The sequence below is a fragment of the Bacillus mesophilum genome, from assembly GCF_008923265.1.
Lineage (GTDB): Bacteria > Bacillota > Bacilli > Bacillales > Cytobacillaceae > Cytobacillus > Cytobacillus mesophilum.
The window spans coordinates 1-115343 of record NZ_WBOT01000008.1; the positions used below are offsets into that span (position 1 = coordinate 1).

At 39.5% G+C, this 115343-nt stretch carries 97 protein-coding genes, 4 tRNA genes, 1 rRNA gene, 6 pseudogenes and 1 riboswitch (1 of these 109 running past the window's edge); of the genes and pseudogenes, 75 read left to right on the forward strand and 33 right to left on the reverse strand.

From position 1 onward, the window contains the following. The 9 genes from F7732_RS19000 to dnaA all read right to left on the reverse strand — a co-directional run. Positions 1–64 (reverse strand): 16S ribosomal RNA (locus F7732_RS19000); the annotation flags it as partial. A gap of 521 nt (positions 65–585) precedes the next feature. Then, positions 586–1677 (reverse strand): HD-GYP domain-containing protein, encoded by a 1092-nt coding sequence (locus F7732_RS19005; protein ID WP_240056694.1) that lies wholly within the window; start codon positions 1675–1677, stop codon positions 586–588. A gap of 92 nt (positions 1678–1769) precedes the next feature. Beyond that, positions 1770–4313 (reverse strand): DNA gyrase subunit A, encoded by a 2544-nt coding sequence (gene gyrA, locus F7732_RS19010; RefSeq protein WP_151575660.1) that lies wholly within the window; start codon positions 4311–4313, stop codon positions 1770–1772. A 92-nt stretch (positions 4314–4405) separates the two neighbouring features. Next, positions 4406–6328, reverse strand: a complete 1923-nt coding sequence (gyrB, locus tag F7732_RS19015) for a DNA topoisomerase (ATP-hydrolyzing) subunit B (RefSeq protein WP_151575772.1) — start codon at positions 6326–6328, stop codon at positions 4406–4408. Positions 6329–6410: 82 nt separating this feature from the next. Continuing rightward, positions 6411–6659, reverse strand: coding sequence for an extracellular matrix regulator RemB (gene remB, locus F7732_RS19020; RefSeq protein ID WP_151575661.1), 249 nt, complete (start codon positions 6657–6659; stop codon positions 6411–6413). A gap of 9 nt (positions 6660–6668) precedes the next feature. Beyond that, positions 6669–7787 (reverse strand): DNA replication/repair protein RecF, encoded by a 1119-nt coding sequence (gene recF, locus F7732_RS19025; RefSeq protein WP_151575662.1) that lies wholly within the window; start codon positions 7785–7787, stop codon positions 6669–6671. A 15-nt stretch (positions 7788–7802) separates the two neighbouring features. Then, a complete protein-coding gene (gene yaaA, locus F7732_RS19030) occupies positions 7803–8015 on the reverse strand; it encodes a S4 domain-containing protein YaaA (RefSeq protein ID WP_066441853.1) in 213 nt (70 codons plus the stop codon). Between the two features lie 274 nt (positions 8016–8289). Beyond that, positions 8290–9426, reverse strand: a complete 1137-nt coding sequence (dnaN, locus tag F7732_RS19035; RefSeq protein ID WP_151575663.1) for a DNA polymerase III subunit beta — start codon at positions 9424–9426, stop codon at positions 8290–8292. A 249-nt stretch (positions 9427–9675) separates the two neighbouring features. Further along, a complete protein-coding gene (gene dnaA, locus F7732_RS19040; protein WP_151575664.1) occupies positions 9676–11022 on the reverse strand; it encodes a chromosomal replication initiator protein DnaA in 1347 nt (448 codons plus the stop codon). Between the two features lie 877 nt (positions 11023–11899). Between dnaA and rpmH the strand changes: the two genes are divergently transcribed. The 14 genes from rpmH (at position 11900) to F7732_RS19110 (ending at position 24577) form a co-directional block, all read left to right on the forward strand. After that, on the forward strand, positions 11900–12034 hold the full coding sequence (gene rpmH, locus F7732_RS19045; RefSeq protein ID WP_066441866.1) for a 50S ribosomal protein L34: 135 nt from the start codon (positions 11900–11902) through the stop codon (positions 12032–12034). Positions 12035–12277: 243 nt separating this feature from the next. After that, positions 12278–12649, forward strand: a complete 372-nt coding sequence (rnpA, locus tag F7732_RS19050; RefSeq protein ID WP_151575665.1) for a ribonuclease P protein component — start codon at positions 12278–12280, stop codon at positions 12647–12649. Positions 12650–12885: 236 nt separating this feature from the next. Next, a complete protein-coding gene (spoIIIJ, locus tag F7732_RS19055; RefSeq protein WP_066441872.1) occupies positions 12886–13674 on the forward strand; it encodes a YidC family membrane integrase SpoIIIJ in 789 nt (262 codons plus the stop codon). After that, on the forward strand, positions 13671–14297 hold the full coding sequence (gene jag / locus F7732_RS19060) for an RNA-binding cell elongation regulator Jag/EloR (protein WP_151575666.1): 627 nt from the start codon (positions 13671–13673) through the stop codon (positions 14295–14297). The genes spoIIIJ and jag overlap by 4 nt, the downstream gene beginning before the upstream one ends. Positions 14298–14646: 349 nt before the next feature. Then, positions 14647–16032, forward strand: coding sequence for a tRNA uridine-5-carboxymethylaminomethyl(34) synthesis GTPase MnmE (gene mnmE, locus F7732_RS19065; RefSeq protein ID WP_151575667.1), 1386 nt, complete (start codon positions 14647–14649; stop codon positions 16030–16032). A gap of 113 nt (positions 16033–16145) precedes the next feature. Beyond that, complete coding sequence (mnmG, locus tag F7732_RS19070; RefSeq protein ID WP_151575668.1) at positions 16146–18035, forward strand: tRNA uridine-5-carboxymethylaminomethyl(34) synthesis enzyme MnmG; 1890 nt, start codon at positions 16146–16148, stop codon at positions 18033–18035. Positions 18036–18063: 28 nt separating this feature from the next. Next, positions 18064–18780 carry a 16S rRNA (guanine(527)-N(7))-methyltransferase RsmG gene (rsmG, locus tag F7732_RS19075; protein WP_151575669.1) on the forward strand — a complete coding sequence of 239 codons (717 nt, stop codon included), beginning with the start codon at positions 18064–18066 and terminating at the stop codon, positions 18778–18780. Positions 18781–18911: 131 nt separating this feature from the next. Next, positions 18912–19781, forward strand: a complete 870-nt coding sequence (noc, locus tag F7732_RS19080; RefSeq protein WP_066441881.1) for a nucleoid occlusion protein — start codon at positions 18912–18914, stop codon at positions 19779–19781. A 209-nt stretch (positions 19782–19990) separates the two neighbouring features. Then, positions 19991–20473 carry a DUF2975 domain-containing protein gene (locus F7732_RS19085; protein ID WP_151575670.1) on the forward strand — a complete coding sequence of 161 codons (483 nt, stop codon included), beginning with the start codon at positions 19991–19993 and terminating at the stop codon, positions 20471–20473. 10 nt (positions 20474–20483) lie between these two features. Then, positions 20484–20711 carry a helix-turn-helix domain-containing protein gene (locus tag F7732_RS19090; RefSeq protein ID WP_151575671.1) on the forward strand — a complete coding sequence of 76 codons (228 nt, stop codon included), beginning with the start codon at positions 20484–20486 and terminating at the stop codon, positions 20709–20711. Positions 20712–20748: 37 nt separating this feature from the next. Continuing rightward, positions 20749–21564, forward strand: coding sequence for a DUF817 domain-containing protein (locus tag F7732_RS19095; protein ID WP_151575672.1), 816 nt, complete (start codon positions 20749–20751; stop codon positions 21562–21564). Positions 21565–22189: 625 nt separating this feature from the next. Beyond that, a complete protein-coding gene (locus tag F7732_RS19100) occupies positions 22190–22951 on the forward strand; it encodes a ParA family protein (protein WP_066441896.1) in 762 nt (253 codons plus the stop codon). After that, a complete protein-coding gene (locus tag F7732_RS19105; RefSeq protein ID WP_151575673.1) occupies positions 22944–23804 on the forward strand; it encodes a ParB/RepB/Spo0J family partition protein in 861 nt (286 codons plus the stop codon). The genes F7732_RS19100 and F7732_RS19105 overlap by 8 nt, the downstream gene beginning before the upstream one ends. 68 nt (positions 23805–23872) lie before the next feature. Further along, positions 23873–24577, forward strand: a complete 705-nt coding sequence (locus F7732_RS19110) for a DUF554 domain-containing protein (RefSeq protein WP_151575674.1) — start codon at positions 23873–23875, stop codon at positions 24575–24577. A 108-nt stretch (positions 24578–24685) separates the two neighbouring features. Here the strand turns inward: F7732_RS19110 and yyaC are convergent, their stop codons facing one another. After that, the gene (gene yyaC, locus F7732_RS19115) at positions 24686–25315 is read right to left on the reverse strand and encodes a spore protease YyaC (protein WP_151575675.1); all 630 of its coding nucleotides are present in this window, start codon (positions 25313–25315) and stop codon (positions 24686–24688) included. Positions 25316–25654: 339 nt separating this feature from the next. On the opposite strand from yyaC, the gene F7732_RS19120 reads away from it, so the two are divergent. From F7732_RS19120 to F7732_RS19280, 34 genes and pseudogenes are all read left to right on the forward strand, one after another. After that, positions 25655–26548 carry a mechanosensitive ion channel family protein gene (locus tag F7732_RS19120; RefSeq protein ID WP_151575676.1) on the forward strand — a complete coding sequence of 298 codons (894 nt, stop codon included), beginning with the start codon at positions 25655–25657 and terminating at the stop codon, positions 26546–26548. A gap of 2 nt (positions 26549–26550) precedes the next feature. Beyond that, the gene (locus F7732_RS19125; protein ID WP_066441904.1) at positions 26551–26736 is read left to right on the forward strand and encodes a DUF951 domain-containing protein; all 186 of its coding nucleotides are present in this window, start codon (positions 26551–26553) and stop codon (positions 26734–26736) included. 252 nt (positions 26737–26988) lie between these two features. Further along, positions 26989–28089 (forward strand): redox-regulated ATPase YchF, encoded by a 1101-nt coding sequence (gene ychF / locus F7732_RS19130; protein ID WP_151575677.1) that lies wholly within the window; start codon positions 26989–26991, stop codon positions 28087–28089. A 155-nt stretch (positions 28090–28244) separates the two neighbouring features. Next, positions 28245–29165, forward strand: coding sequence for an ABC transporter permease subunit (locus F7732_RS19135; protein ID WP_151575678.1), 921 nt, complete (start codon positions 28245–28247; stop codon positions 29163–29165). Positions 29166–29179: 14 nt separating this feature from the next. Next, positions 29180–30076, forward strand: coding sequence for an ABC transporter permease (locus tag F7732_RS19140; protein WP_151575679.1), 897 nt, complete (start codon positions 29180–29182; stop codon positions 30074–30076). A 134-nt stretch (positions 30077–30210) separates the two neighbouring features. Then, a complete protein-coding gene (rpsF, locus tag F7732_RS19145; protein ID WP_151575773.1) occupies positions 30211–30498 on the forward strand; it encodes a 30S ribosomal protein S6 in 288 nt (95 codons plus the stop codon). A 37-nt stretch (positions 30499–30535) separates the two neighbouring features. Further along, positions 30536–31063, forward strand: coding sequence for a single-stranded DNA-binding protein (gene ssb, locus F7732_RS19150; protein ID WP_066441915.1), 528 nt, complete (start codon positions 30536–30538; stop codon positions 31061–31063). A 48-nt stretch (positions 31064–31111) separates the two neighbouring features. Continuing rightward, the gene (gene rpsR, locus F7732_RS19155; RefSeq protein ID WP_066188608.1) at positions 31112–31351 is read left to right on the forward strand and encodes a 30S ribosomal protein S18; all 240 of its coding nucleotides are present in this window, start codon (positions 31112–31114) and stop codon (positions 31349–31351) included. A gap of 231 nt (positions 31352–31582) precedes the next feature. Further along, a pseudogene (locus F7732_RS23495) lies at positions 31583–32620 on the forward strand (cache domain-containing protein); the annotation flags it as partial. 6 nt (positions 32621–32626) lie between these two features. Continuing rightward, entirely contained in the window at positions 32627–33568 is a 942-nt protein-coding gene (locus F7732_RS23500) for a methyl-accepting chemotaxis protein (protein ID WP_420837705.1), read from the forward strand. 173 nt (positions 33569–33741) lie between these two features. After that, complete coding sequence (locus F7732_RS19165; RefSeq protein ID WP_151575681.1) at positions 33742–34683, forward strand: YybS family protein; 942 nt, start codon at positions 33742–33744, stop codon at positions 34681–34683. An 11-nt stretch (positions 34684–34694) separates the two neighbouring features. Continuing rightward, entirely contained in the window at positions 34695–36668 is a 1974-nt protein-coding gene (locus F7732_RS19170; RefSeq protein WP_151575682.1) for a DHH family phosphoesterase, read from the forward strand. Then, on the forward strand, positions 36665–37114 hold the full coding sequence (rplI, locus tag F7732_RS19175) for a 50S ribosomal protein L9 (protein WP_151575683.1): 450 nt from the start codon (positions 36665–36667) through the stop codon (positions 37112–37114). The genes F7732_RS19170 and rplI overlap by 4 nt, the downstream gene beginning before the upstream one ends. Positions 37115–37634: 520 nt before the next feature. Beyond that, positions 37635–38999, forward strand: a complete 1365-nt coding sequence (gene dnaB / locus F7732_RS19180; RefSeq protein ID WP_066441924.1) for a replicative DNA helicase — start codon at positions 37635–37637, stop codon at positions 38997–38999. A gap of 171 nt (positions 39000–39170) precedes the next feature. Continuing rightward, positions 39171–40463: an adenylosuccinate synthase gene (locus tag F7732_RS19185; RefSeq protein ID WP_151575684.1), complete on the forward strand. Its 1293-nt coding sequence runs from the start codon at positions 39171–39173 to the stop codon at positions 40461–40463. 506 nt (positions 40464–40969) lie between these two features. Continuing rightward, positions 40970–41045: transfer RNA gene (locus tag F7732_RS19190), tRNA-Lys, on the forward strand. 16 nt (positions 41046–41061) lie between these two features. After that, positions 41062–41133: transfer RNA gene (locus F7732_RS19195), tRNA-Glu, on the forward strand. A 69-nt stretch (positions 41134–41202) separates the two neighbouring features. Further along, positions 41203–41279, forward strand: a tRNA-Asp gene (locus F7732_RS19200). 18 nt (positions 41280–41297) lie between these two features. Next, positions 41298–41370, forward strand: a tRNA-Phe gene (locus F7732_RS19205). 296 nt (positions 41371–41666) lie between these two features. Further along, entirely contained in the window at positions 41667–43139 is a 1473-nt protein-coding gene (locus F7732_RS19210) for a M23 family metallopeptidase (RefSeq protein WP_151575685.1), read from the forward strand. 342 nt (positions 43140–43481) lie between these two features. Continuing rightward, the gene (gene yycF / locus F7732_RS19215; RefSeq protein ID WP_151575686.1) at positions 43482–44192 is read left to right on the forward strand and encodes a response regulator YycF; all 711 of its coding nucleotides are present in this window, start codon (positions 43482–43484) and stop codon (positions 44190–44192) included. A gap of 9 nt (positions 44193–44201) precedes the next feature. After that, complete coding sequence (gene walK, locus F7732_RS19220) at positions 44202–46034, forward strand: cell wall metabolism sensor histidine kinase WalK (RefSeq protein ID WP_151575774.1); 1833 nt, start codon at positions 44202–44204, stop codon at positions 46032–46034. Next, complete coding sequence (locus tag F7732_RS19225; protein WP_151575687.1) at positions 46031–47362, forward strand: YycH family regulatory protein; 1332 nt, start codon at positions 46031–46033, stop codon at positions 47360–47362. The genes walK and F7732_RS19225 overlap by 4 nt, the downstream gene beginning before the upstream one ends. Further along, positions 47349–48137, forward strand: coding sequence for a two-component system regulatory protein YycI (locus F7732_RS19230; protein WP_161598912.1), 789 nt, complete (start codon positions 47349–47351; stop codon positions 48135–48137). The genes F7732_RS19225 and F7732_RS19230 overlap by 14 nt, the downstream gene beginning before the upstream one ends. A 13-nt stretch (positions 48138–48150) precedes the next feature. Beyond that, positions 48151–48945 carry an MBL fold metallo-hydrolase gene (locus tag F7732_RS19235; protein ID WP_151575689.1) on the forward strand — a complete coding sequence of 265 codons (795 nt, stop codon included), beginning with the start codon at positions 48151–48153 and terminating at the stop codon, positions 48943–48945. 236 nt (positions 48946–49181) lie between these two features. After that, on the forward strand, positions 49182–50396 hold the full coding sequence (locus F7732_RS19240; protein ID WP_151575690.1) for a S1C family serine protease: 1215 nt from the start codon (positions 49182–49184) through the stop codon (positions 50394–50396). A 229-nt stretch (positions 50397–50625) separates the two neighbouring features. Next, a complete protein-coding gene (locus F7732_RS19245) occupies positions 50626–50790 on the forward strand; it encodes a CxxH/CxxC protein (protein WP_080843643.1) in 165 nt (54 codons plus the stop codon). A gap of 205 nt (positions 50791–50995) precedes the next feature. Further along, positions 50996–52528, forward strand: coding sequence for a D-alanyl-D-alanine carboxypeptidase/D-alanyl-D-alanine endopeptidase (dacB, locus tag F7732_RS19250; protein WP_151575691.1), 1533 nt, complete (start codon positions 50996–50998; stop codon positions 52526–52528). A 177-nt stretch (positions 52529–52705) separates the two neighbouring features. Next, complete coding sequence (locus F7732_RS19255) at positions 52706–53047, forward strand: zinc ribbon domain-containing protein YjdM (protein ID WP_066441940.1); 342 nt, start codon at positions 52706–52708, stop codon at positions 53045–53047. A gap of 24 nt (positions 53048–53071) precedes the next feature. Then, positions 53072–54397 (forward strand): right-handed parallel beta-helix repeat-containing protein, encoded by a 1326-nt coding sequence (locus F7732_RS19260; protein WP_151575692.1) that lies wholly within the window; start codon positions 53072–53074, stop codon positions 54395–54397. A gap of 72 nt (positions 54398–54469) precedes the next feature. After that, positions 54470–54949 carry a 23S rRNA (pseudouridine(1915)-N(3))-methyltransferase RlmH gene (gene rlmH, locus F7732_RS19265; protein ID WP_151575693.1) on the forward strand — a complete coding sequence of 160 codons (480 nt, stop codon included), beginning with the start codon at positions 54470–54472 and terminating at the stop codon, positions 54947–54949. A gap of 116 nt (positions 54950–55065) precedes the next feature. Further along, on the forward strand, positions 55066–56184 hold the full coding sequence (locus F7732_RS19270; protein WP_066441996.1) for a DUF418 domain-containing protein: 1119 nt from the start codon (positions 55066–55068) through the stop codon (positions 56182–56184). Between the two features lie 192 nt (positions 56185–56376). Beyond that, entirely contained in the window at positions 56377–57297 is a 921-nt protein-coding gene (locus F7732_RS19275; RefSeq protein ID WP_151575694.1) for a sensor histidine kinase, read from the forward strand. Next, positions 57294–57899, forward strand: coding sequence for a response regulator transcription factor (locus F7732_RS19280; protein WP_151575695.1), 606 nt, complete (start codon positions 57294–57296; stop codon positions 57897–57899). Before F7732_RS19275 ends, F7732_RS19280 begins: the two co-directional genes overlap by 4 nt. 84 nt (positions 57900–57983) lie before the next feature. Here the strand turns inward: F7732_RS19280 and F7732_RS19285 are convergent, their stop codons facing one another. Then, a complete protein-coding gene (locus F7732_RS19285) occupies positions 57984–58355 on the reverse strand; it encodes a VOC family protein (protein WP_240056696.1) in 372 nt (123 codons plus the stop codon). 440 nt (positions 58356–58795) lie between these two features. Between F7732_RS19285 and F7732_RS19290 the strand changes: the two genes are divergently transcribed. Continuing rightward, positions 58796–64345 (forward strand): pullulanase, encoded by a 5550-nt coding sequence (locus F7732_RS19290; RefSeq protein WP_151575697.1) that lies wholly within the window; start codon positions 58796–58798, stop codon positions 64343–64345. A 133-nt stretch (positions 64346–64478) separates the two neighbouring features. Here F7732_RS19290 and F7732_RS19295 read toward each other — a convergent pair whose 3' ends face one another. Continuing rightward, complete coding sequence (locus F7732_RS19295; RefSeq protein WP_151575698.1) at positions 64479–64964, reverse strand: YusW family protein; 486 nt, start codon at positions 64962–64964, stop codon at positions 64479–64481. A 180-nt stretch (positions 64965–65144) separates the two neighbouring features. On the opposite strand from F7732_RS19295, the gene F7732_RS19300 reads away from it, so the two are divergent. From F7732_RS19300 to F7732_RS19310, 3 genes are all read left to right on the forward strand, one after another. Then, positions 65145–66134 carry a LacI family DNA-binding transcriptional regulator gene (locus tag F7732_RS19300; protein ID WP_151575699.1) on the forward strand — a complete coding sequence of 330 codons (990 nt, stop codon included), beginning with the start codon at positions 65145–65147 and terminating at the stop codon, positions 66132–66134. 151 nt (positions 66135–66285) lie between these two features. Beyond that, positions 66286–67695, forward strand: coding sequence for a sucrose-specific PTS transporter subunit IIBC (locus F7732_RS19305; RefSeq protein ID WP_151575700.1), 1410 nt, complete (start codon positions 66286–66288; stop codon positions 67693–67695). Positions 67696–67836: 141 nt separating this feature from the next. Continuing rightward, a complete protein-coding gene (locus F7732_RS19310) occupies positions 67837–69225 on the forward strand; it encodes a sucrose-6-phosphate hydrolase (protein ID WP_151575701.1) in 1389 nt (462 codons plus the stop codon). Between the two features lie 191 nt (positions 69226–69416). On the opposite strand, the pseudogene F7732_RS23505 reads toward F7732_RS19310, so the two are convergent. Then, a pseudogene (locus F7732_RS23505) lies at positions 69417–69544 on the reverse strand (NAD(P)-dependent alcohol dehydrogenase); the annotation flags it as partial. A gap of 733 nt (positions 69545–70277) precedes the next feature. Here F7732_RS23505 and F7732_RS23510 point away from each other — a divergent pair. The 4 genes and pseudogenes from F7732_RS23510 to F7732_RS19335 all read left to right on the forward strand — a co-directional run. After that, a pseudogene (locus F7732_RS23510) lies at positions 70278–70601 on the forward strand (methyl-accepting chemotaxis protein); the annotation flags it as partial. 521 nt (positions 70602–71122) lie between these two features. Continuing rightward, a pseudogene (locus tag F7732_RS23515) lies at positions 71123–71440 on the forward strand (methyl-accepting chemotaxis protein); the annotation flags it as partial. 378 nt (positions 71441–71818) lie between these two features. Then, the gene (locus tag F7732_RS19330; RefSeq protein WP_151575704.1) at positions 71819–72835 is read left to right on the forward strand and encodes a 2,3-butanediol dehydrogenase; all 1017 of its coding nucleotides are present in this window, start codon (positions 71819–71821) and stop codon (positions 72833–72835) included. Positions 72836–72939: 104 nt separating this feature from the next. Further along, a pseudogene (locus F7732_RS19335) lies at positions 72940–73929 on the forward strand (PQQ-dependent sugar dehydrogenase family protein); the annotation flags it as partial. Between the two features lie 23 nt (positions 73930–73952). Here the strand turns inward: F7732_RS19335 and F7732_RS19340 are convergent. The 4 genes from F7732_RS19340 to F7732_RS19355 form a co-directional block, all read right to left on the reverse strand. Continuing rightward, on the reverse strand, positions 73953–74513 hold the full coding sequence (locus tag F7732_RS19340) for a hypothetical protein (protein WP_151575705.1): 561 nt from the start codon (positions 74511–74513) through the stop codon (positions 73953–73955). A gap of 271 nt (positions 74514–74784) precedes the next feature. Continuing rightward, complete coding sequence (locus tag F7732_RS19345) at positions 74785–76230, reverse strand: DEAD/DEAH box helicase (RefSeq protein ID WP_151575706.1); 1446 nt, start codon at positions 76228–76230, stop codon at positions 74785–74787. Between the two features lie 273 nt (positions 76231–76503). Beyond that, positions 76504–77466 (reverse strand): TRM11 family SAM-dependent methyltransferase, encoded by a 963-nt coding sequence (locus F7732_RS19350; protein ID WP_151575707.1) that lies wholly within the window; start codon positions 77464–77466, stop codon positions 76504–76506. A 119-nt stretch (positions 77467–77585) separates the two neighbouring features. Continuing rightward, positions 77586–78173 carry a TetR/AcrR family transcriptional regulator gene (locus tag F7732_RS19355; protein WP_151575708.1) on the reverse strand — a complete coding sequence of 196 codons (588 nt, stop codon included), beginning with the start codon at positions 78171–78173 and terminating at the stop codon, positions 77586–77588. Between the two features lie 167 nt (positions 78174–78340). On the opposite strand from F7732_RS19355, the gene F7732_RS19360 reads away from it, so the two are divergent. Then, complete coding sequence (locus tag F7732_RS19360) at positions 78341–79111, forward strand: SDR family NAD(P)-dependent oxidoreductase (protein ID WP_151575709.1); 771 nt, start codon at positions 78341–78343, stop codon at positions 79109–79111. Between the two features lie 254 nt (positions 79112–79365). Here F7732_RS19360 and F7732_RS19365 read toward each other — a convergent pair whose 3' ends face one another. Next, positions 79366–79980 (reverse strand): TetR/AcrR family transcriptional regulator, encoded by a 615-nt coding sequence (locus tag F7732_RS19365; protein ID WP_151575710.1) that lies wholly within the window; start codon positions 79978–79980, stop codon positions 79366–79368. Positions 79981–80165: 185 nt separating this feature from the next. Between F7732_RS19365 and F7732_RS19370 the strand changes: the two genes are divergently transcribed. Both F7732_RS19370 and F7732_RS19375 read left to right on the forward strand, forming a co-directional pair. Further along, positions 80166–80903 (forward strand): SDR family NAD(P)-dependent oxidoreductase, encoded by a 738-nt coding sequence (locus F7732_RS19370; protein WP_151575711.1) that lies wholly within the window; start codon positions 80166–80168, stop codon positions 80901–80903. Positions 80904–80988: 85 nt separating this feature from the next. Further along, positions 80989–81774: an SDR family oxidoreductase gene (locus tag F7732_RS19375; protein ID WP_151575712.1), complete on the forward strand. Its 786-nt coding sequence runs from the start codon at positions 80989–80991 to the stop codon at positions 81772–81774. Positions 81775–81870: 96 nt separating this feature from the next. On the opposite strand, the gene F7732_RS19380 is transcribed toward F7732_RS19375, so the two are convergent. Beyond that, positions 81871–82923, reverse strand: a complete 1053-nt coding sequence (locus F7732_RS19380; RefSeq protein ID WP_151575713.1) for an ABC transporter substrate-binding protein — start codon at positions 82921–82923, stop codon at positions 81871–81873. 112 nt (positions 82924–83035) lie between these two features. Here F7732_RS19380 and F7732_RS19385 point away from each other — a divergent pair, with 112 nt between their 5' ends. Both F7732_RS19385 and F7732_RS19390 read left to right on the forward strand, forming a co-directional pair. Beyond that, positions 83036–84112, forward strand: coding sequence for a FecCD family ABC transporter permease (locus F7732_RS19385; RefSeq protein WP_151575714.1), 1077 nt, complete (start codon positions 83036–83038; stop codon positions 84110–84112). Between the two features lies 1 nt (position 84113). Further along, a complete protein-coding gene (locus F7732_RS19390) occupies positions 84114–84872 on the forward strand; it encodes an ABC transporter ATP-binding protein (RefSeq protein ID WP_151575715.1) in 759 nt (252 codons plus the stop codon). Between the two features lie 68 nt (positions 84873–84940). On the opposite strand, the gene gnd is transcribed toward F7732_RS19390, so the two are convergent. From gnd to F7732_RS19430, 8 genes are all read right to left on the reverse strand, one after another. After that, entirely contained in the window at positions 84941–86347 is a 1407-nt protein-coding gene (gnd, locus tag F7732_RS19395) for a decarboxylating NADP(+)-dependent phosphogluconate dehydrogenase (protein ID WP_151575716.1), read from the reverse strand. 126 nt (positions 86348–86473) lie between these two features. Next, positions 86474–88015, reverse strand: coding sequence for a gluconokinase (gntK, locus tag F7732_RS19400; RefSeq protein ID WP_151575717.1), 1542 nt, complete (start codon positions 88013–88015; stop codon positions 86474–86476). 88 nt (positions 88016–88103) lie between these two features. Continuing rightward, positions 88104–89429, reverse strand: a complete 1326-nt coding sequence (locus F7732_RS19405; protein WP_151575718.1) for a 6-phospho-alpha-glucosidase — start codon at positions 89427–89429, stop codon at positions 88104–88106. Between the two features lie 61 nt (positions 89430–89490). Then, the gene (locus F7732_RS19410; protein WP_151575719.1) at positions 89491–91092 is read right to left on the reverse strand and encodes a PTS transporter subunit EIIC; all 1602 of its coding nucleotides are present in this window, start codon (positions 91090–91092) and stop codon (positions 89491–89493) included. Positions 91093–91337: 245 nt separating this feature from the next. Then, the gene (locus tag F7732_RS19415; protein WP_151575720.1) at positions 91338–92102 is read right to left on the reverse strand and encodes a MurR/RpiR family transcriptional regulator; all 765 of its coding nucleotides are present in this window, start codon (positions 92100–92102) and stop codon (positions 91338–91340) included. Positions 92103–92348: 246 nt separating this feature from the next. Beyond that, a complete protein-coding gene (locus F7732_RS19420; protein ID WP_192913061.1) occupies positions 92349–92615 on the reverse strand; it encodes a hypothetical protein in 267 nt (88 codons plus the stop codon). A gap of 149 nt (positions 92616–92764) precedes the next feature. Then, on the reverse strand, positions 92765–93049 hold the full coding sequence (locus tag F7732_RS19425) for a transporter (RefSeq protein ID WP_205068225.1): 285 nt from the start codon (positions 93047–93049) through the stop codon (positions 92765–92767). A 160-nt stretch (positions 93050–93209) separates the two neighbouring features. Beyond that, the gene (locus F7732_RS19430) at positions 93210–94121 is read right to left on the reverse strand and encodes a helix-turn-helix transcriptional regulator (protein ID WP_151575722.1); all 912 of its coding nucleotides are present in this window, start codon (positions 94119–94121) and stop codon (positions 93210–93212) included. A gap of 96 nt (positions 94122–94217) precedes the next feature. Here F7732_RS19430 and F7732_RS19435 point away from each other — a divergent pair, with 96 nt between their 5' ends. Further along, positions 94218–94682: a VOC family protein gene (locus F7732_RS19435; RefSeq protein WP_151575723.1), complete on the forward strand. Its 465-nt coding sequence runs from the start codon at positions 94218–94220 to the stop codon at positions 94680–94682. Between the two features lie 100 nt (positions 94683–94782). Here F7732_RS19435 and guaD read toward each other — a convergent pair whose 3' ends face one another. Next, positions 94783–96147: a guanine deaminase gene (gene guaD / locus F7732_RS19440; RefSeq protein ID WP_151575724.1), complete on the reverse strand. Its 1365-nt coding sequence runs from the start codon at positions 96145–96147 to the stop codon at positions 94783–94785. Positions 96148–96239: 92 nt separating this feature from the next. Next, positions 96240–96341, forward strand: a riboswitch (purine riboswitch). Between the two features lie 200 nt (positions 96342–96541). Here guaD and F7732_RS19445 point away from each other — a divergent pair. The 6 genes from F7732_RS19445 to F7732_RS19470 all read left to right on the forward strand — a co-directional run bounded on the left by F7732_RS19445 (position 96542) and on the right by F7732_RS19470 (position 104781). Further along, positions 96542–97900 carry a nucleobase:cation symporter-2 family protein gene (locus tag F7732_RS19445; protein WP_151575725.1) on the forward strand — a complete coding sequence of 453 codons (1359 nt, stop codon included), beginning with the start codon at positions 96542–96544 and terminating at the stop codon, positions 97898–97900. A gap of 21 nt (positions 97901–97921) precedes the next feature. After that, positions 97922–98917 carry an aromatic ring-hydroxylating dioxygenase subunit alpha gene (locus tag F7732_RS19450; protein WP_151575726.1) on the forward strand — a complete coding sequence of 332 codons (996 nt, stop codon included), beginning with the start codon at positions 97922–97924 and terminating at the stop codon, positions 98915–98917. A gap of 275 nt (positions 98918–99192) precedes the next feature. Continuing rightward, on the forward strand, positions 99193–100407 hold the full coding sequence (locus F7732_RS19455) for a TerD family protein (RefSeq protein ID WP_151575727.1): 1215 nt from the start codon (positions 99193–99195) through the stop codon (positions 100405–100407). Between the two features lie 753 nt (positions 100408–101160). Then, positions 101161–102438: a glycosyltransferase family 2 protein gene (locus tag F7732_RS19460; protein ID WP_151575728.1), complete on the forward strand. Its 1278-nt coding sequence runs from the start codon at positions 101161–101163 to the stop codon at positions 102436–102438. A 272-nt stretch (positions 102439–102710) separates the two neighbouring features. Next, the gene (locus F7732_RS19465; protein WP_151575729.1) at positions 102711–104102 is read left to right on the forward strand and encodes a vWA domain-containing protein; all 1392 of its coding nucleotides are present in this window, start codon (positions 102711–102713) and stop codon (positions 104100–104102) included. A gap of 91 nt (positions 104103–104193) precedes the next feature. Further along, entirely contained in the window at positions 104194–104781 is a 588-nt protein-coding gene (locus F7732_RS19470) for a hypothetical protein (RefSeq protein ID WP_151575730.1), read from the forward strand. A 140-nt stretch (positions 104782–104921) separates the two neighbouring features. Here F7732_RS19470 and F7732_RS19475 read toward each other — a convergent pair whose 3' ends face one another. Both F7732_RS19475 and F7732_RS19480 read right to left on the reverse strand, forming a co-directional pair. Then, positions 104922–106340 carry a PAS domain-containing sensor histidine kinase gene (locus tag F7732_RS19475; protein WP_151575731.1) on the reverse strand — a complete coding sequence of 473 codons (1419 nt, stop codon included), beginning with the start codon at positions 106338–106340 and terminating at the stop codon, positions 104922–104924. Between the two features lie 182 nt (positions 106341–106522). Further along, positions 106523–107710 carry an MFS transporter gene (locus tag F7732_RS19480; protein ID WP_151575732.1) on the reverse strand — a complete coding sequence of 396 codons (1188 nt, stop codon included), beginning with the start codon at positions 107708–107710 and terminating at the stop codon, positions 106523–106525. 81 nt (positions 107711–107791) lie between these two features. Here F7732_RS19480 and yeiL point away from each other — a divergent pair, with 81 nt between their 5' ends. After that, the gene (gene yeiL, locus F7732_RS19485; protein WP_151575733.1) at positions 107792–108457 is read left to right on the forward strand and encodes a transcriptional regulator YeiL; all 666 of its coding nucleotides are present in this window, start codon (positions 107792–107794) and stop codon (positions 108455–108457) included. A gap of 340 nt (positions 108458–108797) precedes the next feature. On the opposite strand, the gene F7732_RS19490 is transcribed toward yeiL, so the two are convergent. Continuing rightward, the gene (locus tag F7732_RS19490; RefSeq protein ID WP_151575734.1) at positions 108798–109619 is read right to left on the reverse strand and encodes a Cof-type HAD-IIB family hydrolase; all 822 of its coding nucleotides are present in this window, start codon (positions 109617–109619) and stop codon (positions 108798–108800) included. A 128-nt stretch (positions 109620–109747) separates the two neighbouring features. Here F7732_RS19490 and F7732_RS19495 point away from each other — a divergent pair. The 4 genes and pseudogenes from F7732_RS19495 to F7732_RS19510 form a co-directional block, all read left to right on the forward strand. Beyond that, positions 109748–109987: pseudogene (locus F7732_RS19495) on the forward strand (LURP-one-related/scramblase family protein); the annotation flags it as partial. Between the two features lie 167 nt (positions 109988–110154). Further along, a complete protein-coding gene (locus F7732_RS19500; protein WP_151575736.1) occupies positions 110155–110724 on the forward strand; it encodes a bifunctional transcriptional activator/DNA repair enzyme AdaA in 570 nt (189 codons plus the stop codon). Continuing rightward, the gene (locus F7732_RS19505) at positions 110711–111628 is read left to right on the forward strand and encodes a DNA-3-methyladenine glycosylase family protein (protein ID WP_151575737.1); all 918 of its coding nucleotides are present in this window, start codon (positions 110711–110713) and stop codon (positions 111626–111628) included. The genes F7732_RS19500 and F7732_RS19505 overlap by 14 nt, the downstream gene beginning before the upstream one ends. Further along, on the forward strand, positions 111612–112106 hold the full coding sequence (locus tag F7732_RS19510; protein WP_151575738.1) for a methylated-DNA--[protein]-cysteine S-methyltransferase: 495 nt from the start codon (positions 111612–111614) through the stop codon (positions 112104–112106). Before F7732_RS19505 ends, F7732_RS19510 begins: the two co-directional genes overlap by 17 nt. 132 nt (positions 112107–112238) lie before the next feature. Here F7732_RS19510 and F7732_RS19515 read toward each other — a convergent pair whose 3' ends face one another. Beyond that, positions 112239–112805, reverse strand: coding sequence for a permease (locus F7732_RS19515; protein WP_151575739.1), 567 nt, complete (start codon positions 112803–112805; stop codon positions 112239–112241). Positions 112806–112931: 126 nt separating this feature from the next. Further along, complete coding sequence (locus F7732_RS19520; protein ID WP_151575740.1) at positions 112932–113852, reverse strand: LysR family transcriptional regulator; 921 nt, start codon at positions 113850–113852, stop codon at positions 112932–112934. Positions 113853–113969: 117 nt separating this feature from the next. Between F7732_RS19520 and gltS the strand changes: the two genes are divergently transcribed. Together gltS and F7732_RS19530 are read left to right on the forward strand one after the other, a co-directional pair. Beyond that, positions 113970–115166: a sodium/glutamate symporter gene (gltS, locus tag F7732_RS19525; protein WP_151575741.1), complete on the forward strand. Its 1197-nt coding sequence runs from the start codon at positions 113970–113972 to the stop codon at positions 115164–115166. A 90-nt stretch (positions 115167–115256) separates the two neighbouring features. Then, a protein-coding gene (locus F7732_RS19530; RefSeq protein WP_151575742.1) for an agmatinase family protein crosses the window boundary here: on the forward strand, positions 115257–115343 show its 5' portion. It continues 891 nt past the right edge of the window; 87 of the gene's 978 nt are visible here — the first part of the coding sequence; the start codon lies at positions 115257–115259; the stop codon falls past the right edge of the window.

Genomic DNA, 115343 nt, shown 5'->3' on the forward strand with positions numbered 1-115343 from the left:
CGACTTGCATGTATTAGGCACGCCGCCAGCGTTCGTCCTGAGCCAGGATCAAACTCTCCAAGAAAGAGTTGATTAGCTCTTGTGTACATAATGTACATTGTTGATTCCGAAGAATCTTTTTAAACGTTGACGTTTTATTGTTCGTTCAGTTTTCAAAGAGCAATTTTATTAACTCCGCCGCTCAGAGGCGACTTTATTAATATATCATGTATGCATTTCAATGTCAACAAGTTTTTTTAATGCGTTTTTTAAATGCGTCTTTCTTGCTGACTTGAATTATTATATCAGCATAAAACCTATATAGCAAGTGGTTTTTTATTTTTTTTTATAAAACATTGTTGTGATTATTTTAACCAGCAAAACCTCTAAGTTAAGCCTTTTTGGGCCTGATATTCCCTATTATATTTAATCTTTTTAAGATTGTTCCATAACTGCTGCAAAGGATTAGGGAAAGAACCTAGAAGGTTAGTCTAAGAACGGCAGCATAAGTGAACTTAATAGATAGTTAGTCGAATGATTTTATTGATGGACTATAAACTCAATCCCAACTGGTGCTATTTCCGTAAAAAAACCGCCTGTGGCGGTTTATGATAAAACTTCTTCTATATATATCTGACGATGACGCTCCAAGTGAATAATTTCTCCTGAATCATCCAGCTTAACGAGTGGTCTTGTTGGAGACTTTTCCTCATTAAACAGCACATGAGCCACTTGTCCATCTGATAGTTTTACTTTACTGCCAACTGAAAAATTCATTATTCCTGCTGAAACTGCTTGAATAGCCGAAATATCGTATTTTCCAAAGCTATCCTCGAGAAGTAATTCTAATACTTTAAAAGGAGATTGTTTTCTCCTATATTGCCGTTGCGAGGTCATAGCATGAAATACATCTGCAACTGCAATAATTCTGGCAACTTCATTCACTTTCTGATCACGGTCTCCAAGCGGATAGCCGCTGCCATCCAGACGCTCATGATGCTGAATGATTCCAGTCTTGGTTAAATCACTTAAAGAGGAGATATTTTGTATCATCTTATAGCTATAAATCGAATGCCTTTTAATCTCATCAAATTCCTCAGCTGTAAGAGAGCCCTTTTTATTTAAAATGGCGGGCTTAATCTTCGCCATACCGCAATCTGATAAACAGCCGCCTAAAGCCAATTGAATGATTTTTCCTTTTTCCATGTTTAATTTCTTGCCTATATATGCACTAATTGTTCCAACAGCTACTGCATGCTGATAAATATAATGTTCCTCTGTAGACAAATGGTACAGTGAAAAAACATCTGCTGATGTCGCTTCATCCAATTTTTCTATAAGTGGCAGCATAAAATTCCTAATTGCTTGAATTTCTACCGGCATGCCGGATTGCCAGCTCTTAAATTCCTTCTCATATTGCTGAGCTGCATGAAGAAAAACAGTAAACAAGTTTTTATTTTCATCATCTGTATGTTCTAATGCTGCAAGCTCATCTCTTATATTTAATGGGGGAGTGAATGGCAGCCCATTTACGAGGGTACTGGCCACATTTACCTCTTTAATAAGGAAAGCCTCTAATACATTCATAATTTCCCTTGTAACGACTGAATTTTTACTTATGATTGGCCGATTAGATAGACTAAACACATCTTCGGTTAAGATACAGCCTTCTTGGAGATCTTCAATCTTAATTTGCACCACTATACACCTCGGTAATTAGTTATAACAATAGTTTACTTTATTTCCATAAAAAAGAGGAACACATTTTTGTGTTCCTCTCATCATTTAGATTACTCTTCACCATCATCCGTGACATCATCAGTAAGATCTTCAGCAGGATCTTCAACATAATCATCACTATTTTCTAATGGTTTTGTAAGTTCATCTTCTGATTTTTCTTCGTCCTTTTCAACTTTAGCTACTGTTGATACAGACTCATCTACATTTTCATCAAGACGGATCAATCTAACACCTTGTGTGTTACGGCCCATAGTCGAAATATCACCTACAGCCATCCGGATGAGAACTCCGCCAGTTGTAATAAGCATAAGATCTTCTTCACCGGTAACTGCCTTCATCGATACGAGGCTTCCATTTTTATCTGTGATATTGCATGTCTTAATTCCTTTACCGCCACGGCCCTGAACACGGTAATCCTCGGCCGGTGTGCGTTTTCCGTAACCCTTTTTCGTAACAATTAGAATCTCTGTATCTTCTTCAAGGACTTCCATTCCAACAACGGCGTCATCTTTGCCAAGTGTAATTCCTTTTACACCCGTTGCAGTTCTGCCCATCGAGCGGACATCCTCTTCAGGGAATCGAATCAGCATTCCATTGCTTGTACCAATGATGATTTCTTTTGTGCCATCCGTAAGTTTAACAGAAATAAGCTCATCATCTTCACGCAAATTCAATGCAATTAATCCATTATTTCGGATATGAGCAAAAGAAGACAGCGGTGATCTTTTTGAAATTCCTTGTTTAGTCGTAAAGAACAAGAACCAATCGTCTACAAAATCCTCCACTGGAATAATGGCATTAATCCATTCATCTTTTTCAATGCCTAGGAGATTGATAATCGGAATTCCTTTAGCTGTACGGTTATATTCAGGAATTTCATATCCTTTTGAACGATATACTTTTCCCTTGTTTGTGAAAAATAGAATCGTATCATGTGTAGAGGTTGTAATGAGATGTTCAACAAAGTCATCTTCATTCGTACCCATTCCCTGAATTCCTCTGCCTCCGCGTTTCTGTGCGCGATAAGTAGAAACAGGAAGACGTTTAATATAGCCTTTATGTGTTAACGTTAAGACAATATTTTCCCGAGGGATTAAGTCTTCATCCTCAATCATTTCAAGTCCGCCTGATACAATCTCAGTACGGCGTGTATCATTAAAGCGATCTTTGATCTCAAGCAATTCTTCGCGGATGATTTCAAGAACCTTTTCTTCATCAGCTAATATTGCTTTTAATTCAGCGATCAAAGCAAGCAGATTAGCGTATTCTTCTTCGATTTTCTCACGCTCTAAACCTGTTAAACGCTGCAGTCGCATATCTAAGATTGCTTGAGCTTGCTTTTCTGAAAGATTGAACTCTCTCATTAAGCCTTCGCGGGCAATATCTGTCGTTTGTGAGCTGCGAATTAAGCTAATAACTGCATCCAGATTATCCAGAGCAATTCTTAAACCTTCTAAAATATGTGCTCTTGCCTCAGCTTTTCGCAATTCGAATTCTGTTCTTCGGCGTATGACGACTTGCTGATGATCCAAATAGTACTGAAGACATTGCTTAAGGTTCAGCACCTTCGGCTGACCATCAACGAGTGCAAGTAAATTGATCCCGAAGCTTGTCTGCAAAGCTGTTTGCTTATATAGGTTATTCAGCAGGACGTTTGCATTAGCATCTCGCCTTACTTCAATCACAATCCTCATGCCGTTACGGTCAGATTCATCTCGTAAATCAGTAATTCCATCAATCTTTTTATCTCGAACAAGTTCAGCAATTTTTTCAATAAGTTTTGCTTTATTTACTTGATAAGGAATTTCATTAACAATAATTACTTCTTTGCCGTTTGATTTCTCTTCGATTTCTACCTTTGCACGAAGTGTGATGGATCCGCGGCCAGTTTCATATGCTTTACGGATTCCGCTTCTTCCTAAAATAAGACCGGCAGTTGGAAAATCCGGACCAGGGATGATTTCCATTAACTCGGGTAATGAAATCTCAGGATCTTTACTGATCGCTAAAACACCATCAATAACTTCTCCAAGCTGATGAGGCGGAATATTTGTTGCCATCCCTACGGCAATTCCTGATGTACCATTTACCAATAGATTAGGAAAACGAGCAGGAAGCACAACAGGTTCCTTTTCCTCACCGTCATAGTTGTCCTGATAATCAATCGTATCTTTATTGATATCGCGCAATAGCTCCATTGAAATCTTGGACATGCGAGCCTCTGTATAACGCATTGCTGCAGCGGAGTCGCCATCAACTGAACCAAAGTTGCCATGTCCATCAACAAGCATATAGCGGTAGTTAAAGTCCTGCGCCATCCGCACCATTGTTTCATAAACAGCTGAGTCACCATGCGGGTGATATTTACCGATTACATCCCCGACAATACGGGCGGATTTTTTATAAGGCTTGTCCGAATGCATTCCGAGGTCATGCATAGCATATAATATTCTTCGATGAACAGGTTTAAGCCCGTCACGGACATCTGGCAATGCTCGCGAAACGATAACACTCATAGCGTAACCAAGGAATGATTCGCGCATTTCCTCGCTAATATTTCTTTCTTTAATTTGGGACCTTGGCGTTTCAGCCATTTAAAGAACCTCCCTTTACTAAGGGCCTATGACCCTTAATTGTTTTATATGCCAGCTATGTAAAAGCAGGATAGAATTTCTCTATCCCGTTTTTATATATCTAAATTTTTAACGTATTGCGCGTTTTCTTCAATGAAGTTACGGCGCGGTTCTACTTTATCACCCATTAGAATTTCAAACGTTTCGTCTGCCTCAATAGCATCCTCTAGACTTACTTGAAGCAATGTACGTGTCTCAGGATTCATCGTTGTTTCCCAAAGCTGATCAGGATTCATCTCTCCAAGACCTTTATAGCGCTGTACATTAGGCTTAGGTGAGCTTGGAAGACTGCTCATGACCGCATCCAGCTGGGCGTCATTATACGCATACTCAATTTTCTTGCCCTGCTGAACTTTATAAAGTGGCGGCTGTGCGATATAAATATAGCCCGCTTCAAGAATCTGTCTCATATAGCGGTAAAAGAATGTTAACAGAAGTGTGCGGATATGAGCTCCGTCTACATCAGCATCCGTCATAATAACGATCTTATGATATCTTGCCTTGGCAATATCAAAATCATCGCCAATGCCTGTTCCGGCAGCAGTGATCATAGCACGGACTTCATTGTTAGATAAAATACGGTCTAATCTTGCCTTTTCAACATTTAGAATTTTCCCGCGCAGCGGTAGGATCGCCTGGAAGTGACGGTCACGGCCTTGTTTTGCAGATCCGCCTGCAGAGTCACCCTCAACGATATACAATTCAGAAATAGCGGCATCTTTAGAGGAGCAATCCGCTAGTTTCCCCGGAAGACTGGACACTTCCAAAGCACTTTTTCTTCTTGTAAGTTCTCGCGCCTTTTTAGCGGCTAAACGGGCACGGGCAGCCATAAGACCTTTTTCAACAATTTTACGGGCAACTGAAGGATTTTCCAGCAGGAATTTTTCTAGTGTTTCAGAGAAAATGGTATCTGTCGCAGCACGCGCTTCAGAATTCCCTAATTTCGTTTTGGTTTGTCCTTCAAATTGCGGATCTGGATGTTTAATGGATACAATCGCTGTAAGTCCTTCGCGGACATCTTCACCAGACAGATTGGCATCATTATCTTTAAACACACCATTTTTACGCGCATAGTCATTAATGACCCTAGTCAGCGCTGTTTTAAAGCCAGATTCATGTGTTCCGCCCTCATATGTGTGAATATTATTGGCAAACGAATAAATATTGCTTGTATAGCTATCGTTATACTGCATGGAAACTTCAACAGCAATGCCTTCACGTTCACCTTCAATATAAATCGGTTCTTCATGCAATACCTCTTTTGAACGGTTTAAATGCTCAACATATGATTTAATTCCGCCCTCATAAAGGTATTCGTTCTTTTTATTTTCAACACGCTTATCTTCAATCGTGATTTTTAATCCTCTATTCAAGAAAGCAAGCTCTCGAATTCTGTTTGCAAGTGTTTCATAATCGTATTCTAATGTTTCCTGGAAGATCTCGCTATCAGGCTGAAAATGAATAACTGTACCAGTATGATCTGTTTCACCGATGATCTTTAAATCTTCAGCAGGAACACCACGGTGGAATTTTTGGTAGTGGATTTTGCCGTCACGGTGAACATGTACTTCAAGCATCGTTGATAAGGCATTTACTACAGAGGCACCTACACCATGCAATCCGCCTGATACTTTATATCCTCCGCCGCCAAATTTACCCCCAGCGTGAAGAACAGTTAAAATAACCTCCACAGCCGGACGCCCCATTTTTTCATGTATACCAACAGGAATACCCCGTCCATTATCAATAACAGTTATACTATTATCACTCTCGATGATTACGTTTATCTCTGAACAAAAGCCGGCTAATGCTTCGTCAATACTGTTATCAACTATTTCCCAGACTAAATGGTGAAGTCCTTTCGCACTGGTCGAACCGATATACATCCCTGGTCTTTTTCTAACAGCCTCTAAACCTTCGAGAACTTGTATCTGATTCTCATCATATGATTGCTGCTGCATGGCCTCTTGCTCCATTGACACATCGATCACCTACACTTTCCATCACTAACTTCATTTTTTTAAATCTATATATTAAGAATGACATATGCCAATCGAATTAAAATTCCGCTACAGTCATTTTTCCTGAACGCCTTTTTAACGTACTGGATGACAGCGGAGAAAAATATACTTTTTCGGTTGTAATCACAACCGATTTAAAGCCGCTTTTTGAAAGATTAACTGCATCGTTCTCATAACGGCGCAAAAACTCTTCTGCGTACGGAGAAGAGCTCGAGCTTTCTTTATCAATTATGGCCACAATATCCTTTGCACGAACTAACACATCTTCACCAACATGAATGTACAAACTATCACCTCATTGAATGATTTTTATCGTACCTGCTTCCACATTAAAAGCTGCAGCTTCCTTCAATGTCTGATGATTGATCCCATCTACACTTGTTGTAGTGACGAAGGTCTGTACCTTCCCCTGTATGGTGTTTAATAAATGTGACTGCCGATAGTCATCCAGCTCTGATAATACATCATCAAGCAGGAGGATCGGATATTCCCCAATTTCAGCATGTATAAGTTCAATTTCAGCGAGTTTGACAGATAAAGCGGTTGTCCGCTGCTGTCCTTGTGATCCAAATGTTTGAACATCACGATCATTTACAAAAAAAAGCAGGTCATCACGATGGGGACCAAACATGGTCATTCCACGATCTATTTCTCGCTTTTTAACTTGGAAGAATTTTTCTTCGTATACCTCTATCATTTTCGACAAGTCTTGCTGTTCTGATACGTCTGCTGATGGTTTGTACTTTATTTGCAGTGTTTCAAGTCCTCTCGAAATGCCTTCATGAATAGGAATTGCCCATTTTTCAAGAAGGTGGAGGAATTCATACCGTTTTTTGATGATCTTTACGGCTGCAGAAATGAACTGCTCTGTTAAGATTTCTAGCATCGTTTCATCAGTCTGCTTCCGGGTCTGCAGTAGTTTCAAATAATGATTGCGCTGCTGCAGCACCTTTTGATATTGGCTTACTGCATGCAAATAGACTGGTGACACTTGTCCAATTTCCATGTCAATAAAACGACGCCTTACTTGAGGGCTCCCTTTTACTAAATGGAGATCTTCTGGCGCGAACATAACTACATTCATATTTCCGACATATTGGCTCAATTTCTGCTGTTCCAAATGGTTGCATTTTGCTTTTTTTCCTTTTTTGGAAATCACCAGCTGCATGGGAAGCGGACCGCTGCTTTTCTGGATCCTACCTTCTATTTTAGCATATTCTTGATCCCAGCGAATAAGATCTTTGTCATTTGAGGTTCGATGTGATTTTGCCATGGCTAAAACATAAATCGATTCCATCACATTTGTTTTCCCCTGTGCATTTTCCCCTAAAATGACATTTACTTTATTTTCAAAACTTAATTCCAATTGCTCATAATTCCGATAGTTTTTTAATTGCAGCTGCTCTATATACATAGGCTACATCCTTAATTAATCCGTTACAACAAACGAACCATGACCAGGTATCTCAATTGCATCTCCGGCTCTAAGCTTTCTGCCGCGGCGCTGATCCTGTTCTCCGTTTATATAAACTTCGTATTCACTTAGAAACCATTTGGCCATCCCGCCTGTTTGAATGACGTCTGCTGCTTTTAAAAACTGGCCAAGTGTAATATACTCTGTATCAATTTTTATTTCCGTCATACTTTCACTCTTTCTTATGAACTGACTTGAATGGATGATCTGCCCAATATATAAACAAGGATCATATTATGCATCTAATATTTTATTGTACTAAATATTTGCTCGATACACAAAAAAAGTTAAACAAATAATCCATTCTTCATAGCTGAAAAAGAATTTTCCCCGCTTTTTTGTTCGAAAAGCATGTTTTACACTCCTGCATTCTCTTCTTGAAGAAAAATAAAACTGCCGGAATGATTACCGGCAGTCCAATCTGCTTAAGGCCTTTTTTATTTTAATACGTTCTTACAGGAAGGATCAGCTGTAAGATGGAATCATCATTTAACGGTTTTATAATAAACGGTCTCATTGCTCCAGTGAAACTAATATTGATATCCGTACCCTCTAATGTTTTTAATGCATCCATCATGAATTTAGCACTAAAAGATATTTTTAGATCCTCTCCTTCAATGGAGGAACTCTGCACTTCTTCCACTACGTTTCCTATCTCAGGCGTATTCGAGGAGATCTCCACAACATTATTTTCAATGATTGAAAATTTAACAACGTTGTTCCTTCCCTCTCTTGCCAGAAGGGAGGCACGATCAATAGCCTGTAAAAACTCTTTCGTTTGAACGACTACTTCTGTTTTGCTGTCAGTTGGAATCAGTCTTGAAGTATCAGGGTAGTTTCCTTCAAGCAATCTTGAGAAAAATAGCAGGTTCTCTGCTTTAAATAATACCTGATTTTCTGTAATGACGATTTCCACTGGTTCATTTTGGTCATCAAGGATTTTACTCAATTCATTTAAACTTTTACCAGGAATAACCACATTATAAGAATCTTCCGCAATGGTTTCGATTCTTGCTTTTCTTAAAGCGAGCCTGTGACTATCTGTTGCAATACAGATTAATTCCCCATTTTCAACCTTCCAGTTTACACCTGTCAAGATAGGGCGTGTTTCTGAGGTGGACACTGCAAAGACAGTTTGTCTGATCATTGCTTTTAAAAGGTCTGTCGGGATTTTAAATATATTATCTTCTTCAATTTGCGGAAGATGAGGATATTCTTCTGCATCAAGCCCATTTAGGTTAAATTCGGAATTACCGGAACGAATCACTGTCTGCAAATGATTTTCAACGCGGATCTCGACTAAATCTGTCGGTAATTTCTTAACAATTTCACTGAAAAACTTTGCTTGGAGAACAATTGCCCCAGGCTGAATAATTTCAACTACTTCCTGATCATTTTCCTGAGCTGGAATAAATGATTCAATCGAAATATCAGAATCACTGCCTGTTAAAGCTACACCTTCTTCATTTGCTACAAGTTTAATTCCCGTCAAAATGGGGATCGTTGTTCTGCTTGGGACAGCTTTCATTACATCTTGCACACTTTGAACAAGACGATCGCGCTGGATGATAAATTTCATTTGAGATTCCCTCCGTTTTTAAGCATATTTAGCAAGCTAATGCATATATATATTTATTTAAAAGATTTTTTAGAAGTACTAGTAGGGCTTGTTAGTATGTGGATAACTGCATTTTTGAATGGAAACACAGCCTATCCACATGTGGACAGACTGTGAGTAATGAATGCAGAGTTATGCACAATTATTGTACTCTTTCTGGCTTAAAAGAAAGTAAGCAGTCCAGGAAGAGGATTTATTCTGAGAGCCTATTTATACTTTTAGCATGTCATTAATTTCTTTAAGCTGCTTCTGGAATTGAGCATCTGTCTGCAGCATTTTAGAAATTTTTTCATGAGCATGGATAACGGTAGTATGATCGCGGCCTCCAAATTCTTCACCAATTTTAGGCAGAGAAAAATCAGTCAGCTCTCTAGAAAGATACATAGCAATCTGGCGTGGAAATGCCACTGACTTTGTCCGTTTTTTCGCAGCAAAGTCTTCTAATTTCACATTAAAATATTCTCCAACAATTCGCTGGATTTCATGTATAGTTATAACTTTTGGCTTAGAGCTTGGAATAATATCCTTTAGTGCCTCTGCCGCTAAGTCTGCATTAATGTCTTTATTAATAAGTGATGAATAAGCAACAACACGTATAAGTGCACCCTCAAGTTCACGAATATTGGAGTCAATCTGATTGGCGATATAAAGCATGACTTCGTTAGGAATATCGAGACCTTCTGCTTTTGCTTTTTTGCGTAAAATAGCAATTCTTGTTTCAAGATCAGGAGGTGTAATATCCGTTATAAGACCCCATTCAAATCTTGAACGCAGCCTGTCCTCCAGTGTTGGAATCTCCTTAGGAGGCCGGTCACTTGAGATGACAATTTGTTTGCTTTCTTCATGTAAGGTATTAAAAGTATGGAAAAATTCCTCTTGAGTTGATTCTTTTCCAGCAAGAAACTGAATATCATCTATAAGCAAAACATCTACTTTTCGATATTTATTGCGAAAATCGATGGCTTTATTATCACGAATTGAATTAATAAACTCATTTGTGAATTTTTCAGAAGATAGATACACGACTTTTGCCTTCGGATTATGATCCAGTACATAATGGCCAATGGCATGCATTAAGTGGGTTTTGCCTAACCCAACGCCCCCGTAAATAAATAAAGGATTATATGCTTTAGCAGGAGCTTCTGCCACAGCAAGGGATGCTGCATGAGCAAAACGATTTCCAGACCCAATAACAAATGTATCAAATGTATTTTTGGTGTTTAACATATTAAAAAGCGGTTCTGGCTGTTCTTCTTCTGTCATTCTTTTTTTAGCCGGTACTGGCAGATCATCCTCTTCTTCATTCTGATTTTGAGGGATGATGAACTTAACTCCCAGCTCCTCACCAGTCAAATCATATAAAATGCCGGATATTAACTGGGAATAGCGCTCTTCCAGCCAATCACGGGCAAATTCATTAGGAGCTTTTATAACGAGCGTGTCTCCTTGAAGAGAATGTGCTTTCGTAGACTTTAGCCATGTATCGAAGCTTGGCTTGCTGATTTTCTTTTCAATATTAGACAACGCTTGATTCCAAAGATCCTCGATATTCTCCAATGTTTTCCCTCCTTTGCCGTTCGTTTCGTGCACAAAATGGCAGGCTATTAGTGCTTCTAACCTATAAATTTATAAATATACGAAACTGTGTATGTGGAAAAATATATAATAAGGAAGTAAAGTGGAATTTCGACAGTATCCACTGTCTGTGGACAAAGTTTTACAATGGGCTTGGATAACCTGTCCACATGTTATCCACAATTTGTGGATAAAGAAGATATTCACAGTGTGTTATTAAGTGTGAAAACACAAATATGATAACAGATAATAGTAGACGTTGCAATGTTTTTTAAACTGTTATCCACAAGGTTCAGATCGTGTGTACAAAGATTGTCCACAGGTAGTGTTTTTGTGAAAAACCTGTCTATATGTGGTGTGGATAACATAAAAAATGTCGAAAATTCATCCACAAACAAAAATGAGCACTAAATGCATGTAATTTGTTCAAAAGACTAATTGTGTAAGGAGCATGTTTCAGTGCAAAGAAATATGTACAAATATTAAAATGTAAAAAAGGCAATCGAATGTTTAATGAAAATGATCTGTTCTTCTCTTGGTAAAAGATGAATATCAACATCAGCATCTATAATGAATAACAAACGTAATCATGGCTTGCTAACTGGAGAACAGTCTCAGTTGTGTCTAGTAAGAGGATGTCTTAACTGCTAAATTTTATTCACAAAGAAGCGCAGATCTCGGCTTAAGATGACTAAAAGAGAAAAAAGAAAAAATTTGCAGATGACATTTCGGGAAAAAAAGGTTAAAATTCTAAGGTATGTATTTTACAAGCTGAAAGTGGAGTTGACATCCTAGGGGTGTCATCTATATAATTAGAAAGACTGTCTTAAACAGCTATTCCTCAGGGAGGTGTCATATAATGAAAAGAACTTTTCAACCAAATAAGCGTAAAAGAAGTAAAGTTCACGGATTCCGCAGCCGTATGAGCAGCTCGAACGGACGTAACGTCTTAGCTCGTCGCCGCCGTAAAGGAAGAAAAGTATTATCTGCTTAGGCCACTGAAACGTCAGTGGTCTTTTTTCTGCTATCCTGAACATTTCAGGATAAATCAAAATGTAAATATAAATGAAGTTCAAATATATATCATTAAAGGAATGGCTATACTAGAAGAAGTGATCATTACGATGATCAACAAAATCTGGATCAATATGCTTCGTTATCGTTCTCTGCATTTATGGGATGAAGAGAATAGAGGTAGAGAGGTAGCTGAGCTTTGCATGAAGAAGGTGTAAATGACATGAAAAAAGAGTTTAGAGTAAAGAAGAATAAAGAATTTCAGCATGCCTTCAAAAAAGGCAAGTCATTTGCAAACCGGCAATTTGTCGTTTATTCCCTAAATAAAAGCAGCCAGGAGCATTTTCGCATTGGGTTGTCAGTCAGTAAAAAGCTAGGCAATGCGGTAAAGCGAAATCAAATTAAACGTTATATACGCCAAGTCTTTCATGAATTAGACGGCGAACTCAAAAATGAGTTTGATTATATTATCATTGCCAGAAAGCCTGTTGCTGATATGGATTACCATGAAGTGAAAAAAAGTCTAATCCATGTTTTAAAGCTATCGAGAGTTTTGGATCGAAGCTACAATGGCAATAATGCAAAAAAAGAATAGTTGGATTTCTCTTTTAATATAGTAAGACTTATATTGTAAAAGATGTTAAAATACAATACATATGGCCAGTTGATCAAAGATAAGCAAGTGTAAATGAGGATGTTAAATTTTATCTAAGATAGAATTAGGGTCAGAATTTACGCATAGTCTTGTGGAAGGTGAATTTTTTACCCTGGTTGGACAGGCTTGAGATAGAAAAAATAACTATGTACTTGGCATTAAGGAGGAAAAAACGCTTGAAGAAAAGAATACCGTTAATAATTGGTTTAATTCTTGTAACAGTACTATTATCAGGCTGTACAGAATTTAATGAACCGATTACATCTGATAGTGAAGGATTCTGGAATGAATACATTGTTTATCCGCTTTCTCTTTTTATTGTAAAAGTTGCTGAATTCGCTGGAGGAAGCTATGGATTGTCTATTATTATTGTTACAATCCTAATTCGTTTATTGATTTTGCCATTAATGATTAAGCAAACAAGAAGCTCTAAAGCGATGCAGGCTCTACAGCCGGAAATGCAGAAGCTGCGTGAAAAATATAGTTCAAAAGATCAAAAAACACAGCAAAAGCTGCAGCAGGAAACAATGGCTTTATTCCAGACTCATGGTGTAAACCCATTAGCTGGATGTATGCCGCTCTTTATTCAGATGCCGATTTTAATAGGCTTCTACCATGCAATTTCCCGAACAAGAGAAATTGCAAACCATAATTTCTTATGGTTTGACCTAGGTGCACCAGACCCTATTTATCTCCTGCCGTTAATTGCGGGCTGTACAACATTTATTCAGCAAAAGATGATGATGGCTGGTACACAGCATACACCGCAAATGGCTGTTCAAATGAATATGATGCTTTGGCTAATGCCGATCATGATCGTTATTTTTGCGATTAACTTCCCAGCAGCACTTTCATTATACTGGGTAGTAGGTAATATCTTCATGATTATCCAAACGTATTTCATTAAAGGTCCGGATTTGAAGAAAGCAGCAGTTTCCGGAAATGCAGGAGGAGCGAAAAAGTGAACGAAATAACTGCTACAGGACAATCCGTCACGGAAGCAGTAAACTCAGCACTAGCTCAACTAAACACAACGAAAGACCACATAGATATTACGATCATTGATGAAGGCAAGAAGGGGATATTTGGCATTTTCGGTTCCCGGCCAGCAGTTGTGAAAGCTGTTAAGAAGCCAGATCCAATAGAAGAGGCAAAAAGGTTTTTATTGGATATAGGTGAAAAAATGGGCGCGCTGATTGATGTAGAAGTGAAACAAGACGGAAAAAATGTCCAATTCATATTATCTGGAGATAAAATTGCCATCTTGATCGGTAAAAGAGGACAAACCATTAATTCACTGCAATATCTGACACAATTAGTGATCAATCGATATTCTAATCAATATTTTAATGTCTTGCTTGATGCAGAGGATTACCGCAAGCGTCGAAATGATACATTGATACAGCTGGCTGAAAGACTTGCTTCTAAAGCTGTTCATACTGGTCAAAAAATTGCACTGGAGCCAATGCCTTCTTATGAACGCAAGGTTATACATTCGGCACTAGCGGGCAATAGAAAGATTAAAACCTACTCAGATGGCAATGATCCGCATCGTCATATTGTCATTGAACCATTTAAAACGAGATAAGTAGCAGACCTCAATCTTTATGGATTGAGGTTTTTTTGCGTGAAAATAAATCTTTAGTTACTTCACCTGATAACGATCGTTTTACTTTTTCGTGCAACTATTTCTGTGGATGATTGGAATTATGAATTCTATTTCCGTTTTATTGTTATTCACATGTGGATAAGTTAAAATAGAGCATATCAAAAGGACGATTTGTGGATAAAATGACTGAGTGGCAGCTGTAGCTCTGTGGACAATTGAATTTGTTTGCTTTTCTAATAGATATGGATATGATATGCTGAACTTTTGGGAAATAAAATTTTATGTGATCTTATAGATAGTTTAGGAATAAAGAGAGGTGAACAAAATGATGGAATTCGATACAATTGCAGCTATTTCGACGCCGATGGGGGAAGGTGCCATCGCGATTGTCAGATTGAGCGGTCCGCAGGCCTTTGAAATTGCAGATGTACTATTTAAGGGTGTATCCGGGAAAAAGGTTAAGGAAGTTCCCACACACACGATCCATTATGGCAATATCATCGATCCCGGCACCGGACAAGTTGCCGAAGAAGTGATGGTCTCTGTTATGAAGGGGCCAAAAACATTTACAAAAGAGGATGTAGTTGAGATTAATTGCCACGGCGGACTTGTATCTGTCAACCGTGTTCTTCAGCTGCTTCTCAACCATGGAGCCCGTTTAGCGGAGCCTGGGGAATTTACCAAAAGAGCCTTCTTAAATGGGCGGATTGATTTGTCGCAAGCTGAAGCAGTTATGGATCTTATCCGCGCAAAAACGGATAGAGCCATGAATGTTGCCTTAGGACAAATGGAAGGCAGATTATCGAAGCTGATTAGAGGGTTAAGACAAGAGATCTTAGAAATTCTGGCCCATGTCGAAGTAAATATTGATTATCCGGAATATGATGATGTCGAAGAAATGACCCATCAAATGCTGCTTGAAAAGTCCGCGATTGTTAAAAAGGAAATTGAAAAGCTGCTGAGAACTTCACAGCAGGGCAAAATTCTTAGAGAAGGCCTATCAACAGTGATCGTTGGCCGTCCGAATGTCGGTAAATCCTCCCTGCTAAATAGTCTCGTACACGAAAACAAGGCGATTGTTACCGATATACCTGGTACTACCCGTGATGTCATTGAGGAATATGTTAACGTGCGGGGAGTTCCATTGAGGCTGCTCGATACTGCGGGCATTAGAGAAACTGAGGATATTGTTGAACGTATCGGAGTAGAAAAATCGAGACAGGTTTTAAAGGAAGCCGATTTACTTCTTCTTGTCTTGAATTACTCAGATGAACTCAGTGTGGAAGATGAAAATCTTTTCAAAGCTGTTGAAGGCATGGATGTGATTGTGATTGTTAATAAAACGGACTTGCCAGCAAAAATTGACATGGACAAGGTTCGAATATTAGCAGGGAATCATAAACTTGTGACGACTTCTTTATTGGCAGAGCAGGGCGTGGATGAATTAGAAGAAGCAATTGCCAGTTTATTTTTCAGTGGCTCGATTGAAGCAGGCGATATGACGTATGTATCAAATACGCGCCATATTGCATTATTAAATCAGGCACTCAACACCATTAATGAGGCAATACAAGGTGTTGAAATGGGCACACCAATTGATATTGTTCAAATTGACCTGACAAGAACATGGGAGCTGCTTGGGGAAATCATTGGCGACAGCGTTCATGAAAGTTTGATCGATCAGCTCTTCTCTCAATTCTGTTTAGGAAAATAGGGAACATAATAAAGATAAGAATTAAGAACTTTGTCTAGCAGCAGCGCCTAGCCAGTGATCCAATGTCGGGGCTGAGCAAAGCGCTTGCGCTTTTCTAAATAGGAGGTAAGAACATGCCATATGAGGCAGGGAATTATGATGTAATCGTCATTGGTGCTGGGCATGCAGGTGTTGAAGCTGGATTGGCTTCAGCACGTTTAGGTGCTAAAACGCTGATGGTTACGATCAATTTAGATATGGTTGCTTTTATGCCGTGTAATCCATCGGTTGGTGGACCCGCTAAAGGGATTGTTGTTAGAGAAATTGATGCATTAGGCGGAGAGATGGGAAGAAATATTGACAAAACCCATATCCAAATGCGGATGTTAAATACAGGGAAAGGTCCGGCCGTTCGGGCATTAAGAGCGCAGGCAGATAAATTTACCTATCAGCATGAAATGAAAAAAACGATGGAAAACGAAGAGAACCTGACGCTTATTCAGGGAATGGTTGAGCGTTTAATCGTTGAGGATGGCGTATGTAAAGGTGTCATTACACAAACGGGTGCTATTTATCAGGCAAAATCAGTTGTTATTACGACAGGAACCTTCCTGCGCGGCGAGATTATTTTAGGAGAACTGAAATATTCAAGCGGGCCGAACAATCAGCAGCCATCCATTAAACTTTCAGAGCACTTGCAGGAACTGGGCTTCGATCTTGTTCGTTTTAAGACAGGGACACCGCCTCGGGTAAACAGCAACTCGATTGATTACAGCAAAACGGAAATTCAGCCAGGTGATGACGTACCTCGCGCTTTTTCTTTTGAAACAACAAAATATATTACAGATCAGCTTCCATGCTGGCTGACTTATACAAACGAACAGACACATATGATCATTGATGATAATCTACATCGTTCACCGATGTATTCAGGCATGATTAAAGGAACGGGCCCGCGCTATTGTCCTTCAATTGAAGACAAGGTAGTCCGATTTAACGACAAGCCGCGCCATCAAATCTTCCTTGAGCCTGAGGGCAGAAACACTCAAGAGGTTTATGTGCAGGGATTATCAACAAGCTTGCCAGAGGATGTTCAGCATAAAATCCTTAAGACCATCCCAGGTCTTGAAAATGTTCAGATGATGCGTCCCGGCTATGCAATTGAATATGATTCCATTGTACCGACACAGCTATGGCCGACACTTGAAACGAAGAAGATTAAAAATTTATATACGGCCGGTCAAATTAACGGTACATCGGGTTATGAAGAAGCGGCTGGCCAAGGGTTAATGGCAGGAATGAATGCAGGTTTAAATGCACTTGGCAAAGAAGAAGTGATCTTAAGCCGTTCTGACGCTTATATTGGTGTACTAATCGATGATCTTGTGACAAAAGGGACAAATGAACCTTACCGTCTATTGACTTCACGTGCAGAATATCGTCTGCTGCTGCGCCATGATAATGCGGATCTGCGCTTAACTGAACTGGGTCATAAGGTTGGATTAATTAAAGAAGATCGTTTTGCTCGTTTCACAGCGAAAAAGCAAGAAGTAGAAACAGAAAAAGAACGTCTTAAAACCGTGATGATCAGACCAACAGCACAAGTTCAGGAGCTGATTCAATCACTTGGAGGCAGTGAGCTTAAGGATGGTATCCGTGGAGCAGACCTGCTAAAGCGTCCTGAAATGAACTACAGCCATATCAATCAGCTTGTGCCGGCAGATGTACAGCTTGATGCAGATGTGACCGAGCAGGTAGAAATCCAAATTAAATATGAAGGTTATATTGAAAAATCTCTTCAGCAAGTAGATCGGCTGAAAAAGATGGAAAATAAGAAAGTCCCTGAGAACATTGATTATGAAGCCATCCATGGCTTAGCTTCTGAGGCGAGACAGAAATTAAAAGAAGTTCGGCCGCTTTCGATTGCACAGGCGTCAAGAATTTCCGGCGTCAATCCAGCGGATATTTCCATCTTACTTGTTTATTTGGAGCAAGGCAGAATTGCAAAAATAGCAAACGACTAATCTGCTAGTAGCGAGAAAGGATTGTCCGATGAACACGACCGAATTTACTGAAATGCTTGCGGCGAAAGGGATCTCCCTTTCGTCTGAGCAAATCAGACAATATGAAATTTATTATTCTACTCTGGTTGAGTGGAATGAGAAAATGAATTTAACAGCAATTACGGATAAGGAAGAAGTTTATTTAAAACATTTCTACGATTCCATTTCTGCAGCCTTTTATTATGATTTTAACGAACCGCTGCATCTATGTGATGTAGGGGCAGGTGCTGGTTTTCCAAGCATTCCGATAAAAATTGCTTTCCCGCAATTACATATAACGATTGTAGATTCACTCAACAAAAGAATTGGGTTTCTAGAGCATTTAGCCAAGGAGCTTAACCTGACAAATGTCCGCTTTATTCATGATCGGGCGGAGACCTTTGGACAAAACCCAAACCATAGACAGTCATATGATGTTGTTACTGCACGTGCTGTAGCACGGTTATCTGTGCTAAGTGAACTATGTCTGCCGCTTGTAAAGCAGGGCGGGACTTTTGTTGCAATGAAGGGGGCTAGCGCACAGGAAGAGATCGATGCCGGAAAAAAGGCAATCGTAACTCTTGGCGGCCGCTTAAAAGAATGCCATACCTTTACACTGCCTCAAGAGGAAAGTGAACGAAATATTTTAATCATTGAAAAAGAAAAACAAACACCGAAAAAATACCCAAGAAAGCCTGGTACACCAAATAAAACACCAATTGAATAACAATAGAATATTGGCGTATTTTTCAGAATGAAAGACATCTAATGTACAAAACATGTTATATTTATCATGCAGGATTTGTCATATCACTAGAGAATATGTAATAGGGAGTTTCGTAAAGGTGGTGCAGGGTGATGAAAAATTCTTTCTCACGCTTTTTTGGCCTAGGCGAAAAGGGAGAAGAAGTGGAAACAGAAAATAAGCTTGAAATAGATGTAGTTTCTGACCACGATGAAGTGAAAAAAATACCGATAGATAAAATTGTGCCTAACCGTTTTCAGCCAAGAACGGTATTTGACGATGAAAAAATAGAAGAGCTTGCGCGTACCATTCATATCCATGGCATCATTCAGCCTATTGTTATTCGTGAGTATGCGGATGATCAGTTTGAGATCATTGCTGGGGAACGCAGATGGCGTGCCATGAAAAAATTAGAGTGGACCGAAGTGCCTGCCATCGTAAGAAACTTAAGCGATACGGAAACAGCTTCAGTTGCACTTATTGAAAATTTACAGCGTGAGGAGCTTTCTCCGATTGAAGAAGCGGTTGCTTACGGAAAGCTATTAGAGCTGCATAATTTGACACAAGAAGCACTTGCACAGAGGTTAGGAAAAGGACAATCAACTGTAGCAAATAAACTGCGCTTATTAAAGCTGCCTGAGCAAGTTCAGGAAGCTGTCTTAAATAAAGAAATAACAGAGCGGCATGCCCGTTCACTGATTCCTTTAAAAGATCCGGAAAAGCAGGTTCTCCTTCTTCAGGAGATTATTGATAAAAATTTTAATGTTAAGCAGACAGAAGACCGTGTTGTCAAAATGCTTGAGCAAAAACAGGTAAAGCCAAAGCCAAAAAGAAAAGCATTCAGTAAAGATATGCGAATCGCAGTTAATACGATCCGACAATCGCTGTCAATGGTAGAGGACAGCGGAATCAATCTAAACTCAGAAGAAGAAGAATTTGACGAGTTTTATCAAATTACCATTAAAATTCCGAAAAAGAAATGATCTTATTTTAGAATCTTACCTATTCAAACTTATTATAGATAATCTCGAGACCAATGAAATTTGGTCTTTTTTTTATGTCTTTTTATAAAAAAATATATTTTTTTGGTTTGTTTTTCAATAAAAAAAACATAATAAATAATAAATATTTATTGAAAAACGATAAATTGCGTGGTAAATTGAAAATGGAATAATAAGAGTGAGGTGTATTTATGAAACAAGTATCAACGCTTTTCTTAAAAATCGCTGTTATTTTTATTGGGATACCGGTTCTTGCACTATGCATTTTTTTAGTGCCCCAGTTAGGAAAGGTTGCAGCAGAAATGCTACCTGATTTTCCTGCGATCCGGTATATGGTTTATATGATTTTCTGGGGTTCAGCCATCCCTTTTTATTTTGCCTTATTTCAGGCATTTAACTTATTACGCTTTATCGACAGCAACAAAGCTTTCTCACAAATTTCTGTAGAGGCATTAAAGAAGATCAAATATTGTGCCATCATCATCAGCAGCTTGCATATTCTCGCCCTTCCGCTTTTTTATCTGTTTGCGGAAATGGATGATGCTCCAGGTGTCATTTTTGTCGGATTGCTCGTGCCTTTTGCATCAATGGTCATTGCTGTCTTTGCGGCAGTACTGCAAAAATTGCTTCAAGAAGCAATCGATATCAAATCAGAAAATGATTTAACGGTCTGAGGTGAACATAATGGCAATTATAATTAATATTGATGTCATGCTGGCGAAAAGGAAAATGAGCGTAACGGAACTTTCGGAGCGCGTTGGAATAACGATGGCAAACCTTTCAATTTTAAAAAATGGAAAAGCAAAGGCGATTCGCTTTTCAACATTAGAAGCTATATGCCAGGCTTTAGAATGCCAGCCTGGAGATATTTTAGAATATAAAAGGGATGAAGAAGATCAAAATGAAAATTAGAGCATGTATGAAGCAATAAAAATGGAGGTGTAAATCAATGAGGGCACTAAAACAGCTGATGTATTTTGGATGGGAACAGGCATTATCTTGTCTTTTTCCTGTTGTGATTTTTGCCTCATTAGCATTGACACAGTTTGTTCAGCTTCCTCTTTTGTATCGTTATGACTGGCTGCTGCTTATCTGCCTTTTCATGCAATGGTGGATGGTGCGCTCCGGACTTGAAACGCGTGATGAGCTGAAGGTAATCACTTTATTCCATATCATTGGGCTGGCTTTGGAACTCTTTAAAGTGCATATGGGGTCTTGGTCCTATCCAGAAGAAGGATTTTTTAAAATATTTGGAGTACCATTATACAGCGGATTTATGTATGCCAGTGTAGCCAGCTATCTTTGTCAGGCATGGAGAAGACTGAATGTTAACCTAGTGAAGTGGCCTCCATTTTTAGCTGTTGTACCTCTTGCTTCTGCCATTTACTTGAACTTTTTCACACATCATTTTTGGGTGGATGTCCGCTGGTGGCTATCTGCTCTCGTTATTATCGTCTTTTGGAAATCTTCGGTTACTTACGAAGTGAATGGATCTCTTTATCGTATGCCGCTCGTTTTTTCATTTATCCTAATCGGATTCTTTATCTGGATTGCTGAAAATATCGCTACCTTCTTTGGTGCCTGGCAATACCCAAACCAAACCGAGGCCTGGAGTCTCGTACACCTAGGAAAGGTTAGCTCATGGCTCCTACTCGTCATAGTCAGCTTCCTCATCGTGGCGACCTTAAAACAAGTAAAACGAAACCAGCCCTTTGACTCCAAAACGTATGACAAACCAACAATCACAGGGGAAATAAGCGAGTAGTAACTATAAAGAAATGTCCCTTTAAAAGATCTTATATATAAATTTAATAAAGAGATTGGTCATAAGTATTAAATCTCTTTATACATAGAGGCAGGGACATAAGTATTTAACACACCTATTGAACCGAATGGTTAGGAAGGTCATCTTTCTAATCATTCGGTTTCTTATTTATAATTATAAAATATATTTTATTTACATGAGTGAAATGGAGCGGAGGGCCCTCGACTCCTGCGGGCTGCAGAGCAAAGGGTGAAACCCCGCAGGAACGAAGTGACGAGGAGGCTCAGCTTGCTCCCCGCGGAAAGCGAGGGTGCGCAGCGCAATGGAACGGTCTTGATTAAATACCGAAACCAAGATATTGAATATTCGTGTTTTAGAAATATTAATTTCGTTTTGTCTCAGCCCCTTTTTTAAGCCAATTGTTTATTAAACTTGAGTGACCGCAGCGCAGGTGGAACGGACTCAATTAATAGCAACTGTCTGCGAAAATCACCCTAACTTACAAAACAACTGAATAAAAAATGATTCTCCTAATCAATTCATGATAAAATAGAATACGTGATTTCTATTTTTACCAGAAGACCATTTATTAATAGAAACTTTTGATATGAAGGTAGGTGACATCGTGGGCAAAGTAATATCCATTGCGAACCAAAAAGGCGGAGTAGGGAAAACCACCACCTCTGTCAATTTAGGTGCATGCCTTGCTCATATGGGGTATAAGGTGCTGCTCGTTGATATTGATCCGCAAGGGAATGCCACCAGCGGTGTTGGTATTGAAAAAGCCGATGTTGATCAGTGCATTTATGATGTTTTAGTAGATGATGTAGAATCTTCCAAGGTGATTAAGCCAACCTCTGTGGAGAATTTATTTGCTATTCCTGCAACAATTTCTTTAGCAGGAGCGGAAATAGAACTTGTTCCGACGATCTCAAGGGAAGTACGGTTAAAACGAGCTCTAGATGAAATTAATAATGAGTATGATTATATCCTTATAGATTGCCCGCCATCGCTTGGCTTGCTGACCATTAACTCTCTTACAGCTTCAGATGCAGTCATCATTCCCGTTCAATGTGAATATTACGCATTAGAAGGGTTAAGTCAGCTATTAAATACAGTTCGCCTCGTGCAAAAGCATTTGAACCAAGACCTTAAAATAGAAGGTGTCTTGCTGACTATGCTGGATGCTAGAACGAACCTGGGCATTCAGGTAATTGAAGAAGTGAAGAAATATTTCCAAGATAAAGTATATAACACGATCATTCCAAGAAATGTACGTCTAAGTGAAGCTCCAAGTCATGGTCAGCCGATTATTTCGTATGATGCAAAGTCAAGAGGAGCAGAAGTTTATTTAGATTTGGCAAAGGAAGTGGTTGCGAATGGCTAAAGGGTTAGGAAAAGGACTCAATGCTTTCTTTGGAAATATGGATGAAAATAAAGAGGAAATGGTCCAAGAAGTAAGTTTAAAAGAGCTTCGTCCCAATCCGTATCAGCCGCGGAAGGTCTTTGACAAAGAATCACTTGAAGAGATGAAGCTTTCTATTCTTGAGCATGGGATCCTGCAGCCGATTATTGTTCGAAAAAGCATTAAAGGCTATGAAATTGTTGTCGGGGAAAGACGCTATCGTGCAGCAACGGAAGCAAAGCTTGATAAAGTCCCGGTTATCATCCGTGATCTATCAGAACCGCAAATGATGGAGCTTGCTGTTCTTGAAAACTTACAGCGGGAAGATTTAACACCAATTGAAGAAGCTTCTGCTTATCAGCTCCTTTTGGACAAGCTTAAACTGACACAGGAAGAGCTTGCTAAAAGACTTGGCAAAAGCCGGCCGCATATTGCGAATCATATTCGACTGCTGTCACTTCCTCCTGCGATTCAAGCCTTTATTACTGACAAAAAAATCTCCATGGGACATGGAAGAGCATTGCTCGGACTTCGTAATAAAGACAAACTGAATGCGGTTGTGCAAAAAACGATCAAAGAAGGCTGGAATGTAAGACAGCTTGAGAGCTTCATTCAGCAAATCAATGAGAATGTTTCACGTGAAACAAAAAAGCCAGAGAAAAAAGATGTATTTATTCGTGAGAAGGAAACTTCGCTGCGTGAGCGTTTTGGAACAAATGTCATTATTAAACAAAACAAGAACAAGAAAAAAGGGAAAATCGAAATTGAGTTTTTCTCCAAAGATGATTTAGAGCGCATTATCGAGTTACTGGGCTCTGAAGAATCAGATATGTGACCATCACAACCATGATGGTTATTTTTTTCATTTAAAAAGATCTTTTATAAGAGGGATTGGAGATTCATATGTTTTTATTAGGTGCAGCGGTAAACGGCATATGCATAATTATTGGTACTTTTTTAGGCAGATTATTTCACCGCATTCCAGAGAATATGAAAACAACGGTCATGTATGCCATTGGCCTATGTGTTATCGTTCTCGGCCTGCAGATGGGTTTGAAAAGTGACAACTTTCTAATTGTCATTTTAAGTCTTGTATTTGGAGCTGTAATAGGAGAGTTTTTAGGATTAGAAGATCAGCTCAATAAGTTAGGGAATTGGCTGGAAAAGAAAATTGGAACAAGTGGGCAAGGCAGTATTTCACAAGGTTTTGTGACGGCGACACTTATCTTTGTTATTGGGGCAATGGCTATTATAGGCGGATTAGATAGCGGCATTAGGGGAGATCATTCGGTTTTGTATACCAAATCGATTATTGATGGATTTACTGCTCTTATTTTAGCAACTACATTGGGAATCGGCGTAATCTTTTCTGCTATTCCTGTCGTCTTGTATGAAGGACTGATTGCTTTATTTGCAAAAGGAATAAATAATGTCATCCCTGAAGCTCTATTAAATAGTTTTATTACTGAAATGACAGCAGCAGGCGGTATTATGATTTTTGCAATTGGACTTAATTTAACAGGATTAACAAAGGTTCGAGTTGCCAATCTGCTGCCGGGTATTATCGTGACCGCCATTATTGTGACCATTTTATATATGTGGGGGTAAAAGAAGATGAGGCGGTGAAAAGAAATCACCGCCTCATTTTTCGTTATGCTTTCAGAAAGGAAGAGTTTTATACCCATGTATCCGTATTAAGCTTCACTGCTCTTCTTATTACTGTGTTTGTTCTGTTTCAACTGGCCACTTAATAGCAGACCAAGTCGGATGCCGGGGAAATTCCAGACTCGCTTCATAAATACCGCCCGCAATCATTTGAGCCATTTTCATAACCAAATGCAATCTTGTATTTTGTAAAACAAAAAATTCCATAAAGCCGCTCACATTAACGATGCCAGTTATATGCATATCTCCCACTTCAGGCAAATCTTTATTAACTCCTGCCCCAGGTTTAACAGGACCGTCACCAACTTGGATAATGCCGACAGATTTAACTCTTCCTAAACAGGCATCAATGCCAATGATAAAAGGATTAAAGTGCTTTTTGCGGATCTCAGCTAATTTATCTTGAAGATTGACCGCATGAATGGGATCTTCTAATGTACCGTACACATAAAAGGACTCCATCTTTTTTTCCTGCAGCAGTGTCCCAACAAGTGGTCCTAAAGAGTCGCCGGTTGAACGATCAGTGCCGATGCAAACAAAAACAACAGGACGGATGCCTAATCTTGCAGGCAGTTTAGCCTTTAATTCAATTGCCAACTTTTCTTCTGCACTTTGCTCATCATGCTCGATCCGTTTTGTTCCGCCAGTTTTTTTATCAAAAAGGTTTGTTTTAAAATTCATCGGCTTCTCTCCTTCAAAATTTCTGCTGATCGCTGTTTTTCTGCGTAAATTGGCTGTTAAATCATTTTGTGCCTCTTGCAGACACCGTGTATTTTTCTGAGTAGTAACAGTATACGGAATTTTTTTAAAATCTATACGTATGTCTTGCGAAGAACTGCTAAAAAATGAATGTATTATGGTAAAGGATTTGTATATCTGAACAATATTCCATTATTGTTCATGTGCCAGTTTTTTTTGAAGAGATAAAGTGTAGTGCTCTCTGCTACAATGTAGAGAGAAAAGTTGCTAATATAGATCGTATACAATGTATAATTAACAAAATTAAAGCAGGTGAAACCCATGAACGGTCTGGATAGCCTTATATTAGAGATAAAAGAGCATTTATTTAATGAAGCCTTATGGTGGAAGATTGGCGAAGGTGCCTTAAGAATTTTACTTATTATCATAATCACTCGATTCATCATTAAGTCAGGCAAAATCTTAATTCACAAACTGTTTACGGTACGAACACGGTCGGCAATTAGAATCACAGAGAGGCGCGAAGCTACATTAATGAAGCTTCTGGAAAATGTCCTGACGTATGTCACATCCTTTATTGCTTTGATGATGATCCTTCAGGCTTTAACCATTAATGTAGGAGCTTTGCTTGCGGGAGCAGGAATTGTTGGCTTGGCAGTCGGATTTGGAGCTCAAAACCTGGTAAAAGATATTATCACCGGTTTTTTTATCATCTTTGAAGATCAGTTTTCCGTTGGCGATTATGTTCGAATTGATCAGTTTGAGGGCACCGTAGAGGAGATTGGTTTGAGGACGACGAAAATAAAAAACTGGACAGGAGAGCTTCATATTCTGCCGAACGGAAGCATTGTTCAAGTGACGAACTTTTCCTTGAATAATAGTGTTGCCTTTGTGGATGTCAGTCTCACTTATGATGCAGATTTCACGAAAGCAGAAGAAGTGCTGCAGGAGCTTTTTCTCACGCTGCCTGAAAAGTATAGTGATATGGTAAAGCCGCCTGAGATATTAGGTATTCAAACGATGGCGGGAGCAGATGTTGCCATTCGGGTTACGTCCGAGACATTGCCAATGCGTCACTTTTATATTGCCCGCATATTAAGAAAAGAAATTAAATTTTGTTTAGAGCAAAATGGTTTTGATGTTCCATTTCCAAGAATGGTTACGTACAGCAGAGAACCTGAAATAAATAGCGGTAAAATGAATATGGGAGGATAAGTATGGAAAAGGAATTTGAATTAAACGATATAGTAGAAATGAAAAAACAGCATCCATGTGGAACAAATCGCTGGAAAATCATTCGCATGGGTGCTGATATCCGCATTAAATGTGAAGGCTGCGGTCATAGTGTCATGATTCCAAGAAGGGAATTTGCCCGTAAACTGAAGAAAATCTTATCAGAATAATACAAAGGAGCTAGAGGACCAGAATGTACTTTTCTATGATTCCTAGCTTCAGCGCCTAGCCCCTCGAGGTCATAAGCCAATCTGTCCAGAAGGTAAAGACCAACCTTCTAGCCATCTTGTCTTATGCTTGTCGTCCCTGGGCCAGCCCCTTGCGCTTTTCGGTTTACCTCTCTATAATTGTGGGAGGTTAATTGATTAGGAATGGAATTGTTTTTGAGTATAGATTATGAAGATTAGAGGAGTGACCTTTGAATGGCTTTAACAGCTGGGATTGTCGGTTTGCCGAATGTCGGTAAATCTACTTTATTTAATGCAATTACACAGGCAGGAGCAGAGTCTGCCAACTACCCGTTTTGTACGATTGATCCGAATGTCGGTATTGTTGAAGTGCCTGACCACCGTTTAACGAAGCTAACGGAACTTGTTCAGCCGAAAAAGACTGTGCCAACTGCTTTTGAATTTACGGATATTGCTGGAATTGTAAAAGGTGCGAGCAAAGGGGAAGGCTTAGGAAATAAGTTCTTGTCTCATATTCGTGAAGTAGATGCAATTTGCCAGGTTGTCAGATGTTTCGCTGATGATAATATTACACACGTTGCAGGGAAAGTTGATCCAATTGATGATATTGAAACGATTAACTTAGAACTAATCTTAGCAGACCTTGAATCAGTTGAAAAGCGAATTGGCCGTGTCGGCAAATTAGCAAAACAGAAGGATAAGGAAGCTGTTTTTGAATTAGAAGTATTAGAAATGCTTAAAGAAGCATTTGAGTCGGACATGCCTGCACGTACAGTTGAATTTACTGAAGAACAAATGAAAGTTGCTAAAGGCATGCATTTGCTGACAATTAAGCCAGTCCTTTATGTAGCAAATGTATCTGAAGATGATGTCGCAGATCCTTCTGGCAATGAGTATGTTCAGCAAGTAAGAGAATTTGCAGCAAAAGATAACGCAGAAGTAATTGTGATCTGTGCAAAAATTGAATCTGAGATTGCAGAGCTTGAGGGTGAGGAAAAAGAAATGTTCCTTCAAGAGCTTGGAATCGAAGAATCTGGTCTGGATCAGCTGATTCGTGCTGCCTACCATTTATTGGGTCTTGCTACTTATTTTACAGCTGGTGTTCAAGAAGTAAGAGCATGGACATTCCGCAAAGGCATGAAAGCTCCACAATGTGCTGGTGTTATTCACAGTGATTTTGAAAAAGGGTTTATTCGTGCGGAAACTGTCGCATATGAGGACCTGTTAGATGCAGGAACGATGACAGCGGCGAAAGAAGCGGGCAAGGTCCGTTTAGAAGGAAAAGAATATATCGTAAAAGATGGAGATGTCATGCATTTCCGTTTCAATGTATAAGAAGCAGGCTGCCAATCATATGGCAGCCTTTCTTTTTTGTTAATTTTCATGACTCGCTTCTAGCATTAAAAATTTTATGAAAATACTAAATTTATAGAAAATAATTCCTGCCTTTGATATGATTAGATAAAAAAAAGAAATTCGGGGGAGGAGTTATGGAGATTACTAGAGCTTTTCTAAAACAGGTGCTGCTCTATTTTCTTATTATTTGTGCGCTTGTTTTAATTGTTTTGTTTCCGCGAAATTTAACAGTGGCAACCGTCGGTGGAACCGCTGAAATGATGCTGGAATACCAATTTTCTTGGTCTGAATATAAAAATAACCTAACTCAATATTTTGAAACTGTTTGGAGTGATAAAAGCTTAGGTGATACAAGACATGAGAGGGTAACGGTTGAAGATGAATTGCTGAGATATGTGCCTGCAAGCCTGAAGATTATTTTTCCTGCTTTTTTTCTCAGTGTCTTCTTAGGGATATTTAAAGGGATTTTTGATTACCGCCGCAAGGGAACAAAGCTCAGTGTGTTTGGAAATGGATTAACCTGGATGCTGCAGTCAATTCCAGATTTTTTTATTGCCGTTTGTATGATCTGGGGAGTCACCATGTTCGTTCCTGACCTAAAACTTCTAAGTCAAAATACTTCCTATAGTTTTCTGCTGCCGACAATTTTAGTAGCCATCTATCCAATGATGTACATTGCTAGAATTACTTCAACATCCCTTTTAAATGAAGACGGTCAATATTACATACAAGTGGCTCGTTCTAAGGGATTTACGCAAAAAAAGGTTGTGTATCGGCATATTCTTCCAAACGCTTTAAAGCCAGTGTTAGCACATATGACCTCCATAATGGTTCATTTGATGACCAGCCTTCTAATAGTGGAATATTTACTGGGGTATGAAGGCATGTCTTATCGGTTGTTTACTGCTCTCGGATATACCAATACAAGTGAGGGACTTAGTATTGGGTTATTTGAACATGGAGTGATTATTGGAATTGGACTCATTATTATGCTGCTTGTGATGCTTGCGCAGCTGACCGGTTTTATCATTAAAAGAAGTATGCGGATTGTATAGGAGGCTGATCAAAAATGAAGCAAAACTATTATTTAATCATCGGATTCCTTATGGCTGCTATTCTTGCCCTTATTACATTTGCTGGTCCGCATCTTCCTTTTATTGATAAGGATTTGGGCGGGGAAAGGATTTTATTTCCTTCCTCAGGTGAGATTAAAGTTGCTCCCTTTCCGCCATCAGATGAGTTTGTTTTAGGATCTGATCGTGAAGGAAGAGATATGCTGAGCTTGCTGGTAGTAGGAGCGAAGGATACCTTTTTGCTCATATTCCTCATTGTCATTCTGCGTTATGCAATCGCTCTTCCGCTTGGTTTACTGGGGGCAAAGGATAAAGGTTTTTTTGCATGGCTTGTCCGCGGCTGGAGTCAGCTTTTTTCAAGTCTCCCGGTCGTCATAACAGTAGCACTTATACTATGCCTGCCTCCGCTTTTGTTTCATGAATCCCGCTTTTTCATTGCCATAGCAGTCATTGCTCTTGTTGATGTTGGACGTGTGGCTTTTATTATTCAAAAGCAGGCACATGAGCTTTCTAAGAAACCATTTGTTGAGGCAGGAGTTACCATTGGAAATAACCCTGTAAAAATGCTTTATCATTATTATTTCCCGAACCTTTTGCCAGAAGTGATTGTAAATTTCTTTAGTGAAGCAGCTCGTGTGGCAATGCTGATTGGGCAATTAGCTGTTTTAAGTGTTTTTATAAGCCAAGGCTTTGTGCAGACAGGCTATGGCAGTTTTTCTGTTGAAAATTCAAGTCATGATTGGGCTACACTTATTAAGGATGCAAGAGCCGATTTTGTCACGGCCATATGGATTCCCTTCTACCCGATGCTGGCGATTGTTGTCTCTGCTTTAACATTTAATATAATTGGTGAAGGATTCCGGAAGCATTTTAACAGGCATATGCCTTCATAGGCTGTGATATTTGCAGTTGTGAATAAGCTCGTTGCATTAAAAAGCTGAATGTGGTATACTTTCAACTTGTGAGTAATGAATAATTGCTCCTTGCCCTATATGGGCCGCTTAGACCAAAAGGAGGTGCAAATGTGATGAGAAAGTACGAAATCATGTACATCATCCGCCCAAACATTGAAGATGAGGCTAAGAAAGCGCTTGTTGAGCGTTTCGACTCTATCTTAACTGACAATGGTGCGGAAGTAATCGAATCAAAAGATTGGGGTAAACGCCGTCTTGCATATGAAATCAATGATTTCCGCGATGGATACTACCAATTAATGACTGTTAATGCTGAAACACCAGCAGTTGATGAGTTCACTCGTCTTGCTAAAATCAGCGAAGACATCATTCGTCAAATCGTTGTTAAAGATGAAAAGTAATAGATAAATTATATTTTGCTGAAGGGAGTTGATTCTGATGATGAACCGAGTTGTTCTTGTCGGACGGTTGACAAAGGATCCGGACTTACGCTATACGCCAAATGGTGTTCCAGTTGCCACGTTTACTCTTGCAGTGAATCGTGCTTTTACGAATCAGCAAGGTGAGCGGGAAGCAGACTTTATCAATTGTGTTGTCTGGAGAAAGCCAGCTGAAAATGTAGCGAATTTCCTTAAAAAAGGAAGTTTAGCTGGAGTAGATGGGCGTATTCAGACACGTAACTTTGAAGGCCAGGATGGAAAACGTGTTTATATCACAGAAGTTCAGGCAGAAAGTGTGCAGTTCCTTGAGCCTAAAAATAGCTCAGGCGGCGGTGGCGGCAGATCCGAGCAATATGGCGGCGGATATGGCAACAGCCCAAGGGAACAGCAGGATTTCCCATTTGGCAATCAGAATCAACGTCAGCAGGATAATCGAAATAATAACCAAGGTTATACACGTGTGGATCAGGATCCATTCGCAAATGACGGTCAGATCGACATTTCGGATGACGACCTTCCATTCTAATGTAACCTTAAATGCAGTTAAACTTAATCAGCAAGGAGGGAAATGACCATGGCTGGAGGACGCAGAGGAGGACGCGCAAAGCGCCGTAAAGTTTGCTATTTCACAGCAAACGGAATCACTCACATCGATTACAAAGATGTGGATCTTCTTAAAAAATTCATCTCTGAGCGCGGTAAAATTTTACCACGTCGTGTAACTGGCACGAACGCTAAATACCAACGTAAATTAACGATTGCTATCAAGCGTTCACGTCAAATGGCATTATTGCCATTCGTTGCAGGAGAATAATTGAACTTCAAAGCAGTATGGAGACTTGGTCTCTATGCTGCTTTTTTATTTTTTAAACCTATTTCACATTAGGTGATTCTTTATGTATGAGTCATTTGTATGGTAGTACCTCCAAAGTATTCATAAAAATTATAATTTTCAAAATAATACATAGTAGAATTTTGTCGAATGTGGTACTATTGTCGTAGAAATGATTGAGTAAGGGGCGATCTTATGCTGAAGTCTATTAAAATGAAATTAGTCATCTTGTTTGTTTTCCTCCTCTTCGCTACATTGGCAGCTGTTGGTTTCGCTGTGAATGAACAAACTAAAAATAAAATTGAAGAGGATGTTGTCATTCAGACTGAAGGAATCGTCTCGCAGATGAACAATACGCTGCAGCTTTTTATGGAAAGATACGCAACAAGCTTACAGCACATTGCATCTTCTCAGGAAGTTCTGAATTTTATTCAGGCTTCAAACGCTGAAGAAGAATACAATACAGCTGGGCTTGAAAAGATTTTGGCTGATTATAATGAGATTAATAGTGAAGTAACTTCTATTTATGCTGCAGCCGCAGAAAGCAAAAACCTTAATATTATGCCAATAGTGGAACTTCCTGCTGATTTTGATCCAACGACTCGTGAATGGTATCAGAAGGCATTGGCTTCATCTGATGAAGTTGTTTGGAGTGAGCCTTATGAAGATGTTGCGACAAATGAGATTGTGGTCACAGCAGCTTATGCTATTAAGGAAAATGCCAGTACAGTAGGAGTAATGGGGCTTGATTTTAAATTAACTCAGTTGACAGACATGATTAACAACATTGAAATTAGCCACGAAGGATATCCGTTCATTCTTTCTGAGGCGGGTACGCCGATTGTATATCCTAAAAGTGATCAAGAAAATATAGAAAATCTTTCTTTTATCCAAGAGATGTATAATCGTGAAGGAGAACAAGGCACTATTCATTATGTTTATCAAAATGAGAATCGTAGGCTCATGTTTGATACTGTGCCAGGGACAAAATGGAAGATTGGTACTTCTTATTCTGAAGATGATTTGATGGCTAGCGCTAAATCCATTCAATTTAACATTATTTTAGTATCCGCAATTGCTCTTATCTTTGCCCTAATGATCATTTATTTTGTGGCTGACCGGATGACAAAGCCGATCCTCCACTTGAAAAAAGCCGTAAGTGAAGTGGCAAATGGAGATTTGCGAGTAAAAGCAGCTATTGTTTCAAAAGATGAAATTGGAATGTTAGTGGGTCAATTTAATGACATGGTGGACAATATGCGGTCATTACTTACGGTGGTAGAAAGTTCTGTTAATGATGTGAAGCTGTCGGCTGAAAATTTAAGCGCCGTTTCAGAGGAAACAAACGCATCCAGTGAACAAGTGGCGGCTGCCATTAATGAAATTGCTAATGGAGCTGCGCAGGCTGCAGAGGATGGCGAGAACGCCAATCGAATGTCTTCAAAATTAAGTACTCAAATCAATGATATTACATCACAGACCATGGAGATGACGAAGCTGGCAGAGCAGGCAGATACAGTGAATTCTGCAGGAATTAACCAGATGACCGAATTGAAAAATTCCTTTGTGACATCAAAAGAGTTTATGGGAGCTACAGAGAATGTTATTCATGAACTCGAGAGCAAAATAAAGATGATTGAAAATGTAATGACGACCATTACAGATATAAGCTCACAAACAAACTTACTCGCACTGAATGCAAGTATAGAGGCAGCTCGGGCAGGGGAACATGGAAAAGGCTTTGCTGTTGTTGCTGATGAAGTCAGAAAGCTTGCTGAGCAGTCTGTAAAAGCAACAGATGAAGTGAAGCAAACGATCATGGACATTCAGCAGGGATCACTCCTAGCTGTTGATTCCATGAATAGAACAAAAGATAACTTTTTTCAGCAGTCGAACGCTGTGCAAGAAACAGAAGGCAGCTTCCGGGAGATTTCTGAACTTGTTAATAAAATGAAGGAATCGATTTTTTATATTTATCGCGAAGTGGATCAAGTTTCCAGTAGTAAGGAAGATGTTTTGAATAGTATTCATAATATGGCGGCAATGGCACAGCAATCAGCAGCTTCCTGTGAACAGGTAAGTGCTTCTACTGATGAACAAGTGCTTGCACTCCAATCTGTTTCAAAATCGGCTGAACAATTGACAGAACTCAGTAATGATCTGCAAATTGCTGTGAATAAGTTTGAACTGCATGATTAATAAAGATGATGCAAAAGGAACACCTTAGATCATAAGGTGTTCCTTTTGTTCAGCTAAACAATATAGCTTGTTCACCCTTGGACAAATCATGGATTAGGTCGGTATGGTTGAATGCGAGCATAAATGTAGCTACAATAGTCCTTATGGAATAGCTGTCTAATGAGGTGAAATAATTGAAAAATGTACATAAGCTAACAGAGGGTGCCGTATTTTTGGCGATCTTCGCCGTTTTATTAATGATTACCATATATGTGCCGGTAATTGGAGCCGTTGTCAATTTTGTGCTGCCGGTGCCGTTTATGATGATTGCCGCAAAGCATGCCAGAAAGGACGCTCTTTTGTTCTTCGTAGCTGCAGTGCTAATCTCCTTTATAACAGGGACCATATTTGCTGTGCCTGTCACGCTTTTATTTGGTTTAACAGGACTTGTGATCGGGGATTTTCTTAGAGAGAAGAAAGGCCGTTTAGAAACCTATATTGCTGGTTCATTGGCCTTCCTGCTGGCTACACTCGGGATATATGCGATTTCTGTTCTATTTATGGATATCAATTTTGTGGAAGAAAGTATATTGCTCATGAAAGAATCGATTGCGATGGCACAAGATATGATGGCGGCAATGGGGCAAGGAGGAGACGAGCTGTTCGAACAGCTTGATGCAGGAGTTGAAATGATTCAGACATTGATCCCGACGCTTTTAATTATGTCTTCTTTTCTAACTGTATTTTTCCTGCAGCTTATTGCATTTCCGATTATCAAAAGATTCGGTGTGGAAGTCAGCAAATCGAAGCCATTCAGAGAGCTGTCATTTCCTAAAAGCATCCTGTGGTACTATTTGCTTGCTATCATTGCTTCATTGCTCCTTCAGCCTGAAGAAGGAAGCTATTGGTTTCTTGCACTAGTAAACTTAACCTATATTCTTCAGATCTTTATGGTCATTCAAGGATTCTCACTCATTTTTTATTTTAGTTATAAGAAGGGGCTCCCAAAAGCTTTCCCGATAATAGCGCTCGTACTTTCGTTATTATTGCCGATTCTCCTTTATATTGTGAGATTATTAGGTATAATTGACTTAGGGTTTGGATTAAGACAAAGAGTAGAAAGCAGAGATGTTTAGGAGCTGAAAGAATGCCTTCATATTTAGAAAAGCGGTCCATCCGCTATCCGATTTTCGGATTAATGGGCGTAACAGCGGTGCTTCTTGGGGTATTAGCATATTACAATTGGATCATCGGTCTTATAGCATTACTTATTGCTGTTCTTCCTTTTTACTTTCTGTTCAAGCTAAATAATGAACAGATCAAAGAAACAGAAGAATATATTTCAACTCTGTCTTACCGGGTGAAAAAGGTTGGGGAAGAAGCATTGATGGAAATGCCTATTGGCATTATGCTCATTAATGATGAATATTTTGTTGAGTGGACCAATCCATTCCTTGCTACTTGTTTTGATGAAGATACGCTTGTGGGCAGGTCGCTTTATGATGTAGCGGATTCACTTGTTTCTATTGTGAAGCAAGAAGTAGAGAGCGAAGTGATTACACTTCATGACCGGAAGTTCCGTGTCATTCATAAGCCAGAGGAACGGCTGCTGTATTTTTTTGATGTAACGGAACAGACAGAAATTGAGAAGATGTATGAGGCGGAAAGAACGGTAATAGCCATCATCTTTTTAGATAATTATGATGACCTTACTCAAGCAATGGATGATCCGACAAGAAGCAGTATAAATAATCTTGTTACGTCCATTTTGAATCATTGGGCAACGGAAAATGGAGTCTTTTTAAAGCGTGTTTCCTCAGAGCGTTTCATTGCTGTTTTTAATGAAAACATCCTGCGCCTTTTAGAAAAAGGGAAATTTACGATTTTAGACGAGGTCAGAGAAACGACCGCAAAACAGAATGTGCCGCTTACGCTTAGTATAGGAGTTGGTACAGGCGTCTCAAGCTTGCCTGAATTAGGTACACTGGCACAGTCCAGCTTGGATCTTGCTTTAGGAAGAGGCGGCGATCAGGCAGCGATTAAGCAGCCGAATGGGAAAGTGAAGTTCTTCGGAGGGAAAACCAATCCGATTGAAAAAAGAACAAGGGTGCGTGCGAGAGTCATCTCACATGCGTTAAAAGAATTGATTGCTGAAAGTGATAAGGTAATCATAATGGGACATAAACGGCCTGATATGGATGCGATCGGTGCGGCTATAGGCATTCAGAAGGTGGCACAAATGAACCAGCGTGAAGGCTATATCGTCATGAATGCTCAAGAAATCGACATGAGTGTGCGCAGGCTGATGGGTGAAATTGAAAAAAATGAAGCCTTGTTTTCTAAATTTATTACACCTGAGCAAGCGATGGAAATGGCTACAGATGACACATTATTAGTTGTAGTTGACACGCATAAGCCTTCATTAGTCATAGAAGAAAAGCTGCTGGCGAAAATCGACCATGTTGTTGTCATTGACCATCACCGCCGAGGAGAAGAGTTCATTGCCAACCCGCTTCTTGTATATATGGAGCCATATGCCTCTTCAACGGCTGAGCTCGTAACAGAACTGCTTGAATATCAGCCAAAAAACAGCAAAATTGAAATGCTTGAAGCGACGGCTTTATTGGCTGGCATCATTGTGGATACGAAAAGTTTTTCATTGCGTACAGGTTCTCGTACCTTTGATGCTGCCTCATATTTGCGGGCCCTGGGAGCAGATACCGTTCTCGTTCAAAAGTTTTTAAAAGAAGATGTCGATACGTATATTAAGCGTGCTAAATTAATTGAGACAGTTTCGTTTTATCGGGATGGCCTTGCCATTGCAAAGGGTGATCCAAACCAGGAATTTGATCAGGTGCTCATTGCCCAGGCAGCAGACACCCTGCTGACAATGGATGGAGTCGTTGCTTCCTTCGTCATCTCGTATCGTTCTGATCATATTATTGGGGTCAGCGCTCGTTCGCTCGGTGACGTGAATGTACAAGTTATTATGGAGAACCTAGAGGGCGGCGGCCATCTGACAAACGCAGCTACACAGCTTCAGGATATTTCCATTGATGATGTTGAAATCAAACTAAAAGAAGCAATTGATGATTACTTTGAAGGGAGAAAGAACGAATGAAAGTTATATTTTTAAAAGATGTAAAAGGCAAAGGCAAAAAAGGCGAAGTGAAAAATGTTGCAGATGGTTATGCGCATAACTTCTTAATTAAAAATGGTCTTGCAGTTGAAGCAAACCAATCAGCTGTCAGCACACTAAATGCTCAGAAGAAAAAAGAAGAAAAACTGGCTGCTGAAGAATTAGAAAGTGCAAAAGAGCTAAAAGAAACGATTGAAAAACTGACTGTTGAATTTTCAACAAAAGCTGGTGAAGGCGGCCGCTTATTCGGTTCAATCACAAGCAAGCAAATTGCAGAAGAACTTCAGAAAAAACATAAAATCAAAATTGATAAGCGCAAAATCGAGCTTAATGACGCTATTCGTTCATTAGGATATACAAAGGTTCCTGTTAAGCTCCATACAGAAGTAACAGCTACTCTAAATGTTCATGTAAAAGAAGCAAACTAATATTGGAAATACAGAAATGAAATAAACATGTTACAATAGATAAGTCCTATTAAATGTGATCGGTTCCGGCTGGTCACATTTTTTAGGACTTAAAATAGTTATTTATGACCTTTATATATATATTATTGTCTAGTTTAGCGCTTCGTTCGCCATGCAGGGCTGAGCAAGGCACTTGCGCATTTCGTATTGTCTAGCTGCAGCGCCTAGCCCCTCGAGGTCATAAGCCAAGCCAGTCAAAAGGTTAAAGAACAACCTTTAGCCTGGCTTGTCTTATGCTTTTCGGGGCTGAGCAAGGCGCTTACGCATTTCGTATTGTCTAGCTGCGGCGCCTAGCCCCTCGAGGTCATAAGCCAATCCAGTCAAAAGGTTAAAGAACAACCTTTAGCCTGGCTTGTCTTATGCTTTTCGGGGCTGAGCAAGGCGCTTACGCATTTCGTATTGTCTAGCTGCAGGCGCTAGGGACTCGAGGTTGTCGTCCCTGGGCAAGCGCCTTCTGCATTTCAAATTAGGGGGTTTTATCATGAATGAAGCATATGCTGATCGTCTTCCTCCGCAGAATATGGAGGCCGAACAAGCTGTATTAGGAGCCATTTTTTTGGAGCCTTCCTCCCTTACTTTAGCATCTGAAATACTAATTCCAGAAGATTTTTACCGGGCATCGCATCAGAAAATATTCAATGTCATGCTGAAGCTGAACGATGCAGGTAAAGCAGTTGACCTCGTCACCGTTACAGAGGAATTGAACGCAGCCAAGCTGCTTGAGGATACAGGCGGTGTCAGTTATTTAAGTGAGCTTGCCGGCTCTGTTCCAACAGCGGCAAACATGGAGTATTATGCAAAAATTGTTGAAGAAAAATCACTGCTGCGAAGACTTATTCGTACAGCTACTACGATTGCACAAGACGGCTATTCCCGTGAGGATGAAGTTGAATCTTTATTAGGTGAAGCAGAAAAAAGCATTCTTGAAGTGGCACAGCGCAAAAATGCAGGCGCCTTTCATAATATTAAAGATGTGCTTGTCCGCACTTACGATAATATTGAAGTCATGCATAACCGAAAAGGCGATATTACCGGGATCGCCACCGGCTTCGCAGAACTGGATAAAATGACGGCCGGATTCCAGCGCAATGACTTAATCATTGTGGGAGCACGTCCTTCCGTTGGTAAAACAGCCTTTGCCTTGAATATCGCTCAGAACGTTGCTGTAAAGACGCAGGAAAATGTAGCGATCTTTAGTCTCGAGATGGGTGCTGAGCAGCTTGTTATGCGTATGCTATGTGCCGAAGGGAATATTGACGCACAGCGCTTAAGAACAGGATCACTTACTGATGATGACTGGGGCAAGCTGACGATGGCGATGGGGAGCTTATCAAATGCAGGTATTTTTATTGATGACACTCCTGGTGTGCGTATTACGGAAATTCGTTCAAAATGCCGCCGCTTAAAGCAGGAACACGGTCTTGGCATGATTCTAATCGATTACCTTCAGCTCATTTTAGGAAGCGGCCGCTCAGGCGAAAACCGCCAGCAGGAAGTTTCTGAAATCTCCCGTTCCCTAAAGGCTTTAGCGCGTGAGCTGCAAGTGCCTGTTATTGCCTTATCACAGCTCTCCCGTGGTGTGGAGCAGCGTCAGGATAAACGGCCAATGATGTCCGATATCCGTGAATCGGGAAGTATTGAGCAGGATGCCGACATTGTCGCCTTCCTATATCGTGATGACTATTATGATAAAGAGTCCGAAGACAAAAATATTATCGAAATCATTATTGCTAAACAGCGTAACGGCCCAGTCGGAACTGTGCAGCTCGCGTTCGTGAAAGAGTATAATAAATTCGTAAACTTAGAGAAACGCTATGATGATGCATACGCGCCGCCTGGTGCATAAGGGGATCAGTTCAAAACTGATCCCTTTTTTCTTTACTATTTTCATATATTACGAACATATTTTAATAATTTTATAAGAAATGTTCGTGTTTTGTTGACTTTCATCCTTCATTATTGATAAAATTAGTTTGTTTGAAAAGGGATTTAAGTTAACCTCGGAGGTGCATGTTAAATGTCATCAGTAGTAGTAGTTGGAACACAATGGGGAGATGAAGGGAAAGGAAAGATTACAGACTTCCTTTCTGAAAATGCAGAAGTCATCGCCCGTTATCAAGGCGGCAATAATGCTGGACATACAATTAAATTCAACGGTGAAACGTATAAGCTGCACTTAATTCCATCAGGGATTTTTTATAATGATAAAATTTGTGTCATCGGCAATGGAATGGTTGTTGATCCAAAGGCTCTTTTAAAAGAACTTGCTTATTTGCATGAAAAGGGCGTATCAACAGACAACCTTCGCATCAGCAACCGTGCTCATGTGATTCTGCCTTATCACTTAAAGCTAGATGAAGTAGAAGAAGAGCGCAAAGGTGCCAACAAAATCGGAACAACGAAAAAAGGAATTGGCCCAGCATACATGGATAAAGCTGCCCGCGTGGGGATCCGTATTGCAGACTTGCTGGACAAAGAAGTATTTGAAGAAAAATTGTCTCGTAACCTGGATGAGAAAAATCGTCTTCTTGAGCGTATTTATGAAACAGAAGGCTTCAAATTAGAAGATATTCTTGATGAGTATTACGAATACGGACAGCAGTTTAAGCATTATGTCTGTGATACGTCAGTTGTCTTAAACGACTCATTAGATGAAGGACGCCGTGTATTATTTGAAGGTGCACAAGGAGTTATGCTGGATATTGACCAAGGCACATATCCGTTCGTAACATCTTCAAACCCAGTCGCTGGCGGCGTAGCAATTGGATCTGGTGTAGGTCCAACTAAGATTACTCATGTAGTTGGAGTTTCTAAAGCTTATACGACTCGTGTAGGTGACGGTCCTTTCCCAACTGAATTAAATAACGAAATTGGTGATCAAATCCGTGAAGTAGGACGCGAATATGGTACAACAACTGGCCGTGCGCGCCGTGTTGGCTGGTTTGACAGTGTAGTGGTTCGCCATGCGCGCCGTGTGAGCGGAATTACTGATCTTTCTCTTAACTCAATTGACGTATTAACAGGAATCGATACATTAAAAATCTGTACGGCATACAAGTACAAAGGTGAAGTAATTGAAGAATTCCCAGCAAGCCTAAAAGTCCTTTCTGAATGTGAACCTGTATTTGAAGAGCTTCCAGGCTGGACAGAAGATATAACAGGCTGCAAATCACTTGATGAGCTTCCTGCAAATGCACGCCACTATTTAGAGCGCATTGCACAGCTTACAGGTATTCCATTATCAATCTTCTCTGTTGGCCCTGACCGTTCCCAAACAAACGTAGTCAGAAGCCCTTGGAGACAAAACTAATAACAGGTATGATCGTTAAGACCAGAGAGATATTCTCTCTGGTCTTTTTTTGTGCGGGATTCGGAGGCTGCGGGATGGATCGTCCCTCTGGTGGAGGTTTGGCGGATAAAAGGTTGTTTTTGGCGGATAAAAATTTTTTACGGCGGATATATAAAAATAACGGCGGAAATATTGTGTTTTATGGCGGATAAATTTCCTGGACGGCGGAAATACAGATTCATTTCAGCGTCAGCAGTTTGGAATCCGGTTAAATTAGGGTAATAGGAATTAAAATACGAGTAAATGAGTGCAAATCAATGCATAATTGAAGGTGTATCCGATAATTTTTACGATATATCTTTAAAATGGGTTTTTATCTGTAAAATAGTACACTCTTACGTAAAAACTCTATCTTTTTCCGTAAACAACATAAACTGTGTGGTTAACGAAAAAGTTTTTTAAAAAACTATTGTACAATGTGCAATGCTATGATAATATAAAAAGCGTCGCCAATGAGCAATATTCATGAGCCATTAGCTCAGTCGGTAGAGCATCTGACTTTTAATCAGAGGGTCGAAGGTTCGAGTCCTTCATGGCTCACCATCTTCACTAATAAAATGGCCCCTTGGTCAAGCGGTTAAGACACCGCCCTTTCACGGCGGTAACACGGGTTCGAATCCCGTAGGGGTCATCGGCATTTGGCAGCTGGGAGCAGACCGACAAGAGCGGTCAATCTCTCAGACGCCATATATAATTAAATGGTCCGGTAGTTCAGTTGGTTAGAATGCCTGCCTGTCACGCAGGAGGTCGCGGGTTCGAGTCCCGTCCGGACCGCCATTTACATAATAAACAAATGGCTCAGTAGCTCAGTCGGTAGAGCAAAGGACTGAAAATCCTTGTGTCGGCGGTTCGATTCCGTCCTGAGCCATCTCAAAAAGCTGTCTTGAAAATAATCAAGGCAGCTTTTTTCTTTTTACAAGTTCTACTAATGTATTTATCCCATCTTGCTAAAATATCACGAAATACCATCTAGATCGTCATTTCGACAAGTCTTTTTGTCTGTTAAAAGTAATAAAATGTCAGTTATTATACAATTTTGTTACATTATCACTTCTATTCTTTATTAAGAAGAATCGTATGGTAAAGTATAGGGGTGTGAAATTTTAGTAGATAAATAGAACTATATGTTTGGAGAATTGTTACAGTAGTCTAGGAGGAGTCACAATGTTTAATTGGAAGGAATCCATAACTACATATACAGTACAAACAACAGAGAGAATGATGAAACAGCTAAAACGGGTTTGTATGACTGCTTTAGCCGCAGGAGCAATTACATTGGCTGCGGGTTCTGCTGCATATGCAGATGGAAGTGAGCTAACAACCGTTTATTACGTATATATGGACGATGAGTATATTGGAACCGTTTCTGATAAAAATTTAATAGAAGAAAAAGTGAAAAAGCAGCTGGAGAGCTTGGAAAATGAGTATAGCGATTTAGATGCCATTCTGAAGTCTCAAGTCTCTTTTGTTCCAGAACAAGTATTTGCTGCTAATGCCAATACATATGATGAAGAAACAGCAGACAAGATCAAATCATCATTAGCGATTAAGGCTGAGGCATCGACCATTGTGATTGATGGGAAGCAAATTGCTTATTTAGCAGATGAGAAACAAGCGGAAGAAGTACTTAAGCAAATAAAGCTCAATTATGTATCAGATGCGCTTCTGCGAGCAGTAGAAGTAAATAAAGCATCCAGTGAGCCTTTACCCGCTTTAGAAGTCAATCAAACACGAGTTGTAGATGTTTCTTTTACAGAAAACGTTTCTGTCTCTGCAGAATCCATTACTCCGGATGAATTAATGACCGTAAAAGAAGCGGTCACTTTGCTGAAAAAAGGAACATTAGAAGATAAAAAGTACAAAGTAAAGGAAGGGGATGTGCTTGGCAGCATTGCTGGAGCATATGACCTGACGACTAAAAAGCTTCTCGAATTAAATCCAGAACTAAAAGAGGATTCGGTTTTAGACATTGGTCAGCAATTAAATGTAACGGTGTTAAAGCCGTATGTCGATGTTGTGGTAGAGAAGGAAGCCTTGCGCAAAGAAAAGATTGACTATGAAAAAGAAGTTATCGAAGATTCTTCCATGTTCAAAGGCGACACAAAGGTGAAGCAAGAAGGAAAAGAAGGCTCCAGGAATGTTACCTATGCTATAACAGAGCAAAATGGCAAACAAACAGCAAAAGAAGAAGTGAACGAAGAAATTATTGCTGAGCCTGTTAAACATATAGTAGTAAAAGGAACCAAAGTCATTCCATCGCGCGGTGACGGCAGCTTTGTATGGCCGGCATCAGGCGGGTATGTATCAAGCAAGCTTGGCTACAGATGGGGAAAGCTGCATAAAGGAATCGACATTGCCAGACCAAGCAACCGCACGATCAAAGCCGCAGACAATGGCATTGTCGTATCAGCTGGCTGGGACGGCGGCTATGGCAATAAAATAATCATCGACCATCAAAATGGCTACCGTACGGTTTATGCACACTTAGATTCAATGAGCGTAAGTTCTGGGCAAACAGTCCAAAAAGGATCCGGGATTGGTGTAATGGGCTCTACAGGACATTCAACAGGTATCCACCTGCACTTTGAGCTATACAAAAACGGCAGTCTTCAAGATCCGCTGAATTACGTTCGCTAAGATTAACTGAAAAAGTCTCTAGTCAATGGCTGCTAGAGACTTTTTCTATTAAACAGAATAATCCGATGCACTGAAAATGTGGTAAATTAAGTATGAAAGCGGCTAAAAGATGAATTCAAGCCTGCAAAATGATAAAATTTTATATAGGAAAGCGAAAGAACTCGAGCTCCTAGCGCCTGAAGCTGGACAAAGCAAAGTGGAAGGCACCGAGAATGGAGCAAAGTATTCGCTATTCAAATTTGCACCTGAAAACATTAAATGTAAAAATGATATAAACCACAGAAATTGTGCAGAACATACAAACAGAAACTCTCATCATTTTTTCAAGAGAAGGGGACATATATGGATAAGAAAATTCTAGTAGTAGACGATGAAAAACCAATTGCAGATATATTACAATTTAACCTGAAAAAAGAAGGCTTTGACGTACACTGTGCTTATGATGGCAACTCTGCGATTGAAATGGTAGAGGAAATTAAGCCGGATATGATTCTTTTGGATATTATGCTTCCCCAAAGAGACGGCATTGAGGTTTGCCGTGAGGTACGCAAAAAATATGATATGCCGATTATCATGCTGACAGCCAAAGATTCGGAAATCGATAAAGTACTAGGCTTGGAGCTCGGTGCGGATGATTACGTAACAAAACCTTTCAGCACGAGAGAGCTTATTGCACGTGTGAAGGCAAACTTAAGAAGACATCAGCAGATTTCAGACCGTGCGGTTGAAGAAGAGGAAACCAATGAAATTGAAGTTGGCGCCTTAACTATTCACCCGGATGCATATATTGTATCAAAACGCGGGGATCAAATTGAATTGACACATCGTGAATTTGAATTGCTTCATTACCTGGCAAGACATATTGGACAAGTCATGACGCGAGAGCACCTGCTGCAGACCGTTTGGGGCTATGATTATTATGGGGATGTCAGAACGGTCGATGTAACCGTAAGAAGACTTCGTGAAAAGATCGAGGACAATCCGAGTCATCCGACATGGATCGTTACACGACGAGGAGTGGGGTACTATCTGCGCAATCCCGAACAGGAGTAAAGGAAATTGATGAACAAGGTTGGGTTCTTTCGCTCGATTCATTTAAAGTTTGTAATCATCTATGTATTGCTGATTTTTATTGCCATTCAAACCATTGGGGTCTATTTTGTCCGTCAGCTGGAAACAACCTTGAAGGATAACTTTAAAGCAACGATTGAAGATCGTGTAGACTTGCTAGCTTATTATTTAGAAGAACAGCTGTCTAAGGATCGGAATGCAGAGGATGAAAGCACTCCGACACTGCAGGCTGACATTTATCGCTTATTGCGTGATTACTATTCAGATGATGTGACAGAGGTACGGGTTATTGATGACAATAAGCGAATTCTCGGTTCATCTGATCCTGATAATCAGTATTTAGTGGGACAGACAGCCATTGACACCATCATTAATAAAACTCTGGCAACGAGCCAGCCAGCAAATGAAGAACGTATTGATCGCTCAACAGGCAACCGAATCTGGCGACTTGTGACGCCAATTGAAACAAATGGAGAGATCGTTGGAGTAATTTACCTAGAAGGCAAAATTGAAAATGTATATGAACAAATGAAGCAGATAAATAAAATCTTTGCTTCAGGTACAGCGATCGCATTGGTCATCACTGCTATACTTGGTGTTTTGCTTTCCCAAACGATTACCAAGCCTATTTCTGATATGCGTAAGCAGGCTTTGGCGATGGCGAAAGGAAACTTCTCCCGTAAGGTTAAAATTTATGGTCAAGACGAAATTGGACAGCTTGCGATGACGTTTAACAATTTAACGAAGAAGCTGCAGGAAGCCCATGCGACAACAGAGGGAGAGCGCAGAAAACTGTCTTCCGTTCTTTCCTATATGACAGACGGAGTAATCGCAACAGATCGAAAGGGCCGGGTTATTTTAATCAATGATCCTGCCGCAAAAATGCTAAATGTTTCACGTGAAACAGTGTTGTCTTCCTCTATTGTTTCTTTGCTTGAATTAGAAGATGAATATACGTTTGAAGCCCTTCTAGACGAACAGGATTCGGTCATTTTAGACTATAGTGATCAGCCTAATCCATTAATTTTACGTGCTAACTTTTCAGTCATTCAAAAGGAAACTGGCTTTGTTAACGGCTTAATTACGGTACTTCACGATATTACTGAGCAGGAAAAAATTGATATGGAGCGCAGAGAATTTGTGGCAAACGTTTCTCATGAATTGAGAACGCCATTGACGACGATGAGAAGTTATTTAGAAGCTCTGGCAGAGGGAGCATGGGAAGACCAGGAAATTGCACCGCATTTCTTAAATGTCACTCAAACTGAAACAGAGCGAATGATTCGCCTGGTGAATGATCTCCTGCAGCTATCTAAAATGGATAGCAAGGATTATCGTCTAACAAGGGAATGGATTGATTTTATTCCGTTTTACAATCGAATTATAGATCGTTTTGAATTTACAAAAAGCCAAAATGTGATCTTCGAACGAAAACTGCCAGACCATTCGATATTTGTGGAAATTGATGAAGATAAGCTGACCCAGGTGCTGGATAATATAATTTCAAATGCCTTAAAGTATTCCCCTGAAGGCGGGAAAGTAGCATTTCAGATTGAAGATCAGGAAGGCTTTATTGTGATTAGTATCTCTGACCAGGGAGTTGGAATTCCGAAAGAAAATCTCAGCAAGATTTTTGAGCGTTTCTATAGAGTTGATAAAGCTAGAACAAGAAAGCTTGGCGGCACAGGATTAGGACTTGCCATCGCGAAGGAAATGGTCGAAGCGCATGGAGGGAAAATATGGGCCAATAGTGTAGAAGGCAAAGGGACGACCGTTTCATTCAGTCTGCCTTATGACCGGACAGAAGAGGATGAGTGGGAATGACATATGAAAATATTAAAAATATCATATTAGTCATTTTAGTTGTCCTAAGTGGAGTTTTAACTTGGACTCTATGGACATATCAGCCTAACTTGGAACTGCTTGAAAATCTAAAAACGCTGAAGGAAGAGCCAATTGGTCCTACTAACGAATTCAGCAAGCTTGTCTTGCCTGAGAAGGTCGTCTACCACTATCCGAATAATGAACACTACGGAACGGTTGATATCGGGGAAATCAACAAAACAATAAATGAAATAAAAGAATGGAACCTAACTGATTTTGAGGATCGGAGCAGTGAAGCAGACGTATTAATCTCTTCCATGTATGAACCAGGAAATACGGTTATCACTTATCCAGATAATGTACCGATTGAGCAATATCAAAATGTCATTGCCATTGATGAAGAGGTTGTGCTCACATTTGATTTTGATCATATTGTCATTAACTCAAATAATTTGGACAGAGAAGATGGCATTGTCTATTTTATTTCAAAAAAGTCCAATACCGTTTATCAGAGCCATGTAAGAGCCTCACTTGTTCAATCATTTAAAGATAAATATTTTGAGAACTCGATATTCAATGAGAATTTTTCCGAGTATTTTCGCTACCAGCCATCTGCTGGAACAACCATTTTTATTCCTTCTGGTGAAAGACAGCTTGTTAAATATCAATATTTATCAGAGGAATTTGACTCAGATCGATTTAAGAATCTTCTTTTTAGTGAACCAACGATTGTACAGAAAAATGTTCAGTCTACAATGGAAGAATTCACGGATAGTTCAAGTCTGCTGAGAGTTATGCATGATTCAAATACGATTTCCTATATTAATTTCGATACAAGCACGGAATGGTCTCCAGTAGACAGCAGTTTATTATCCGAAAGTATTGATTATGTCAATAGTCATGGCGGATGGACAGATAATTATCGCTATGATTCATTTGATCAAGCCAGTAATCGAGTTGTCTTCCGTCAGTATGAATTAAACGGATATCCCATTTTTAGTGATAGCTCTAGTAAGTCAACCGTTCAGGTAAGCTGGAGTCAGGGGAAATTCCGCGAATATCGAAGAAGTAATTTCTCTTTCGATGCACCTCTTTCAGATCATATAAAGGTTGATCTTCCATCTGGTGAATCAGTCGTCAATCATTTAGAGAGTCTGGAAGGAATTGAATTAGATCAGCTTGAGGATATTGCAATTGGCTATAAAATGACCAAGGATCCACAAACCAAATTAATTTATCTTGACCCTTCCTGGTACTACTTATATGGCGGGAATTGGATTATGTTGTCCATGGAGGAGACAGGAGGGATCAACCGTGGATTGGAGTAAAATAAAAACAATTTTTATTATCGCGTTTCTCGTACTCGATGTGTATCTCATTTATGAATTCTCAAAGCTTAGGGATGCAAGCCAATTAGCGCTGGAATCGGAAGCTTCAGTAGAAAACAGATTAAGAGCTGATGGCATTGAGTTTCCAGAATTGAAAAATGATAATAATGAAGTGAATTTAATTAATGCTGAACGGGCGGAATTCACAGAGGAAGATCTCGAAGATGCAAAGTTTGATGAACAATCCGCCGAAATTAATAGAGGAAAAGAATTAGTCGTCAGTTTAGATGAACCATATGCAATAGATGAAGATGCTGATCTAGAAGAATTAAACACCTTTTTAGATGCTTATATCATACATGCGGATCAATATGCATTCTGGGAAAGAGGAGAAACAACGATTACATTCTATCAGACATTTGAAGGAAAAATGTTTTACAAAAACAATAATGGCCGATTGACGCTGTTTCTGAATCCAGAAGGTGAAATTGTTTCATATACACAAACACTGCTCACCGGCATTGAAGATCGTGTAGAAGTTGAAGATCCGGTTCCTCCTCTGAGTGCAATGGAGACATTGTATCAAAACGGAAAGCTGCTTCCAAACTCCGTTATTACGGATGTGGAGATCGGTTATTATACGTTCTTAAGTGAAAATACAACTACCTATACACTCACTCCTGTATGGCGTTTTGTAGTAAAAGACCAGGGAAGTCTATATGTAAATGTAAAGTACGGCGATATCATTGATTTAAGCAATATAGAGAATAATTAATGGGGGAGAAATTATGTCCATGCAATTCAGCGTTCTGGCAAGCGGCAGTACGGGGAACGCCATCTATGTGGAAAATGGGGAGCATTCTTTTTTGGTTGACGCAGGACTAAGCGGCAAGCAAATGGAAACCTTATTTCAGCAGATTGACCGAGATATGGGGAAGCTGTCCGGCATCCTCGTGACACATGAACATAGTGATCATATAAAAGGCGTCGGCATCATTGCCCGCAAGTATAAGCTTCCTATTTATGCAAATGAAAAAACATGGCTGGCAATGGACAACTTAATCGGTCAAATTCCAGTGGAGCAAAAATTCACCTTTGGAATGGAAACAGTGAAATCATTCGGAAGTCTGGATATTGAGTCATTTGGTGTTTCACATGATGCGGCAGATCCGATGTTTTATGTATTCCATAGTGGTGAGAAAAAGCTTGTCTTAATTACCGACACAGGTTATGTCAGCGACCGGATGAAAGGATTAATCTCCAATGCAGATGCTTATGTGTTTGAAAGCAACCATGATGTACAGATGCTGAGAATGGGACGTTATCCTTGGAGCATCAAGCGCCGCATTTTAAGCGACGTTGGCCATGTCTCTAATGAGGATGCTGCGATTGCCATGAGCGAAGTAGCAGGTGATCGCACCAAAAGCATCTACCTAGCTCACTTAAGCCAAGATAACAACATTAAAGATTTAGCACGCATGTCTGTCGCTCAAACACTTGAAACACAAGGGATTATGGTTGGAGAACAGTTTACACTTTATGACACCGATCCGAAAACACCGACGATTTTAACGGCAGTTTAAGAATAGAAAGCAGCAGAGGAGCTATCGATCCTTTGCTGCTTTTTTTACATAGATGTTCGTATATGAATAAAACGCAAACAAATTATGAACAAACTCGTAAGATTAACAGAAGATAAGTGTTTTTTTTAGAATTTTATTTTTGCCTGAGTATAATAATGGGTATAGAGGTAAAATAAATGATAGCCATCATCTTATACAAAAAAACCTATAATTAAAAAGGGAAAGGGTGTATGCATATGGGCTATTATGATCAGGATTATGAAAATCGCTCCAGCCGCCAAAAGGGCAAAAAGAGCGGTTATTTTTTGGCGAGCCTTGTGGGGCTCATTCTTGGTGCACTGCTTGTTGTCATAGCACTGCCAAAATTAATTGATTATAATGTTCTTCCATACTCTGCGGAAGAAACGGAACAGCGCACAAATAATAACTCATCAAATGTTGAGACGCAAAATCTCTCCCTTGATGTGGTAACAGATGTGACACAGGCGGTTGATAAAGCCGGTGATGCGGTCGTCAGCATTACAAACCTGCAATCTAACAGCTTTTGGGGAGAGGAAACGGGAAGTGCTCCAGCTGGAACGGGATCTGGTGTTATTTATAAAAAAGACGGCAATAAAGCATTTATTGTCACCAACCACCATGTAGTTGACGGAGCACAGCAACTTGAAGTGAGCCTGGCAAATGGAACCAAGATTCCTGCCACTCTAGTTGGCAGTGATGTGTGGACGGATTTAGCGGTGATTGAAGTAGAAGGTAACGAAATCGATACGGTTGTTGAGTTTGGCGATTCAGATGCCCTGAAAACAGGTGAACCTGTCATTGCAATCGGAAATCCGCTCGGTACATTTGAAGGATCTGTCACACAAGGAATCATTTCCGGTTTAGAGCGGACAGTGCCGGTGGATATTGATCAAAATGGAACAGTGGATTGGCAGGCAGAAGTACTGCAGACAGATGCAGCCATTAATCCAGGAAATAGTGGTGGAGCTCTTGTTAATATTGGCGGCCAGCTAATTGGGATCAACTCCATGAAAATTGCTGAATCAGCGGTGGAGGGAATTGGATTGGCGATTCCAATTAACTATGCAAGACCAATTATTGACGATCTCGAGCAATTTGGCGAAGTAAAACGTCCTTATTTAGGTGTCGGCCTACAGTCCGTTACGGAAATCCCAGGCTATCATCAGCAGCAAACATTACAGCTGCCGCGGGATATTACAACTGGAGTAGCGATTACCCAAGTAGAACCAAATTCACCAGCCGCACAAGCTGGACTGCAGGAATTCGACGTTATCGTTGAAATGGATGGAGAAGTAATAGATGATGTTATTGGCTTGCGAAAGCATTTATATAACCAGAAAAAAGTCGGTGACCAAATGCAAGTCGTCATTTATCGCAACGGTGAGAAGCAAGAAGTAACGGTAAAGCTGAGTGACGCCTCTACTTTTTAGGTAAAAGGTATTCAGCAATCAAGCAAGCTCTAGTTGTCTAAAATATGTGGAAGCTAGAAATACTAAACAGGAGAGCATAACGCACTCCTGTTTTTTCTGTGCAAAAATCAAAACACATAAAAGGTGTCAGTATGTTAAGATGTAGTGTGGATAACTGGAAGATGGAAGGTTTTACAGAGTTTATCCACATTGTTAATAAATTGATGTAAAAAAGAGGAGCGTTTTAAAAGTGAAAATTTACTGCTGTGAGGAACATGTAGAGCTAGCCATTGATATGATTGTGGATGAGCTGGAAACTTTCCCGCAATTAACACAAATGGAAGACGAACAAAAATTATCAACAGCCTGTGAATATTGTCGAAATACCGCAATATATGTTGTGGCGAACAAGTGATTCCATACCATATGTGGATAGAAAATGTGGACATGTGGATAACTACTGTGGATATGTTGTTTGTACCTGAGGATTGCCTGTGAATATCTAGCTATTTTTTTAGATAAACGGTAGGCCATCAGAATGAATTTACTGAAACCCTATATTCTTTTTCTGGAATTTTTCGATATACTATTATAAATTTCCATAAAGGATGTGAGCTGTGATGATTCAAAGGTTTTACAGATCGAGAGCTTTTCTTGCTGTTTTAGCTTTAATGCTGATCCTGCCCTTTACAGTTGGAGAGCATGCTGGAGCAACAAATGATGTGCAAAAAAACTCGACAGCAGCAGAATCGACAGAAAATACATCCACAGAGCAGACATCATTGACAGAAGAATTAAATGCCATTCTTCAAGATGAACGGCTTTCCGGTGCATTAACAGGCGTTAGCGTAAGAAATGCTGAAAACGGAGAAATGGTTTATGCCCAAAACGGGGATATACGACTTCATCCTGCCTCCAATCAAAAAATTCTCACAGGAGCAGCAGCATTAGCAACACTTGGTGGTGACTATCAATTTTCAACGGAGATTTTAACAGATGGAATGGTAAGAGGGAAAGTACTTCAAGGAAACTTATACATAAAAGGCAAAGGTGATCCAACCCTTTTAAAAAAGGATCTAGATGCATTTGCTAGAGAACTGAAAGCAAAAGGCATTGAAAAAATTAATGGAGATATTATCGGAGACGACAGCTGGTATGACGATGTGCGCTTATCAACTGACTTGAACTGGGATGACGAATCGAACTATACAGGTGCACAGGTCTCAGCTCTTACCTTATCTCCTAATGAAGATTATGATATGGGCACAGTCATTGTAGAAGTGACGGCTGGGAAAAAGACCGGCGATAAGCCACAGATTACCGTCACTCCAGCAACTGACTATGTGAACATCGTAAACGAGGCAGCTACTGTCGCAAAAGGCGAATCAAAAAGCATCTCGATCAGCAGAGAACACGGTACCAATGATATTGTCATTAAAGGAAAAATCCCGCTAGAAGGTTCAGCGTCGCGATCATGGGTATCTGTATGGGAACCAACAGGTTATGTGCTGGATGTGTTTGCGAAGTCACTGCAAGAACAAGAAATCAAGCAGATTGGCAAAAACGAAGTAAAACATGGCGTAACAGCTGAGGATGCAGAGCTGCTGACCTCCAAACAATCCATGCCATTAAAAGAATTGTTCCTGCCATTTATGAAGCTCAGCAACAATGGCCATGCGGAAATGATCGTTAAAGCTATGGGCAAAGAGATTCATGGGGAAGGCAGCTGGGAGAAGGGACTCGATGTCGTTGAAAGCCAGCTCAACTCGTTTGGACTGGACATGGAATCCATCCTGCTCCGTGACGGATCAGGTATGTCTCATAAAAATCTTATTCCAGCAGAGCAGCTAACAAAGCTGCTTTATGAAATACAAGATGAACCATGGTATCCTCAATTTGAACATTCCTTGCCTGTTGCAGGAATTTCAGACCGGCTAGTAGGCGGAACATTGCGCAACCGACTTAAGGGTGAGAACACACAAGGAAACGTCAAAGCGAAAACCGGCTCCCTTACTGGTGCCAACACCCTCTCCGGCTACGTTACAACAAAAAGTGGCGAGAAGTTAATCTTCTCAATTATGATGAACAACTATATCAGGGGGTCGATGACGGAAATCCAAGACAGGATTGTGGAGACACTGGCGAAGCAGTGAACTAGCGGGAAACCGTCAGTCCATGACTAGATAAATAAATGAACATAAATTCCTGGCGATTATTTCGCCGGGATTTTTTTGCCTTCAGATGCAAGTTTCATGATTTACTCAAAAACAACGATCGTCATTATTGTTATAATAGAATAGATAAATTGAACGAGCGGAGGAACTATAATAATGAGCCAATACCCGAATTGCCCAAAATGCCAATCTGCATATACTTACGATGATGGAACATTTCTTGTATGCCCGGAGTGCGGATACGAGTGGAGTGCAAATGAGGAAACAGAAGCTGCTGGAGATACGAAAATCGTCAAAGATGCTAACGGAAATATTTTAAATGACGGCGATACCGTGAGTGTGATAAAAGATCTGAAAGTCAAAGGCAGTTCATCCGTATTGAAACAAGGTACGAAAGTGAAAGGAATCCGCTTAGTGGACGGAGATCATGATATTGATTGCAAAATCACTGGATTTGGTGCCATGAAATTAAAATCCGAATTTGTGAAGAAAATATAAGAAAATAAACAAGCAGGAGCCACCATGAAAAGACTACTTTTGATTTTTGCTGCAGCCGCAGCCATGATCTTTTTCTTACTGAACATGAACGGAACCAAAGAACAAAAACAGGATTTATATGTAGCAACAGATGGAAATGATGAAAATGATGGATCTATAACAGAGCCCTTTCGCACACTGACAAAAGCTGCTTTAGAAGCGGAAGCCGGGACAACTGTACATATCCATGAAGGAATTTACGAAGAGCAGCTGGTCATCCAACATAGCGGCACAAAATCAAATGGGGTTATTTTTCAGCCCTATCATGATGAAGATGTGATTCTGAGTGGTGAAAACATACCAAGTGAGGAAGGCGATACTGCCCTCATTACGATCGACAGCAAAGACTATGTGACAATTAAGGGCCTCATGATTCAGGATTTAACGACGGAATTAACGGATGAAACCGTCATGGGCATTTTTGTGACAGGCTCCAGCAGCCATATTACATTGGACAGCAACCATATCCAGCGTATTGAAACACATGCAGACGATGGAAATGGCCATGGTATTGCTGTTTATGGAACGGAGCCTATGAAGGACATAACGGTGACCAACAATACTGTACAAGACCTCAAGCTGGGCGCAAGCGAAGCACTTGTCCTCAATGGCAATATTGATGGTTTTAATATCGAAGATAACACTGTAAGCCGCAATGATAATATCGGCATTGATCTGATCGGCTATGAAGGAGTCGCTGCAGATCAAGACGCAGACTACGTGCGCAATGGGGTGGTAGCTCGTAACACGGTTCATGACATCTCAACTTATGGCAACCCGGCATATGGCGAGGAATACAATGCGGCCGGCATCTACGTTGATGGCGGAAAAGAAATCACAATCGAAGAAAATACCATCTATGGCAGTGATATCGGCATCGAAGCCACTTCCGAACATGCTGATCAATACGCGGAAAACATTGAGATCATCAACAATAATATTTATGAAAACTTTTACACAGGCATCTCCATTGGCGGATACGACGAAAACCGCGGCGGTACAATCAATTCCTATATTGGACACAACATCCTTTTCCGAAATGATACCCTTGATCTCGCCGGCGGACAGCTAATGATCCAGCATGACGTAAAAGACAATACCATTGAAAAGAATACCCTAACAGCAGGTCCATCCAGCATCTATATCACCAACTTCTTCACGACCAACGAAAATACAACACTAAGCGATAATGTATTTCAAAAAGAAGATGGAGAAGACGGCATTTGGATATGGAAGGATGAAGAGTATGCGTCCTTGGAAGAGTTTAAAGCAGCATACCAGGGGACGGTTCTGTTGGAGAGCTTAAAGTAAAATAGTTTTCTTAAAAGCTCTCCACCCAATTGATACAGTTAAAAAAACGCAGAGAAAAGGAAGCAGCACACTATGAAAATTACCATCATATCCGTCGGAAAACTAAAAGAAAAATACCTAAAACAAGGCATAGACGAATACCTAAAACGCCTCACAGCCTACGCCAACGTCAACATCATTGAAGTCCCTGACGAAAAAGCACCAGAAAACATGAGCCCAGCCGAAGAAGAAGAAGTCAAAAACAAAGAAGGCAAAAAAATCCTCACCCACATCAGCCAGGACACCTACGTTATTACCCTTGAAATAGGCGGGAAAATGCTAACCTCAGAACAACTCGCTGAAAAGCTTGATAGCCTTGCTACATATGGGAACAGCAAAATTGCCTTTGTTATTGGCGGATCGCTTGGGCTTAGTGATGAAGTAAAGGCTGCCAGCAAGTTTGCTTTGTCTTTTTCAAAGATGACGTTTCCTCATCAGCTAATGCGGCTGGTATTGGTGGAGCAGGTTTATCGGAGTTTTCGGATTAATCGGGGGGAACCGTACCATAAATAAGTGCGGTTTTGCGTTTTATAAATGACAAGTGTCATCTGTATCTATTGACGCCTGTCGATATTTTCATGGATGCCCTGTAATGTACGATAAAGGTACAGAAATGGAGGGGCATTTATATGAAACGTATAGCATTGATCGATATTTTAAGAGGAATCGCTATTCTGGGGACACTTGGAACGAATATTTGGATTTTTGCCCATTTAGGGGATCTAAAGTATATAACGACTACAGACTTTACCAGTTGGTCGAGTATAAATGATATTTTACGCCTCCTTGTACTGTTCGTATTTAACGGCAAGCTGCTTGGCATGTTAACGATAATGTTCGGAGTAGGAATGGAGATTAAATATCAGCAATCCATTAGGCACAATAAGCCTTGGATCGGTATGTATAAATGGGTAATCGTATTTTTAATGGTGGAAGGTCTTCTGCACTACCTACTAGTAATGGAGTATGATGTGCTCATGAGCTATGCCGTTACTGCAGGAATTATTGCGGTCATACTTAAGCGCGGAGAGAGGGTAATGAAAAGGGCGTTGTGGGTTGCGGGAGCTATTCATTTAGGGCTGCTTGCTCTAATTTTTACTTCCATGCTATTTGGACCGGCGTTTTCAATGGCAAGCTCTCCACAGTTGCTTGCAATATATGCAGAGGGAACATGGCTGGATCAGGTACAGAATCGTCTCATGAATTTTATGTTCTTTAGAGCAGAGGCAATCTTTATTATTCCTTTAAATATTATTTTATTTATTGTTGGTATAAAGCTGATGCGCAGTGGTGTGTTCTCCTTTACTGAGCATGGCATTGCTATTCAAAGGAAATTGCTCATTTGGGGATTAGGTCTAGGTCTGCCTTTGAATATGTTGACTTTTGTACCAGGCGGTCTATTTGATTTACCTGTCCGTTATCTGTTTGCTCCTGTCCTTGCATTAGGCTATATAGGACTGATTGCTTATATTGTACGTAAGTGCAGTACGTGGGGAATGTGGAAGTGGCTTGAGAAAACGGGGCGTATGTCTTTAAGCTGTTACATTCTGCAAAACATTACTGCTTCAGCTATTTTCTACGGATGGGGTTTAGGTCTTGGAGGTAGTCTAAATAGTGTGGAAATTATAGGGATTTTTTGTATGATAGTAGTAGGGCAAATTATACTGTCGAATATGTGGTTAACTAAATTTCCTTATGGACCGGTCGAATGGCTGCGGAAGGGAATGCTGCAGAGGCTGGAAAGATAGGGGTGTTAGATACTGGAATGGTATCCTAAAAGTCAGGCAAGATATTATTTAATTATTGATGTACTGACCGTCCTGCTATTTAGCTATGCGGTTGTCGTCTCAGAGCAGATTCCGTCACTTATTTTTAAGGTTGTATTAATCGTCATTTATATAGGCGTCTATTACACGGCACTATGGTATCAGGATGGTCTGTTGCTTCCTGCTGTTGTGCTTGGTTTTGTTATGACAGCATATTTGGCTTATTTAAGCGGTCCACAGTGGATTTTCTTTCAGTTTGCCTTTGCAGATTTTGTCGGGCGTGCTGTCAACCGGCATATTTTATGGATTGCTACGTGCGTAAATTTTATCCTCCTAGCGAGCCTCGTTTGGCGCTATCAGGAGATACTGTTTTCAAATGCGCAATCAATTGTACTGGCTGTTATGCTTTTTATCCTGCTGTTACCGTGGTTACGCTATTATATTGAAAAATCCAAGCTGCTTCAGCGTGAGGTTGATGAAGCGTCGGTTTACATTGCGATGCAGCAGGAACGTCAGCGGATTGCCCGCGATTTGCATGATACTTTAGGGCATACGCTGACGGTCATAAAGGTAAAAACAGAGCTCGTTTCCAGGCTGGTGCCAAACGACAATCACAGGATTCATAAGGAACTTGATGATATGGTTCTAACAGTCCGAACAGCACATAAGCAGGTGCGTGAAATTATATCGGAAATAAATTTTTTATCTTTGCAGGAAGAGCTTAAGCATTGTGAGCAGTTGATTAAGAATGCCGGTATCCGTGTGCAGATTGATTATCAGCTTACCAATATTCTGCTGTCTAGTGTGCAGGAAACGATGCTTGCCTACAGTATCCGAGAAGGAGTAACGAATGTTGTAAAGCACAGTCATGCTAATGATTGCAGCATACATCTATATCAGAATGAAGACCGGGTAGTAGCAGCTATTATCGATAACGGAATCGGTTTATCCGAAAAGCAGCATGGCAATGGACTGTTTACAATGAAGGAACGGATGAGGTCATTAAAGGGAAATGCCGAAGTGACGTATGATCAGGAAGGAACAAAGGTGCTTCTGACTATACCATTGGATCCGATTCGGGAGGGCGTGAAATGATTAGACTTAGTATCGCTGAGGATCAGCAACTGCTGAGAGGTGCCTTAATATCCATTATGGAGCTTGAGGATGATTTACATATTGTGGGTGAAGCAGCAGATGGAGCAGAAGCATGGGCTTTAATTGAAAAGGAAAAGCCGGATGTATGCATTTTGGATATTGAAATGCCGCATTTGTCCGGGTTGGAAGTAGCTGCGAGAATACGCCATCACAATTATCCTTGCAAAATTATGATTATGACAACCTTTGCGAGAGCCGGTTATTTGCAGGAAGCAATGGATTTGAATATTGAAGCATATCTTCTGAAAGACGAACCTATCCAATATGTAATTGGTGCAATACGCAAAATTATGCAAGGTGAAAGGGTAATCAGTCAGGATCTTGCCGCTACTTTATTTATGAATGAGAAAAATCCTCTGAATGACCGGGAAATCAATGTACTTAAGCTCGTGAAGCATGGCTATACGACGAATGAAATTAGTAAAAGGTTATTCCTGACTAAAGGCACAATTCGCAACTATTTATCTTTATCCATTCAAAAACTTGAAGTTGAAACAAGGCAGCAGGCTGTACAAAAGGCAAATGAAAAGGGCTGGATATAAATTGTAGTTTAAAAACCTCCTTTATTTATGATGAATTAAAACTATCAGAGACCGTTAACACATAACGGTCTCTTTCAAACTATATTAAATCTCCACCTCACTCATCAACGCATGCCTATTCCCCTCACCATCCTCAAAAAACACCATCCAAGTCTCGGTTTCTCCCATCTTAGCCACCATATGAGGTTCATCAATAAACCGTACATCTTCCGCTACTAATCGCTCATAAGAATCTCTAATATCACTCACTTGAAAATAAATAACTGAACTCGCATGAGCAAATTCTTCTTTCTCTGGAAGTGATAGCAAAAGTCTCAAACCATTGCTTTCAAAAAACGCCATATTATCCGTGTTAAATAAAAGAGATAGGCCAAGTTTCTGTTTATAAAAATCTATAGCTCTATCTAAATCTTTAACAGGTATACCAATTTGTCCGACTTTTTGGATCATATTCATTCCCCTTTCAATATGCTTTTTAATATTCTTCATGTTCTTCAGCAGCCATGTCTGTCAGGTATAAATTCAAACTGCCGCTTCATAAATAATCAAGTATGTCCAACCTTTAAGAAGTCTTGTATCTATATTTTACCATTTTTAAACAGGTGAATAATAGGGTTCTTAGGCATAGTGATATACAAATCACTTTAAAAAATTGCTAGATTTCAATTATTCAAAAAATAAGCCTATTGATCTATCCAAATAAGCCTAAAATACGCATTAATTCATATTGATTAATAGTATTTCGCTATGTGATACTGAATGAAAGCGTTTGCGCAAATATGAAACTTCATGAGAAAGCCATTCACTTATTTTACTTTACCTATTTATGCAAACGTTTCCACTGTTATTAGTTATACAGTTGAAACTACTCAAATAGGAAGGGAGAGAAGAACTTTATGCAAAAAAGTTTAGGCAGGCGGTTTACTGTATTAATCTTGATTTTCATGATGCAGCTAAGTGTTACTTTGCCGTTTGTTCCAAATCAGGAGGTACATGCAGAATCGAGTAGCGATAACCGTACGGTTCGTCTGACGTATGAACGCGAAGATGGGAATTATGAGGGCTGGGATGTTTGGGTTTGGAATACGGGAGTGAAGGACGATAATATTGATTTTACGAAATTTGAAAACGGTGCGGCTACTGCTTTTATTGAGGTAGCTCCGACTACAAAGGAAATAGGCTTTATCATTCGAAAACAAGATTGGAGTGACCGTGAGCCGAATAATCAGCAGATTGATCGTTTCATCCAGATCAATCAGCAGGAATCAGTCACCAAAGCAACTGTACAGCAGGGGAATGAAGATGTTCATATCGTCCCTGAAATTCCACAAGCACAGATTAATAACGGGGCTGCAGCATTCTATTATCGTGATTCCGATTTGTATGAGAATGACGAGATGGATAGCCTGGAAAAAGTAGAATTAAAGGTTGCAAATGATACGTTTGAGATGGTCTATGATGAAGCAAATGAACGCTATGAATATGTATATGAGGATTTTCCAGAAGGAACCTATCCTTATTCATTCCTTGTAACGAAGGACGGTCAGACGGTAGAAGTCACCGATCCGTATAATGAGGAGTCTGTCATTAAGAATCTGAAAGTGGAGATGGCTGTATCTGGGACCGTAACTCCGAATAGCATTCATTATAACGAAAATGCCGTTCTTTCTCTGAATATCGAAAACGAGAGCGGTGCGGGAATACGGGAAATTTTTGCTGATGCGTCAGCACTCGGCGGACCAGAAAAATTAGCAATTGATCCTGAATTAAATGAAGGGACGATCGCAGTCAAAGAAGATGTGCCTGCTGGGGTAAAAGAAATTCCGCTCACGATCGTTGATGAATTCGGCAATGAACATAACGGGACAGCGACAGTTGAAGTAAAAACGCGTGAACTTGCTGAAGGAGAAGACTTTGACTGGGACGAAGCGGTTATTTACTTTCTTTTAACAGACAGATTTTTTGATGGAGATACAACGAATAATGATCCCTATAATTTAAATTACGATAAAAGTAAGCCGGGTACCTATCAGGGTGGAGATTTAAAGGGGATTACCGAGAAGCTGAATTATCTCGACAACCTTGGAGTCAATACGATTTGGATCAGCCCTATTGTAGAAAATATCAAATATGATGTCCGTCATAATACCCAGGATGCTTTTCCTGATCAGCCTTTTTACGGATACCATGGATATTGGGGAAGTGATTTCGAAAATTTAAATCCGCACTTTGGGGATATCGAAGACCTACATGAGCTGATTGATGAAGCAGCAGCCCGCGATATGAAAATAATGGTCGATGTGGTCCTTAATCATGCTGGGTACGGCTTGAAAGAGGTTGATGGTGAACTTCCTGAAGCTGAACAGCCTCCAGGATACCCGACGGATGAAGAACGATCTATGTACAGTTCTTTGGTAAGACAGGGAAGTAATGTAGGCAGTGATGAGGTTACTGGTGAACTTGCAGGTCTTCCAGATTTTATCACAGAAGATCCAGAGGTTCGTGACCAGGTCATACAGTGGCAAAAAGACTGGATCGAAAAATCGCGGACGGAAAATGGCAATGCTATCTCTTATTTCCGAGTGGATACGGTTAAGCATGCTGAACATACCACATGGAAAGCATTTAAAAATGCCATGACAAATGCAGATCCTTCTTTCAAGATGATTGGCGAAGCTTGGGGAGCCAATCAGTATGAAGATTTTGATTTCCTGGAGACAGGTGAAATGGATTCATTGCTTGATTTTCAGTTTAAAGAAATTGCCAGAGATTTTGTTAATGGCAATATCGAACATGCGAATGAGCTCCTTGAGAGCAGAAATAGCAGTCTCTCTAATACAGCAACGCTCGGGCAATTCCTTGGCAGTCATGATGAAGATGGTTTCTTATATTCCCTCGGCAATGATGAAGGAAAGTTAAAGGCAGCAGCCTCACTGCAGCTGACAGCAAAGGGACAGCCAGTGATCTATTATGGCGAGGAACTTGGCTTAAGCGGAGCGAATAACTACCCAATCCAGGATAATCGGTACAACATGGACTGGGAACGGACCAAAGATAATGCCATTTTAAATCATTATGAAAAGGTGCTTAATTTCCGAGAGGAATTCTCTGAGACACTTTCCCGCGGTACACGATCTGCTATTGCAGGGTCAGATGCAGAGCAATTTCTGCTGGTTGAACGCAAGCACAAGGATGAATCTGTTTATGTAGGCTTGAATGTCTCAAACGGTGTAAAAGAAGTAACTCTAGCTGTCGACTCAGCTGACACTGTGGTGACGGACCATTATTCGGACAGCGAATATAAAGCGGATGGTGATCAGATTACGATTAAACTTCCATCCATGGCTGAAGGCGGAACTGTCCTGCTGACTGCAGAAAATGGTGCAATCATCGAGAAAGAAAAGCAAGAGGAAGCAGAGATTCCTGAGGATACACTAAGGGTTCATTATGAACGATCAGACAATGATTTTACAGGATTAGGACTATGGTTCTGGGGAGATGTGGAAAAGCCTTCGGAACAAAATGGAAGCTGGCCAAATGGAGCAACGGCGTTCACGGATAACCCTCTAACCGACTACGGTGCCTATGTGGATATCAAGCTGACGGAAGCTGCCGAGACAGTCGAGATGCTTGTCAATCATTCCAATGGGGCCAATATAACAGGGGATATTTCGGTCGATATTCTATCACCTGAAATGAATGAAATTTGGCTATCTGAGGATGGAAACGTTTCGCTATATGAACCAGCTGACCTTGATCCAAATACACTGCGGATTCATTATTATAGTGAGAGCGGTGCCTATGAACCTTGGGGATTATGGTCATGGGGCGATGTAGCGGAGCCAAGTACGAACTGGCCTATGGGTGCTCAGGCATTTTCCAATGAGCGAGCGGGGAAATATGGTGCATATGTAGATGTAAACCTCGCTGAAAATGCTGAAGAAATGGGCTTCCTATTAGTAGAAAGACAAAATGGAGGCAGTCAGACTGGCGATATGGTTTTCTCAAAATTTGAAGAGCATAACCAAATTTTCATTAGAGAGGGAGACAACACTGTCTATACCAATCCCTATTATCAGTTTGAACAAGGAATTGAGTATGGCGAGCTGGTTGCATTAGACAAGATTGAACTGACAATTTCATCAACAGCAGATTTCACAGAGCAGGAACTCCTCGAAAATATTGAGCTGAAAGACAAAGATGGAAATGCAGTGAAAATAAGCTCAGCTGTAAAGAATGAAGATGGCAAGACTGTTCATTTGAAGGGTTCTTTTGATGTGGAACTTGCGCCATACAGTGCTGCTTTTATGAATCGCTCTGTACAGGTGAATAAGAGCTATAAGCTTACCGATAAGCTATTTAGCTATGATGGCGATGATCTCGGAGCAACATTAAACAAAAATAAATCTGCGACGTTAAAGGTTTGGTCGCCAAGTGCGGATCAGGTCTCGGTTATTTTATACGATAAAAAGAATCAAGACAAAGTGGTTGGCAAGCCTGTTCCGATGAAGAAAGGTAATCATGGAGTCTGGGAGGTTACGCTAAACAAACGCAATACGGGTGTTTCTAACCTTAAGGGATATTATTATCATTATGAAATCGATCGGGATAGAGAAAAAGTGCTCGCCCTCGATCCGTATGCAAAATCAATGGCAGCATGGAATGTGGAAGAAGCAAGTGAATTTCCAGTTGGAAAAGCAGCAATTGTAGATCCATCGAAAATTGGCCCGAAACTCCGTTATGCAGATATTGACGGATTTGAAGAACGGGAAGATGCCATTATTTATGAGGCGCATATCCGTGACTTTACATCAGATCCGAGTATTAAAGATGATTTGAAATCCGACTATGGAACGTTTTCTGCATTCATTGAGAAGCTGGATTATTTGGACGATTTAGGCGTTACACATATTCAGCTGCTTCCGGTCATGAACTTTTACAATGTAAATGAATATGATCGTAAAAGACTTCTAGAGTATACATCCAGTGACAACAATTATAACTGGGGTTATGATCCGCATAGTTATTTTTCATTAACTGGCATGTATTCTGAGAATCCGGATGACGCCGAGAAGAGGATAAAGGAATTTAAAACCTTAATTAAGGAAATCCATAAGCGTGATATGGGCGTCGTCCTTGATGTCGTGTACAACCATACAGCAAAGGTAGAAATCTTTGAAAATCTTGAACCGAATTACTATCACTTTATGGATGCAGATGGGACGCCAAGAGAGAGTTTTGGCGGCGGGCGTTTAGGCACGACACATGAAATGGCCAGAAAAGTCCTTGTTGACTCGATCACGTATTGGGTGGATGAATTTAAAGTGGATGGATTCCGCTTCGACATGATGGGAGACCATGATGCCGAGACCATCCAAATCGCCTATGACAAAGCAAAAGAACTGAATCCAAACATCATTATGGTTGGAGAAGGATGGAGAACATACGAGGGCGATGAAACTGGCGGAGATGTGATGCCGGCAGATCAGGATTGGATGCAGCATACAGATAGCGTTGCGTCATTCTCCGATGAAATTAGAAATGAGCTGAAATCTGGTTTCGGTTCAGAAGGGGAACCTCGCTTTTTAACGGGCGGACCAAGGAATATTCAGCAGATTTTCGATAACGTGACTGCCAATCCGCATAATTTTCTGGCAGATGACCCTGGTGATGTTCTAACTTATATTGCTGCACATGATAATTTAACTCTTCATGACGTAATCGCACAGTCGATTAAAAAAGATCCAAAAGACCATGAAGAAGAAATTCATAAGCGCATAAGGCTTGGAAATACCCTGGTGCTGACATCACAGGGAACAGCCTTCCTGCATTCTGGTCAGGAATATGGCCGAACAAAGCAATTCCGGCACGAGGATTTCAAGAATCCTGTAGAAAATCCGCCATACAAATCAACGTTTATGACGGATAAAGACGGCAATCCATTTGAATACCCATATTTCATCCATGATTCCTATGATTCAAGTGATGCTGTCAATAAGTTTGATTGGGAAAAGGCAACAAATACGAAAAAGTATCCTGTTCAAACAGAGACAAAGAACTATACAGAGGGACTTATTGAACTGCGCCGCTCCACGGATGCCTTTACTTTGGGCACAAGAGATGAAGTAAACAATAACGTAACTCTTATCGATGCCCCAGAAATACAGGAGCAGGATCTAATTATTGGTTACCGCGCCAAAGTGTCCGAGAAGGAATCGTATTATGTATTCATTAATGCGGACGATCAAGAACGGACACTTACGCTTGATGACTATGACCTAAGCAGCGGTAAAGTAATAGTTGACAGTGATGAAGCAGGAATTAAAGAGGTGAAAGACCCATCTGGTTTTGAATTGTCTAAAGACAGCATTACAATTGATGCTTTAACAGCGGTGATTGTGAAAGTAGGCAAGGAGAAGAAACCTGGGAAGGGGAAAAAACGTTAACACAGCTAGAAAAGGCGAGTCAAAAATAATCAGATAAAGAAAAACCCGAATTATTAGCCTTGCTAATAGTTCGGGTTTTTCTGCTCTGTTTTCCCCAATAGAAAAAGGGTTGAACTCCAAGCCTTTTTTGAATCTACCTGCGATATTCCTTCTCAGTACCGCCGCTAAATTGAATCTCTAACTCAATATTTTGCGCGTCTTCAGGTATGCTGAATGCCTCACTTACTGTAGTTAAAACTTCTTCATCTGGTGTATTTTCATCAAAGTTAAAAGAGGAAAATATACTGTCTAGTTCTTCCATCGCTGCGTCACCATTTAAATCGATATCTTGTGATTGATCTCGATAAGATGCTTCCATTTGGTCATTTGTTTCATTTTCATAGTCAACTTCAACAGCATCATTCATGTCTTGATAATCCGCATCAAGATCAAAATGTGTAAAATTGTATCCAGTAGTAGTATCATTGTTATCGTTCGTTGCATTATTTTCTTCTGTTTGCTGCTGTTCATCCTCTGCCGCGTTTTGAGGAGGATTCTCTACTTCGTCATTATCACCACAAGCAACCAGTACGATTGATAAAATCAGTGTAATGCCAACCCATAGTATACTTCTTTTCACTAGGATATCACTCCTTAATTTTCGTTGTTTTCATTATTACCGAATTAAATGCAGGATAAACATCTAAGCCAATATCCCCTTCTGCATGTCAAGCACAGGAAAAAATTTTAATCTCCACATATTTTTGTTAAAATACTTATAACAAAATAGATGATTATTAGGTGCCCGGGAGGTCTATTCATGATAACGATTAAAGAAATAGCTGAAAGGGCAAGTGTTTCGCGCACAACCGTTTCAAGAGTTCTCAATAATAATGGTTACGTTAGTGACGATGTTAAGAAGAGAGTATTAAAGGTAATTGAGGAAACAGGTTATATTCCCAGTGAAAATGCTAAATCTTTGCGGACGAAAAAAACGAAAGTGATCGGTGTTATTCTTCCTAAAATCAGCACTGAAACATCGAGCCGTCTTGTAAAAGGATTGGATGAGGTGTTTGCAAAAAAGGGCTATCAGATCCTTTTAACCAATACCAATCTTGTTCCTGAAAAGGAGATAGAGTATTTGAGGCTTTTAAAAAGCAGGCATGTGGATGGAATTATATTGTCTGCGACGATTATTAATCAGGCATTGATTGAGGAGATTAATGGGCTGAAAAGTCCATTTGTTACAGTTGGACAGCAGGTCTCGGAAATTTCCAATGTGCTTTTTGATGATTATCAGGCATCTAAAGATTTGGTTAATCTCATGATAAAAAAAGGGTACAAGCATATTGCATTTATTGGTGTGGACGAAGAGGACCGTTCCGTAGGCTATTTAAGGAAAGCTGGTTACTTGGATGCAATAAAAGAAAATAACTTGCCAATCGAAGACTGCTGGGTTCAAAAGGGAATCTTTGATGTTGATTCTGGCTATTATTCTATGAGTGAAATAATGAAAAATTCTAAGCAAAAGCCTGATGCTGTACTCGCTGTAACAGATCGGCTTGCTATTGGAGCTATGCAGTATATTAAAGAAGCTGGTTTATCCATACCAGATGATATCGCAGTAGCAGGTATGGGTGCGTCTGAGCTGTCCAGATTTGTTTCTCCGTCTTTAACAACAATTGACTTCTCAATAGAGGAAGTTGGGCGCGAAGCAGCCGATTTATTATTAGAACAAATAAATGGAAGAAATTCTTATGAAAAAAATAGAAAAGTAAAATATAGACTTATTGAACGTTCAAGTATATAATGACGGTGTAATCGATTTCATTTTAAGGATTTGGATTACACTTTATTTTTTTAAAACATGGAATCGATACCATAAAGTTGAATTTTCTAAATAGTTGTTGTATTTTTAGTTATATGGAATCGATTCCATCCAAAAAACAGGGGTGATTAAGATGTCGGAGAATCGCAAAATTGCACAAGATGTAATTGAGGCTGTTGGCGGCAAGGGTAATATTCAATCAGTAGCCCATTGTGCAACAAGACTAAGAATCATGGTCAATGATAAAGAAAAAGTCAATCAGGAACAGGTAGAACAAATCAGTAAAGTAAAAGGAGCGTTCTATAATTCCGGCCAATATCAGATTATTTTTGGTACAGGTACAGTTAATAGAATTTATGAAGAGATAACAGGTTTGGGGCTCGATACGAAGTCTGCCTCCGAACAGAAAAAAGAAGCCGTAAAAAGCGGTTCGAAATTTCAACGGGCGATCCGTACTTTTGGAGATGTCTTTGTACCCATTATTCCTGTATTAGTGGCAACAGGATTATTTATGGGTGTCCGCGGCTTGGTCATGCAGGAACAAATATTAGACCTCTTTGGCATGCAGCCGGAAGATATATCAGAGAACTTCTTGCTATTTACACAGGTTTTAACAGATACAGCATTTGCTTTCCTGCCAGCACTTGTTGCCTGGTCAACGTTTAGAGTATTTGGAGGAACTCCGATTATTGGTTTGGTTCTTGGTCTGATGCTAGTATCCCCTTCCCTGCCAAATGCCTATGATGTTGCAGGAGGCAATGTGGAAGCACTGCGTTTCTTTGACATTATTCCAGTCGTTGGTTACCAAGGATCTGTCATTCCGGCATTTATCGCAGGTCTCATTGGTGCAAAGCTTGAAAGAGCGATAAGAAAACGAACACCTGAATCATTGGATCTAATTCTTACGCCGTTTCTTACGCTGCTTGTAATGATTGCCCTTTCCCTATTAGTGATCGGACCTATTTTCCATGCAGTTGAACAAGGAATTTTAGATGTAGCCACAAATGTCCTATCGTGGCCATTTGGGTTGGCCGGCCTATTAATCGGCGGATTGAATCAGCTGATTGTTATCACAGGTGTCCACCATGTGTTCAATATGCTGGAAATTCAGCTGCTTGCTGAGTTTAATAACAATCCATATAACGCTATTGTAACTGGTGCAGTAGCTGCACAGGGCGGAGCCGCTTTGGCAGTTGGATTAAAGACGAAATCTGCAAAGTTAAAGGCACTGGCTTTGCCATCTTCATTATCAGCGTTTTTGGGAATCACAGAGCCAGCTGTTTTCGGGGTAAACCTTCGTTATGGGAAACCATTTATTATGGCACTGATTGGCGGAGCCGCAAGTGGATTTTTAGCTTCAATATTAGGGATAAAGGCAACGGGTATGGCAGTTACCGCACTTCCTGGCATACTGCTTTATTTAGATGGCCAGGTTCTGCAATATATTTTAGTAAACGTTGTTGCCGTTGCTGTTGCGTTTGTTTTGACATGGATGTTCGGCTTCTCTGATAAAGAACAAGAGAAAATAGGCAAGCCTGAGTAATGCTTTGACTGCAGCAGGCCTGGAGGGTCAGCAACCGCCCCGCTGGAAAGCGAGTACCCTGGAGTGGAAATCGCACTATGAAACTACTTTTTAAATACAACAATTTGCGAAAATTACCATTCCTTTAGAGGAGGTTCTGGAATGACAGAAATCCTTATTCAAAAAGCTTACAAGGAAGTAAAGAAATATAGAAATATGGTTAAAAATGATCCTTACCGGCTGAACTATCATCTTATGCCGCCGGTAGGACTGCTGAATGATCCGAATGGGTTAATCCAATTTAAAGGTGTATATCATGTTTTCTACCAATGGAATCCGTTTGAAACGGCCCATGGAGCAAAATTTTGGGGTCATTATACATCGGAAGATATGGTTTATTGGCGGGAGGAGCCAATTGCCTTGGCTCCAGATGAGTGGTATGACCAAAACGGCTGTTACTCTGGCAGTGCGGTAGAAGAGGATGGAAAACTGTACCTCTTTTATACAGGAAATGTGAAGAGAGATGATGGAACCAGGGAAACCTATCAATGCATTGCAGTGTCTGAAAATGGGATTTATTTTAAAAAGCTTGGTCCTGTGCTAAAGCTTCCCGAACAGTATACACCCCATTTTCGCGATCCGAAGGTTTGGAAGAAAGGTGACCACTGGTATATGGTTGTTGGCGCACAGACCTTGGATGAAAAAGGGATAGTAGCCTTGTTTCATTCTAATGACTTGTTTCATTGGGAGGAAGCGGGGACGATTGCCGGATCGGATATGAATGGCCTAAAGGAATTTGGATATATGTGGGAATGCCCGGATCTGATTCATTTAAATGGTAAAGATGTCTTATTGGTTTCGCCTCAGGGACTTAATCCAGACGGTGATTTTTATCAGAATTTATTCCAATCTGGTTATTTTATCGGGGAGCTGGATTATGAGCCATTGAGGTATCAGCATGGGTCATTTACTGAACTTGACCGCGGCTTTGACTTTTATGCACCGCAAACCTTTACAGATGAAAATGGGAGAACTATTTTATACGCCTGGATGGGGATTACCGATGAGATGGAAGCACATCAGCCAACGGTTGAGAATGGCTGGGTTCATGCCCTGACCATTCCAAGAGAATTGGAACTTCAAGGCGGGAAAGTTTTTCAAAAACCAGTGGAAGAATTGAAAAAGCTTCGAAAAGATCAAGCTTTGGTGAAAAATAATGAATTTGAAGCTGTTTCAGCAGAATTAATTTTAGACTTCAAAAAAAATGGTCCATTTAAAATTACATTTCGAAATGAAGCATCCTTAAGTTATGATACTGCTAAACTTACGTTAAAAAGGAGAAATTTAAAGACAGGTGAGGCAGAATCAAGGACCTGCAAACTAGCTTCTGTTTCTAAGCTGCACATATTTATGGACCATTCCTCCTTGGAAATCTTTATCAATGATGGTGAAGAGGTATTTACTGCGCGGTATTTTCCAGATTCCGAAAATGTGATAGTTAGCTTTGAAGGAGAAGCAGAATTTACTTTGATTAAGTGGGATCTTGGCTAAGCGGAAGAAATATGGCAGATGAACGGCAAGCATTTGGGCACTATTGCATAAGAAGCGATATAATCTATTTGAATATTAATAAAGCCTAAAACCCCCTTGATTCTTAAGTTAAGGGGTATTTTAGGCTGGATTTATTTAATGACTTTGTTTATATACACTATCTTTAAAATCTATTACATTTACAAAATAGACTAAATTGTGCTTCCAATTCCTGAATCAGCAAATGCCTGATTAAATTTTTCTAAATTGTAGAACTGCACTAACTTGTCAAATGGGAATGGTCCATTTTATAGTATTCGATCAGTTTTGGAATGAACAATTAGCTTTTCAGCTGGGATTTTTGGATTGATTAGTGGAGTAATCTAGGGTGAATTTTATTGCTTCCTCTAAATTTTTAGTATTTATCAGGCTGTTTCAATTACTCTTTTTTCATAAGAAAACAAAAATTAAAATGTAAAAAATCAGACTTATTTGTAATAGCTTCACATCTAGTTCTTTTTACCGATATAAAGAAAAATTAATACGAAGGAGCTCGTTTTATGAATTCTACAATTCAGGCAGTAGTCAATATTGCCCCGATTATTAAAGATACACTAGGACCGACAGCTGCAATGGGTGTCTTGGATACAGAAAAATTTGTTTACTATTCTCCATCCACAATTTTGAATATTAATGTAGAAGTAGGTGTATCAAGACTGGATGAATATGATGCCTATTTGCGCGCAATTAAAGGAGAACATTTTATTTCCAAAACAATGGATCCCACCATTTTTGGTGCAGCAGCTGTAACTTCCATTACGCCGATTCATGACTTAGAAACAAATGAAATCGTTGGCTTATTATCTTTAACTCGAACATTGGAGCATCAGGAGAAGTTAGATAAGGAGCTTAGCAGACTAAATGATGTTATCGATGCATTACAAGGAAAGGTACAGCATGTAGCCGCACAGTCAGAAGAACTGTCCGCAACTAGCAGTGACATTAACATACAGGCGCAAAGTGCAAACAAAAATTCAAAACAAATTGGGGAAGTCGTTCAATTAATAGAACGGATTTCTACGCAGACGAATCTCCTAGGATTAAATGCAGCTATCGAAGCAGCACGTTCTGGCGAAGCAGGAAGAGGCTTTGGTGTCGTGGCTGATGAAATTAGAAAACTATCGAATAATACAAAGGATGCAGTGAAGACAATTGATCAATCCTTAACTGAAATCAGTTCCAGTATTGAAAACCTGACAGTTAGCATTAATGAAGTTTCAGCTTCATCGGATGAGCAGTCGGTCACTATGGTTCAATTCATGCAGGATATACAGGCTTTAGATGAAAAAAGCAAACAAATCATTGAAAAAATGAAGCAAGTAACGAACCAGGAATAGGAGATTTATATATGAATTTAACACTGCAAGCATTTGTAAAACTAGCACCTGAAATCAAGAAGAATCTTGGTGAAAATTGTGCCGTTGTGGTTACAGACAGAGAACATTTTATCTTTTCTTCTCAATCAAAAGATTTGGATTATAGTGTTAAAGTTGGTGACCTAGCATTTACTCAGGATAATGAACTCTTACGGCATGCACTAGAAGGGCAAAAAGTACAATTACATATTCCAAAAGAACGCTATGGCATCGGTATGCACTACTCTGCCAACCCTATCCAGGATGAAGACGGTGAGATCGTTGGTGTTTTTCAAATTACTAAAACATTGAAAGATGAAGAACTGCTCGATAAAGATCTGGATGAATTGCGCTCAATTGTCAGCAGTCTGCAAGGAAAGGTGGAGCAAGTTGCAGCCCAAGCTGAGGAACTTTCTGCTACGAGCACGGATATAAATGATCAAGCAGCATATGCAAATGCGAACACCCAGGATATCAGTAAGGTCGTTCAACTAATTGAAGATATTTCTGCACAGACGAACCTGCTTGGCTTAAATGCGGCTATAGAAGCGGCCCGGTCCGGCGAAGCAGGAAGAGGATTTGGAGTTGTGGCAGATGAAATACGCAAGCTTTCGGTCGGGACGAAGGATGCAGTAGGTACAATCGCTCAATTCCTTCAAGAAATACGGACAAATATGGAAAATTTGAAAGTGAGTATTGATGAAGTATCCATTGCCTCAGCAGAGCAATCACAGGTAATGGTTGAGTTTATGGAAGATATACAAAATCTTAATGAGCAAAGCAATGATATCGGGCAATACATCAAAAATATCACGAATTAAACAAGCTTTAATATATAGATCAGGTTTCCAATAGGGTTTTCTCCTGGCGAAAATTTTTAGGTGCAAATAGTCAAATGCTGGCCATACTAGGTACAAGTTAGAAAAAAATCGTAAGATATTTATCATATATTATCCATAGTTCTTCCGTTCTTGTAATAAGAAAACGCAAATTTTCTTGATAAAATGATTTTGTATAGAGAAGAGCAGGGAAATTGTAATATAAAAGTTAGTTATATATAGTAAATAAGGTATTTACTTTTTTAAAATGTAAAAAGAATTGTGTAGGGACCAATAGAACTAGTAAATATAATGAGCAGCTGCAGGTTATTCATCTATATTTCAAATAACCACTATTTACAGAGAATTGGAGGATATAATATGAAATCTTTAGTATATTACGGTTCGAAAGATGTGAAAATTGAGGAAATCAATGCACCAGAAGTTACGCAAGGAACGGTAAAGGTAAAAGTTAAATTTGCTGGCATATGTGGTACCGATTTACACGAATATCTGCATAAAAGCTTTGTAACAGAAAACAAAATGATTTTAGGCCACGAATTCACAGGCGAAATTGTGGAAGTCGCCAAGAATGTAACGAAATTTAAAGCTGGCGATCGAGTTGCTATTGAACCGATTTGGGGATGTGGCGAATGTGAAACATGCAGAACAGGTAATTATAATATTTGCCCTGATATGAAATCATATGGTATTCACGAAAATGGCGGCTTCGCTGAATATGTTGTCGTTAAAGAATCAAATGTATTTTTGCTGCCTGAGTCACTAAGCTATGAATATGCGGCGCTAGTAGAGCCTCTTGCCGTTGTATTGCAGGCAATACGAAAAAGTAAGTTTAAAATTGGCGACCGAGTAGCTCTTTTTGGAGCAGGGCCAATTGGACTTCTCTTATCTGAAAGCTTAAGAGCAGCAGGAGCCAGTAAGATTTTTGTGGCGGAAGTAAGTGAAGAACGCAGAGAACTAGCATTAAAAATGGGTGCAGATGTCGTCATTAATTCACTCGAAGAGGATGCTGTTCAAGTTATTAAAGAACATACCAATGGGGGAGTGGATGTTTCCTTTGATGTGGCGGGTGTAGAAGCTACTTTTAACCAATCACTTGATGTCATCAAACCGAACGGTGAGTTAATGATTGTTAGTGTGTTCGCCAATCCAATTAAATATCATCCAACAACTCAAGTAATCGGAGAGAAAAAAATCAATTCTTCTCTTGGTTATAATAATATTTTCCCACAAGCAATCGATTTGTTATCGAAGGGATCATTGAATGTTGAGCCAGTCATCACAAGTATTATAAATTTAGATAATATTGTGGAAGATGGGTTTGAAAAACTGATCAATGATAAAAAAGAATGTAAGATTTTAGTTCGTCCGAGCTAATCAAAGAAAGCGGCAGATTCTATCTGCTGCTTTTTTGTGAGTAGAGTGAGTATAGGGACTCCTCTGATGTAATAAAGCATTAACGTATCAAGGTCCGTCCGGGTTTACAAACAAGTGGTCAACCGCAAAAACGAAGGACATTACTTAACTTAAGAAGACCATTTTCAAATCATAATGGTGTCAATAGTTTAAACTTTTCACCTGAGACAGGAAAACTTGTTTTTACAAATGGAGATGGCGGGTCAGGCTATGATCCATTTAATTTAAGTCAGGACAATATGGAGATAGCCGGTAAGATTATTGAAATTGATGTAAGTAAGAACACATACATCAATAACCCGCCCATCGTCACTCGATTTAATGAACTTCCTTCAGCTATTCAGGATATGCTATCGGTAATGGCAAAAGGGGTCCGAAATATATCAGGAGTTTCATTTCAAAGGATTAATCAGCAGTATATCAAATATGCAGGAAATGTTGGACAGGATTTGGCCGAGTCAATTTTTTCATTCGCTTTTTATAAACCCATACCGGTTACACAGCTCACACAAGCGTCTTTCATGAATTATGATCTTGATCAAGAAGGATTTATTAACTTTGGCTGGCGGGGGTGGGAAGGTGCTTTTCCTACTTCAACCATAAGTGAATGTACTAATTCTCCCGATTTGGATAAGAAAACTATTGCGTATTACAATGAAGCAGTTGCCCTTTCGGGGAGCCGTCTTCAGCCTTTAACTAGCTATTTTCATCAAGATGCCAGACCCAATAAGTTTGGAGGAACTGCGCTTACAGGAGTTCAGCCATATTTGGGAAATGAAATCCAGGGGTTAACAGGAAACGTAGTTTTTATTGATATTGCCCGGAAAGGATCTCAGCCTCAAGGGAGAGGTGTTTTAGCTCATACCAGCGTGAGACCAGATGGTAAACAAAATGATTTTAGTGTGATTCAAACCAATTATGACTTTGGGTCTCAATCCGCCTATTATGTTAGTTTGGGAACGAATCTGAATCAGACCAAATTATATTTAGGGGTTTATGGTTCAATGAAAGTAGCTGATTTTAACCAGGGAACTGTTTTTGAAATCGTTCCATAAATGGGCTTAATTGAGCAAAAAAGCTATATAATAATTCTTTTTAATCTCTTAAATATAATTAAGGCTATTTCCACCCACAACCAGCTATAAAGAGAAGCAAATAAAAAGATACATCCAGTTAAAAGAAAAGAAAAAGAATCAGGGACCGCTGGACCTAAAACAGGGAAACGCAAAATAAATAGAAGACTTATAATTCCTGACATTAAAAGCAATCCGCCGGTAAGAATAATTTTTATTCTTCTTCTGAAAAAATGAAAAGATGCCCCTATGCCAAGTCCCAGCAATCCGGTTGTAAATGGAAACACGATTAATTCAGTTGGCTGCAGGACGAATAACAGCATAATGGTCAGAAAATAGGACATTACTCCAAATGGAATGGAAAACATGGAACATAACAAAATCGGTGCAGTGGCAAGTGGACTTATAAAGTAACCTATACCTGGTAAAAAACCGCCGGCGGCCTGGAGAGTGGCGGCAATACAGCTGAAAATAGATGTTAAAATAATCCTCGTCGTTTTTTTGCGTTTATAGAATTTTTGTTGAGACAGACGGATCTCATCAGAAATAGGCTTAAAAAAATACACCATTCCACCTCAATCTAAATGGATTTTGTATGCTACGATACAGTATATTTACCATCTATTAAAAGTGGACCATTTTGTTTATCGTGCAAACAGCAATAAAAGAAAAATTGACGATTGGTCTTTCAGCAGTTTGCATATGAGGATTTATGTAAAAAAGTATTAAGATTGCTCGCTTAATGTAGAGATAAAGTAGGGGGCCAGACCTTTGATGTATTAAAACATTAACGCATCAAGGGTCTGGCCCTAATTCAAGCAGGGATTAAGAAAATCTCTATTTAATTGCCTTACTTACTCTCAATTTCTTCCCTTTAACCGTCGAATTCTCCATCGCTTGTAGTACGAGTGAGCCCTTTCCGTTCAGAATATCAACATACGACATTTGATCGTGGATGGTGATAATGCCGATATCTTCTGCGGTTACTCCAGGGATTTTTGCAATGGTTCCAACAAAGTCAACAGCGCGGATTTTCTTCTTTTTGCCGCCGTTGAAATGAAGCTTCATAATATCTTGGTTGATTCGGGCTGTTTTATTGTTTCTTACAACCCGACGGCCGCTAAGTTTTTCTTCGAAAGCCGCTTTCCCGTCAGCGATTTCCTCTTCACTCGGAGTTTCTATAACAGGGATCTCAAAGCCGATGTATCTTTCAATGGCTTTGATAAATTTTTCTTCATAAGGTGTTGCAAACGTAATGGCTTTTCCCTTATTGCCAGCACGGCCTGTTCTTCCTGTTCGGTGCACATAGCTCTCTTTTTCCATTGGAACATCATAGTTGATGACAAGGTTCACGTTATCAATATCAATGCCTCTTGCTGCTACGTCGGTGGCTACAAGGTAGCGGAAGTTCCCCATTTTAAAGCCTTCCATAACAGCAAAACGGTCTTCTTGTTCAAGTCCGCCATGAAGCTTCTCACAAGGATATCCGGCTTGATCAAGTTCGCTGAATAGCATATCTACATGTTCTTTTGTACGGCAGAATATGAGGCAGCTGTCTGGGTTTTCTGCAATCGTGATGTTCTTAAGAAGTGAGATTTTTTCTTCTTCAGTTACTTCAATTAAACCATGTTCAATTGTATCGGCTGTTACCCCATTTGATTCAATTTCAATATGAGCAGGATTATTCATATATTGATGGCAAAGATTTTCAATATCTGCAGGCAAGGTAGCAGAAAACACCATTGTTACCCGGTTTGAAGGAAGCGCTTGAATGATGTCTTCCACTTCATCAATGAAACCTCTATTCAGCATCTCATCAGCTTCATCGATAATGAGGTACTTTATTTGATCCACTTCAAGAGTTTCGCGGTCAATATGATCCAGAATCCGTCCAGGCGTGCCAACAACCACATGTGTTTTTTGCTTCAATTCATCCCTTTGTTTTGAGAAAGGTTCTTTTCCGTATACAGCTACTGCTTTAATGCGTTTAAACCTTCCGATGTTCGTCATGTCTTCGCGGACTTGAACGGCTAGTTCCCTCGTTGGAGTAAGAATAAGGGCCTGTGGTTTCTTTTCTTCCCATTCAGCCATTTCGCAAAGAGGAATACCAAAGGAGGCAGTTTTTCCGCTTCCAGTTTGGGCTTTTACGACAAGGTCTTGATTTTCCAATGCTAATGGAATGACTTTGCTTTGAACTTCTGTTGGATCTTCGTATTTTAAAACGGTTAGTGCTCTCTGTATTTCTTCACTCAGCTGATACTCCGCAAAACGGCTATTACTCATTTTTTAACCTCATTTTTTGTATTATTGTCATCTATATCATTCTCTTAAAGCCACAATATAATCTGAATATGAATCATTATACTTGAAAAAGGCAGGACAAAACCATGAATTGCCGGCTGACAAGCCTAAAAGACGAAGACAGTGGCTTAGGGCTTAGCTGCTGTATCGTTCTTTCCCCTGTTCTATCCATTGATGTTATGAAAGTAAAAAACGAGCAGAAATCGGACTGCTCGCTTTGCAAATAACGGTTTTTCCGCAGATCTCTATTTTTCTCTATTCACAGACAACAACCTGCCGTGAAAATAGCGCCTTAATCCCTTTATTGGCAACACAACGGTCAACGATCGTAAAACCGGCTTTGAAAATCATCTCATCCATGTCTTCAATTGTGAGAATGACAACTCGATCTGCAATTCTTCTTGCGTTCTTGATGATGGTGAACAGTTCTTCCTCTGTTGCTCGGCAATAAAGGTTGTAAGGCATATCAATGATGGCCACATCATAATGACCTTCTTCGTCGGCAATGTCTTTTATCTTCACTGTTCCGTCAAAGTGAAAATGAGCAATATTTTCTCTGGACCCTTTTACAGCTAAGGGATTGCGGTCGGATCCAACAATGGGAATGCCCATCGAGAGTGCTTCGACAAGGACTGTTCCAATTCCGCAGCAGGGATCGATTACGCTGACTCCTTCTGGATCTGGGACAGCAATATTGACAACAGCTCTCGCGAGACGGGCGCTTATGGCTGTTGAGTATTCTTGGGGCTTCTTAACATGATGCAGCCACACATTCTCATTTTCCTCGAAAATGCCGAAAAACCACTGGCCCTTAAACGGTACAATGCCGAAAAGGATATCAGGATTTTTCATTTTCGCATCTCCATTGATATTCCAGCCAATCTCTTTTTCAATATTCTGGCGTTCTGCGTATTCTATTTTATCTTCACGTGGAAGATCATTTATTTTCATAAAAATAACCTTAAAGGTTTGGCCGCCAAGTTCGAGCTGTGGAACCTGTTCAGAGATCTCTTGAACCGTTTGGCCTGAGAAAAAAATGGAAAGTTTGCTTCTGATAAAAGGGCTTCTATTTGGGTCTATGTTTTTTGTGCTGCGAATAAGGTGGTCTGATTCCTCTCCGAAAATGGATCGCTGCTCCAGTGCACAGAGCGATTTTTCTTCTCGGCCATGTGTATAGGCATATAGGTATTCTGATGATTGCAAGTTAAGATTTGTCATGTTTGTTTTAGCCCTTCTTGGATCACTAATCAAATGCTATAAATCTATTATAGCCTATAAACTCGCTTGATAACGAAAAAGGTCGATAATCCTTCTTTTATGGATTGTTTCAAAAATTATTACCTCTTTACTCGAAATACATCGGTAGAAACTAACATTAGTTCAATTACTTGCTGTGCCATTTCTTCTTTCTCTGTCTGGAAACCTTCTTCAATCCAACGAATAATCAAGCCTGCAATCCCATGTGAACGGTAAATATAGAGCCATTTTGTATTGATCGTGGGTGAAACATCCGCATATTCATATTCTTCAATGAATAACTGTTCAATAGCCAAGGCCATTTGATGGCGAAAATCTACCTGAATATGCTCGCTTAAAAGAACTTTATAGAGTGATACATGATCGATTATATATTGAAAAAGTGTGATATCTTGGCTGTTCAGTTTTGCTAACTGAACTGTTTCCAAGTTTTTATATGGACTCCGTATATGTTCAATCATATCTTTTAGCGTATCATCAATGATCGATTGGAGAAGCTGCTCTTTTGATTTAAAATGTGCGTAAAAAGTACCGCGATTATAGTTGGCTTCACGGATAATATCAGAAATTTTAATATGGTGAAAAGGTTTTTGAACTAATAGCTTTAAAAGCGCTGACTTTAAAGCATGTGTAGAACGCTGTATGCGTTTATCTATGTAAGTTTCCAAAAAAACCACCCCATGTTTATTGTTGATCAGTTATAGAGATTATGCAATTTTTAATGAACAAAAAAAGCACTTTTGATTACTATTGTACATTTAAAGGGATACTGATGATTGTTTATGGAAGCGCTTTTGTTTACATTGAGAATAAAGATGAGAAAGGGGCATTACATATGACATTTCCAGTTTTAGAAGGTAAAGTTGCAATTATAACAGGAGCTGCAATGGGAATGGGTGAGGCAACAGCTAAGCTTTTTGCAGAAGCCAAGGCAAAAGTAATCATTGCAGATTTTAATGAAGAAAAAGGCCGCCAAGTTACAGAGGAAATTACAAAAGCGGGCGGAGAAGCCGCGTTTATAAAAGTTGATGTTTCCAAAAGTGAAGAAGTGAAAGCAATGGTGCAGTTCGCTGTTGATACATTTGGCAAATTAGATGTAGCTGTAAACAATGCAGCATTAACACCTGATGATAAGCCAGCTGATTCTTTTGACGAAGATTATTGGGATCGGCTGATAGCTGTTGACTTAAAAGGAGCAGCATTATGCCAAAAATATGAACTGCAGCAAATGAAAAAACAAGGTCACGGTGGTTCCATTATTAATATTTCATCCGTAAGTGGTTTCCGTCCGCAGCCTAATAACATCGCATATGTTGCTGCAAAACATGGAGTTGTAGGAATGACAAAAGTAGCAGCGGTTGAAAACGGGCAATACAATATCCGTGTAAACTCTGTAGCTCCTGGTGCGATTGATACACCAATGCTGCGCGGTGCCTTGCAGCAATTCGGATTTACAGAAGAAGAATATGCACCACAGTTAAGCCTATTAAACCGTTTTGGCCAATCTCGTGAAATTGCACAAGCTAGCCTTTGGCTGGCGTCTGACCTGTCTTCTTATATAACGGGTACGACTATTCATGCAGATGCAGGATATACTTCAAGATAATCATTCAACTGCGTGTGATGCTATTTTGCTAAAAGAAATATCTATTTATTTAGGTAACTCTTCTTTTAAGAAAAGGGACCAGAATATAAAAGAGCCTATTCAAGATCAGTGATCTTTGAATAGGCTTTTCTTTTAGCAGCTAGTAATAGAGTTAGCTTGTTTACTTTCATAAATTTTTAGGCATGTGTCTGCCTTCATTAGTAGAGCGTTTATGAATTCAAAGGTAATATTTCATTATTCTTTGTTATCAAAAACTAAATCTTCTGTTTTGTATTCTGGTCACCAATGTACTTAACCGAGTGTATATGTGTTTTTGAAAGATCAATGACTTCTTTAATAAAATTCTCAGGCGTTTCTTTAAAGCCATTATAAATCCAATTTCGAAGAAGTCCGTAAAACCCATATGCTGTGTACCGTTTAAAATATTCCATATTTACAGGGGTGTTATTGATGGTTTCAAAATCGAATTGTTCGTTATATATTTTTAGGATCGTTTGAGGAAATCGTGTATGCAGTCCTGGCAGTGTGTCATCATAGTTTATTAAGGAAAAAAAAATCCGGTTATGATAGATATAAAGAACAATATTAAAAGATGGCTGATTTAGCTTGGTTGTATAGATTTTTTGCCCAGATACATATGACTTGCTTACAGAAGCTTCTAATTCTTTCATCATGGATAGAAGTAAGTCCTCAGCCAATTCAATCTTATCTGAGTAATGAGTATAAAAAGTACTGCGGTTATAAGCAGCATAGTCCACAATATCTTTTACAGTAACAGAGTGATATCCCTTTTCTGTTATAAGGTGAGCCAAAGCCTGCTTTAAATGGGATTTTGTACGATTTAGCCGTTGCGTTTTTTCATTATTCATGAAAGAATCTCCTTCAGAATAGACAGATTTAGTATAAGTGTTGATCTAGTAGACAGATAGCGTTTTCTTGATGATTGTTAATTGTGAACAAAAGAGTACAATTAAATTGTGAACAGCAAAGCTGTAATTACTTATTATTTTACCTTAGATGTCATTTTGAATTCTAGGGATGGGGAGGAATAGAAATGGGGAAATTACAAGATAAAGTAGCGATCATAACTGGGGGAGCATCTGGTATTGGTGCTGAAACAGCTAAATTATTTATTTCAGAAGGAGCCAAAGTTGTTCTTGTTGATTTAAACGAGGAAAAGGGAAAAGCTTTTGAAGTTGAATTGAAAGCGCTTAACCATGATGTTCTCTTTATAAAAGCAAATATAACAAGTGAAGAAGAAGTTGCAAATGTATTTAAACAAACCGTGGATACGTTCGGCAGAGTGGATATTGTATTCAACAATGCAGGAATCGGACGTGTTCATCCTTCACATGATTTAGAGTACTCAGAATGGCGAAATACAGTGAATGTTGATTTGGATGGTGTCTTTTTGGTAGCTCGTGAATCAATCCGTGAAATGCTGAAAACTGGCGGCGGTACTATTGTCAATACAGCATCTATGTACGGATGGGTTGGGTCACCTGGTTCAGCTGCTTATAATGCAGCAAAAGGCGGAGTGGTTAATCTTACGCGTTCTCTTGCCCTTGAATATGCCGAGCAAAATATTCGTGTTAACGCACTATGCCCAGGGTTCATTGATACGCCGATTATTCCTGAAGAAAACAAACAGGCATTATCTGCAGCTACACCAATGAAGCGACTTGGGAAACCAGAGGAAATGGCAAAAGGCGTCTTATTCTTGGCTTCTGATGATTCTTCCTATATGACAGGTAATAGCCTAATTATTGATGGCGGCTATACTGCTCAATAGTTATATAGATCATAAAGTTTAGATCAATGAAAATAAGTGCAATATAGCACTGTACAAGAAATAATGGCGACTGGAGGAAATGGGAATGTTTAATCGTTTTGATGAAAAAGTAGTTATTATTACAGGTGCAGGGTCAGGCTTAGGCTTTTCTTCTGCATTGCAGATTGCAAAAGAAGGAGCAAAGCTTACGCTTGTTGATTTAAATGAAGCTTCATTAGAAGAAACAAAAAGCAAGATATTAGAAGTTGTGCCAAACGCAGAGATGCTCCTGATCACTGCGGATGTGGCAGATGAAAAAGCAGTTGAAAACTTTGTGAATGAAACCGTTCAAAAGTTTGGAAAAATTGATGGATTCTTCAATAATGCCGGCATAGAAGGAAAACAGAACCTGACTGAGAATTATGGCAGTGATGAATTCGAGAAAGTAGTAAGCATCAACTTAAACGGTGTCTTCTATGGCATGAAACATGTATTAAAAGTGATGAAAGAACAAGGTTTTGGTTCTATTGTAAATACGGCTTCGGTTGGCGGTATTCGAGGGGTTGGAAACCAATCTGGATATGCGGCGAGTAAGCATGGCGTGGTGGGTTTAACTAAAAACTCAGGGATTGAATATGGTCAGTATGGAGTTACCGTCAAAGCGATTGCTCCTGGAGCAATCATGACACCAATGGTTGAAGGATCATTAAAGCAAATGGATCCTGTTAATTGGGAAGAAGTAGGGAAGCAATTTGTTCAGCCGAACCCAATGAAACGATTCGGTAAACCTGAAGAAGTGGGCTATTTAGTGGCATTCCTGCTATCCGATCAAGCTAACTTCATTAATGCAACGGTTATTCCTATTGATGGCGGACAATCTTATAAATATTAAATTGAAAAGTCCTGCTCCCCAAAAGAGAGCAGGACTTTTCTTTATAATATCAATTAAGCTTTTTTTTAGAGAAAGCAGGAGAATCTCTTGAAATTATTATTTCAAATTCTCATTAGCTGCAACATCATCTGCCAGCTTAGAAGCTCCGTCTAAAATAGTCGGACCATATCCAAAGAATTGGTTGAAGTCGATCACCATAATCGCTTTGTTTTTAATGGCATTAATGCTTTGCAGGGCTTCATCGTTATAGAAGCTGTCAATTGTAGCTTGCGTATCAGGACCGCCTGCATAATGAGAAAGAATCAACATATCTGGATTAATCTCAACTAATTGTTCCACACTCACTGTTCCTTCACTATCAGCTAATGCATTTGTTAGATTCAAGTTGTCAAGAATGTCAGCAATAAATGTATAGTCTCCGCCTGGATCAGGGGAAATCTTGCCTTCACCGCCATCGAATACATATGCATATGTTAATGGCTTTTCACTGGCTTTTTCTTCAATGGCACTCTGTTTTTCTTTTAGTTCATTGATATAATCTGCAGCAGCATCTTGAACGTTAAAAATCTGACCGATATCTTCAATATCCTTATATAAACTATCAAGTGTTCCACCCGTTAGACTTGCATGCTGTACAAAAGTATTGATGCCTAGTTCATTTAAGCCGGTGATTGAACCAACACCCCATTCGGCATCCTGGAATAGTCCTGCCCGTCCCATTACAAGGTCAGGATCTGCGCCGACAACAAGTTCCTTGCCGGCATATCCTTCTGAAATGACAGGAATTTTTGCAAAGTCTTCAGCAATTTCAGGATCTGTTTCTCCATATAGTGCAGAAACCCCAACAATTTTGTCTGTTAATCCTAAATGAACTAAAATTTCAGCCATTCCTTGTGTATTGGCTACTACTTTACTTGGTGCTTCCTCAAATGTTTGAGAATGTGTTTCATATGTAACGCCATCGGTTGTTAAATAGTTATCAATTGTAAGCGGGTACTGTGTTTCGTTTGAATCGGATGCAGCTGTTTCTTCTGTATTTGTCTCTTCTTCTGTGTTTGAGCTGTCAGCTGAATTTGCCTGTTCCGAATTTGAGCAGCCAACTAACAGGAATAAAACGAATGCAAACACTAACCATGAGAATTTTTTCATATTTCCTCCACCTTTTGAGTTTTATAGTTTGAAAGGCTAATTGACAATGATAATCTTTCTCGATTAGTATAGAGGAAGATATTCGTTTTGACAATCTTTTCTTTTGGAGGAAATGAAAGTGGACCATCATTCGAGCAAAGGCTTTGTACAATCAAAAACTTTTTTGGCAATGATCTATTCTGGTGCTATTATTATTCTTTTATTATCTATTGTGATGGGCGTTTCACTAGGACAAGTGGATATTCCTTTCTCAGAATCATTCCGAATTTTAGTTCATAAAATGTTTGGCATTGGGGAGCTCGAAAATGGCTCCAGTGTCAATATCATATGGAGCATACGGTTTCCTCGTGTTTTAATGGCTTTGCTTGTAGGAGCTGCTCTGGCACTTTGTGGTGCGATTATGCAGGCAACTGTCCAAAATCCTCTAGCTGACCCATATATTCTGGGGATTTCTTCAGGAGCTACATTAGGTGCAACATTCGCCGTACTGATTGGTTTTGGTGCAGGCACAATCTTTTCTCAGTTTGGTTTAGCATTTGGTGCGTTTGCAGGAGCACTTCTTGCCAGCGTCTTTGTCCTTACTTTCTCGAGCATAGGCGGGAAAATGACTTCCGTTAAATTAGTACTAATGGGAATGGTTATTAACGCTCTGTTTTCCGCGTTTTCAAACTTTATTATTTATATTGCAAATAACGCAGAGGGCATCCGGACGATTACCTTTTGGAGCATGGGAAGCCTTGCAAGTGCACGCTGGAGTGAAATACCGCTTCTCACAATCATTGTACTAATAGGGATTATTTATTTTCTTATTCAATCAAGGAATTTAAATACGATGCTGCTTGGAGATGAAGCAGCCGTTACTCTGGGCATCAATTTAAGTACATACAGAAGAATTTACATGACCATTACGGCGATTTTAACTGGGATTACGGTTGCCTCTGTAGGAATGGTTGGATTTGTAGGACTGATCATTCCACATTTAATTAGAAGTATTGTCGGTTCTGATCATCGAAAACTGCTTCCGGCAGCCATTTTATTTGGATCTATTTTTCTCATCTGGGCAGATATTTTTGCACGTATCATTCTGCCATCAGTGGAACTGCCGATCGGCGTTGTCACCGCCATGATTGGTGCGCCAATGTTTATGTACATGCTGATTAAAAAAGGATATGGATTTGGAGGAAATTAAATTGAATTTGCAGGTTGAAAACATTTCAATTGAAATTGGGAAAAAGCAAATTGTTGATGACATCTCACTTCGTGTAAACAGCCAGCAATTCGTTGGTATTCTAGGTCCAAATGGGTGCGGTAAATCAACACTGCTCAAAAGCATCTATAAGGTTTTATCACCAAATAAAGGGTACGTAAAGCTTGGTGAAATGGATGTACTAAAGGAAAAGTCTAAGAAAATTGCTAAACATCTAGGAGTAGTAGGTCAATTCAATGAAATCAGCTTTGATTTCACAGTGGAACAAATGGTCATGATGGGCAGGACGCCTCATAAAAAACTATTAGATTCTGAAGCGAAAAAAGATCATGAAATGGTAGAACAGGCGTTAAAAACAGTAAATTTATTAGCTTATAAGAATCGCAGTTTTTTAACGTTATCAGGCGGAGAAAAACAAAGGGTGATCCTGGCGCGGGTATTAGCTCAAGAACCGAAGTTTTTAATATTAGATGAACCGACCAATCATTTAGATGTTAAATATCAGATAGAAATCATTAAAATGGTCAAGCAGATTAATATCGGTACGTTAGCTGCTCTGCATGATTTAACGTTAGCTGGATCGTATTGTGATTATTTATATTTACTTAAAAATGGATCGGTCGTCACATATGGAAAACCGGAAGAGGTTCTTACAAAGGAGAATATAGAATTTGTTTTTGATGTGAACTGTGAAATCTATCAAAACCCTGTAACTGGCCATATTGGTATTGCTTACTTATAAGTTTTTAGAAAAAGCGAAGCAAGGACAACCATATCCTTACTTCGCTTATGTTTTGCACAACTGAGACGTTATTCCTGCCAGTTTGTATGAAAGCTGCCTTCTATATCATTTCTTTCATAAGTATGAGCACCAAAATAATCACGCTGTGCCTGGATCATGCTTGCATTGGAAGTCCCTGTCCGGTAGCTGTCGTAATAGGTGAGGGAGGCACCTAAGCTTGGGAATGAAAGGCCAGATTGAATGCCCTCACAAACGACTTTTCTCATGTTCCTTTGATACTCTTTTGTTTTCTCAGCAAAATAGGGAGAGATTAATAAATTGGTTAGACTGTAATTCTCTTCATATGCTTCACTTATAATATTTAAAAATTCGGCGCGGATGATGCAGCCGCCGCGGAAAATAAGCGCAATATCCTTTAATGGCAAGTTCCAGCCGTACTGCTCTGAAGTCATTTTATATTGAGTGAACCCTTGGGCGTAGGCACAGATTTTCCCCATATATAAAGCTTGTCTGATATGTTCAATCCAAACCTCTTTATCCAGCTCCTGCAGCTCTATTTCAGGAAGAGACAAAATGGTTTCGGCATTCATTCGTTCTTCTTTTAAAGAGGAAAGGTAACGAGCGAATAAAGATTCTGTAATGATCGAGTTTGGAATTCCATGATCGATCGCTTGAATGCTTGTCCATTTGCCGGTTCCTTTTTGCCCGGCTTTATCGAGGATTACATCTATTAGCGGCAAGCCAGTCACATCATCCTTTTTTCGTAAAATATCAGCGGTAATTTCAATTAGATAGCTTTTGAGTTCTCCCTGATTCCAGGATTCGAAAATATCTGCAATATCCTCAACAGATAACCCTAACCGATCTTTTAAAAAAGTATAAGCTTCGGTGATGAGCTGCATGTCTGCATACTCAATCCCGTTATGTACCATTTTGACAAAATGGCCTGCACCTCTAGGACCCATATAGGCACAGCAAGGTGTACCATCAACCTGTGCAGCAATTTTCGTCAGAATAGAGGCGACTTGTTCATAAGCCTCACGATCTCCGCCAGGCATAATGGAAGGACCTGTTCGAGCTCCATCCGCTCCGCCTGAAATGCCAATTCCTAAGTACCTTATTCCTTTTCCTTGCAGTTCATCATATCTGCGTTCTGTATCTTCATAATGAGAGTTGCCGCCGTCCATGATAATATCTCCTTCTTCCAGAAAAGGAGTTAAGCTTGCAATGACCTCATCAATCGCTCTGCCTGCGGTTACCATTAAGAAAATCTTCCGCGGTTTTTCTAAAGATTGTACAAAAGCTTCAATGTTATAGAAGGGACGAATGGTTTGTCCTTCAAGCTTTTCCATAAGCTGATCCGTTAGGTCGCTAGTATAATTATATACACCTACGTGTTCGCCCTTATCCGCCATATTCAGGGCAAGATTGCCGCCCATAACACCTAAACCGATTACACCAATTGTATTCAACATAGCTACTGCTCCTTTTTCTTGATGAATAGGCAGTAACATCTGCAAATAGTTACTGCCAAAATAAGATTTATAATAAAATTATTTCTATTTTCACTGTGCACTATGAGGAGGTTATGAAAAAAACCTTTACTGAGGTTTTATTAAGCCTCTCTGATATTGGGCAATACGAGTATAATCCTCTTCTAATACTTTGGACAAGCTGATAAATATTGGAATCAATTGTCTGTATTCCTTTGAAGCCTCTTCCATAGGTGCATGTTTAAAGGTACTGCCAACCATGTCAGAAACACTTTCAAATGAGTCAATTATTCCTGTTGCGTATAAACCTAGAAGACATGCACCAAGACATGAACTTTCGTAGCTCTCTGGCACCGCTACTTCTGTTCCAAAGATGTCGGCCATCATTTGTCTCCAAACTTCTGAGCGTGCAAATCCGCCTGTTGCCTGAATGCGGGTAACCGGGCTATCCATACATGCTGTGAGTGCCAAAAAGACGGTATATAGATTGTAAACAACCCCTTCTAAGGCTGCTCGAATCATATGTTCTTTTTTATGTGATAGCGTTAAACCAAAGAATGATCCGCGCACATCGGGATTCCATAAGGGAGCACGTTCACCTGCAAGGTATGGATGGAATAAGAGACCGTCTGCCCCTGGTCTTACTCGTTCTGCAATCTTGGTTAATACATCGTAAGGATCAATGCCCAGCCTTTTCGCCGTTTCAACTTCTGATGCTGCAAGCTCATCCCGAATCCAGCGCAGAACCATGCCGCCATTATTGACCGGTCCGCCAATGACCCAATGCTTCTCCGTTAAGGCATAACAGAAGATTCGTTCTCTATCATCTGTTTTCGGCTTATCAATAATCGTCCTGATGGCACCACTTGTCCCAATCGTGACCGCAATTTCCCCTTTTCGGATTGCATTAACACCGAGATTTGAGAGAACTCCGTCACTGGCCCCAATGACAAAAGGAGTCTCAGGATCAATCCCCATTTGTTTCGCTAGAGCTTGATCACAGCCTTTAAAAATTTTAGTAGTTGGCACGAGTTCTGATAACTGAGCAGATGTGATGCCAGCAGCCTCTAATGCTTCTTGATCCCAATCGAGTTTTTCAAGATTCATCAAGCCCATGCACGATGCAATCGAATGATCGACAGCATACTGATCAAAGAGTCTTTTAAAAATATATTCTTTAATGCCGATGTATTTTTTCGTTCCCAGAGCAATTTCAGGATGTTCATGGACCAGCCAGGCTATTTTGCTTAAAGGTGACATAGGGTGAATCGGCGTCCCGGTTCGTTTATAAATGGCATGACCATTTAACTCATTCTTAATTCTATGAGCCCATGCTTCACTGCGGTTGTCTGCCCATGTAATGACCGGCGTAAGGGGCTCATCATTTTTATCCATTGCGATGACACTGTGCATGGCACTGCTAAAAGAGATAAACGATAGCTTCTTATCATTGTGCTGCTTCATAATATTCGAAACAGCTTGCAGTACAGCTTTAAAGATTTCATCCGGGTCCTGTTCAGCTGTTGTTATATCTGGAGTGTATAGTGGGTAGCCAATATTTTCAGCTTGAATAACTTGCCCGTTTTCACTAAATAAAACGGCTTTCGTGCTGGTGGTGCCGATATCAATTCCTAGCATATAGGTAGTCACCTTTTTGCTCACCTCAATTTCTCTATTTCAATAGAAAAGGCGAAAAATGAACTTACACTTTTTCGCCTTTTCTCAGTTTATTTATTGTTTAGTGTAACTCCGGCCAGTAGCCTTTATTTGCTTCAATTAGATCATCCAGTATTTCTTTTGCTACTTTTGCACTTGGCACTGTTTTTGAAAGTGTTAGAGCCTGCCATAATTTCTGATAGCTGCCTTCAATATACGCTTCAACGACTAATTTTTCAACCGTCACCTGCTGATACATTAAGGCTCTCTGGAATTCAGGAATTTTTCCTTGGCTTAGTGGCTCTGGGCCGTTGCTTCCTACGATACATGGAACCTCAACCATTGCGTCATCATCAAAGTTTGCGATTGTTCCGTTGTTTTCTACGATCAGAAGCATTCTTTCATGTGTATTGAAGGCGATTGCACGAGCTAGATCGACAACAAAGGTAGCGTGTGCACCCATTTCGAACTCACAGCCTTCTGAAGTCCCATTTTCAATGATTGTTTTTGCCATAGAGAAAACAGTCTTTTCTCTGCCGGCAATGACTTCATTTGCTCTTGTGTGATCTGGGTTTGAATGCTCCACCACATAATCAGGAAATAAATAGTATTTTAAATACGTGTTTGGCAAGAATCTTGGATCTACCGCTAATAGATCTTTTGCTTTTTTATGTGTATCCTGCCAGCTTGCATCTGTATGCTGTGTATCCACTTCTTTTTGCGTCAGATAGCCATGCTCAGCCACATAATCACGAATCGTTGGTAAATATTCATTGCCTTCTTTATCTTTAATGCTTGTCCACCAGCCAAAGTGGTTCAATCCGAAATAGCGAACTTCTAAATCCTGTGGCTCTTTGTCAATAATATGTGAGATTCTGCGCAGTGTTCCTACAGGCATATCACAGATGTTCAATACCTTTGAATTCGGGCGAAGAACGCGGCAAGCTTCTGCTACAATCGCTGCAGGGTTTGAATAGTTCAGCATCCAGCAGTCTGGTGAATATTTCTCCATTAAATCAATCATCTCAATCATATCACCGATGCTTCTCATTCCGTAAGCAATTCCGCCAGGTCCACAAGTTTCTTGGCCAAGAACACCATGTTTTAATGGGATTTTTTCATCTTTTTCACGCATTTCATATTTTCCAGTGCGAATATGTGCAAAGCAGAAGTCTACATCAGTGAAGGCTTCCTCCGGATCTGTTGTAAAACTGAACTCAATATCCGGTGCTTTTTCTCTCATCACAATGTCCAGTGCGTCCCCAAGCATAGCCTGTCTTTCACCGTCATTGTCATATAGTTTTAACGTGCGAAGGGGAAAACGATCCAGATTATCTAATAGCATCATAACAATCCCTGGTGTATAAGTACTTCCTCCGCCTGCGATGACAACTGAAAATTTCTTCATGTATCTCCATTCCCTTCTGATTTTATTGGTTTTATTGCTGTTTCATGTGAAACATTTTGTTTTATTCAGTTCCTTCTAACCCTAAATAGTTATCAACTGCTTTTCGTACACTTGTTACCTGCAAACCGTAAACAACTTGAACGTTTTTATCTTTAATGATGACCCCATTGGCACCTGTCTGACCTTTTAATACAGCTTCATCTACTAATTCAGGCTTATCTACCGTTAAGCGAAGTCTTGTATAGCAATTGGTGACAGTTTGAATATTTTCCGCTCCGCCTAAAGCATTGACGATCACGCCTGCAAGTCCGTCATCTCCCTGTGATGCTGGAGTTTCTTGTTTATCTTTTGTTTTGCTTTCATTGTATTCTTTCTTTGAATAAAGCTTTGTTTCATTTCCATCATCTTCTCTTCCGATCGTTTTGAATTTAAACTTCGTGATTAAGAAGCGGAAGATTACATAGTAAGCAACAAAGAACATTAACCCGACTACAATGTACATCGGCCAGCTTGTTTTTTCGATTCCAAGCGGCAGGTTGAATAATAGGAAGTCAATCATTCCGTTTGGACCGATTGCTCTGACATCAAATAGATTTAACACGACGAAACTTAATCCGCTTAATCCAGCGTGCACAACGAATAACAGCGGTGCAACAAACATGAATGAGAATTCAATTGGTTCTGTAACTCCAGCGATAAAAGATGTAACAGCAGCTGGAATTAAGATTGCTTTTACTTTCCCTTTATTTTCAGGTTTAGCAGTGTGGTACATCGCTAGACATGCCCCAAGTAAACCAAACATTTTTGAGATACCGCGTGCATCCCAAATGACACTTTCAGAAAGAACTTTTACAGTTGGATCCGCAATTTCTGCATAATAGATATTTCTTGCACCTTCAAATAATTGTCCGCCAACTTCTACTGCACCGCCTAGTGAGGTGTATAGGAAAGGCGTATAAATCAGATGGTGAAGACCTGTTGGAATTAATAGACGCTCCAATGCTCCGTATAAGAAGAGACCAAAGTTGCCGCTGTGATTGATCAATGTTCCAAGGCTGTTTATTCCAGATTGGAAGAACGGCCAGATAAAGGTGAGAGCGATAGATAATAGAACAACAACAGGTATCAGCACGATAAAGGCAAAGCGAGAGCCTCCGTAAATTTGAAAAGCACCTTTAAATTCTTTATCTGCAAACTTATTAAAGACGATAGCGGTTACAATTCCGAGAATAATTCCTAGGAAGACACCCATATCCAGGATTTGAACACCTAAGACAAGGGTCTGTCCTGAACCTTGCAGAGAATCACCTTCAAAAAGGACTCCGCTTAGTTCCATGAATTTATTCATTGCGTTAACGAATACTAAATAGCCTAAAAGTGCCGTAAAACCAGCAACAGCCTTATCTCGATTCGCTAAACCGACGGTTATACCAACACAGAAGATGAGTCCAAGGTTACCGAGGATTGAAACCAATGACCCTGTTAAGATTGATCCAAATCCCGTGGTGATCGGGTTATCTAAAAAAGGAATAACTTCTAGAAGCCTTGCATTGGTAAATAAATTTCCAAATGCGATTAATATACCTGCAATCGGCAAAATAAGTACGGGAATGAACATGGCTTTGGAAAAGCGCTGCATTCCTTCCATCATTTTGGCTTTCATCTTGCCGCCTCCTTACCTTTATATGATTTTTTTGATGTGTTTAGATTACAATGTAAGCGCTTGTAAGTCGATGCTTTTGCCACGATAAAAAACGTGTTTCACATCTAGAAACACGTTTCGTCACTATACTATCAGAAAGTATAAATGAGCATCGCAGTAAAGAATTCGACGCAGTGGCTCATTTAAGGAATGTAGTATAAGTGCAACTAGACCTGTGTCTGCGTCCTTTCATCGGCAAGTTTTCTTTACTTCTCTTTTGTGGTTAAATGGGAAATATATTGCTTAAAGATGAATTCAAACATCAGCAGCAGGCTTGGAAAGAAGCTGCTTGGCAGCATATTGCGATCATCAAGCTTATTCGGATCCGTTATTTTAAAATTCAAATCAGAAAGCTCGGCGACTCGATTTTCTGTTTCCTTTGTAAAGGAGGCTGTAAACACATCATGCTCTTTAGCTGCCTGAAGCTTATTAATCACCAGCTGTGTTTCACCGGATTTGCTGATCACCACTAAAGCACCAATATCCTCAAGGTTATTTTCAAAGACACCAATGGAATCTGTGCCGCTCGAAAAAATAGTCTTTCTACCTAATACGAGCAGCTTCTTATAAAAATAATCTGCGGCAATAGCTGAAAAACCGGTCGCATAAATAAAAATATATTTGTGCTTAAGATTCAGCACTTTACTGATAAACATTTCAAAATCCTCTAGTGAGTTATGAGTTAAAAAGTCGTTTTGGCTAATATGTAAACAGTCTTCGATTTCATTGCTCTCAGGACTTTCCACTTTATTGATCATGGGCAGGAGGTGATAATACAGATCGACAAATCCTGTATAGCCCATTTTTTTTGATAGACGAATAATGGTCGCAGGAGAAGTGAAATTTTCTTTAGCAATTTCCCGGACTCCTTTTTGTAAAACGTGGTCAATGTTCTGAATGATATATTGAAGAATCTGCACATCTAATTCCGTTAAGTTTTTCCCCTGAATCATTTTGCTGATATCAATCAATTGGATTCACTCTTTCTGTGGCTTTTGCAACCGTTTTTAATAACTTTACCACAAATAGAGCAGGATAATCGGTTTAAATGAAGCGGCTCATCAGCGGGAGACTTTTTTAGGAAGCTGATAAGAAAAATCACCTTATTATTTGTAGCGCTAAACAAAAGAAAGTGATTATAAAGTGATATGGTACCTGTAATAAATAACCTTTTTAAAAGTTTTTACCACATGTACCATATTATTTTTCGCAGCAGTTTAATAAGGTGAGTATGGAATATTATAATTTGGATCTTGGTAATAAGGATATGGATACGGATATGGCGGATACGGTGGATAATACGGATATGGCGGATAATAATATCCAAATCCAGGACCAGGAGCCAATAATGCACCAGTAGCAAGACCTCCTAAGAAACCTAAGCCAAATCCAGGTCTTCCGAATCCAGGTCTTCCAAATCCAAAACCAGGTCTTCCAAACCCGAATCCCAATCCAGGAACTAAGCGCTGATAACCATTGTTCAAAGCAATTCCTCCTCTATGATGATTTAAGAATCACTAAAGGATATGCACAAATAGCCTATTAGGTTTGGGCATCTGCCCCATTATGAAATTATTTTCTTTGCCGAAAAGCATAAGGTCTCTATTTAAATTCCAAGGATGTATATAGCATGTTAATACAATTCGGGGATCGGTCCACATGCAACCGTTTCAATCGTTCTTTCGTCAAATCCATAGAACGTCCAAAATGCTCCATTCCACCTGTATCCAGCCACTTCACCATATTGAAGATATGTCGGATAAAACCAAAACCCTTCCCCATTTATTAACCATACATAGGTGTAGTTATATAAACAGTCAACGAGATAGTGTGGTGGATATGGTTTCTGGGGAACGAATGGCGGCGGTGGAGATTGTGGCTGTTGTCTCATAAAGCCTTGAGTGGGAAAAATAGTCATAGCTGGTCACTCCTTATCCATAATTTCCCCCATATATTATGCTGAGAATGATAAAAAGTTAAAAAATATGGTTGGTCATTTGATAAACACTTTAAATTCCCCGCAGCTGTTTGAAGGATAAGAACAAAGGGTTCCGCCCGCCTTTCAAGGAGTTAAAGTCTTATGAAGAATATTTCTCTGCCATTTCCAGCAAATATCCTCGAAATTCTTCAGCATAGGATTTTGGTTCAACAATCGTAAGATTTGTACCAAAACCTGCTAAAAATTGAAAACCTATCGTATTCTGAGGAACATGGATGGTAGCAAGAAGGCGCTGTGCGGGATCGATTTCAATGCTCTCTCGGCCGTATCTTTCTATAAAATGATCTTGTATGGCAGGTGAGATAATCGCCTTTATAGTGATTTGCGGATCTTGATAACTCGTATGAGCGTGCTTCAGTGCCTGTTCCCTAGGATGAAAGGATTGTTCTCCTATAGCAAGTTTGTCGATTCTAGATAATTTAAACGTTCGATAACCCTGCCGCTGTAGGCAAAAACCCTTCAAATACCAGCTGCTTTCGCTAAAATGAAGCTGATACGGCTCGACCGTTCGAATGGTGCTAAGACCATTCTTATCTATATAATCAAAAGTGATCAACTTATGTTCTGCTATTGATTTTTGGCATGACTTTAAGATTTTAGAGATTTCTGACCGGCCTTCCCACTTATAAAAAGATAGATGGATTGAATTTTGCTTTGCCAATGGATTAATCATCGCTTCCATCTTTTTAATGGTAAGTTCCACTTCCTCGCTCATAAAAATTTGTTCCAATCCTCCAAGCGCAATCAATATATTTTCTAAGTCAGAGGTATTTAAGAGGCGTTTATCAACCTTGTATTCTTCCATGATGCCGTAGCCGCCATTTACTCCGTGAACCGTGTAGATCGGAATGTTTGATAGGCTCAATGTTTCCATATCACGAAGAATTGTTCTTTTGGAGACATTAAATAACTGTGAGAATTCTCTCGTCGAGACGATCTCTTTTTTCAGCAGGATCATGATAATCGTTATTAATCGCTCAATCTTACCCATAACATCACCTTTTTTTATTTATTTAGAAAAGGTGACATACAGCTGTCACCACTAATAAATTATACTTCATTTATCAAAAGAAGGAGGTATACCTATATGTCAGCTATTGTTTATGTAAACTTTGATGGAAACGCAGAAGAGGCAATTGAATTTTATTCGGAGGCACTCAATGCAAGCAAGGTAAAGAAAGTGAAATTCAAAGATTTCCCGCAGGATCCCAATTTTCCAATGCCGGAAAATGAACTTAATATGATCATGGAATCTTCCATAGAATTCGCAGGCTGTAAAATCATGATGTCAGATCTATTGCCTTCCATAAAGAGTGTGACAGGTGAGCTGGTGAAGGGAAGTAATGTTCTCATTAGTCTAGTGATGGATGATAAAGATTTATTAGAGCAATATTTTAAGAATCTATCTAAAGGTGGAATTGTAATCATGCCTTTATCGGAAACGCCTTGGTCTTCCTGCTTTGGAATGCTGGTTGATCAATTCGGATTGACCTGGAAATTTAATCGTGACGCAGATCAGTTTCTGGACAGTGTCATTGCGAACAAACAGTAACTAAGAAAACATGGCCTTGCATGGAAGGCCATGTTTTTACTATTTAGGATGCTCTTATATTAAATATCGTCATTAAAAAAATCCAGCATCTGATCCGTTTTTACCGGGTATGAACCTTCTCCCCCTGAACCCAAACCTCACGAATATTCTCCGGCCGAACGTTGTACATGATCTTTTGGAAAATATCATACAAATCTTCGTTAGGATCGAAAATAGGCAGTTTGGCCGCAGGTACTTTCGTATCGATGATCTGCACATCCCATGCATAGCCTTCTTTTATCCGGCCAACTGGAATGCTAAGGCTTTCTCCACCCCCAGCTGTTGCGAGATAGAATGCTTCATTGATCGTAATGCGTGAGTTTGCTACTCCTCTTTCATCTGCTGGGAGATTTGCGTTAACACCGTCTTCCAGCATTCTTGAAGAGATAACAGCCTGTTTGGCATTATCATATAAACTTGGTGTGGCACCAGCAGAAATATCAGTTCCTAGTCCAATGTCGATCCCCATTTTTCTAAACCGATGGAGAGGAAGGACGCTATTGGCAAAATAGGCATTTGATAACGGGCAATGAGCAATAGCTGTGCCAGTTTCAGCGAATAAAGCAGCGTCCTCATCGCTAAGGAAATTACTATGAGCCATGACGGATTTATCACTTAGTAATCCAAAGTCATTTAAGGCAAAGGCATCATGTTTGTTAAATCTTTCTTTTACATAATGATGTGCCCAATCACTTTCACTGCAATGAGATTGAATATGGGTATCGTATTTAAGAGCCAAATCGCCTAAGCCTTTTAATGCTTCATCTGAACAGCTGGGAATAAAGCGAGGTGTGACAACTGGATACACACCTTGTTTTACTGTTTTATTCAGTTCTTTTACTGCCAGAATAAACTCTTCTGTCTCTCTAAGTGCGGTTTCGGCATCTTGGTCCCGATAATAAGGTGGGTTTTGTTCAGGGTCGTCCATAACAACCTTTCCTACTAATCCGCGCTGTCCTTTTTGTGCGCATATTTCTGCCAATAATAGACTGGCTTCCTTATGCACGGTCGCGAAGTACAGAGCAGTAGTAGTTCCATTTGCCAGCAGTGTGTCTACTAAATTTCCATAGACACTCTGGGCAAAATCTAAATCCGAGTATTTAGCTTCTAAAGGAAACGTGTACGTATTCAGCCAATCATATAAGGGAAGGTCCTGAGCTGTCCCCGACTGAGCCCATTGCGGGGCATGGACATGCAAATCCACAAAACCAGGCAGGAGATAGTGCCCATCATCCAAAACATGAAAGTGGTCTTGCCCCTTATGAGTCTCTATCAATAGCTGATATTCTTCATCTTGTGGTGCAACGATCTTACTAATCATGCCACTATGATTAATGCAAAAAAGATAATCTTTTAGAATACTTATTTTCTCTGATGAATCACTTGTGAAAGCAGTTCCAACAAAAATTTGCGTATAATTATTCATAATTACCTTCCTAATGTTCGTATTTTGTGTTATCATCGTGATTATAGTGAAATGGTAACACTTTTTCTCTATAAAAACACGAATTATATTTATGAAAATTAAATATTGTTTTTCATATAATCGTAGGAATATGGCCTACAAGTTTCTACCTGTCTACCGTAAATAAACAGGCTATGAAAAGCAGAGACAGGATCAAATTCTTTCTTGGAATTTGTCCTTCTTTCGTATTTCGATAAGGCTCGAAATACATGCTTTTCTATTTCCGGAAGCATGTATTTCGAGCTTTTTTTGTATGTTCAGTCTTGCCGGAAAGCAATCATAATGTGTTTTCGAAAGGCAGCATAAGTAAACAGCCTTATTTAAAAAAATCAGAACCTAGTAGGAGGATGACAACATGGAGAGTACTACGAAACATTTAGAGTCTGCCAGCAATGATGGGCAGAAGAAAAGAGAGGTTACCTTCTCACAATCATTATTCCTTGGACTGCAGCAGGTTCTAGCAATGGACCTGTTTATCCCGCCGGTTATTTTAGCTGGAATGTTATCCTTTTCTGTTACAGATAGCACGATGCTGATACAAATGACATTCCTTGCTTGCGGAATTGCAACGATTATTCAAGCGGGACTGGCTATGAAACTGCCTGTTATGCAGGGGCCTTCATTTGTACCGCTTAGTGCATTGGCTGCCATTGGGACGACTTCAGGAATTGGCGTCATGATCGGAAGTTTAATACCAGGTGCCATATTAATTGCTTTATTGGGTAATCCGCTCAAAGTGTTTAGTAAAGTGGTAAGAAAATTTATTCCGCCAATCGTGGCAGGAACCGTTATTGTGGTGGTTGGGCTATCACTAATGCCAAGTGCCATCAATTCGATTTATAGTGCAGAAGGAAGCTTTGGAACAAATATGTTAGTTGCTTGCATAACAGCAGCCATTCTGATTTTTTGTATGTATGTTGGAGAGAAATCAAAAACCAAACTGAAATATATGAAACTCGTATCCGTTATTTTATCACTGGGAATGGGAACTGTTGTTGCATCATTCTTTGGATTAGTTGATTTTTCATCTGTTGGAGCATCTGCGTGGTTCCAGGTGCCAAGCCTCTTTGCATTTGGAATGCCGGAATTTGAACTTCATGCGATCTTAATCATGCTTGCGATTTACTTTATCGTCATGATAGAAACAACCGGAACATGGTTTACAGTAGGAAATGTGACGGATGAAGAACTTACGGACAAGCGTTTAAATGGCGGAGCATTTGGTGAAGGAATCGGCTGTTTTGTTGGTTCATTTTTTGGCGGGACACCAGTGACTGGGTATTCTTCTAATGCCGGTATTATTGCCATTACGGGAGTGAAGAGCCGAAAGCCGATTATCATGGGCGGTTTCATACTCGTATTGCTTGGAATGATGCCAAAGCTGATGACCGTTATTGCTTGTATACCAAGTGTTGTCATTAATAGTGTGTTTGCTATTCTTTGTGTCGTGATTATGATGAATGGTTTTAAAGTAATTAAAAACGTGCCATTTACAGAGCGGAATATGCTGGTAATTGGTGTATCGATTATGCTTGCGATGTTTGCAGTGCTGATTCCAGCCAATATTTCTCAAGGACTTCCAGAAATCGTTACTTATTTTGTTTCTTCAGGAACAGCTGTTGGAGCGGTTACGGCTCTCATTCTGAATTTAGTTCTTCCGCAGAAGCTTGATGACACTGAAGTGACAAGCAAAGTCAACGTAACTATAAACTAACATCGAGAAGGAGGATCTCTCATGCAACAAGATCGATTATGGAATGAATGGCATCCGGTATGTAAGGCAGAAGAATTGCTGGATGATCCGAAGCAGGTATATGTACTAGGTGAACGTGTCGCCATATTTCGCAACGAAAAAGGTGTACATGCTTTTAAGGACTTATGTATCCATAGAGGAGCAGCTTTATCACTTGGTAAAGTGGTAAATGGAAACTTGAGATGTGCTTACCATGCCTGGGAATTTGGCTGTTCGGGAGCTTGTGTGAACATTCCGGCTCTGCCGAAGGGACGTCCAATTCCGCCTAAAGCAAAAGCAACGGTTTACAAATGCGAGGAACACCTAGGGTTGATTTGGGTTAATTTGGGAGATGATCCAGCGCCGCTTGTTTCTTACCCCGAATATCATCAGGATAGCTATCATACAGCCATTTGCGGACCGTATGAAGTAAAAGCCAATGCACCTAGAATCATTGAAAATTTTCTCGATGTTTCTCATCTGATGTTTGTTCACGAAGGATTGCTTGGAGATGAAGACCATGCTGAGGTAGCGGATTATACTGTAGAGTTTAAGGATAATCGTATTATTACTAGTAAAATTCCTGTTTACCAGCCGAACCCTGACGGCCGTTCAAAGGGTGGCTATGCAAACTATGTATATGAAATTCTCAATCCAAAAACAGTGCGCTTTACAAAAACGACAGATGATAATGATGAGGAATTTACCATTTTGCTTGCTGTTAATCAAATGGAAAATGAGAAGTCTCAAGCGTTTATGCTATTGACGAGAAACTATGACTTAGATAAGCCGGATGAACCTTTTATAGAGTTTCAGGATATCATTTTTAACCAGGATTTAGACATTGTAGAAAGCCAAAAACCAGAGCTGCTTCCATTAGATCTGCAAGCCGAAATGCACCTGAAGTCCGATGCACTTACCATTGCCTATCGCAAATGGCTGCAGGAGCTTGGGGTGGAAAACGGCACCTCGCTAATGGAAAAAGCAGCACAGTTATAATCAGTTTAAATATATGTGACTGTAAAGCTATAACAAGAAGCCTATTCAAGAAATTCAATACTTGAATAGGCTTTTCTTTTACTATTAGAGTTCTAAGCTATCGATGTTCGCTTGAGCAGTACCGCTAAGAGTTCCTGCTGTCCAATTAGGTATATAAGAAATTCTTTTGGATAATTGCTGGAAAATTAATAGAATTGAAGGATCTGGTGATATAATTGAGTACACTCTATTGGAAATTTCATACCTATTTCTGAACCAGGAAGGAGTTTTTATAAATGAATGCACCACTGCAAATGGGGGCAAATACAGCATTAACCTCCCCAAAAGGGACTGTAACAGTTAGCCATGATGTTTCAAATACCATTGATGTTTCGTTGACGGCTTTTCTTTTAACAGCTGCTGATAAGGTACAGGGAGACAGCGGCATTATTTTTTATAATCAGCCAAAAGCTCCTTCTGGTGCTACGACGTTTATACCAGCTTTGATTGTTGGACAAACAAAAGTACATAAAATGGACTTTGACATGAGTAAAGTTCCCGCTGACATTGTGAAAATAGCCATTACATTGACAGAAGATCATCATACAGGTTTTTTAAATGTAAAAAACTTAAAGGCGGAAATCCGTACCGATCAAGAAGTGATTCAATTGATTCCATCTAGTTTTACAACGGAAAATGGCATTGTCGTACTCGAAATATATGTAAGAAATGGTCAGACAAAGGCAAAATCAATATGGCGAGGGTTTAATTCTGGTCTTGAAGGTCTATGTGAAAACTTCGGTGTAGAAGTTGAAGAGGAGGAGAAAATGATCCCTTCTGAGCCTAAAATGGCACCAACAGAGCTTCAGAGTAAGAGCAGTAAAAGTGCATTTTCGTCGATCAGTCTGGAAAAGGTAACAGGCAATATCAGTCTCGATAAAGGTCAAAAACCCGTGATTATTGAAAAGACACCAGAGATCACCGCTACAGTTTCTTGGAAGACAGGTACAGATTATGATATTTATGCTTTAGTTTATACAAAGAATGGCAGACAAATAGATGTAGCCATGTTTGGAGCACAAGGCACACCGCCTCTTAGCCGCTACGGCAATGGAGCTGTAGAACATATGGGTGATGTTGGGAGAAACAGCGGTTCGACAAAAACGGAGATTATTAAATTAAGATTGACAAATGATATTCTCGCAGTTGTTCCGGTTGTTTATTCTGCACAGTCAAATGGAACGGGTTCATTTTATCGATATAAGGTGTCTATGAGTATCGATAATCATAAAGGGACTTCCGTTACAATATCTTCCAAAAATGCGAATAATAATGATCGGATCTATACGTGTGTGCCTGGAATCCTTCATAATACAGATGATGGCATCATGATCAGTCCGCTGGAGTATTATAGTAAGCCGAATTCAGAGAACCGGCCAAGACTTCAAATGGGCCCATTAAATCTAGTAGAAGTACTTATGGACCAAGGCCCAGTAAATGATTACAAGTAGGTAAGCAGCTTGAATAAAATAGGTATAAAAAGAAGTTGGGTCATAAGTATTTGACATACATAGAACCGAGTGGTTAGGGAGGTCATCTTTCTAATCATTCGGTTTTTATTTTATTAACATGAGTGAAATGGAGCGGAGGACTCTCGACTCCTGTGGGCAATAGAGGAAAGGGTGAGACCCCGCAGGAGCGCGCGACGAGGAGGCTCAGCTTCCTCCCCACGGAAAGCGAGGGTCCGCAGCGCAATGGAACGGACTAGTTTAAATACCTAAAATAAGATGTTGAATATTGTTTTAGAATGATTAATTTCGTTTTGTCCGGTCCTCTTTTTCAAAATTGTGAGTAATTCATTAATTATGCAGTCTCTATTTAATTAGACTTGTTTCATAAAGAAGTAACATATTTAACAATAATTAACAAAACCTTTACAGGAACTGCCTTTTTTGAGAGGGGACAGGTTTGTTACATTGTAAAGTGAATATTTTATTCAAGATCTCGATGACTAACAAAATGGTTTAAAGATTCTTTGTTTAAACTCTGCAATTAAGATTACACTCTTTTTTTTGGCTTTTAATATCCAATCCAAGTTCAGAAAAAGGAGATGGTCTATAGTCTGTATCATTTTATTCGTTTTTACTTAACTCTTTATAAATAGTGGGGATGTATATGCCCGTTTTAGATAAAAACTAGATGTAGAAATGAAATAGTAAGGAACATGACTAACAGGCACATATTCAAAAAATGTGGGGTGGACCATGGTTAAAGATCTATTAGAAATGGTAAGTCAGTTTATTTTCTATTTGGGAATCGTGTTTACACTGTTATTTTTATATAAAGTTTTCTACATATTTGTTGCGTTTAAAGCTAGAAGGGATCATTCTCAAGAAGAGAAAGAAGTTCCGCTCCATAAATATGCATTTCTAATACCGGCTCGAAATGAAGAACTTGTCATTGGACAGTTGATTCAAAGCATTAAAAATCAGAATTACCCGAGAGAATTGTATGATATTTATGTATGTGCCGACAATTGTACAGATCAAACAGCTGAGATTGCCAGACAAGCAGGGGCCATCGTAACGGAACGCTTTAATAAAGAAGTGGTTGGGAAGGGTTATGCACTCAATCATCTGCTGAACATTATTAAAAGGGATTACTCTTCTGAAAGCTATGATGGGTATTTTGTTTTCGACGCCGACAATCTTTTAGATGAAAATTATATCCAAGAAATGAATAAAACCTTTAATCAGGGATACCGAGTTACAACGAGTTACCGGAATTCAAAGAATTATGATGAGAATTGGATTACATCTGGGTACGCGCTTTGGTTTTTATATGAAGCAGAATTCCTAAATCGCCCAAGGATGTATCTGAAGACAAGCTGTGCTGTTTCGGGAACAGGTTTTTTAATCCATTCAGATGTGATCAAAGAAAATGGCGGCTGGGTCCATCATCTTTTAACCGAAGATATCGAGTTTACTGTCGCACAGATAATTAAAGGAGAAAAGATCGGCTACTGCGGGAAAGCTGTTTTCTATGATGAGCAGCCATCTATCTTCAGTGAGTCCTGGAAGCAGAGGCTTCGCTGGGCAAAAGGGTTTTACCAAGTATTCATGAGGTATGGCAAGGATTTGATGAATGGAATCATTCGCGGGAAAGGCAACAGAGTTTCCTGTTTCGATATGATGATGACGCTTGCGCCCATTATTATTGTTTCTTTTCTTAGCCTTGTCGGGAATATAGTTGTCCTGCTTCTTGCCTTATTAGAAGGAGAAGGACTTTTCAATGAATATGTATTCAGAGGGGCTGGCGGGATCCTGTCAATCTATGTATTTCTATTCTTCTTTGGATTAATTACAACAACTATGGAGTGGAATAAAATACGATGTTCCAACTGGAAGAAAATCTTCTATATGTTCACATTCCCGCTCTTTATGTTCACCTACCTGCCAATATCCTTAGTAGCCTTATTTAAGAAGATTGAGTGGAAGCCAATCCAGCATACTGTTGTTAAATCAATAGATGACTTGCGCTAGCATTTCCGCAGTGTATGAGTGCTTTATAGGCGAATGGAAGTAAAAAGAGGCTAATACAATACAATGATATGCCCGAACAAGCAGCAGATACTTTTCATCTGTCTAATTGTTCGGGTTTTATTATGAAATTGAGAAACTACTATTGAAAAATCATCACTTTGGTAGAAAGTACCTATCTTAATAATGTTATATTCCCCCAAAAGCCTCAGAAACCATATCTTTCCTAAATCGTACATAAAATAGTAGAATTTTCTAGAGGAGGAGGATAAGGGATGGGATTGATAAAAAGAAGCGGCATATTTGTTTTATTCATTTTATCTTTAGCGGTTATGACAGCATGTGCGAACGAACATACACAAAATGAGGATACAAAATCTGCTGCTGCACCTGCTGCGGAGGAATCTGCGGAAGAAAAAATTCCTGCTGCGGCAAGAACAGTGGAAGAGATGGCAGAACAAAAAGCTGGCACATTGGTAGAGGAACATATGGATCCAGAGCTGGAAACTCTGCAGAGCTGGGATCGGCAGCAATATCTTGATTTTATCCAAGAAACATTCGAGCCAATTGCCGAGGAAGAACTTCAGACTTATTTTTCAGAGAATAAAAGCCTAAGCAGTGAAGAGGTTTATGATTATCTCGTACATACACTTGGTTCAGGAAATTATAAAAAATATTATGAGGAATTAGCTTCGTATGATCACGGATTTAGGATGCCTGAATTGCCGGATGGTGAGGATGAGGTGACAACGAAAGAAAAGAAGGTAAATGCTTTAGTATTATTAGATGCGAGCGGCAGTATGAAAGAAGCTTTAGAAGGCAAGACGAAAATGGATTTGGCAAAAGCTGCAATTGAGGGTTTTGTAGAGCAAATTCCTAAGGAAGCAAATGTTTCGCTGATATCATACGGACATGTCGGAACAGAAGCTAATTCCGATCAGGCAAAATCATGTGCAGCTGTAGAAACGGTATACCCGTTAGCAGCGTACCAAAAGGGGAATTTCACAAATTCCCTTCGTTCATTTGAGGCAAGCGGCTGGACTCCATTGGCTGGAGCGATTCAAAAAGCGGGAGAAATCTTACAGGCTTACCCATCAGAAGAATACTATAATCAAGTTTACATTGTAAGTGATGGAGTAGAAACATGTAATGGAGATCCTGTTGCAGCAGCAAAAGAACTTCAGAATCAGAATATTAAGGCAAAGGTCAATATTATTGGATTTAATGTAGATAACGAAGGCCAGCAGCAGTTAAAGCAAGTTGCAGATTCTGGCGGGGGAGAATATGTCACTGTAGATAATCCAGCTGAGCTTGAAGTTGAAATGACGAAGAAATGGCAGCCTACTCTAGGGCAAATCTGGTGGACACAAGGTGTGACATTAAATGAAACAGTTGAGGCAATGGAACGAATGAATGACATTTATAATCCACTCTATTTTGCCTCCGAATCAGAAATGAATCGGATTAAACATGCGATTCGCTTCTTAAGTAATGAAGAACTCATTTCTGTTGAAGTAAAGGCTGAGGTTAATGAATTAGCAGATTCTTTATATGATTTAAGGAAAGAGCACTTTTCAGCGTTGAAAGAAACCAAGGAAGCAGAGAGAGAACAAGCACATGAAGAAATAACCAAAAAGGTTGAGGAATGGCGTAAACAATGGCAGTAAAACGATTGTTTATGAAGATAGTCTGGTCAAGTTGAACAGCAGCCAGGCTGTCTTCTCGAACGAGTGCAGGTTGAGAGTGAGGGATTAGCTTATGGGCATACAACTGAAAAAGAAAACAAGGAAGCATGTTTCAGGCAGTGATAAAAGAGAAACGATAGCTGGTGTAATTGCGATCATCAGTGTTTGTTTCTTTCTGCTCACACTCATTTTATGGGGAGTATCTGAGCTAATTGATGAAAATTTTATAGTGTCTGAAATGTTGGGTGCATATAGTGTAGCAAGCTTGTTTCTTTGCTTTGGCATCATGTTTATCGCCCTTTTCGTTGGCATTAAAGGCAGTTGGTTTGGGAGAATTATCTGTCTGTTTATTGCGGGTTTTACAGCGTCAGGCGCTTATTCCTTTGTGGAAACATCTGACCTTCTTTATAAAGATAAATCGGCCTATGAAAACAAGCAATTTGAAACGCTTGTGATGATTCCAACTGGAACAGAATTTGACGACCCAGACTATGGGAGGGAATACCTCATGGAGTTGGAATTCAATGAATTGACCTTAGACGTCTATTCTTTGGATATCACGAGAAGCTATTATCATGAAAATTTATCAGGAAGACAGCTTGAGATTGATTATCTTCCCAATAGCCGGTATGCAGTAATTGTTAAGGCGTATCAGGAGTAAAGGCGGAGGCCCAGCAGGTTTGCAGAGCAGACGTAGCCTGATCCCCGGGGAAACGAGTGGCCAGGCGCAATGGAGCAAACAGCATAATATGTTTTGTTGTCTCCTAGCGCTGTCCAAGTCTCATTGATCAATAAAGAATCTCAATTCATACATTCCGTCAATTCAATAACTTGGTCACAGGAAACAAGCGGAAGGGAAATGCTTACAACGGTGCCTTTTCCGACTGTACTAGTTATATCCATCGTTCCATTATGTGCTTCAATAATTCTAAGACTGGTCATCATTCCTAACCCGGTGCCTTTTTGCTTTGTCGTATAAAAAGGAAGACCAATATTTCGGAGTAGGTCCTCGGGAATGCCCTCTCCCTCATCAGCAATGGAAATAAATAAGGTTTGATCATCTTTTACTTGCACATTGATTAAAACTTTGCCGCCATACTGCATAGATTCCAGCGCATTTTTTATTAGATTAATAAATACTTGCTTTAATTGATTTGCAATACAGCGTACCGGCGGGATTGTCTCGTCATTTACTATCTTTATCTCAACATTGTGCATTAAAGCTTGTGATCCAAGCAGTGTCGTTACATTTTGAATAATTTCTTCTATATTCTCAAGTTTAAACTGGTGGGCCTGTGGTTTGGCCAGCAGCAATAATTCTCCAGTAATCAGTTCAATCCTTTCCATTTCACTCGACATTACCTCTAAATAACTGTCTTTAATACGTCCTTCTGATGCTTTCATTAATTGTAGAAAGCCTTTTAGCGCAGTTAGCGGATTCCGAATTTCATGGGCAATTGAAGCAGAGAGCTGTCCAACTGCTGAAAGTTTTTCTGATTTTAGAAGTTTTTGTTCTGTAAGCTTTCGATCTGTAATATTTTTAGCAATCCCGTAGACGCCAATTACCTCCTGATCAACGATAATGGGCATATTCGTTACACTTAGATAGACTATGTCACCATTCTTATGTAAACATTTAATTTCGTAGTTTTGAGTGGTACCGTTAGCGGCTCTTTTGTAGTAGTCCATGGTTTTGTCCAAATCTTCCTCGGCAACAAGAGGTATAAAGGTCTTAAGCAGCAGCTCTTGTTCACTGTATCCCAGCATCTTTACCATCGCAGTGTTTACACTAAGATAATTTCCTTCTAAATCGAAAGAAAATACAGCATTAGGATTATGCTCGAATAGTGATTTATAATGCTGCTCATTCTGTGAGGCTGTCTTCTTCTCTGCCGTTATATCCTGAAAATACACGGATAGCCCATTGTCAGAAGGATAAGCCCGAACACTAAACCATGCATGAAGAGGTGGAAAGTAGGATTCAAAATGTACAAAAACCTGTTCATTTACAGCTTTCTGGTATTGTTTATAAAAAATTAAGTCTACTGCTTCCGGAAATTCGATCCATATGTTTTTGCCAACCAGATTATCACGGCTGCGGAATAAAAGGCGAGTTGCATTGTCATTCACATAAGTAAAGTTCCAGTTCATATCTAATGCAAAAAAACCATCTGTAATGCGGTCTAATATCTCAAAGGCATCTATTTCAACCAGGTTCATAAATAGGAAAACCTCACTAATTCAACTATTTTAATGGTATTTATATTAGTAAAATTCTAGCGAAATTAGGAAAATCCTTCTAAATATCTAAATAATAATGAGCTAACCACTTTGAATATGATTAGCTCATTAGGTCTTATATATATGTTCAGAAGCTCAATATAATTCTTCTGGACAACATCTTATGCTTGTTTCGGCTGGATAAGACTATTGCCTTTCCCTTTATTCTCCAGCTTTTGGTACATGGCAGCAATAATCATCGCAGGCACACTGCAGAGAATCATCCCGAGGAAGGCATACTGCGGCTGCACTTCATATAAATAGCCGCCGATAATCGTGAAAACAGAAGTGCTCCAGCTAAGCGCAAGTGCGGAATAGATGCCTTGTGCCTTTGGAATTTGTGCATGTGGAATATGAGCAATTAAGTATTTCATAAAAGCATAATGGCCCATTGCAAAAGAGAATGCATGCAAGGTCTGTGCGATACTGAATACAATTACGTTTGGAAAAACGAAGACCAGAATCCAGCGAACCGTGGAACCAAGCGCAGATATCAACAGCAAGGACCCGACTGAAAATTTCCTGAATGCTTTATCAGCAGTAGCAAAGAATAGAATCTCAGCTATGACCGCAATATTAATGATCAGACCAATCAGATAGACAGGTGCATGAATATCCTGCAGAAAAACATAGCCATAATTATAATATGTGGCATGTGCTGCCTGAAGCAGAATCACAATAATCAGTACTAAGCCAAAGTTTTTAATGCGGAATAACTGAGCAAGGCTTACTTTTTGTTTAAGATCTGTTTTCGGCTTTTCTGAAAGAATACGAGGCGCATTCATAAAGCTGAGGGCTACAAAGCCAATCATCCCAATTAAAAGTGCCCAGAGGATGACTTCATCTCCCATCATGCCTGTAAAAACGGTTAAAACAATCCCAATAGAAACAAAACCAATTGATCCCCATTGTCGGCTTCGTCCATAATGCTGAAGCTGTTTATTTTGAACTAAAACACTGGCTGCACTATCTAATGCTGGCATTAATGTAGGATAGAATAAATGAAGAACAATTGTAACAATCAATAAACCAGTAAAAGAATCAACAGGAATATAGCATAGAATGGACACCAGGGTGCCAATCCCAGATAATTGCAATAGAGCTTTACTGCTTACTCTTTCTAATAAGTATGGAAATGCAAACAATGTAGACAGGCCTCTGGCAACTAAACCGCAGCTCATAATTAAGCTTGCTTCCGACACCGAGATTCCCTTTGTATAAATCATCCATCCCGACCAATAAGGGAGAAAAATTCCCCAAGTCAAAAAGAAACTAAAAAATTGTGTACTCATCCAGCGTTGTGTATTCATTATAAACCTCCTAACTGAATGCATGATATCATGGAAGGAAAGTTGATTAATATGAGATATCTCATATTTTTGAGGTGAAAGATGGAAGTTTACAAAAATCAGAAGAAGCAGTTTTATGTAGAGAATTATAGTATCGCTCATTTATTTTCTTTTAACGTTGAAATGGAAGTACACGAGTATGGGCGTGATGAATGGATCATTCAAGAGGGGATGAGACCCCATTATTTATTTTATGTTCTCGAAGGAAAAGCCAAAATCTATGTCACACATCAAAATGGGAAAGTGTCGCTGATCAATTTTATTAATGAGAACGAATATATTGGTGAAATGGAATTATTAAATGATGTGTATTACACAAAAGGAATTCAAGCAACGACAAAAACGATTTGCTTTGCCATACCCTATCATTGCTACCGGAATCAACTGCTGGATGATAATAAATTTCTGCGTGAATTAACCAAGTTTTTAAGTTTAAAAGCCACTTTTATGGCCGCAAAGTATTCTCAAAGTCTTGCTTTTCCACTGGAAAATAGGCTGGCTGATTTTATCCTGCAGACAGCAGATGAAGGACTCTATAAGGAGAAGCACGTAACCGTTTGTGATTATCTTGGCGTATCCTATCGCCACCTCTTACACGTGCTGACACAGTTCTGTGAGAAGCAGTTTTTGCAAAAGGAAGGGAGAAACTACCGGATTATACAACCTCAATCATTGCATGAATTGGCAGGTGCACTGAGGAATGGATAGGAGAGAAAAAGCTTAGAGGCTGGGACAAAACGAAATTAATATTTCTAAAACACGAATATTCAATATCTTGGTTTCGGTATTTAATCAAGACCGTTCCATTGCGCTGCGGACCCTCGCTTTCCGCGGGGAGCAAGCTGAGCCTCCTCGTCACTTCGTTCCTGCGGGGTCTCACCCTTTGCTCTGCAGCCCGCAGGAGTCGAGGGCCCTCCGCTCCATTTCACTCATGTAAATAAAATATATTTTATAATTATAAATAAAAAACCGAATGATTAGAAAGATGACCTTCCTTACCATTCGGTTCAATAGGTGTGTTAAATACTTATGTCCCACCCTCTTCAAGTTAAACGATGATTGGATCAGTTGCAGACAGCAATTTAAGCTGTTCCATTGCATAGGAGAATCCATCATCATCATTCGTTTTTGTCACAATGTCCGCCGCGTTTTGAATGGCAAGCGGAGCGTTCCCCATGGCGATTGAAGTGGTTGCCACTTCAAATTGTGCAAGGTCATTTCCGCCATCTCCAATGGCGATAATTTCTTCAAATTCGATGTTCATTAAATTTTGATATCGAAAGAGTGCCTTACCTTTATGTGCTTCACCAGAGGTGATTTCTAAGTTATTAGGAAAAGAAGATGCCATTGAAACATCGAAATGAGGTCCTAAAGCTGCCTTCATTTCTTCTATTTTTTCTAATTGCCCATTATAAACAAGAGCAATCATTTTATAAATTTTAACATCCTCTTGCTCTAGAAGTTTATCATAATCGTATTCCTGAAAAAGAGTGTTCAGTTCATCCACGCTTTTTCCATGTAATGGAGGCAATGTGGACGGGTGTCCGCCGGTATTGGTATAAACAAGAATCCCTACACCCAGCTTTTTCAGTACAGTAAAAATTTCTTGATATGTTTCAACAGGGATGGTCGCTTCATATAGCAATTCACCTGTGCTGGAATATAAGGTGGAGCCATTTATACAGAATGTAGGCAGTTCTAAGCTTGCAATGCCTGGTACTTTCAAGACATCAGCAATAGCGCGGCCGGTATTTAAAATGACACAATGTCCTTGATTTTTAAGATCTTGTAATGTTTTAAGACTTGTTTCAGTGATTTCATGCTGAGAATTTAACAAAGTGCCGTCTAAATCGATTGAGATACATTTCATCGTTAAATCTCCTTTCTGCATTTTAAAGATCGATACCTATTATTATTACATAGTTAGGCTGAAAAATATATGACGTAGAAGCGACTGGAAAAGAGTGCTTAAAATACAAAATATGAATCTATATCTGCTATTCAATAGATGCTGCAGGCATAGATGTGCAGGGGAACTGGTGGGATATGGATTTTGTTATCTTTCAGCACGGTGAAGTTGCAGGAAAGGTGACAAAAGAATGGTTTACCTGGGGAGACAGTTATAAGGTACAGGTTTTGAAGGAAGAGATGGAGACAATTGTAATTGCCCTTGTGATTGCAATTGATTGTGTAAAATCAGATCAGGCGGCAGCTTCTTCGGCTGCAGGGGCCGATTAATCTTTTAATAATAACAGATGAAAAAAAGTGAAGAGCAAAGTGTCTTCACTTTTTTTATAATAGACCATAAGAGCAAGAATTAGGACGAAAAAGCCCAGACAACTTGTTAGAATGAAACCAGCAAAGGGTTATATTCTGGCAATTGTCTAGAGAGGTGGTGGATTGTCGTGGCTTCTATTCGTTTATCTTTTGAAGAAAAATGGGAGAAGATTATTGCATGTGATCGCAAATACGATGGTCTATTTTTCACAGCAGTAAAAACAACCAAAATATACTGCCGTCCATCCTGCAGGTCAAGAAAGCCGAAAAAAATAAATGTAGAATTTTATGATGATATCACCGAGGTTGAAAACGCTGGTTTTCGAGCCTGCAAGAGGTGTCAGCCTGAAATAGAGTTTTCGCCGCACATGGTGGTTGTGAAAGAAGTTATAGCATTTCTAATTAATCATTATAAGCAAGATCTAATTTTAAAAGATATTGCGGATCAGGCTGGATTAAGTCCTTTTTATTTAGAGCGTTTATTTAAACAGGAAACCGCGGAGACTCCGCGTACCTATCTGGAGAAAATACGAATTGATAAAGCAGCATACCTTCTGAAAAGTACAGCCTTAACAAATCTTGAAATATGCTATGAAGTGGGATTTCAGAGCACCTCCACCTTTTATAAGGCATTTCGGACTGTAAAACAATGCTCGCCTAGTGAGTACAGAAGAGGCACCTGCTATGAATTGGATTGATTATGGAAATTATTTAGAAATCAATCCACCAAAGGAATTTAGTTTTGAAGAGTGCTTAATCTTTCTGGGAAGATCTGATTTAGAAGTGCTTCATCAGATAAGCGAAGGATATCTATATAAATTGATCAGAGTAAAGGAATCGCTCATATTAAGTAAAATTAGTTTCAGAGATCAGGTTATAAAGGTTGAATATCCAATTGATGTTCCCTCCAGGCTTCAGCGGGAAAAAACAGCACATTATATTTGTGAATGGCTTGATTTAGGCCAGGATCTAGAGTTATTTTATCAAACAGCTAATCAAGATCGAGTACTAAAGGATCTTGTTAGAAATTACTATGGATTGCGATTGATATGTATTCCTGACTTATTTGAGGCATTAGTGTGGGCAATAATGGGTCAGCAGATTAACTTAACCTTTGCATACACCTTAAAGAAACGTTTTGTCGAACAATATGGTGAAGGACTTGTATTCGAGGATAAAGCCTTTTGGACATTTCCTTCATGTGAGAAGATCGCGGCAATAGACATTGATGATCTAAAACAGCTTCAATTTACTGGAAGGAAGGCAGAATATATTATAAACATTGCCAAAATCATGGCAAAAGGAGAACTAACAAAAGAACTTCTGCTGAAGCAAAATGGCACCCAGCAAGTCAAAAAGACATTAACAAGTATAAGAGGAATCGGTCCATGGACAGCAGATTACGTGATGATGAAATGTCTCCATGATACCACGGCTTTTCCAATTGCTGATGTTGGACTTCATAATGCTTTAAAAAAATGGTTAGAACTTAATAGAAAACCGACGATAGAAGAATTAACAGCATATGCTGCTGATTGGGAAGGATGGCAGGCATATGCAGTCTTCTATCTCTGGAGGTCATTATATGATAAAAACGTATAAGTTAACGTATGAATCTCCCATAGGAGTAATCGAGATCATTGGTACGGATAAAGCCATTCTTTCTATCCTGTTCTCGGATGAAAAGAAAAAGGAAATGATACTTGATGAAACGCCTCCAGTATTAGCAGAATGCTATAACCAGCTTGATGAATATTTTAAAGGTGAGCGCTTAACATTTAATTTTCCTATTCAATGTAAAGGTACTGAGTTTCAGAAATCAGTATGGAAAGCTCTGGAGAGCATTTCATATGGAAAAACAGGATCTTATAGAGATATCGCTAATACCATTGGGAATGAAAAAGCCATTAGAGCCGTTGGAAATGCAAATAGCAAGAACATGTTAAGCATTGTAATTCCATGTCACAGAATCATCGGTTCAAATGGAACATTAACTGGATATGCGGGAGGCATCTGGAGAAAAAAATGGCTGTTAGAACATGAGAGATCACGTATCGACACAGAAAAAGTCATGATTTAATAGAAAATAAATCATGACTTTTTTGGTGGTCCTTCAAAAGGTGTAAATGGGCAGCACAGCAGAAGAAATTAGGAGGGAGCGCTTGATCCTCTGATTATGTCTTTTGTTTACTAATAATCAGGAAAGTACCTTCTAAGCAAATGCATCAAAGCCTAAAGAGGCAAAGAGAAACACAGTCATCACACATCCAGCCGCGATCGCTTTCCCTCTGCGTTCCGGACCAGCTGCTTTCAATGTGTATCTGAAGTAAAGAATGGCACCAACTGCAAGTAAGAGAAATTCCAGCAGGAAAGTGGCTGTGACAGATTCCCAAAGTCCCAATCCCATCAGCGGAAAATTACCTGCATTTCCGGGGAGGATCGGTAAATCCGGACGGTGGACGATTAAATCGAGTATCCAGTGACTGAAGACAACACTCCCCATAATAAACCCTGATTTTTTACCCCAAAAGATCTTGGCTAGAAATGCTGCTATGATCGAGATGAGCAATGCGCCGATAAATGAGTGTGTGTAAAAAGCGTAAACCATTATGTTGGCGTAGCCTCCATCACCTATTGGCTCAATAGATTCTAATCCGGCTAATTCAAAAGGAATATATACGAGATCAAGCAATTGTGTGCCAACTAACAAAGACCAAAGTGGCAGTTCAGTTGTTTTGCTTTTTACGGCAGCGGCAACACCAAAATGACCTGCAAACATGCGGACAGCCTCCTTAAGGTATACTTTGTAACTAAACAATTTTTAGTATAACTGTCCATTTTGGTTAATATTTAAAAAATATATTAATTTTTGTAAATTTTATAAATACCTATATTTCCGGCCAACTTATTCTGAGTCGGCTATTTGATTTTCTCCTCTTCCCTCAAAAAATTCTTGTACCAGGGTGATTAATTCATGGGCTGCAGGTGTTAAGTATCGTTTTTGATGAAAACTAATATAGACTTTTCTTATGGGAGCAGGATTGATTAGCCGCAGATAAGAGATTGAATCAAGCTTTTTGGGTGTATATTTAAAATAACTCTCAGGTATGAGAGCGACACCTAACCCGTTTTCTACTAAACTGAAAGCTGTTTCAAAATCATCAACTTCATAAAGTCCTTTAGGTTTAAAACCGGCTGTGTAACATATTTTTAAAAAATCATCTCTTATTTGATAGCCATTAGAAAATTGAATGAAAATATCGTCCTCTAACATGCTTAAATCTATTGACTTATCTTTAGATAGTGGATGGTGTGCTGGCAGTAATATAACAAATTCTTCTTGAAATAACTCGTATCTTTCCAAGTTTGGGTTTGTAATAGGGTGAGTGGTAATAGCAAAGTGAATATCATAGTTGACTAAGGCAGTTTCCACATCTTTAGGTCGAATAATATTTTTAAAATTAATTTTTATCTCTGGATATTTCACAGAAAAACTTCGAATGATCTTTGGCAGCCAGAATCTAGAAGATTCTATAACTCCAATAGTTACTATTCCTTTGCCTACTAGCTTTATCTCTTCCATATCTTTTAAAGCTAAATTATACACTTGTAAGATACTTATGACATGGTTGTAAAAGATCTCCCCGGACTCCGTTAAAGAAATGATTCGAGTCGTTCTCTCAAATAATTTAAATTCCAATTCCTTTTCAAGTTGTTTAATCGTATTTGTTAAAGAAGGCTGGCTGATAAATAACTCTTCTGCAGCCTTTGTGAAATTTTTTCTTCTTACGAGGGTTTCAAAATATTTTAGCTGTCGAATGTCCATGTAAACGCCCCTCCTATTTATAGTTAAAAATTATAAATATATTAATAGATAGTATTATAAATTATAGTTAGAATAATTTAAACTATCAATATATTTAAAAATAAGGGGGTTGTGCGTTTGCAAATAGAATTGAGCCAAGTTCATACACTATTTTTAGCTGTCGCTGTCTTAATGTTTGGTCTTTACTTAATTAAAAAAATTACATTTTTAAATAAGTTTTGTATCCCAGCACCTGTTGTTGGAGGATTCTTGTTTGCGATTCTAGTCTTTATTCTTCGTGGTCTAAATATTATTGAGATTAGCTTAGATACATCCTTACAATCTTTGTTTATGCTTTTATTCTTTACATCTGTAGGATTGGGAGCGAGTTTTTCACTACTCTGGCAAGGTGGGAAAATTCTTGTTATATACTGGCTTATTTGTGGAGGAATTGCCTTCTTTCAAAATACCATTGCGGTGTTATTAGCTAAGGTTTTTGATTTGCATCCTCTGCAAGGTCTAATGGCAGGTGCTCCTTCTCTTGAAGGTGGCCATGGCGGAGCAGCAGCTTTTGGAGAAACAATCGAGGCAATGGGAATAGATTCTGCAATCACTATAGGTTTAGCAGCAGCCACACTGGGATTAATTGCAGGGGGGATTACCGGTGGACCAGTAGCGAAGTATCTGATTAATAAACATAACTTGAAACCAGACCCAAGTATACTTAATCAGCAGTCAGCATCTGCTGCTGATGATCCGGCAAAACCTATTACAACGAACTTAATAATGCAGCAAATATTTTTACTGACATTTTGTATAAGTCTTGGTGTGATTCTAAGTGGCTATTTCTCTGATCTAACAGATTTTGTGTTGCCAGATTATGTTGGTGCAATGTTCGTAGCCGTATTAGTTCGAAATATTATAGATCGATTTAAGAAACCAGTTTATGACCAGCGTAGTGTGAGCCTTATAGGAGATGTTGCATTAGGAATCTTCTTATCTATGGCATTGATGAGTATACAGCTGTGGGAAATTGCCAATCTAGCATTGCCTATTTTAGTAATAGTAGTGATCCAGGTTATTTTTATGGTTCTGTTAGCCATATTTGTTGGATTCCGTCTCCTGGGGAAAGATTTTGATGCAGCAGTAATGATGGGCGGGATGACAGGCCATGGTTTAGGCGCAACACCAAATGCAATGGCCAACATGGATGCCATAACGAAACAATTTGGACCCTCACCTAAAGCATTTTTAGTCATACCAATTGTCGGGGCATTTTTAGTAGATGCATTATATATTCCAATTGTAGTAGGGTTTATTAATTACTTTAGTTAACAAAGGTTTTTAGATAAATGGTGCGATAGCAAGCATTGGAACAACATTCACATAAAAGCAAATATTACAAATAGTAAGGGGTTTAATCACATGTTTAATCACTTAACAAAACCTGTTGTTCAATACAATCAGGAAAAAGTAGATCCATATGTTACAAGACTAGTTGAATGGATTGAT

Coding starts and splice junctions, on each gene's coding strand:
- rlmH (WP_151575693.1), top strand. CDS start 54,470: ATGAAAATTACCATCATATCCGTCGGAAAACTAAAAGAAAAATACCTA.
- F7732_RS19405 (WP_151575718.1), bottom strand. CDS start 89,429: ATGAAGAAATTTTCAGTTGTCATCGCAGGCGGAGGAAGTACTTATACA.
- F7732_RS19380 (WP_151575713.1), bottom strand. CDS start 82,923: ATGAAAAAATTCTCATGGTTAGTGTTTGCATTCGTTTTATTCCTGTTA.
- F7732_RS19280 (WP_151575695.1), top strand. CDS start 57,294: ATGATTAGACTTAGTATCGCTGAGGATCAGCAACTGCTGAGAGGTGCC.
- yyaC (WP_151575675.1), bottom strand. CDS start 25,315: ATGAATTTTAAAACAAACCTTTTTGATAAAAAAACTGGCGGAACAAAA.
- F7732_RS19300 (WP_151575699.1), top strand. CDS start 65,145: ATGATAACGATTAAAGAAATAGCTGAAAGGGCAAGTGTTTCGCGCACA.
- dacB (WP_151575691.1), top strand. CDS start 50,996: ATGATTCAAAGGTTTTACAGATCGAGAGCTTTTCTTGCTGTTTTAGCT.
- F7732_RS19425 (WP_205068225.1), bottom strand. CDS start 93,049: ATGACTATTTTTCCCACTCAAGGCTTTATGAGACAACAGCCACAATCT.
- mnmE (WP_151575667.1), top strand. CDS start 14,647: ATGGAATTCGATACAATTGCAGCTATTTCGACGCCGATGGGGGAAGGT.
- F7732_RS19520 (WP_151575740.1), bottom strand. CDS start 113,852: ATGGACATTCGACAGCTAAAATATTTTGAAACCCTCGTAAGAAGAAAA.
- F7732_RS19370 (WP_151575711.1), top strand. CDS start 80,166: ATGGGGAAATTACAAGATAAAGTAGCGATCATAACTGGGGGAGCATCT.
- F7732_RS19120 (WP_151575676.1), top strand. CDS start 25,655: ATGAACGGTCTGGATAGCCTTATATTAGAGATAAAAGAGCATTTATTT.
- F7732_RS19510 (WP_151575738.1), top strand. CDS start 111,612: ATGATAAAAACGTATAAGTTAACGTATGAATCTCCCATAGGAGTAATC.
- F7732_RS19375 (WP_151575712.1), top strand. CDS start 80,989: ATGTTTAATCGTTTTGATGAAAAAGTAGTTATTATTACAGGTGCAGGG.
- F7732_RS19410 (WP_151575719.1), bottom strand. CDS start 91,092: ATGAAAGCCAAAATGATGGAAGGAATGCAGCGCTTTTCCAAAGCCATG.
- F7732_RS19135 (WP_151575678.1), top strand. CDS start 28,245: ATGGAGATTACTAGAGCTTTTCTAAAACAGGTGCTGCTCTATTTTCTT.
- rpmH (WP_066441866.1), top strand. CDS start 11,900: ATGAAAAGAACTTTTCAACCAAATAAGCGTAAAAGAAGTAAAGTTCAC.
- F7732_RS19475 (WP_151575731.1), bottom strand. CDS start 106,340: ATGAACCTGGTTGAAATAGATGCCTTTGAGATATTAGACCGCATTACA.
- F7732_RS19360 (WP_151575709.1), top strand. CDS start 78,341: ATGACATTTCCAGTTTTAGAAGGTAAAGTTGCAATTATAACAGGAGCT.
- F7732_RS19345 (WP_151575706.1), bottom strand. CDS start 76,230: ATGAGTAATAGCCGTTTTGCGGAGTATCAGCTGAGTGAAGAAATACAG.
- F7732_RS19505 (WP_151575737.1), top strand. CDS start 110,711: ATGAATTGGATTGATTATGGAAATTATTTAGAAATCAATCCACCAAAG.
- F7732_RS19450 (WP_151575726.1), top strand. CDS start 97,922: ATGCAACAAGATCGATTATGGAATGAATGGCATCCGGTATGTAAGGCA.
- F7732_RS19460 (WP_151575728.1), top strand. CDS start 101,161: ATGGTTAAAGATCTATTAGAAATGGTAAGTCAGTTTATTTTCTATTTG.
- F7732_RS19285 (WP_240056696.1), bottom strand. CDS start 58,355: ATGAATATGATCCAAAAAGTCGGACAAATTGGTATACCTGTTAAAGAT.
- guaD (WP_151575724.1), bottom strand. CDS start 96,147: ATGAATAATTATACGCAAATTTTTGTTGGAACTGCTTTCACAAGTGAT.
- F7732_RS19095 (WP_151575672.1), top strand. CDS start 20,749: ATGAGGGCACTAAAACAGCTGATGTATTTTGGATGGGAACAGGCATTA.
- rpsR (WP_066188608.1), top strand. CDS start 31,112: ATGGCTGGAGGACGCAGAGGAGGACGCGCAAAGCGCCGTAAAGTTTGC.
- dnaB (WP_066441924.1), top strand. CDS start 37,635: ATGAATGAAGCATATGCTGATCGTCTTCCTCCGCAGAATATGGAGGCC.
- F7732_RS19140 (WP_151575679.1), top strand. CDS start 29,180: ATGAAGCAAAACTATTATTTAATCATCGGATTCCTTATGGCTGCTATT.
- F7732_RS19490 (WP_151575734.1), bottom strand. CDS start 109,619: ATGAAATGTATCTCAATCGATTTAGACGGCACTTTGTTAAATTCTCAG.
- F7732_RS19350 (WP_151575707.1), bottom strand. CDS start 77,466: ATGACAAATCTTAACTTGCAATCATCAGAATACCTATATGCCTATACA.
- F7732_RS19210 (WP_151575685.1), top strand. CDS start 41,667: ATGTTTAATTGGAAGGAATCCATAACTACATATACAGTACAAACAACA.
- mnmG (WP_151575668.1), top strand. CDS start 16,146: ATGCCATATGAGGCAGGGAATTATGATGTAATCGTCATTGGTGCTGGG.
- F7732_RS19090 (WP_151575671.1), top strand. CDS start 20,484: ATGGCAATTATAATTAATATTGATGTCATGCTGGCGAAAAGGAAAATG.
- ychF (WP_151575677.1), top strand. CDS start 26,989: ATGGCTTTAACAGCTGGGATTGTCGGTTTGCCGAATGTCGGTAAATCT.
- F7732_RS19110 (WP_151575674.1), top strand. CDS start 23,873: ATGTTTTTATTAGGTGCAGCGGTAAACGGCATATGCATAATTATTGGT.
- F7732_RS19240 (WP_151575690.1), top strand. CDS start 49,182: ATGGGCTATTATGATCAGGATTATGAAAATCGCTCCAGCCGCCAAAAG.
- rnpA (WP_151575665.1), top strand. CDS start 12,278: ATGAAAAAAGAGTTTAGAGTAAAGAAGAATAAAGAATTTCAGCATGCC.
- rplI (WP_151575683.1), top strand. CDS start 36,665: ATGAAAGTTATATTTTTAAAAGATGTAAAAGGCAAAGGCAAAAAAGGC.
- gyrA (WP_151575660.1), bottom strand. CDS start 4,313: ATGGCTGAAACGCCAAGGTCCCAAATTAAAGAAAGAAATATTAGCGAG.
- F7732_RS19225 (WP_151575687.1), top strand. CDS start 46,031: ATGACATATGAAAATATTAAAAATATCATATTAGTCATTTTAGTTGTC.
- F7732_RS19330 (WP_151575704.1), top strand. CDS start 71,819: ATGAAATCTTTAGTATATTACGGTTCGAAAGATGTGAAAATTGAGGAA.
- ssb (WP_066441915.1), top strand. CDS start 30,536: ATGATGAACCGAGTTGTTCTTGTCGGACGGTTGACAAAGGATCCGGAC.
- F7732_RS19430 (WP_151575722.1), bottom strand. CDS start 94,121: ATGGGTAAGATTGAGCGATTAATAACGATTATCATGATCCTGCTGAAA.
- F7732_RS19455 (WP_151575727.1), top strand. CDS start 99,193: ATGAATGCACCACTGCAAATGGGGGCAAATACAGCATTAACCTCCCCA.
- F7732_RS19255 (WP_066441940.1), top strand. CDS start 52,706: ATGAGCCAATACCCGAATTGCCCAAAATGCCAATCTGCATATACTTAC.
- F7732_RS23500 (WP_420837705.1), top strand. CDS start 32,627: ATGCGGTCATTACTTACGGTGGTAGAAAGTTCTGTTAATGATGTGAAG.
- F7732_RS19465 (WP_151575729.1), top strand. CDS start 102,711: ATGGGATTGATAAAAAGAAGCGGCATATTTGTTTTATTCATTTTATCT.
- F7732_RS19310 (WP_151575701.1), top strand. CDS start 67,837: ATGACAGAAATCCTTATTCAAAAAGCTTACAAGGAAGTAAAGAAATAT.
- F7732_RS19185 (WP_151575684.1), top strand. CDS start 39,171: ATGTCATCAGTAGTAGTAGTTGGAACACAATGGGGAGATGAAGGGAAA.
- recF (WP_151575662.1), bottom strand. CDS start 7,787: ATGTATATAGAGCAGCTGCAATTAAAAAACTATCGGAATTATGAGCAA.
- noc (WP_066441881.1), top strand. CDS start 18,912: ATGAAAAATTCTTTCTCACGCTTTTTTGGCCTAGGCGAAAAGGGAGAA.
- yeiL (WP_151575733.1), top strand. CDS start 107,792: ATGGAAGTTTACAAAAATCAGAAGAAGCAGTTTTATGTAGAGAATTAT.
- F7732_RS19365 (WP_151575710.1), bottom strand. CDS start 79,980: ATGAATAATGAAAAAACGCAACGGCTAAATCGTACAAAATCCCATTTA.
- F7732_RS19435 (WP_151575723.1), top strand. CDS start 94,218: ATGTCAGCTATTGTTTATGTAAACTTTGATGGAAACGCAGAAGAGGCA.
- rpsF (WP_151575773.1), top strand. CDS start 30,211: ATGAGAAAGTACGAAATCATGTACATCATCCGCCCAAACATTGAAGAT.
- F7732_RS19445 (WP_151575725.1), top strand. CDS start 96,542: ATGGAGAGTACTACGAAACATTTAGAGTCTGCCAGCAATGATGGGCAG.
- F7732_RS19270 (WP_066441996.1), top strand. CDS start 55,066: ATGAAACGTATAGCATTGATCGATATTTTAAGAGGAATCGCTATTCTG.
- F7732_RS19515 (WP_151575739.1), bottom strand. CDS start 112,805: ATGTTTGCAGGTCATTTTGGTGTTGCCGCTGCCGTAAAAAGCAAAACA.
- rsmG (WP_151575669.1), top strand. CDS start 18,064: ATGAACACGACCGAATTTACTGAAATGCTTGCGGCGAAAGGGATCTCC.
- F7732_RS19290 (WP_151575697.1), top strand. CDS start 58,796: ATGCAAAAAAGTTTAGGCAGGCGGTTTACTGTATTAATCTTGATTTTC.
- dnaN (WP_151575663.1), bottom strand. CDS start 9,426: ATGAAATTTATCATCCAGCGCGATCGTCTTGTTCAAAGTGTGCAAGAT.
- F7732_RS19170 (WP_151575682.1), top strand. CDS start 34,695: ATGCCTTCATATTTAGAAAAGCGGTCCATCCGCTATCCGATTTTCGGA.
- F7732_RS19235 (WP_151575689.1), top strand. CDS start 48,151: ATGTCCATGCAATTCAGCGTTCTGGCAAGCGGCAGTACGGGGAACGCC.
- gyrB (WP_151575772.1), bottom strand. CDS start 6,328: ATGGAGCAAGAGGCCATGCAGCAGCAATCATATGATGAGAATCAGATA.
- F7732_RS19085 (WP_151575670.1), top strand. CDS start 19,991: ATGAAACAAGTATCAACGCTTTTCTTAAAAATCGCTGTTATTTTTATT.
- F7732_RS19105 (WP_151575673.1), top strand. CDS start 22,944: ATGGCTAAAGGGTTAGGAAAAGGACTCAATGCTTTCTTTGGAAATATG.
- F7732_RS19305 (WP_151575700.1), top strand. CDS start 66,286: ATGTCGGAGAATCGCAAAATTGCACAAGATGTAATTGAGGCTGTTGGC.
- F7732_RS19470 (WP_151575730.1), top strand. CDS start 104,194: ATGGGCATACAACTGAAAAAGAAAACAAGGAAGCATGTTTCAGGCAGT.
- F7732_RS19385 (WP_151575714.1), top strand. CDS start 83,036: ATGAAAGTGGACCATCATTCGAGCAAAGGCTTTGTACAATCAAAAACT.
- walK (WP_151575774.1), top strand. CDS start 44,202: ATGAACAAGGTTGGGTTCTTTCGCTCGATTCATTTAAAGTTTGTAATC.
- F7732_RS19260 (WP_151575692.1), top strand. CDS start 53,072: ATGAAAAGACTACTTTTGATTTTTGCTGCAGCCGCAGCCATGATCTTT.
- yycF (WP_151575686.1), top strand. CDS start 43,482: ATGGATAAGAAAATTCTAGTAGTAGACGATGAAAAACCAATTGCAGAT.
- gnd (WP_151575716.1), bottom strand. CDS start 86,347: ATGTTGAATACAATTGGTGTAATCGGTTTAGGTGTTATGGGCGGCAAT.
- F7732_RS19480 (WP_151575732.1), bottom strand. CDS start 107,710: ATGAATACACAACGCTGGATGAGTACACAATTTTTTAGTTTCTTTTTG.
- F7732_RS19125 (WP_066441904.1), top strand. CDS start 26,551: ATGGAAAAGGAATTTGAATTAAACGATATAGTAGAAATGAAAAAACAG.
- yaaA (WP_066441853.1), bottom strand. CDS start 8,015: ATGACGGAAATAAAAATTGATACAGAGTATATTACACTTGGCCAGTTT.